Origin of the sequence: Xanthomonas graminis pv. graminis, from assembly GCF_030168915.1 — a bacterium.
Classification (GTDB): domain Bacteria; phylum Pseudomonadota; class Gammaproteobacteria; order Xanthomonadales; family Xanthomonadaceae; genus Xanthomonas_A; species Xanthomonas_A translucens.
In genome coordinates this window covers 1429792-1543542 of the sequence record NZ_CP076255.1, presented here as the reverse complement: position 1 = coordinate 1543542, position 113751 = coordinate 1429792, and the positions used below count along the sequence as shown (strand labels likewise).

The 113751-nt window shown below is 69.2% G+C and carries 107 protein-coding genes and 3 pseudogenes (2 of these 110 cut by a window edge); 68 read left to right on the top strand and 42 right to left on the bottom strand.

Features of this window, described 5'->3' with window-relative positions:
* From KHF85_RS06695 to rpoE, 3 genes are all read right to left on the bottom strand, one after another.
* On the bottom strand, positions 1–171 hold the start of the coding sequence (locus KHF85_RS06695; protein ID WP_284568981.1) for a DegQ family serine endoprotease. It extends 1398 nt beyond the left edge of the window; only the first 171 of its 1569 coding nucleotides appear in the window; the start codon lies at positions 169–171; its stop codon lies beyond the left edge, outside the window.
* A gap of 100 nt (positions 172–271) precedes the next feature.
* Entirely contained in the window at positions 272–1237 is a 966-nt protein-coding gene (locus KHF85_RS06690; RefSeq protein WP_284568980.1) for a sigma-E factor negative regulatory protein, read from the bottom strand.
* Positions 1234–1854: an RNA polymerase sigma factor RpoE gene (gene rpoE / locus KHF85_RS06685; protein ID WP_053835168.1), complete on the bottom strand. Its 621-nt coding sequence runs from the start codon at positions 1852–1854 to the stop codon at positions 1234–1236. Before rpoE ends, KHF85_RS06690 begins: the two co-directional genes overlap by 4 nt.
* A gap of 238 nt (positions 1855–2092) precedes the next feature.
* On the opposite strand from rpoE, the gene KHF85_RS06680 reads away from it, so the two are divergent.
* From KHF85_RS06680 to KHF85_RS06670, 3 genes and pseudogenes are all read left to right on the top strand, one after another.
* Positions 2093–4156: a 3-hydroxyacyl-CoA dehydrogenase NAD-binding domain-containing protein gene (locus tag KHF85_RS06680; protein WP_284568979.1), complete on the top strand. Its 2064-nt coding sequence runs from the start codon at positions 2093–2095 to the stop codon at positions 4154–4156.
* Between the two features lie 541 nt (positions 4157–4697).
* A pseudogene (locus KHF85_RS06675) lies at positions 4698–6284 on the top strand (choice-of-anchor Q domain-containing protein).
* A 225-nt stretch (positions 6285–6509) separates the two neighbouring features.
* Positions 6510–6701 (top strand): annotated as a pseudogene (locus tag KHF85_RS06670) (hypothetical protein); the annotation flags it as partial.
* 109 nt (positions 6702–6810) lie between these two features.
* Here KHF85_RS06670 and KHF85_RS06665 read toward each other — a convergent pair.
* Positions 6811–7812 carry a cation diffusion facilitator family transporter gene (locus KHF85_RS06665; protein WP_284568978.1) on the bottom strand — a complete coding sequence of 334 codons (1002 nt, stop codon included), beginning with the start codon at positions 7810–7812 and terminating at the stop codon, positions 6811–6813.
* Between the two features lie 302 nt (positions 7813–8114).
* Positions 8115–9122, bottom strand: coding sequence for a YeiH family protein (locus tag KHF85_RS06660; protein ID WP_284568977.1), 1008 nt, complete (start codon positions 9120–9122; stop codon positions 8115–8117).
* Positions 9123–9224: 102 nt separating this feature from the next.
* Here KHF85_RS06660 and KHF85_RS06655 point away from each other — a divergent pair, with 102 nt between their 5' ends.
* Positions 9225–10121 (top strand): LysR family transcriptional regulator, encoded by an 897-nt coding sequence (locus KHF85_RS06655; protein WP_284568976.1) that lies wholly within the window; start codon positions 9225–9227, stop codon positions 10119–10121.
* Between the two features lie 330 nt (positions 10122–10451).
* On the opposite strand, the gene KHF85_RS06650 is transcribed toward KHF85_RS06655, so the two are convergent.
* Positions 10452–12380, bottom strand: a complete 1929-nt coding sequence (locus tag KHF85_RS06650) for an alpha-L-fucosidase (RefSeq protein ID WP_284568975.1) — start codon at positions 12378–12380, stop codon at positions 10452–10454.
* A 180-nt stretch (positions 12381–12560) separates the two neighbouring features.
* Between KHF85_RS06650 and mutS the strand changes: the two genes are divergently transcribed.
* Positions 12561–15173, top strand: coding sequence for a DNA mismatch repair protein MutS (gene mutS / locus KHF85_RS06645; RefSeq protein WP_284568974.1), 2613 nt, complete (start codon positions 12561–12563; stop codon positions 15171–15173).
* Positions 15174–15270: 97 nt separating this feature from the next.
* On the opposite strand, the gene KHF85_RS06640 is transcribed toward mutS, so the two are convergent.
* Both KHF85_RS06640 and KHF85_RS06635 read right to left on the bottom strand, forming a co-directional pair.
* Positions 15271–15927: a glutathione S-transferase family protein gene (locus KHF85_RS06640; RefSeq protein WP_284568973.1), complete on the bottom strand. Its 657-nt coding sequence runs from the start codon at positions 15925–15927 to the stop codon at positions 15271–15273.
* A gap of 58 nt (positions 15928–15985) precedes the next feature.
* Positions 15986–16679: pseudogene (locus tag KHF85_RS06635) on the bottom strand (helix-turn-helix transcriptional regulator).
* Between the two features lie 437 nt (positions 16680–17116).
* Here KHF85_RS06635 and katG point away from each other — a divergent pair.
* Both katG and KHF85_RS06625 read left to right on the top strand, forming a co-directional pair.
* Positions 17117–19363: a catalase/peroxidase HPI gene (katG, locus tag KHF85_RS06630; RefSeq protein ID WP_284568972.1), complete on the top strand. Its 2247-nt coding sequence runs from the start codon at positions 17117–17119 to the stop codon at positions 19361–19363.
* Between the two features lie 785 nt (positions 19364–20148).
* The gene (locus tag KHF85_RS06625; protein ID WP_284566813.1) at positions 20149–21075 is read left to right on the top strand and encodes an IS110 family RNA-guided transposase; all 927 of its coding nucleotides are present in this window, start codon (positions 20149–20151) and stop codon (positions 21073–21075) included.
* Positions 21076–21176: 101 nt separating this feature from the next.
* On the opposite strand, the gene murD is transcribed toward KHF85_RS06625, so the two are convergent.
* From murD to KHF85_RS06605, 4 genes are read right to left on the bottom strand one after another with little or no spacing between them, the layout of a single operon-like run.
* Positions 21177–22610 carry a UDP-N-acetylmuramoyl-L-alanine--D-glutamate ligase gene (gene murD, locus KHF85_RS06620; protein WP_284568971.1) on the bottom strand — a complete coding sequence of 478 codons (1434 nt, stop codon included), beginning with the start codon at positions 22608–22610 and terminating at the stop codon, positions 21177–21179.
* The gene (murL, locus tag KHF85_RS06615) at positions 22591–23946 is read right to left on the bottom strand and encodes a UDP-N-acetyl-alpha-D-muramoyl-L-alanyl-L-glutamate epimerase (protein ID WP_284568970.1); all 1356 of its coding nucleotides are present in this window, start codon (positions 23944–23946) and stop codon (positions 22591–22593) included. Before murL ends, murD begins: the two co-directional genes overlap by 20 nt.
* Complete coding sequence (locus tag KHF85_RS06610; protein WP_284568969.1) at positions 23943–24395, bottom strand: hypothetical protein; 453 nt, start codon at positions 24393–24395, stop codon at positions 23943–23945. Before KHF85_RS06610 ends, murL begins: the two co-directional genes overlap by 4 nt.
* On the bottom strand, positions 24379–26988 hold the full coding sequence (locus tag KHF85_RS06605; RefSeq protein ID WP_284568968.1) for a bifunctional aspartate kinase/diaminopimelate decarboxylase: 2610 nt from the start codon (positions 26986–26988) through the stop codon (positions 24379–24381). Before KHF85_RS06605 ends, KHF85_RS06610 begins: the two co-directional genes overlap by 17 nt.
* 175 nt (positions 26989–27163) lie before the next feature.
* Here KHF85_RS06605 and KHF85_RS06600 point away from each other — a divergent pair, with 175 nt between their 5' ends.
* On the top strand, positions 27164–28042 hold the full coding sequence (locus KHF85_RS06600) for a PhzF family phenazine biosynthesis protein (protein WP_284568967.1): 879 nt from the start codon (positions 27164–27166) through the stop codon (positions 28040–28042).
* Positions 28043–28177: 135 nt separating this feature from the next.
* Here KHF85_RS06600 and KHF85_RS06595 read toward each other — a convergent pair whose 3' ends face one another.
* Both KHF85_RS06595 and KHF85_RS06590 read right to left on the bottom strand, forming a co-directional pair.
* The gene (locus tag KHF85_RS06595; protein WP_064538919.1) at positions 28178–28798 is read right to left on the bottom strand and encodes a glycine zipper 2TM domain-containing protein; all 621 of its coding nucleotides are present in this window, start codon (positions 28796–28798) and stop codon (positions 28178–28180) included.
* Between the two features lie 263 nt (positions 28799–29061).
* Positions 29062–29493: an OsmC family protein gene (locus KHF85_RS06590; RefSeq protein ID WP_039005444.1), complete on the bottom strand. Its 432-nt coding sequence runs from the start codon at positions 29491–29493 to the stop codon at positions 29062–29064.
* A gap of 349 nt (positions 29494–29842) precedes the next feature.
* Here KHF85_RS06590 and KHF85_RS06585 point away from each other — a divergent pair, with 349 nt between their 5' ends.
* The 5 genes from KHF85_RS06585 to KHF85_RS06565 all read left to right on the top strand — a co-directional run bounded on the left by KHF85_RS06585 (position 29843) and on the right by KHF85_RS06565 (position 32763).
* Positions 29843–30241 (top strand): HU family DNA-binding protein, encoded by a 399-nt coding sequence (locus tag KHF85_RS06585; RefSeq protein ID WP_003470446.1) that lies wholly within the window; start codon positions 29843–29845, stop codon positions 30239–30241.
* 151 nt (positions 30242–30392) lie between these two features.
* Positions 30393–31091, top strand: coding sequence for a tellurite resistance TerB family protein (locus KHF85_RS06580; protein ID WP_284568966.1), 699 nt, complete (start codon positions 30393–30395; stop codon positions 31089–31091).
* A gap of 5 nt (positions 31092–31096) precedes the next feature.
* A complete protein-coding gene (locus KHF85_RS06575) occupies positions 31097–31660 on the top strand; it encodes a M23 family metallopeptidase (protein WP_064538916.1) in 564 nt (187 codons plus the stop codon).
* A 95-nt stretch (positions 31661–31755) separates the two neighbouring features.
* Positions 31756–32055, top strand: a complete 300-nt coding sequence (locus tag KHF85_RS06570) for a DUF3861 family protein (RefSeq protein WP_284568965.1) — start codon at positions 31756–31758, stop codon at positions 32053–32055.
* Between the two features lie 108 nt (positions 32056–32163).
* Positions 32164–32763 carry a DUF1439 domain-containing protein gene (locus KHF85_RS06565; RefSeq protein ID WP_064538914.1) on the top strand — a complete coding sequence of 200 codons (600 nt, stop codon included), beginning with the start codon at positions 32164–32166 and terminating at the stop codon, positions 32761–32763.
* Positions 32764–33108: 345 nt separating this feature from the next.
* On the opposite strand, the gene KHF85_RS06560 is transcribed toward KHF85_RS06565, so the two are convergent.
* The 3 genes from KHF85_RS06560 to KHF85_RS06550 form a co-directional block, all read right to left on the bottom strand.
* Positions 33109–33654: a type 1 glutamine amidotransferase domain-containing protein gene (locus KHF85_RS06560; protein WP_284568964.1), complete on the bottom strand. Its 546-nt coding sequence runs from the start codon at positions 33652–33654 to the stop codon at positions 33109–33111.
* A gap of 26 nt (positions 33655–33680) precedes the next feature.
* Entirely contained in the window at positions 33681–34637 is a 957-nt protein-coding gene (locus KHF85_RS06555; RefSeq protein WP_284566649.1) for an IS1595 family transposase, read from the bottom strand.
* Positions 34638–34790: 153 nt separating this feature from the next.
* Positions 34791–35258, bottom strand: coding sequence for an SET domain-containing protein (locus KHF85_RS06550; RefSeq protein ID WP_284568963.1), 468 nt, complete (start codon positions 35256–35258; stop codon positions 34791–34793).
* 192 nt (positions 35259–35450) lie between these two features.
* On the opposite strand from KHF85_RS06550, the gene KHF85_RS06545 reads away from it, so the two are divergent.
* The 15 genes from KHF85_RS06545 (at position 35451) to KHF85_RS06475 (ending at position 50478) form a co-directional block, all read left to right on the top strand.
* Entirely contained in the window at positions 35451–35909 is a 459-nt protein-coding gene (locus tag KHF85_RS06545; RefSeq protein WP_003471961.1) for an SUF system Fe-S cluster assembly regulator, read from the top strand.
* A 15-nt stretch (positions 35910–35924) separates the two neighbouring features.
* Positions 35925–37367, top strand: coding sequence for a Fe-S cluster assembly protein SufB (gene sufB, locus KHF85_RS06540; protein ID WP_284568962.1), 1443 nt, complete (start codon positions 35925–35927; stop codon positions 37365–37367).
* Between the two features lie 116 nt (positions 37368–37483).
* Complete coding sequence (sufC, locus tag KHF85_RS06535) at positions 37484–38251, top strand: Fe-S cluster assembly ATPase SufC (protein WP_237651977.1); 768 nt, start codon at positions 37484–37486, stop codon at positions 38249–38251.
* Complete coding sequence (sufD, locus tag KHF85_RS06530) at positions 38248–39510, top strand: Fe-S cluster assembly protein SufD (RefSeq protein WP_284568961.1); 1263 nt, start codon at positions 38248–38250, stop codon at positions 39508–39510. Before sufC ends, sufD begins: the two co-directional genes overlap by 4 nt.
* Positions 39507–40760, top strand: coding sequence for a cysteine desulfurase (locus tag KHF85_RS06525; RefSeq protein ID WP_284568960.1), 1254 nt, complete (start codon positions 39507–39509; stop codon positions 40758–40760). Before sufD ends, KHF85_RS06525 begins: the two co-directional genes overlap by 4 nt.
* A 128-nt stretch (positions 40761–40888) precedes the next feature.
* Positions 40889–41428: a GNAT family N-acetyltransferase gene (locus KHF85_RS06520; protein ID WP_284568959.1), complete on the top strand. Its 540-nt coding sequence runs from the start codon at positions 40889–40891 to the stop codon at positions 41426–41428.
* On the top strand, positions 41425–41757 hold the full coding sequence (locus KHF85_RS06515; protein ID WP_003471947.1) for a non-heme iron oxygenase ferredoxin subunit: 333 nt from the start codon (positions 41425–41427) through the stop codon (positions 41755–41757). The genes KHF85_RS06520 and KHF85_RS06515 overlap by 4 nt, the downstream gene beginning before the upstream one ends.
* A gap of 291 nt (positions 41758–42048) precedes the next feature.
* Positions 42049–44361 carry a catecholate siderophore receptor Fiu gene (locus KHF85_RS06510; RefSeq protein ID WP_284568958.1) on the top strand — a complete coding sequence of 771 codons (2313 nt, stop codon included), beginning with the start codon at positions 42049–42051 and terminating at the stop codon, positions 44359–44361.
* A 67-nt stretch (positions 44362–44428) separates the two neighbouring features.
* Positions 44429–45121, top strand: a complete 693-nt coding sequence (locus KHF85_RS06505) for a Fe2+-dependent dioxygenase (RefSeq protein ID WP_284568957.1) — start codon at positions 44429–44431, stop codon at positions 45119–45121.
* Between the two features lie 148 nt (positions 45122–45269).
* Positions 45270–45911, top strand: a complete 642-nt coding sequence (locus tag KHF85_RS06500) for a PepSY-associated TM helix domain-containing protein (RefSeq protein WP_284568956.1) — start codon at positions 45270–45272, stop codon at positions 45909–45911.
* Positions 45912–45944: 33 nt separating this feature from the next.
* Positions 45945–46457 (top strand): DUF2271 domain-containing protein, encoded by a 513-nt coding sequence (locus tag KHF85_RS06495; RefSeq protein ID WP_284568955.1) that lies wholly within the window; start codon positions 45945–45947, stop codon positions 46455–46457.
* Between the two features lie 29 nt (positions 46458–46486).
* Positions 46487–47293, top strand: a complete 807-nt coding sequence (locus KHF85_RS06490) for a DUF4198 domain-containing protein (protein ID WP_284568954.1) — start codon at positions 46487–46489, stop codon at positions 47291–47293.
* Positions 47294–47336: 43 nt separating this feature from the next.
* Entirely contained in the window at positions 47337–48326 is a 990-nt protein-coding gene (locus tag KHF85_RS06485; RefSeq protein WP_284568953.1) for an FAD:protein FMN transferase, read from the top strand.
* Positions 48323–49954, top strand: a complete 1632-nt coding sequence (locus tag KHF85_RS06480) for a sulfite reductase subunit alpha (RefSeq protein WP_284568952.1) — start codon at positions 48323–48325, stop codon at positions 49952–49954. The genes KHF85_RS06485 and KHF85_RS06480 overlap by 4 nt, the downstream gene beginning before the upstream one ends.
* A 176-nt stretch (positions 49955–50130) precedes the next feature.
* Positions 50131–50478 (top strand): hypothetical protein, encoded by a 348-nt coding sequence (locus KHF85_RS06475; protein ID WP_284568951.1) that lies wholly within the window; start codon positions 50131–50133, stop codon positions 50476–50478.
* 222 nt (positions 50479–50700) lie between these two features.
* Here KHF85_RS06475 and KHF85_RS06470 read toward each other — a convergent pair whose 3' ends face one another.
* Positions 50701–51435 carry a response regulator gene (locus KHF85_RS06470; RefSeq protein WP_284568950.1) on the bottom strand — a complete coding sequence of 245 codons (735 nt, stop codon included), beginning with the start codon at positions 51433–51435 and terminating at the stop codon, positions 50701–50703.
* 96 nt (positions 51436–51531) lie between these two features.
* Complete coding sequence (locus KHF85_RS06465) at positions 51532–52128, bottom strand: HutD/Ves family protein (protein WP_284569490.1); 597 nt, start codon at positions 52126–52128, stop codon at positions 51532–51534.
* A gap of 592 nt (positions 52129–52720) precedes the next feature.
* Between KHF85_RS06465 and KHF85_RS06460 the strand changes: the two genes are divergently transcribed.
* Positions 52721–53677 carry an IS30 family transposase gene (locus KHF85_RS06460; RefSeq protein WP_009597007.1) on the top strand — a complete coding sequence of 319 codons (957 nt, stop codon included), beginning with the start codon at positions 52721–52723 and terminating at the stop codon, positions 53675–53677.
* A 19-nt stretch (positions 53678–53696) separates the two neighbouring features.
* On the opposite strand, the gene KHF85_RS06455 is transcribed toward KHF85_RS06460, so the two are convergent.
* Complete coding sequence (locus KHF85_RS06455; protein WP_170874286.1) at positions 53697–54104, bottom strand: ComEA family DNA-binding protein; 408 nt, start codon at positions 54102–54104, stop codon at positions 53697–53699.
* Between the two features lie 134 nt (positions 54105–54238).
* On the opposite strand from KHF85_RS06455, the gene KHF85_RS06450 reads away from it, so the two are divergent.
* From KHF85_RS06450 to murU, 4 genes are all read left to right on the top strand, one after another.
* Positions 54239–55729, top strand: a complete 1491-nt coding sequence (locus tag KHF85_RS06450; RefSeq protein WP_284568949.1) for a M20 family metallopeptidase — start codon at positions 54239–54241, stop codon at positions 55727–55729.
* Between the two features lie 191 nt (positions 55730–55920).
* Positions 55921–56190: a GlsB/YeaQ/YmgE family stress response membrane protein gene (locus KHF85_RS06445; protein WP_003471926.1), complete on the top strand. Its 270-nt coding sequence runs from the start codon at positions 55921–55923 to the stop codon at positions 56188–56190.
* Positions 56191–56272: 82 nt separating this feature from the next.
* Positions 56273–57301, top strand: a complete 1029-nt coding sequence (locus KHF85_RS06440; RefSeq protein ID WP_284568948.1) for an aminoglycoside phosphotransferase family protein — start codon at positions 56273–56275, stop codon at positions 57299–57301.
* Complete coding sequence (gene murU, locus KHF85_RS06435; protein WP_284568947.1) at positions 57298–58023, top strand: N-acetylmuramate alpha-1-phosphate uridylyltransferase MurU; 726 nt, start codon at positions 57298–57300, stop codon at positions 58021–58023. Before KHF85_RS06440 ends, murU begins: the two co-directional genes overlap by 4 nt.
* Before the next feature lie 93 nt (positions 58024–58116).
* Here murU and hda read toward each other — a convergent pair whose 3' ends face one another.
* From hda to KHF85_RS06420, 3 genes are read right to left on the bottom strand one after another with little or no spacing between them, the layout of a single operon-like run.
* Positions 58117–58848, bottom strand: coding sequence for a DnaA regulatory inactivator Hda (gene hda / locus KHF85_RS06430; RefSeq protein ID WP_284568946.1), 732 nt, complete (start codon positions 58846–58848; stop codon positions 58117–58119).
* On the bottom strand, positions 58845–60014 hold the full coding sequence (locus tag KHF85_RS06425; protein WP_284568945.1) for an AI-2E family transporter: 1170 nt from the start codon (positions 60012–60014) through the stop codon (positions 58845–58847). The genes hda and KHF85_RS06425 overlap by 4 nt, the downstream gene beginning before the upstream one ends.
* Positions 60011–61129: a DUF2066 domain-containing protein gene (locus KHF85_RS06420; protein ID WP_053841594.1), complete on the bottom strand. Its 1119-nt coding sequence runs from the start codon at positions 61127–61129 to the stop codon at positions 60011–60013. The genes KHF85_RS06425 and KHF85_RS06420 overlap by 4 nt, the downstream gene beginning before the upstream one ends.
* A gap of 128 nt (positions 61130–61257) precedes the next feature.
* On the opposite strand from KHF85_RS06420, the gene purM reads away from it, so the two are divergent.
* The 8 genes from purM to KHF85_RS06380 all read left to right on the top strand — a co-directional run bounded on the left by purM (position 61258) and on the right by KHF85_RS06380 (position 66978).
* Positions 61258–62283 (top strand): phosphoribosylformylglycinamidine cyclo-ligase, encoded by a 1026-nt coding sequence (gene purM, locus KHF85_RS06415; protein WP_284569489.1) that lies wholly within the window; start codon positions 61258–61260, stop codon positions 62281–62283.
* 5 nt (positions 62284–62288) lie between these two features.
* On the top strand, positions 62289–62918 hold the full coding sequence (locus KHF85_RS06410) for a DUF2238 domain-containing protein (protein WP_284568944.1): 630 nt from the start codon (positions 62289–62291) through the stop codon (positions 62916–62918).
* 10 nt (positions 62919–62928) lie between these two features.
* A complete protein-coding gene (locus KHF85_RS06405) occupies positions 62929–63375 on the top strand; it encodes a hypothetical protein (RefSeq protein WP_284568943.1) in 447 nt (148 codons plus the stop codon).
* Positions 63372–64025 (top strand): phosphoribosylglycinamide formyltransferase, encoded by a 654-nt coding sequence (gene purN, locus KHF85_RS06400; RefSeq protein WP_284568942.1) that lies wholly within the window; start codon positions 63372–63374, stop codon positions 64023–64025. Before KHF85_RS06405 ends, purN begins: the two co-directional genes overlap by 4 nt.
* A 67-nt stretch (positions 64026–64092) precedes the next feature.
* Positions 64093–64944 (top strand): DUF3108 domain-containing protein, encoded by an 852-nt coding sequence (locus tag KHF85_RS06395; protein ID WP_284568941.1) that lies wholly within the window; start codon positions 64093–64095, stop codon positions 64942–64944.
* Between the two features lie 2 nt (positions 64945–64946).
* Positions 64947–65630 (top strand): DUF3108 domain-containing protein, encoded by a 684-nt coding sequence (locus KHF85_RS06390; RefSeq protein WP_284568940.1) that lies wholly within the window; start codon positions 64947–64949, stop codon positions 65628–65630.
* A 663-nt stretch (positions 65631–66293) separates the two neighbouring features.
* Positions 66294–66560, top strand: a complete 267-nt coding sequence (locus KHF85_RS06385) for a hypothetical protein (protein ID WP_284568939.1) — start codon at positions 66294–66296, stop codon at positions 66558–66560.
* Entirely contained in the window at positions 66538–66978 is a 441-nt protein-coding gene (locus tag KHF85_RS06380; protein WP_284568938.1) for a DUF3108 domain-containing protein, read from the top strand. Before KHF85_RS06385 ends, KHF85_RS06380 begins: the two co-directional genes overlap by 23 nt.
* A 122-nt stretch (positions 66979–67100) precedes the next feature.
* Here KHF85_RS06380 and KHF85_RS06375 read toward each other — a convergent pair whose 3' ends face one another.
* From KHF85_RS06375 to KHF85_RS06365, 3 genes are all read right to left on the bottom strand, one after another.
* On the bottom strand, positions 67101–67430 hold the full coding sequence (locus KHF85_RS06375) for a hypothetical protein (RefSeq protein WP_053836041.1): 330 nt from the start codon (positions 67428–67430) through the stop codon (positions 67101–67103).
* Positions 67427–68701 carry a UDP-N-acetylglucosamine 1-carboxyvinyltransferase gene (gene murA / locus KHF85_RS06370; RefSeq protein ID WP_284568937.1) on the bottom strand — a complete coding sequence of 425 codons (1275 nt, stop codon included), beginning with the start codon at positions 68699–68701 and terminating at the stop codon, positions 67427–67429. Before murA ends, KHF85_RS06375 begins: the two co-directional genes overlap by 4 nt.
* A 65-nt stretch (positions 68702–68766) precedes the next feature.
* Positions 68767–68997 (bottom strand): BolA family protein, encoded by a 231-nt coding sequence (locus KHF85_RS06365; RefSeq protein WP_284568936.1) that lies wholly within the window; start codon positions 68995–68997, stop codon positions 68767–68769.
* Between the two features lie 52 nt (positions 68998–69049).
* Between KHF85_RS06365 and KHF85_RS06360 the strand changes: the two genes are divergently transcribed.
* The 17 genes from KHF85_RS06360 (at position 69050) to KHF85_RS06280 (ending at position 84365) form a co-directional block, all read left to right on the top strand.
* Positions 69050–70051, top strand: coding sequence for a KpsF/GutQ family sugar-phosphate isomerase (locus KHF85_RS06360; RefSeq protein WP_284568935.1), 1002 nt, complete (start codon positions 69050–69052; stop codon positions 70049–70051).
* Between the two features lie 91 nt (positions 70052–70142).
* Positions 70143–70691 (top strand): KdsC family phosphatase, encoded by a 549-nt coding sequence (locus KHF85_RS06355; RefSeq protein WP_284568934.1) that lies wholly within the window; start codon positions 70143–70145, stop codon positions 70689–70691.
* Positions 70688–71254, top strand: a complete 567-nt coding sequence (gene lptC / locus KHF85_RS06350) for an LPS export ABC transporter periplasmic protein LptC (RefSeq protein ID WP_284568933.1) — start codon at positions 70688–70690, stop codon at positions 71252–71254. Before KHF85_RS06355 ends, lptC begins: the two co-directional genes overlap by 4 nt.
* A complete protein-coding gene (gene lptA, locus KHF85_RS06345; protein WP_053839033.1) occupies positions 71232–71831 on the top strand; it encodes a lipopolysaccharide transport periplasmic protein LptA in 600 nt (199 codons plus the stop codon). Before lptC ends, lptA begins: the two co-directional genes overlap by 23 nt.
* Positions 71831–72550 carry an LPS export ABC transporter ATP-binding protein gene (lptB, locus tag KHF85_RS06340; RefSeq protein ID WP_064538881.1) on the top strand — a complete coding sequence of 240 codons (720 nt, stop codon included), beginning with the start codon at positions 71831–71833 and terminating at the stop codon, positions 72548–72550. Before lptA ends, lptB begins: the two co-directional genes overlap by 1 nt.
* A 43-nt stretch (positions 72551–72593) precedes the next feature.
* Positions 72594–74042 (top strand): RNA polymerase factor sigma-54, encoded by a 1449-nt coding sequence (locus KHF85_RS06335; RefSeq protein ID WP_284568932.1) that lies wholly within the window; start codon positions 72594–72596, stop codon positions 74040–74042.
* 57 nt (positions 74043–74099) lie between these two features.
* On the top strand, positions 74100–74417 hold the full coding sequence (gene hpf / locus KHF85_RS06330) for a ribosome hibernation-promoting factor, HPF/YfiA family (RefSeq protein WP_003478125.1): 318 nt from the start codon (positions 74100–74102) through the stop codon (positions 74415–74417).
* Positions 74418–74456: 39 nt separating this feature from the next.
* A complete protein-coding gene (locus tag KHF85_RS06325) occupies positions 74457–74912 on the top strand; it encodes a PTS sugar transporter subunit IIA (RefSeq protein WP_284568931.1) in 456 nt (151 codons plus the stop codon).
* A 2-nt stretch (positions 74913–74914) separates the two neighbouring features.
* Positions 74915–75865, top strand: coding sequence for an HPr(Ser) kinase/phosphatase (hprK, locus tag KHF85_RS06320; RefSeq protein WP_004425835.1), 951 nt, complete (start codon positions 74915–74917; stop codon positions 75863–75865).
* Positions 75862–76740: an RNase adapter RapZ gene (gene rapZ, locus KHF85_RS06315; protein WP_009591664.1), complete on the top strand. Its 879-nt coding sequence runs from the start codon at positions 75862–75864 to the stop codon at positions 76738–76740. Before hprK ends, rapZ begins: the two co-directional genes overlap by 4 nt.
* Positions 76741–76894: 154 nt before the next feature.
* Positions 76895–77287 carry a PTS sugar transporter subunit IIA gene (locus KHF85_RS06310; protein ID WP_009591662.1) on the top strand — a complete coding sequence of 131 codons (393 nt, stop codon included), beginning with the start codon at positions 76895–76897 and terminating at the stop codon, positions 77285–77287.
* Positions 77280–77549, top strand: coding sequence for an HPr family phosphocarrier protein (locus KHF85_RS06305; protein WP_009591660.1), 270 nt, complete (start codon positions 77280–77282; stop codon positions 77547–77549). Before KHF85_RS06310 ends, KHF85_RS06305 begins: the two co-directional genes overlap by 8 nt.
* Positions 77550–77607: 58 nt before the next feature.
* The gene (gene ptsP, locus KHF85_RS06300; RefSeq protein ID WP_284568930.1) at positions 77608–79347 is read left to right on the top strand and encodes a phosphoenolpyruvate--protein phosphotransferase; all 1740 of its coding nucleotides are present in this window, start codon (positions 77608–77610) and stop codon (positions 79345–79347) included.
* Between the two features lie 238 nt (positions 79348–79585).
* Positions 79586–80944, top strand: coding sequence for a magnesium transporter (gene mgtE / locus KHF85_RS06295; RefSeq protein WP_003478109.1), 1359 nt, complete (start codon positions 79586–79588; stop codon positions 80942–80944).
* Positions 80945–81181: 237 nt separating this feature from the next.
* On the top strand, positions 81182–82015 hold the full coding sequence (locus KHF85_RS06290) for a carboxylesterase family protein (RefSeq protein WP_284568929.1): 834 nt from the start codon (positions 81182–81184) through the stop codon (positions 82013–82015).
* A gap of 330 nt (positions 82016–82345) precedes the next feature.
* Complete coding sequence (locus tag KHF85_RS06285; protein WP_284568928.1) at positions 82346–82795, top strand: hypothetical protein; 450 nt, start codon at positions 82346–82348, stop codon at positions 82793–82795.
* Positions 82796–83102: 307 nt separating this feature from the next.
* Complete coding sequence (locus KHF85_RS06280) at positions 83103–84365, top strand: arsenic transporter (protein WP_284568927.1); 1263 nt, start codon at positions 83103–83105, stop codon at positions 84363–84365.
* Positions 84366–84518: 153 nt separating this feature from the next.
* Here KHF85_RS06280 and KHF85_RS06275 read toward each other — a convergent pair whose 3' ends face one another.
* Positions 84519–85910, bottom strand: a complete 1392-nt coding sequence (locus KHF85_RS06275; RefSeq protein WP_284568926.1) for an amino acid permease — start codon at positions 85908–85910, stop codon at positions 84519–84521.
* Positions 85911–86572: 662 nt separating this feature from the next.
* Here KHF85_RS06275 and KHF85_RS06270 point away from each other — a divergent pair.
* Entirely contained in the window at positions 86573–87055 is a 483-nt protein-coding gene (locus KHF85_RS06270; RefSeq protein WP_284568925.1) for a hypothetical protein, read from the top strand.
* Positions 87056–87194: 139 nt separating this feature from the next.
* Here the strand turns inward: KHF85_RS06270 and KHF85_RS06265 are convergent, their stop codons facing one another.
* From KHF85_RS06265 to KHF85_RS06235, 7 genes are all read right to left on the bottom strand, one after another.
* Positions 87195–88100, bottom strand: a complete 906-nt coding sequence (locus KHF85_RS06265; protein ID WP_284569488.1) for an IS1595 family transposase — start codon at positions 88098–88100, stop codon at positions 87195–87197.
* Positions 87991–90159: a methyl-accepting chemotaxis protein gene (locus KHF85_RS06260; RefSeq protein WP_284569487.1), complete on the bottom strand. Its 2169-nt coding sequence runs from the start codon at positions 90157–90159 to the stop codon at positions 87991–87993. Before KHF85_RS06260 ends, KHF85_RS06265 begins: the two co-directional genes overlap by 110 nt.
* Positions 90160–90684: 525 nt before the next feature.
* Complete coding sequence (locus KHF85_RS06255; protein ID WP_284568924.1) at positions 90685–91749, bottom strand: pectate lyase family protein; 1065 nt, start codon at positions 91747–91749, stop codon at positions 90685–90687.
* A gap of 923 nt (positions 91750–92672) precedes the next feature.
* Entirely contained in the window at positions 92673–94664 is a 1992-nt protein-coding gene (locus tag KHF85_RS06250; RefSeq protein ID WP_284568923.1) for a M1 family metallopeptidase, read from the bottom strand.
* Positions 94665–94937: 273 nt separating this feature from the next.
* Positions 94938–95885 carry an aspartate carbamoyltransferase catalytic subunit gene (locus KHF85_RS06245; RefSeq protein ID WP_003478088.1) on the bottom strand — a complete coding sequence of 316 codons (948 nt, stop codon included), beginning with the start codon at positions 95883–95885 and terminating at the stop codon, positions 94938–94940.
* 19 nt (positions 95886–95904) lie between these two features.
* Positions 95905–96402: a Holliday junction resolvase RuvX gene (gene ruvX / locus KHF85_RS06240; protein ID WP_284568922.1), complete on the bottom strand. Its 498-nt coding sequence runs from the start codon at positions 96400–96402 to the stop codon at positions 95905–95907.
* Positions 96395–96961, bottom strand: a complete 567-nt coding sequence (locus tag KHF85_RS06235) for a YqgE/AlgH family protein (protein ID WP_009599956.1) — start codon at positions 96959–96961, stop codon at positions 96395–96397. Before KHF85_RS06235 ends, ruvX begins: the two co-directional genes overlap by 8 nt.
* A gap of 107 nt (positions 96962–97068) precedes the next feature.
* On the opposite strand from KHF85_RS06235, the gene KHF85_RS06230 reads away from it, so the two are divergent.
* Both KHF85_RS06230 and KHF85_RS06225 read left to right on the top strand, forming a co-directional pair.
* Positions 97069–98877: a DUF4153 domain-containing protein gene (locus tag KHF85_RS06230; protein ID WP_284568921.1), complete on the top strand. Its 1809-nt coding sequence runs from the start codon at positions 97069–97071 to the stop codon at positions 98875–98877.
* A 15-nt stretch (positions 98878–98892) separates the two neighbouring features.
* Complete coding sequence (locus KHF85_RS06225) at positions 98893–99432, top strand: DNA-3-methyladenine glycosylase I (RefSeq protein ID WP_284568920.1); 540 nt, start codon at positions 98893–98895, stop codon at positions 99430–99432.
* A gap of 416 nt (positions 99433–99848) precedes the next feature.
* Here the strand turns inward: KHF85_RS06225 and KHF85_RS06220 are convergent, their stop codons facing one another.
* Both KHF85_RS06220 and KHF85_RS06215 read right to left on the bottom strand, forming a co-directional pair.
* A complete protein-coding gene (locus KHF85_RS06220) occupies positions 99849–100979 on the bottom strand; it encodes a PilT/PilU family type 4a pilus ATPase (RefSeq protein WP_284568919.1) in 1131 nt (376 codons plus the stop codon).
* A 148-nt stretch (positions 100980–101127) separates the two neighbouring features.
* Complete coding sequence (locus tag KHF85_RS06215; RefSeq protein WP_003471666.1) at positions 101128–102165, bottom strand: type IV pilus twitching motility protein PilT; 1038 nt, start codon at positions 102163–102165, stop codon at positions 101128–101130.
* 124 nt (positions 102166–102289) lie between these two features.
* Between KHF85_RS06215 and KHF85_RS06210 the strand changes: the two genes are divergently transcribed.
* The 4 genes from KHF85_RS06210 (at position 102290) to KHF85_RS06195 (ending at position 105919) form a co-directional block, all read left to right on the top strand.
* On the top strand, positions 102290–102940 hold the full coding sequence (locus tag KHF85_RS06210; RefSeq protein WP_284569486.1) for a YggS family pyridoxal phosphate-dependent enzyme: 651 nt from the start codon (positions 102290–102292) through the stop codon (positions 102938–102940).
* A gap of 73 nt (positions 102941–103013) precedes the next feature.
* The gene (locus KHF85_RS06205) at positions 103014–104477 is read left to right on the top strand and encodes a hypothetical protein (protein ID WP_284568918.1); all 1464 of its coding nucleotides are present in this window, start codon (positions 103014–103016) and stop codon (positions 104475–104477) included.
* A 129-nt stretch (positions 104478–104606) separates the two neighbouring features.
* Entirely contained in the window at positions 104607–105449 is an 843-nt protein-coding gene (proC, locus tag KHF85_RS06200; protein ID WP_284568917.1) for a pyrroline-5-carboxylate reductase, read from the top strand.
* Positions 105450–105463: 14 nt separating this feature from the next.
* Positions 105464–105919 (top strand): DUF4426 domain-containing protein, encoded by a 456-nt coding sequence (locus tag KHF85_RS06195; protein ID WP_284568916.1) that lies wholly within the window; start codon positions 105464–105466, stop codon positions 105917–105919.
* A 137-nt stretch (positions 105920–106056) separates the two neighbouring features.
* Here the strand turns inward: KHF85_RS06195 and soxR are convergent, their stop codons facing one another.
* On the bottom strand, positions 106057–106494 hold the full coding sequence (soxR, locus tag KHF85_RS06190) for a redox-sensitive transcriptional activator SoxR (protein ID WP_064538844.1): 438 nt from the start codon (positions 106492–106494) through the stop codon (positions 106057–106059).
* Positions 106495–106653: 159 nt separating this feature from the next.
* Between soxR and KHF85_RS06185 the strand changes: the two genes are divergently transcribed.
* Complete coding sequence (locus KHF85_RS06185) at positions 106654–108024, top strand: MFS transporter (RefSeq protein ID WP_284568915.1); 1371 nt, start codon at positions 106654–106656, stop codon at positions 108022–108024.
* A gap of 16 nt (positions 108025–108040) precedes the next feature.
* Here KHF85_RS06185 and KHF85_RS06180 read toward each other — a convergent pair whose 3' ends face one another.
* Genes KHF85_RS06180 through pdxH form a run of 3 tightly spaced genes read right to left on the bottom strand, consistent with a single transcriptional unit; the run spans position 108041 to position 109882 of the window.
* Positions 108041–108832, bottom strand: a complete 792-nt coding sequence (locus KHF85_RS06180) for an ABC transporter substrate-binding protein (protein WP_284568914.1) — start codon at positions 108830–108832, stop codon at positions 108041–108043.
* Position 108833: 1 nt separating this feature from the next.
* Positions 108834–109286, bottom strand: a complete 453-nt coding sequence (gene aac(6'), locus KHF85_RS06175) for an aminoglycoside 6'-N-acetyltransferase (RefSeq protein WP_284568913.1) — start codon at positions 109284–109286, stop codon at positions 108834–108836.
* Positions 109283–109882: a pyridoxamine 5'-phosphate oxidase gene (gene pdxH / locus KHF85_RS06170; RefSeq protein ID WP_284568912.1), complete on the bottom strand. Its 600-nt coding sequence runs from the start codon at positions 109880–109882 to the stop codon at positions 109283–109285. Before pdxH ends, aac(6') begins: the two co-directional genes overlap by 4 nt.
* Positions 109883–110032: 150 nt before the next feature.
* Here pdxH and KHF85_RS06165 point away from each other — a divergent pair, with 150 nt between their 5' ends.
* Positions 110033–110575, top strand: coding sequence for a shikimate kinase (locus KHF85_RS06165; RefSeq protein ID WP_053839057.1), 543 nt, complete (start codon positions 110033–110035; stop codon positions 110573–110575).
* Positions 110572–111681, top strand: coding sequence for a 3-dehydroquinate synthase (gene aroB, locus KHF85_RS06160; RefSeq protein ID WP_284568911.1), 1110 nt, complete (start codon positions 110572–110574; stop codon positions 111679–111681). The genes KHF85_RS06165 and aroB overlap by 4 nt, the downstream gene beginning before the upstream one ends.
* 1 nt (position 111682) lies before the next feature.
* On the opposite strand, the gene KHF85_RS06155 is transcribed toward aroB, so the two are convergent.
* Both KHF85_RS06155 and KHF85_RS06150 read right to left on the bottom strand, forming a co-directional pair.
* The gene (locus KHF85_RS06155; RefSeq protein WP_284568910.1) at positions 111683–113131 is read right to left on the bottom strand and encodes an efflux transporter outer membrane subunit; all 1449 of its coding nucleotides are present in this window, start codon (positions 113129–113131) and stop codon (positions 111683–111685) included.
* On the bottom strand, positions 113131–113751 hold the end of the coding sequence (locus KHF85_RS06150; protein WP_284568909.1) for an efflux RND transporter permease subunit. It continues 2580 nt past the right edge of the window; the window shows 621 of its 3201 coding nt (coding positions 2581–3201); the start codon falls outside the window, past its right edge — the gene reads right to left on this strand; the stop codon is at positions 113131–113133. The genes KHF85_RS06155 and KHF85_RS06150 overlap by 1 nt, the downstream gene beginning before the upstream one ends.

The following is a 113751-nucleotide window of genomic DNA, read 5'->3' as shown; positions in this document are numbered from 1 at the left end:
ATTGGTGAAATCGGGCAGGCCGGCGACCAGCTGCGGCGCGGGCGCGGGCGCGGCGCGCGCGGCCGGCGGCGGCGCGGCCGGCGCGCCCGCCTCGGGCTGCTGCGCGCAGGCCGTCAGCGGCAGGGTCAGGGCCAACACGCCCAGCAGATGGTTACGGATACGGTGAGTCATCGGACGCGAGCCTCCGGTTCGGGAAAGGGAAGGAAAACAATGGCGGTGCGGCGCGCACCGCGCGCCGGAACGAAGCACGCGCTTCGACCGACGCCAGGGTTCAAGGCTGCTGCGGCAACGGCGCGGGCGCCGCGTCGGCCGGCAACCGCGGCTCGAACGGATAGAACGCCGCCGACGCGCGGTGGCGCGGGAAACTGGCGGTGAACTCGCCACCGGACGCAGCCGGCGCCAGCGCCGAGCGCGGCCATGGCCGCGCCTGCAGCGGCGTGGACTGGTGCACGAACGGATCGGCGGCCGCTTGCTGCGCGAGCGCCGGACTCGCCGCGGTGGCGGTGGCGGTGGCCGGCAGCGCGGCCGCAGGCCGCGGCGGGGCCGCGGCGGCGATCGCGCGCGCCGGCTCGGCGGACCGCGCGGTGCTGCTGCGTGCGGCTTGTTGGGTGCGGGTCGCGCCGCGCCGGGCAACGGCGTCCTGGCGCCGGTTCGCGGCGATCGCCACCGCCGGCGCCGCGGCGACCGCCGCGCCGAGGTCGCCCTGCGGATCCGCAGGTGCCGGCGTCGGCACCTGCGGCACGGCGGCGGCCGGGACAGCGGGCGCCGCGGCGGCAGGAGCGCTCGAACTGGCGACCTGCACGGGCGCTGCCGCGGGCGCCGCATCGGGCAGGCGCTCGCGGGTCAAGAACAAGGCGATCGCGGCGACCGATGCCGCCAGCGCAGCACTTCCGCCCCAGCGCCAGGCGCGACGGCTGCCGGCGGCGTGGCTGGCGCGCGCAGCGTCGGCGCGCTGCGCCTCGGCCACCACCGCCTGGCGCACGCGCTCGCCGAAATCGGCCGGCGCCGGCATGCATACGCGGCCGCGCAGGATGTCGCCGTACAGCTGCCAGCGTTCGTGGCAACCGGACAGTTCCTCGTCGTGCTGCAAGCGGCGCAGCACGAAGCGCGCTTCGTCGGCCGGCAGTTCGCCGTCGATCAACGCGGACAGCTGCTGCCGGTAATGCAGTTCGAACTTGTCCGGGGCGGAGCCGCCCGGGGTCGGTGCGGGCTGGGGAATGGAGGTGCTATCGGTCATACGCGGTGTCGCTCACGAGTGGCGCTGTCGGTATCCAGCAGGGGACGGAGTTCGGCGTCGATGGCGTCGCGCGCGCGAAAGATGCGCGAGCGCACCGTGCCGATCGGGCAACCCATCTTCTGCGCGATGTCCTCATAGCTCATCCCGTCCACCTCGCGCAGGGTGATGGCGGTACGCAATTCTTCCGGCAACGCATTGACCGCCTTCATCACCGTCTGTTCCAGCTCCTGGCGCATCAGTTCGCGCTCGGGCGTGTCGGTGTCGCGCAAGCGCGTGCCGCTGTCGAACTGCTCGGCGTCGAGCACGTCGACGTCGTCGGTGGGCGGCCTGCGATTGTGCGCAACCAGATAGTTCTTGGCGGTGTTCACGGCGATCCGGTGCAACCAGGTGGAGAACTGGGCGTCGCCGCGGAAGTTCCCTATCGCGCGGTAGGCGCGGATAAAGGTGTCCTGGGCCACGTCCTGACATTCGCTCCAGTCGGCGATGTAGCGCCCGATCAGGCCGACGATCCGGTGTTGGTACTTGCGCACCAGCACATCGAACGCCGCGCTCTCGCCGCGCTGCACACGCCGGACCAGTTCCAGGTCCAGCTCCTGAGGTGTTTCGACATCGGCCATAACGGGCCGCACTCCTGTCAGCCCAACCTACGTCGGACCATCTGACCGCCAATTCGGAAAAAAGTTCAGCGCCCCTGCGGACCGCCGCCCCACGACGTTAACCCGCATTCCGTTAGGCTGGCGGCATGCCAGCGGTCGCGGGACCCGCGTCACTCCCCTGTGGATTGGGATTTGACGCAACGGAAACAACCTCTGGATGATAACGATCTTCTCCATACATCAGCGGATGGTCCTCCCCATGCTTTCAGGCTTCGACGGGCTCCGATTCAGTCACTGGCAAGCGGATATCCGCGACGACGGCGTCGTCGTGCTCAGCCTCGACCGCCAGGGCGCGCCCGTCAACGCGCTGTCGCAGGACGTGCTGCTGGAGTTGGGCGATCTGCTCGAACGCATCGCCATCGACCCGCCCAAGGGCGTCGTGATCCGCTCGGCCAAGGCCAACGGCTTCATCGCCGGCGCGGATCTGAAGGAATTCCAGGAATTCGACCGCCGCGGCACCGTCAACGACGCGATCCGCCGCGGCCAGGCCACCTTCCAGAAACTCGCCGAACTGCCCTGCCCCACGGTCGCCGCGATCCATGGCTTCTGCATGGGCGGCGGCACCGAGATCGCGCTGGCGTGCCGCTACCGGGTCGCCTCCAGCGACGCCTCCACCCGCATCGGCCTGCCCGAGACCAAGCTCGGCATCTTTCCCGGCTGGGGCGGCAGCGCGCGCCTGCCGCGGCTGATCGGTGCGCCGGCGGCGATGGATCTGATGCTGACCGGGCGCAGCGTGTCGGCGTCGGCGGCCCGCGCGATGGGCCTGGTCGACAAGGTCGCCGCGCCAGCGGTGCTGCTCGATACCGCAGTGGCGCTGGCCTTGACCGGCAGCACGCGCCCGCTCAAGCAGCGCGCCACTGCCTGGGCCAGCAACACCTGGCCGGCGCGCAAGCTGCTGGCGCCGCAGATGCGCAAGCAGGTCGCGCGCAAGGCGCGCAGAGAACACTACCCCGCACCGTACGCGCTGATCGGCGTGTGGGAGCGCAGCGGCGGCGGCGGCATCCAGGCGCGGCTGGACGCCGAGCGCAAGGCGGTGGTCAAGCTGGCGAGCACGCCGACCGCACGCAACCTGATCCGCATCTTCTTCCTCACCGAGCGGCTCAAGGCGCTGGGCGGGAAGGACCACGGCATCCGCCACGTGCACGTGGTCGGCGCCGGGGTGATGGGCGGCGATATCGCCGCCTGGTCGGCCTACAAGGGCTTCGAGGTGACGCTGCAGGATCGCGAGCAGCGCTTCATCGATGGCGCCTTGACCCGCGCCGGCGAACTGTTCGCCAAGCGAGTCAAGGACGACAGCAAGCGCCCGGCGGTGGCGGCGCGACTGAAGGGCGACCTGAGCGGCGACGGCGTGCCGCTGGCCGACCTGGTGATCGAGGCGATCGTCGAGAATCCGCAGGCCAAGCGCGAGCTGTACCAGGCGCTGGAGCCGCGGATGCAACCCGCTGCGCTGCTCAGCACCAACACCTCCTCGATCCCGCTGACCGAACTGCGCGAACACATCCAGCGCCCGGCGCAATTCGCCGGCCTGCACTACTTCAACCCGGTGGCGCAGATGCCGCTGGTGGAGATCGTCTGCCACGACGGCCTGGCCGCCGACAACCAGAAGCGGCTGGCGGCGTTCTGCAAGGCGATCGACAAGCTGCCGGTGCCGGTGGCCGGTACGCCCGGCTTCCTGGTCAACCGGGTGCTGTTCCCCTACCTGCTGGAAGCGGCCACCGCCTACGCCGAGGGCATCCCCGGCCCGGCGATCGACAAGGCCGCGGTGACGTTCGGCATGCCGATGGGGCCGATAGAACTGATCGACACCGTGGGCCTGGACGTGGCGGCGGGCGTCGGTGCGGAACTGGCGCCGTTCCTGGGCCTGCCGATCCCTGCCGCGCTGCAGACGGTGGAACCGGGCAAGCGCGGCAAGAAGGACGGCCAGGGCCTGTACGCCTGGGAGAACGGGCGTGCAAAGAAGCCGGAGGTGGACAAGGATTACCAGGCGCCCGCCGATCTGGAAGACCGCCTGATCCTGCCGCTGCTCAACGAGGCGGTGGCCTGCCTGCACGATGGCGTGGTCGCCGATGCGGACCTGCTCGATGCCGGGGTGATTTTCGGCACCGGCTTCGCCCCGTTCCGCGGCGGCCCGATCCAGCACATCCGCGCCGCCGGCGCCGATGCGCTGCTGGAGCGGCTGCGCGCATTGCAGGCACGCTACGGCGAGCGTTTCGCGCCGCGCCCGGGCTGGGATGCGCCGGCGCTGCGCGAGCCGGTGGCCTGAGCTCGGTTCGACGGGCGTTTCCCCGGTCGTTGCAGGCAACTGGATCATCGCCGGAGCGACATCCGTCGCGACGCGGCCTTATCGGGAATGCCCGTCGCGCCTGGCTGTCACCGCCAAAAACTCGATTGCGAAAAATTGCACGCTCGGCAACATGCCGGCAGTGCCGGTGCAGGCGTTGCGCGCGCGCGCAGCCCCTGCGCCAGCACCTGCAGACGCTTTAGCGCAGGCATGCCCGCTGCCGCGCGCTGCGTCGGCCATCGCCAGGCGCCAGCGTCGCGCGGGGCGCATGCGCCAGGAGTGTGCCATCCGCGGCATCGAAACCGTGTTGCGCACGGCACATCCGCATGCTGCCGCACGACTTGCGCGCAGGATCGTGCGATCTGGTAACGGCGTCCGAATCGAACGGCGCGTGCCGGGGCAGGCTATGCCCCGCCAGCAGGCAGAGGCCGCCAGCCGTACTCAAGGTGTCATTGACGTCCATGACAATGGGATTGCTGCTGCGGGTCTCGTTGTCTCCCCCATTTCCCCATCGAGCATGGTCATGATCACCACTCCCTCCCTCAATGCCCAGGCGAACGCCGTGGGTCTCCTTGCGGTCATGACCGCCAGCATGGCGATCGCCGCGGTCCCGTCGGCGCCGCAATGCACGGTACCGCCATCCTGGGCGCGCCCGGCCGTGGCGACGGTCGTCGGCAATGGCACGCCTGCCAGTTGCAGCGCCAGCGCGCTCTCCACTGCCGCGGCGCAGGGCGGCTACATCACCTTCAATTGCGGTGCGAAGCCGACCAGCATTTCCATCGACCGTTCGATCACGATCGGTGCGAGGAATCCAACGGTGATCGACGGCCAGGGACGCATCACCCTGGATGGCCGCCAGTCCGCCAGAATCTTCCTGGTGAACGCCGGCAGCGCGCTGTAGGTGCGTAACCTGACCATGCAGAACGGCAGTTCCGTGCAGCCGGCGTCGAACCACGCCTACGACCCGGGCACCTGGGGCGGCGGCGCCATCAAGGTCGGCTACCAGGGCAAACTGGAAGTCCTCAACAGCAAATTCCTGTCCAACCGCAGCAGTATCGGCGGTGGCGCCATCTTCGCCGGCAGCGATGCGCAGGTGACCATCGTCAACAGCTCCTTCCAACGCAATTCGTCGTGGCTGGGCGGCGCGCTCTACACCCAGCTCAGCAGCCTGAACATCGTTGGCTCGGAGTTCGTCGGCAATCAAGCGATCAACGCGCCGCAGGGCTTCCCCGACGCGGGCAACTTCGGCGGCGGCGGCGCCATCGATACGGATGGCGCTTCCCTTGCCGGCTACATCAAGGGCGGCAAGGGCAGCGGCGGCACCCTGGCGCTGTGCGGAACGGTGGTCAAGAACAACGTCGCCGCCAACGGCTCCGGTGGTGCCACGCTCTGGGCCTATGCGCCGGATACCATCGATGTGAAGTACTCGACGTTCGCGAACAACGTCGCCACCGGCGGGCCTGGCGGCGGCGCCCGCATCAGCATCGGCTTCACCGACGCCTCGCATTCCGGAACGGCCATCCTCACCCCGGGGACCATCAACGTCTCCGAAACCAGCTTCCTTTCCAACAAGGCCCAGCAGGGCAATGCCGGTGCGTTGTACCTGGACTGCTACGGCGCGTGCGACGTCAGCAACAGCACGTTCTACGGCAACTTCGCCAAGGGCGTGGGAGCGGCCATCCAGCATGTCGGCTGGCGGCCGGCGAACGGCGATCAGGGCAGCACCACCGTCCGCTTCAACAACGTCACCTTCGCGAAGAACACACCGGGGGCCACCTTGTTCGGCGACAGGTTCGACATCCGCAACAGCATTCTGTTCTCGAAGACCGAAAGCGTATTCTGCAGCAACCAGAGCAATAGCGGCGGCAACCTCATCGAGTATTCGGCCAAAGGGGCGGTGTGGCCGACCCATTGCCTGACCTCCGGCAACGTCAAGGCGGCCGATCCACTGCTGTCCGCGCCCGCCAGCAATGGCGGGCCGACGCTCACCCTGCTGCCTGCCGCCAACAGCCCCGCGCGCGATGCTGGCAGCAACTGCCGCAGCATCGATCAGCGCGGACTTGCCCGCAATGCCGCCGTGTGCGATCTGGGTGCGGTGGAGATCAAGTAACACCGCTTGCGGCCGCCTTCCAGAGGCGAATGGCATGCGCGGTCGAACCGAGCGGATCGGTTCGACCGCGCGATCGCGCGTCCCGATGAGTCCCTGCCCTCGTTCTGATCGCCGACGAGGCGGCGCAGCTGGCCGCTGCACTGCCCTGCGCATCTTCAGCAGGCGTGCGTGGACATGTTGCAAGTCCTGGCCACCGCATTGGGAAGATCGGCGATGGCATAAAACGACGAACTCGACGCAGTGGGGATCTTCGCCACCGGCTTCGCCCCGTTCCGCGCCGGCCCGATCCAGCACATCCGTGCCGCCGGCCCCGACGCGCTGCTGGAGCGGCTGCGCGCGCTGCAGGCGCGCTACGGCGAGCGCTTCGCGCCGCGCCTGGGCTGGGATGCGCCGGTGTTGCGCGAGCCGGTGGCCTGAGTTCGCCGTTCGTTCTGTAGGAGCGGCTTCAGCCGCGACAGGCGTTACCGATAGATCCTGTCGCGGCTGAAGCCGCTCCTACAGGAGGCGGGAGACGCCTGGCCCGGTGTCAGGAATGCGAATGCCCATGTGCATGGCCGTGCCGATGCGCATGGCCGTCGTGATCGTCGTGATCGTGATCCGCATGTGCGTCGTGCGTCCCCTGCGCAGCACGCGCCGGCGTACCACACGGCTGCGCGCCGCAGTGCCCGGCTTCCATCTGCAGGGTGATGTGGTCGATGTCGAAGCGCGCATGCAGGCCATCGCACAGGGCCGCACGCAGCGCGTCGGCGTCGGCGCCATCGGCGATCACCACGTGCGCGGTCAATGCAGGGGTGCTCGAGGCCAGCGCCCACACGTGCAGGTCGTGCACGTCCTCCACGCCCGCCGCGCCGCGCAGATAGGCGCGCACTGCGGCCATGTCCATGCCCTTGGGCACGCCTTCCAGCAGCACGTTGACCGCCTCGCGCAGCAGCACCCAGGTGCGCGGCAGCACCCACAGGCCGATCAGCACCGCCAGGATCGGGTCGATCACCTTCCAGCCGGTGAGGCGGATCGCCAGCGCGCCGAGGATCACCGCCACCGAGCCGAGCATGTCGCTCCACACTTCCAGGTAGGCGCCCTTCATGTTCAGGCTCTCGCCGCTGCCGGCCTTGAGCAGGCGCATCGAGATCAGATTGATCAGCAGGCCGAACGCGGCGATGCCGAGCATGCCGACCGTGGCCACCTCCTGCGGCTGGCGGAAGCGCTGCACCGCCTCCCACAGGATGTAGGCGGCGACCACGAACAGCATGCCGCCATTGAACAGCGCGCCCAGCGCCTCCAGCCGCGCGTAGCCGTAGGTGCGCTTGGCATCGGGCGGGCGCCGGCTCAGCCGCACCGCGACCAGCGCGATCATCAGCGCCAGGGTATCGGTGGCCATGTGCGCGGCGTCGGACAGCAGCGCCAGGCTGTTGGTCAGGAACGCACCGGCGATCTCCACCAGCAGGAACGTGGCGGTCAGCCCCAGCGCCCACCACAGCGGTTGCTCGTGGCGGATCTGGGTCGGTGCGTGGCTGTGGTCGTGTCCCATGGGCTGGCCTGGCGGTGCGTGCGAAGAAGATGCACCACCTTAGATCGGCCCTGCGGCGGAGACTATTACACCGCGACTGCATGCCGACCGGTCCATTAAGCCACTGCGTAAAATGCAACGCTGGAACCTCTGTTGGCGAGGCGACGCAGCGTGAAGTATCGATCCAGCGGCAGCCGCGCCGTTGCCAGGATTCGCTGCCACACGCGAACGTCGCGGCGCGATGCGTTACGGGGATCGGCACGTTCTTTCCGGGATGCCGGCAGCATGCAGCCTGTTTAAAGCGGTTGCGGCAATCCCGCGCGTCACGGCAGCCACCACACCAGCACTGCGCTGATGCCGGCCAGCGCCAGCAGCGACAGCGTGCCCGCGGCCAGCACCCGGCCGCCGGAGGCCAGCACCGAGCGCAGGTTCACCGACAGGCCCAGCGCCGCCATCGCCAGCAGGGTCAACAGCGCCGAAACGCGCTGCGCCGCGTCCGCCAGCGCCAACGGCAACAGACCCGAGGAACGCAGCAGCATCAGGCCGACGAAGCCCAGCACGAACCACGGCAACACGCGGTGCAGCGGCAGCCGCGCAGCGCGCGGGCGGCCACCGAGCAGGCCGAGCAGCAGCAGCACCGGTCCCAGCATCACCACCCGCATCAGTTTGACCAGCGCGCCGACCTGCGCGCTGATGGCGCCCACCGGCAGCGTCGCCGCCAGCACCTGCGGCACCGCGTACACGGTCATGCCGGCGAGGATGCCGTAGTGCCGCTGATCCAGTCCGAACAGCGGCAGCGCCAAGGGCAAGGCCAGCACCACCACGATCCCCAATGCCGCGGTGAACGCGATCGAGGCCGCCACCTCGTCCGAATCGGCGTCGATCACCGGCGCGGCGGCGACGATCGCCGAGTTGCCACAGATCGCATTGCCGCAGGCCACCAGCGTGGCCAGCCGTGCCGGCAACCCGAGCAGGCGACCGATGCCGTAACCGATGCCGATCGCCAGCAACACGGTGGCCGCGATCAGCCCCAGCAGCAGGCCGCCAGCCGCGCCGACCGCACTGACGCTGACCGATGCGCCGAGCAGCACGATCGCCACTTCCAGCGGCAGCCTGGCGGCGAAGGCGATCCCGGCGTCGGCACGCGCCGGCAGCGGCGAGGCGGTGCGCAGCAGTGTGCCGAGCGCGATCGCGAACACCAGCGCATCGATCCACGGCCGGCCCAGCCAGCGCAGTTGCATGCGTTCCACCAGCACGGCCAGCGCCGCGACCGCGACCGCCAGCAGCAGCCCCGGCAGCAGCGCCATGAGGTTACCCGATGTCTTGTGCATGGCCGCCACCCTGTCGAAGTGGCCGCAGGATGCGCCCGCCGATCCTGTCATTCCATCGCATAATGCTGGATAGTTCGTTCGGTCCAATCGAACGATCCCGCCATGACCCTGGAACAACTCGCCCTGTTCGTCGCCGTCGCCGAACGCCAGCACCTGACCCTTGGCGCGCAGGCCGCGCATCGCACGCCGTCGGCGGCCAGCGCCGCGATCAAGGCCCTGGAAACCCAGTACGGCGTGCCGCTGTTCCACCGGGTCGGCCGCGGCATCGTGTTGACCGCTGCCGGTGCGGCGTTCTTCGAGGAAGCCAAGGCGATCCTGGCGCGTACCCGCTCCGCGCAGTTGGCCTTGAGCGAGTGGCACGGCGTGCTGCGCGGCACCCTCGACCTGCACGCCAGCCAGACCGTGGCCAGCTACTGGCTGCCGATGCGGCTGGTAGCATTCCATGCGCGCTTCCCGCAGATCGAAATCCGCCTGAGCGTCGGCAACACCGAAAGCGTGGCGCGCGCGGTCGCCGCAGGACGCGCGGAACTGGGGTTCGTCGAGGGCGGCGTGCACGACCCGCAGTTGCAGTTGTCCACGCTCGGCCACGATCGCCTGCTGGTGGTCGCCGCGCCGACCCATCCGCTGGCCGGACGCCTGCGCCTGGGCCTGCCGCGGCTGGCCGAGGCCAGCACCTGGATCATGCGCGAATCCGGCTCGGGCACGCGTTCGGAATTCGAGGCGGCGCTAAGCGCGGCCGGGGTCGCGCCGGAACGCCTGCGCGTGGCGCTGACCCTGCCCTCGAACGAAGCGGTGCTGTCGGCGGTGCACGCCGGCCACAGCCTGGCGGCGATCTCGCAACTGGCCGCGGCGCCCTGGCTGGACAGTGGCCGCCTGCAACGCGTCGGCGCGGCACTGGGCGCGCGGACCTTCCATGCGCTACGCCATCGCGAACGCAGCCTCGGCGCCGCCGCCGCGGCCCTGCTCGACAGCGGCGGCGAGAGCACCGCACGCGGTTGACGGCGATCGCGCACCGGTACGGACGCGGCAAGCGGGCGCGCCGCGCGCACGACTGCGCCGGTTTGCGCAAGCGAACGTGGCGCAACCGCTGCGGCGGCCACGCAATGGCGCCACGCCACCCCGGCGAAATCTCCACAACGGCTGCCGACGCCGCCGGGATGCCTCCCATAGCGTGGCCGGAGCGATGCGGACGCACGCTGGGGTGAACGCGCTGACGCGTCACCCCGAAACCGATCCTCAACGCCTCTCAAGCATCTCCAAGCCCGCGAAACCGCGTCGCCCCAGCGATGCATGCCCTCACCGCGCATGGCGGTGAGGGATCGCAAGCGATCAGCGCAAGCGCGAGAATGCACCGATCCCGGCGATCGCCAGCCGTTCGGCGGGCAGCGCGGTTTCGGCGAACGACAGCCGCAGGTAGCGGATCTGGCGGACCTCGGGGAAATTCAGCCGCTGGGTCGAGAGCGCATAAGCGATATTGGCCAACTCACCGCCGCCGGCCGACTGCCAGTGCTGGCCATCTTCGCTGCTTTCGGCGCGATAGCCTTTCGGCGGCGCCGCGCCCTTCAACACCGTGCGCGAGGGGGTGAGGCTGAAGCCGGCGACTTGACGCAGCGTGCCGAGGTCGATGGTCACCTGCGCCGGATGGCCAGGCGTGGGCGCGGGCGCGATCCAGACCGTGCCGGCATCGTCGTCGAGCAACGTCTCTGCCCCAGGCGCGCTGGCCTCGACGATTCGCCAACCCGCGCTGGACAGCACGTCCGGCGCGTTCACCATCGGCCGCGCGACCGGAACTGGCGCAACCGCACGGAACAGCGCGAATTCGCTGATCGCCGGGCATACCGGCGCCTCGAGCACGAGCAGGCGTACACGCCGCGCGGCGACCGGGCGATCGAGCCGCAGGATCCGCTGCGCACCGATGCATTGCGCTTCGGCCAAGCGCCGCCATTGCCCATCGACCTCGGCTTCGATCGCGAAGCGGGTGACGCGCACGCCCAGCGGCAGGTATTCGCGCAACCGGATCAGGTCGAAGCTGTGCAGCGCGGACAGTTCCAGCGTCAGCGTCGGCGTGGTGACCTCGTCCGGCGTGGACCAATAGCTGTCCGGCTGGCGGTCGAGCACGCGCGCCGGCTCGAAGCCCTTGCCGCGAGACGCGCTGGCGCTGGCCTTGGCGCCCTTGGCCAGATCGATGGCGAAGCTGGCGCGGATCGCGTCGCCGAAGCTGTGCAGCACCGCCACGTCGTGGTCGGCGATGCGGCCGCGCCGGTCCGGCGGAAGATTGAGGTTCATGTTGGTGCCGCGCGCGACAGAGGTGTCGAAATAGCGCACCAGGTTCTCCGGGCTGCGCACCTTGCCGTCTTCGTCGGCATGGTAGAACCAGCCCGGGCGGATCGAGGTATTGGTTTCCGCCGGCCACCACAGTGCCGCCCCGCGCACGCCGGCGTTGCCGTTTTCCTGGGTATAAGGCGCATTGGGCATGGTCGGCCAGCACGGATCGCCGGCAACGCCGTCCTCGTTGCCGACCCAGCGGATATCGGCGCCGAGCGGATCGAAGGTGCAGGCCATCGGCTGGTGCTGGTGGACCAGCTCGATCATCCGCGGCCAGTTGTAGTACGCCGGCGCATCGATCTTGCGGGTTTCGCGCGCGCCGCCATAGTAGCCGTCGCCGCCATTGGCGCCGTCGAACCAGAACTCGAACAAGTCGCCATAGCCCGTGCACAGTTCGACGATCTGCTTACGGAAATAGTCGAGATAGGCAGGACGACCATACTCGGCGTGGTTGCGATCCCAGGGCGACAGGTAGACACCGAAGGCCAGACCGGCGCGTCGGCACGCCGCGGCCATGTCGCCGACGATGTCGCCCTTGCCGTTCTTGTAGGGCGAATTGCGAATGCAATGCTCGGTCAGGCGTGTCGGCCACAGGCAGAACCCGTCGTGGTGCTTGGCGGTAAAGATGATCCCTTTCAGATTGCCGGCCTTGGCCGCGGCGACGATTTGATCGGCAGAGAAATCGCTGGGATCGAACTTGCGCGGATCTTCGTCGCCGTAGCCCCATTCCTTGTCGGTGAAGGTGTTCATCGCAAAGTGCACGAAGGCGTATTGCTCCCACCGATGCCAGCGCAGCTGTCGCGCGCTGGGCACCGCGCCCCACGGCACCGGCCCCTGCGGGCGCGGCGCAGCCGCGATCTGGGTGGCGGATGCGCTGAAACCCGCGGCGACGGCCACAACACCCGTGGCAAGAAAGGTACGACGATCGATCATTGGCGCCTCCGACTCTATACAAGCGCGGATCTTAGCTTTTCCAACGGCGCAAGGGTTCTGCCGCGAAGCCACGGATGGTGGCGCTACGCCGGAGCGGCGCCACCCTGTCATTTGCTGGCTGCACACGTCCATACTTGCCCACAGCCAGTCATCCCGAATTCCTTCAAGCCATTGAATACGATGCAGAATCGAGAGAAACCCCAAGTTCCTGGAAGCGCAGCGGAGCACACCCCGCTCATGAAGCAGTTCTTCGCCGCCAAGTCCGAGTACCCGGACCTGCTGCTGTTCTTCCGCATGGGCGATTTCTACGAGCTGTTCTACGACGACGCGCGCAAGGCGGCGCGGCTGCTGGACATCACCCTGACCCAGCGCGGCAGCTCCGGCGGTGCGCCGATCCCGATGGCCGGGGTGCCGGTGCATGCCTACGAGGGCTATCTGGCGCGTCTGGTGGCGCTGGGCGAGTCGGTGGCGATCTGCGAGCAGATCGGCGATCCGGCGCTGGCCAAGGGCTTGGTCGAACGCAAGGTGGTGCGCGTGGTCACCCCGGGTACGGTCACCGACGAGGCGCTGCTCGACGAGCGCCGCGACACCTTGCTGATGGCGATCGCGCGCAACAAGCACGGCTACGGTCTGGCCTGGGCCGATCTGGCCGGCGGCCGTTTCCTGGTCAACGAAGTCGATAGCGAGGACGCGCTGGAAGCGGAACTGGCCCGATTGGAGCCGGCCGAGCTGCTGGTGCCCGACGAGGACCAATGGCCGGAATTCCTGCGCGAGCGCCGCGGCGTGCGCCGCCGCGCGCCATGGCTGTTCGACGCCGACAGCGGCCGCCGCCAGTTGCTCAACTTCTTCCAGTTGCACGATCTCAGCGGCTTCGGCATCGACGACAAGCCGCGCGCCACCGCCGCCGCCGGCGCCCTGCTCGGCTACGTGGAGGAGACGCAGAAGCAGCGCCTGCCGCACCTGACCGCGATCGCGATGGAAACCGCGGCCGAGGCGATCGCGATGAACGCCGCCACCCGCCGCCATCTGGAGCTGGACACGCGGGTGGACGGCGACACCCGCAACACCTTGCTCGGCGTGCTCGACAGCACGGTCACGCCGATGGGCGGGCGCCTGCTGCGGCGCTGGCTGCACCGCCCGCTGCGCCTGCGCGAGGTGCTGGTGCAGCGCCACCACGCGGTCGGCACACTGATCGATCGCGGCGCGGATTCCGATCTGCGCGATGCGTTCCGCGCGCTCGGCGACATCGAACGCATCCTCACCCGGGTGGCGCTGCGCTCGGCGCGCCCGCGCGACTTCTCCACGCTGCGCGACGGCCTGGGCCTGCTGCCGGCGGTACGCACGATCCTGACGCCGCTGGATTCGCCGCGGCTGGCCGCACTGGCCGCGGAACTGGGCCAGCACGACGAGATCGCGCACCTGCTGGCCTCGGCGATCGCCGAGCAGCCGCCGCTCAAGCTCAGCGACGGTGGCGTCATCGCCGCCGACTACGACGCCGAGCTGGACGAACTGCGCCGGCTCAGCACCCACGCCGACCAGTTCCTGATCGACCTGGAAGCGCGCGAGCGCGCCAGCAGCGGCATCGCCACGCTGAAGGTCGGCTACAACCGCGTGCACGGCTACTACATCGAGATCAGCAAGGGCCAGGCCGACAAGGCACCGGTGCACTACACGCGGCGGCAGACCCTGACCAACGCCGAACGCTACATCACCGAGGAACTGAAGAACTTCGAGGACAAGGTGCTGTCGGCGCGCGAACGCGCGCTGTCGCGCGAGAAGCTGCTGTACGAAGCGCTGCTGGACACCCTGGGCGATCGCCTGGAACCGCTCAAGCGCGCCGCCGCCGCGCTCAGCGAACTGGACGTGCTGGCCGGCTTCGCCGAGCGCGCGCAGGCGCTGGACTGGGCGCAGCCGGAACTGGACACCGCGCCATGCCTGCGCATCGAACGCGGCCGCCATCCGGTGGTGGAAGCGGTGCGCGAGCAACCGTTCGAACCCAACGACCTGGATCTGCATCCGCAGCGGCGCATGCTGGTCATCACCGGCCCGAACATGGGCGGTAAATCCACCTACATGCGCCAGAACGCGTTGATCGTGCTGCTGGCGCACATCGGCAGCTACGTGCCGGCCACGCGCGCGGTGATCGGCCCGATCGACCGCATCCTGACCCGCATCGGCGCCGGCGACGACCTGGCGCGCGGCCAGTCCACCTTCATGGTCGAGATGGCCGAGACCAGCTACATCCTGCACCACGCCAGCGCGCAGTCGCTGGTGCTGATGGACGAGATCGGCCGCGGCACCTCCACCTACGACGGCCTGGCCCTGGCCGACGCGGTGGCGCGCCACCTGGCCCATCACAACCGCTGCTACACCTTGTTCGCCACGCATTATTTCGAACTGACCGCATTGGCCGACGAATCGGTCGAAGGCGGTGCCAGCGGGATCGCCAACGTGCACCTGGACGCGGTCGAGCACGGCGACAAACTGGTGTTCATGCACGCGGTCAAGGACGGCCCGGCCAACCGCAGTTTCGGCCTGCAGGTGGCGGCGCTGGCCGGCCTGCCGAAAAGCACGGTCGCGCAGGCGCGGCGGCGGCTGGCGGAACTGGAGCAGCGCGGCGGCGAGAGCCACGCCTCGCAGATGGCGCCGCAGGCGCTGGACGCGCCGCAGCAGTTCGGCTTGTTCGCCGCCGCCCCGTCGGCGGCGCAGGACGCGCTGGCGGCGCTGGATCCGGACGAGCTGACGCCCAAGCAGGCACTGGAAGCGCTGTACCGGCTCAAGTCGCTGCTGTAGCGCGGCGTGCGGCCTTGGCCCCTCTCCTATCTGGAGAGGGGTTGGGGTGAGGGTCCGGCGGCGCAGCACACGCAAGCGCTGAGCAGACCGCATTCCCCTAGCCGCTAGCCGGCAACACGCTCGCCGGCATGTCCGGCTTCGGGTGCGTCGCGATCAACGCAGCGTCGATGGCGTTGGCACGCAGCGCCGCAGGCCGGGCGGCATGCCGTTGTGCGAAGGCCACGAATGCGGGACGCGGCTCGAGCATGCCGACGCGCATGTAGAAGCTCAGCAGCGCCGCCGTGTACAGGTCGGCCGCGCTGAAGCGGTCGCCCGCCAGGTAGTCGCCCCCCGCGACCGCCTGCTCCAGGGTCTGCAACAGGTCGGCCTCGCGGCCATAGCCGGCGCTGCGTGCCGGTGCCAGCGCGCCACCTTCCTTCGCGGTCAACAGTCCCTCGACCGGCCCGGCCAGGAAGAACAGCCAGCGGTAGTAGTCGGCGCGTGCCGGCGATCCCGGTGGCGGCGCCAGTTGCCGCTCCGGTACCAGGTCGGCCAGATAGGCGCAGATCGCTGCGTTCTCGGTGACCACGGCGGCGCCGTGGCGCAGCGCCGGCACCTTGCCCATCGGGTTGATCGCCAGATAGGCCGGCGCCTTCATCGTGGTGCCGTAGTCGAGGATGACCGCCTGGTACGGCAGGCCGGTTTCCTCCAGCATCCAGCGGGCGACGCGGCCGCGCGACAGGGGGTGGGTGTAGAGCACGATCTCGGTGGACATGGGCAGACTTCCGTTGTGAACAGCCTGCAGTCTGGTCCTGCCCTGCTGACAGGTGCTGTCAACAGTCGGCGCCGTAGCCGGTGGCCGCGCGCCAGCGCTTGATCAGCAGATGCCGGCGCGAGGGATAGCGTTCGCCGTCGTCGGCCAAGGCCAGCACCCGGTCGGCGCGGAAGTGGCGGAAATCGCGGCGCAGTTCGCACCACGCGGCGATCATGCCGTAGCCGCCGAAGAAGGCCATCGCGAACGGCCAGATCAACCGTTGCGAGGCCGCGCCGTTGGCATCGGTGTAGTCCATGCGCAGCACGTGCTCGAGACGGATGCCATGCCGCAGCACCGGCAGCCACGGCGCCGGCGGCGGCAGGTCTGCGGCGGCCGGCACCAGCAGTCCGCTGGTCTCGATCGCCAACCGCAGCGTGCCGGGCAGCGTGGCCGCGATCCGCGCCACCGCGCGCTGCGCCGCCTGCGCCAGTTCCGGATCGGCCTGGCGTGCCACCCAGCGCGCCCAGGGTCAGCGCCTCCAGTTCGTCCTCGCTGAAGTTCAACGCCGGCAGCAGGAAGCCGGGCCGCAGCACGTAGCCGACGCCGGGATCGCCGAGGATGTCGGCACCCTGCGCGCGCAAGGTCGCGATATCGCGGTACAGCGTGCGCAGGCTGACCCCCAGCGTGGTGGCGAGCTGGGCACCGGCCACCGGCCGGCGGCGCCCGCGCAAGGCGTCGAGCAGGTGCAGCAGGCGGGTCGCGCGGATGGCCATCGCGACAGGATAGTGTGCTTTGGCCGTGTTCCGATCGATGCCGGCGCGGCGGCCGCCCTCGCGCTGCGCTTGCCAGGCGCCGGCGGCCGGCCAGCGTGTCGCCACGCTGCGGCAGCGGATCGCCAGGCTTGCCGCGGCCAGCCGATCCAGGCACGCACGGTGCGTGCCGGTGCCAGGATCGATCGGCACGATCCGGTCAAAACGCGGACACGGTCCATGGCGATCCTCATGTCGCTACGCCCCGCCATTTAATAGGCAATATCTATCAATACCGTAGGATCATTCGAATTCCCTACCGAAACGCGCAAGCCTATGGTGTCTTCCAATCGCTGCGCGTCATGCTTGCACTCCCTGCATCCAGGCGCCCGGCCCCGCACTCCCGCGCACCGTCCGACCACGGCGCGCAGCCACCCAGCCTCCATCAAGGTAGCCCAGCCATGACCAGCGAATCGAAGTGCCCGTTCCACAGCGCCGCCAGCAGCGGCACCACCAACAAGGACTGGTGGCCGCAGCAGTTGCGCGTGGATCTGCTGAGCCAGCATTCGTCAAAGTCCAATCCGCTCGGCGAGACGTTCGACTACGCCAAGGCGTTCAACGGCCTCGACCTGCAGGCGCTGAAGCAGGACCTGCAGGCGCTGATGACCGATTCGCAGGACTGGTGGCCGGCCGATTTCGGCCACTACGGCCCGTTGTTCGTGCGCATGGCCTGGCATAGCGCCGGCACCTACCGCACTGGCGACGGCCGTGGCGGCGGCGGCCGCGGCCAGCAGCGCTTCGCTCCGCTCAACAGCTGGCCGGACAACGTGAACCTGGACAAGGCGCGGCGCCTGCTGTGGCCGATCAAGCAGAAGTACGGCCAGGCGATCTCCTGGGCCGACCTGCTGATCCTCGCCGGCAACGTCGCGTTGGAATCGATGGGCTTCAAGACCTTCGGTTTCGCCGGCGGCCGCGAAGATACCCGGGAGCCGGACCAGGACGTGTACTGGGGCCGCGAGAACAAGTGGCTAGGCGGCGACGCGCGCTACGCGCGCGGCTCGCCGGGCGTGGAAGAAGCGCACGCCGTGCTGGTCATGGACGACGACAGCGAAGTGCGGCATAGCCGCAACCTGGAGAACCCGCTGGCCGCGGTGCAGATGGGCCTGATCTACGTCAATCCGGAAGGCCCGGACGGCAATCCCGATCCGCTGCTCGCGGCCAAGGACATCCGCGACACCTTCGCGCGCATGGCGATGAACGACGAAGAGACCGTGGCGCTGATCGCCGGCGGCCACACCTTCGGCAAGACCCACGGCGCCGGCCCGGCCGACCACGTCGGCCCCGAGCCCGAAGCCAGCGACCTGGGCGCGCAGGGCCTGGGCTGGCACAACAGCTTCGGTAGCGGCAAGGGCGGCGACACCATCACCAGCGGCCTGGAGGTCACCTGGACCACCACTCCGGCGCAGTGGAGCAACGACTTCTTCGAACACCTGTTCAAGTTCGAGTGGGAACTGAGCAAGAGCCCGGCCGGCGCGTACCAGTGGGTGGCGAAGAACGCGCAGGCGCTGATCCCGGACGCGCACGATGCGACGAAGAAACATCTGCCGACCATGCTCACCACCGACCTGGCGCTGCGCTTCGACCCGGCCTACGCCGCGATCTCGCGCCGCTTCCTGGAACACCCCGAGCAGTTCGCCGATGCCTTCGCCCGCGCCTGGTTCAAGCTAACCCACCGCGACATGGGGCCGCGTGCGCGCTACCTGGGTCCCGAGGTACCGGCCGAAGAACTGGTCTGGCAGGATCCGATCCCCGCGCTGGATCACGCGCTGGTCGATGCGCGGGACATTGCCGCGCTGAAGCACACGTTGCTCGGTTCCGGCCTGAGCATCGCGCAGCTGGTTTCGACCGCGTGGGCCGCGGCGTCCACCTTCCGCGGCTCGGACAAGCGCGGCGGCGCCAACGGCGCGCGCATTCGCCTGGCGCCGCAAAAGGACTGGGAGGTCAACCAGCCCGAACAGCTGGCGCAGGTGCTGTCCGTGCTGGAGCGCATCCAGGCGCAGTTCAACGGCGCGCAGAGCGGCGGCAAGAAGATCTCGCTGGCCGACCTGATCGTGCTCGGCGGTGCCGCCGCGGTCGAGCAGGCCGCGAAGAACGCGGGGCAGACGCTGACCGTGCCGTTCGTGCCGGGGCGCATGGATGCCACGCAGGCGCAGACCGACGTCGCATCGTTCGCGGTGCTGGAGCCGATCGCCGATGGCTTCCGCAACTACAGCAAGCGCCGCTACGCGGTGCCGGCCGAGGCGCTGCTGATCGACAAGGCGCAGTTGCTGACCCTGACCGCACCGGAGATGACCGTGCTGGTCGGCGGGCTGCGCGTGCTCGGCGCCAATGTCGGGCAATCGGCGCACGGCGTGTTCACCAGGCGCAGCGACACGCTGAGCAACGACTTCTTCGCCAACCTGCTGGACATGGGCATCGAGTGGAAGGTGACCTCTGACACCAGGGAGGTGTACGCAGGCCGCGACCGCGCCAGCGGCGAACAGAAGTGGACCGGCACGCGCGCGGACCTGGTGTTCGGTTCCAACGCGATCCTGCGCGCGCTGGCCGAGGTGTATGCCAGTGCCGATGCGCAGGAGAAGTTCGTGCGCGACTTCGTCGCCGCGTGGAGCAAGGTGATGCAGCTGGATCGTTTCGACTTGGCGGCGTGAGTCCTGCGACAGGCCGGGCATCGCCAAGGCGGCTGGGTGCACTGTAGGGTGACTTCAGTCACGACGCGCTTCGAAGCCATTGGGTCCACCGCTTCGTTCGTCGCGACTGAAGTCGCTCCCACAGGAATTCCCAGCGAGGCGAAGTGCGCCGCCATTTGCGGGAGAGACTTCAGTCCCGACTGCATGCTGCATCGGGAAGAACACCGCTTCGTTCGTCGCGGCTGAAGCCGCTCCTACAGGGATTCCCAGCGAGGCAGAGTGCGATGCCATTTGTGGGAGGGACTTCAGTCCCGACTGCATGCTGCATCGGGAAGTGCACCGCTTCGTTCGTCGCGGCTGAAGCCGCTCCTACAGGGATTGCCAGCGAGGCGACTTGCGACGCCGTTTGGGGGAGGGACTTCAGTCCCGACTGCATGCTGCATCGGGAAGAACACCGCTTCGTTCGTCGCGGCTGAAGCCGCTCCTACAGGGATTACCAGCGAGGCAGAGTGCGATGCCATTTGTGGGAGGGACTTCAGTCCCGACTGCATGCTGCATCGGGAAGTGCACCGCTTCGTTCGTCGCGGCTGAAGCCGCTTGTGTCTGGAGATTGCTCTACAGTTTGAGTGGAGAGCGATGTGCGGCACGCCGACAGGCCGTAGTGTTCAAGCACGTGTAGGAGCCAGGGCGGCCGCACATCGACCTCGTTGCCTAGCCCGAACAGTTGAACGAGCGTTCGCTCGAACTTCACAAGCGTGGGCAGCGACGAGGTGGCTCTCTCCTGTCCCCCAGTCTACCTAACGCTTATGCCTCTTTGGATCGGTATCGATGTGGCCAAGGACACCTTGGCCGTCCACGTGCTTCCCCTGGACCAGTTGCTGTCCTTTCCCAATACCGCCCAGGGCCACCAGCGCCTGTGCGACCACCTTGCCGGGCACTGCGTCGGCAACGCGCTGCTGGAGGCCACCGGCGGCTACGAACGGGCGGTGATGACGGCACTGGCCACGGCAGGGATCCCGGTGACCCGGATCAATCCGCGCCGGGCACGCGCTTTCGCCACGGCCTTGGGCACAACCGCCAAGACCGATCCGCTGGATGCGGCCTTGCTGGCGCGCATGGCTCACCTGGTGCAAGCGCCCGCGCCGGCTCCCGATCCCTTGCGTGAGCAACTGCGCATGCTGGTCCAGCGCCGCGAGCAACTGGTCCAGCAACGTGACGACGAGCGCCGTCGCTTGCATCAGGCGACCCTGGCCATGGTGCGCGCGTGCCTGATCGAGCAGATCGGCGACGTGCGCCGCCGTATCCAGCGGATGAACCAGGCGATCAAGCAGGTGCGGTGCCAGCTCGACGATGCGCTGGCGCACGCCCTGGGCACGGTCCCGGGCATCGGCGAGGTCACCACCGCCAGCCTGATGGCCTATCTGCCCGAACTGGGGACGCTGGATCGTCGCCAGATCGCGGCCCTGGTCGGCCTGGCTCCCTACAACGTGGACAGCGGGCAGCACTGCGGCAAACGCCGCATCCGCGGCGGGCGTGCCACGATCCGACGAGTGCTGTACATGGCCTGTTGGAGCGTTGTGCGCACTCAAGCCTCCTTCAAGGAGCGTTATCAACAGTTACGGGCACGCGGCAAGCCCGCCAAGGTCGCCATCACCGCATGCATGCGCGTGCTGCTTATCCGACTCAACGCCATGGCACGAGATCGCACACCATGGCGTGAGGTTATCGGATGAGAAGACAGTTGCTCCTACAAACACCATCATCTCGATCGAAGCCTTCCAGGCACGGCGCGGATAAGCGGCGTGCGCGCCAAGCCGATGCAGGAGCAGACAGCTCAGGCGATGCCCAACCCCGGGATCGCGCTGATCGCCTCCTGGTCGAACCCGGCCAGCTCGGCGAAATGGCGGCCGCGCGCCACGTAATCGCGGTAGGCGCCGAAGCTGGGCGCGCCCGGCGACAGCAGCACCACGCCGCCGCCTTCGCCCAGCGCCGCGCGCGCCAACGCGACCGCCGCCGGCAGGTCCGCGGCGGCATGCAGGCCGAAGCCGCCGGCCGCGGCCAGCGGCGCCAGCAGCGCGTGGATGCGCGGGCCGTTGCTGCCCATGGTGACGATCTGCAGCGGCGCGCCGTGGCGCATCGCCGTGGCGAAGTCCTGCCAGTCCAGGCCGCGGTCGTGGCCGCCGACCAGCAACGCGATGCGGCGCCCGCGGAAGCATTCCAGCGCCGCGAGCGTGGCGTGCGGGGTGGTGCTGATCGAGTCGTTGACGTAGGCGATGCCGTCGCGCTCGCCCAGGGTCTGCAAGCGGTTCGGCAACGGCCGGAAATCCGCCGCGGCCGGCGCCAGCGCCGCCGCGTCCAGGCCCAGCGCCTCGATCGCCGCCAGCACCGCGCACAGGTTGCCGCGGTTGTGCCGGCCGGGCAGCGGCACCCGCGCGCTGTCGAACACCGCCGCCTCGCCGCGGTGCACGACAGCGCCGCGCATATGCCAGCCGTCTTCGCGATTGAACCAGCGCACCTCGCTATCGGGCAACGCCAGCGCGGCCAGGTGCGGATCGGCGGCGTTGAGCAGCGCGATACGCGGCCGCGCCCGGGTCACCAGCGCCAGCTTGTCTTCGACGTAGCGCGCCTGGCTGCCGTGCCAGTCCAGATGTTCCGGGAACAGGTTCAGCACCAGCGCCAGCTGCGGCCGCGCGCCGCTGCTGGCGACGTCGCCGGTCTGGTAGCTGGACAATTCGATCGCCCAGTATTCCGGCGGCTGCGCTGGCGCCAGCACTTCCAGCAGCGGCAGGCCGATATTGCCGACCAGGCCGGTACGGTGGCCGCCGGCGCGCAGCAGATGCGCCAATAGCGCAGTGCTGGTGCTCTTGCCCTTGGTGCCGGTGATGCAGACGCTGCCCGGCACCACCCCGTCGGCGCCCGCGCGTTCGGCGAACCACAGCGCGGTACCGCCGATGAAGCGCGTACCTTGCGCCGCAGCGGCCTGCGCCTCGGGCCGATACGGACTGATCCCCGGCGACTTGATCACCACGTCGAACGCGGCCAGGCGCTCGGCGCTGGCCTCGGTCTCCACATGCAGCAAGGAATAGTGCAACGCAGCGACCTCGGCGGCTTCGTCAGCCGAACAGAACAGCGTCAGCGGCGCGCTTGCCGAGTCCCGAGTCCCGAGTCCCGAGTCCCGCGCCCCGCGCAACGCGCGGTAAGCAGCCCGCCCCTCGCGCCCCCAGCCCCACAGCGCGACGCGCAAACCCTCAAGCTGCGAAATTCGCACGCACGCGTTCCCAAAGCTCGGCCGGAATGCGGTGCTGCGCGTCCAGCGCCAGCAGCGGTTCCACGCGCAGGTCCTCGCTGTGGAGCTGCGGCTGGATCTCGCGAATGAAGCGCGCCACCAGCGCGTCCTCCTTCCATTCCGCGCGCGCCGCCAGCGTGGCCATCGCCGCGCGCGATTCGCGGCCCTCGCCGACGCATTCGAACGGCTTGTGGTCCTGGAATTCCAGCAGCGCATCGAAGCCCGGCGCCTGCGCCGCGTCGTCGAGCAGGTTGCGGCCGAAGATCCGCACCAGCCGCGTCTTCGGCATGAACGGGGCCAGCGCCAGGAACACGAAATGGCACTTCGGACACACCCCGCACCAGCGGTGCGCCGGGCGCTCGCCGAGGATGTGGAAGTTGCGGTTGCAGCTGGAGAAATGCGCGTCGTAATGGTCGTTCTTGGCGAACTGCCGCGCCACCGCCAGTTCCGACAGCGGGCGCAGCAGCGAGTAGTAGCGCAGGTCGGCGGCGACGTAGCGCTGCACGTGCGCGCCGAACGCCTGCTCGAACGCCCAGCCCTTGGACCACTGGTGGTTGACCTCGCCGGTGCCTGCGATCTGGCTACCGTAGCTGGCCGAATGCTCGTTGGAGAACACCACCTGGCCGGCGCCGTGCAGCAACGCGGCGAACACCAGGATCGCCGAGTTCACCGCGGTCACCGGGATATGCCCGTTCCACGCGCCCTGCCGGTTCAGTTCGAACAGCTCCGGCGCCAGCGCGCGGCCGATGTTCAGGGTCGGCAAGGCGGTACGCTCGGCGCAGGCGCGGATCAGCTGCGAGCCGCCGATCCAGGCCACGGTCTGTTCCACGCCGGCCGCGCGCAAGGCCTCGATGCTGACCAGCGAATCCTTGCCGCCGCCGATCGCCACCAGCGCGTGCGCGCGCAGGCCAAGCGCCGCAGCGTCCTGCTCGTTGCCCGCGGTCGCCGGAAAACGGATCCGCTCGCGCAGATCCAGCCCGTTGCGGTAGGCGAACTCGCCCAGCCCGTGCAGGTATACGCTGTCCAGCAGCGTGGCGGTCTCGGCGTCGATCGCGTAGTCGTCGATGACGATCTGCGGCGGCACCGCGGCCTTGTAGTAGCTGACCCCGGCGATCAGATGCAGCAGGCGCAGCGCGCGCTGCAGCGCCTGCGCGCGCGCCGCGTCCAGCACGAACGGCGCGCCGGGCACGGTGATCGTCTCCACCAGCTCCGGGCCCTGGTCGAACGCATAGACCAGGCGCGCGACGCCGCTGTCGGCGTCGAACGCGCAGCGCACGAAACGGAAGGTGGCGATCTGCTGTTTGTCGAAAGCGGTCATGGACTACCTGCAAGGACACGCGTGCGACGCAAGTAACGTCGGCACAGGAAAAATTCGATCATCGAAAACGGCAACGCGGCCCACAGCAACGGCAGGCAACCGAACAGGAAGGCCAGCGAAAACAGCCCCCAGTTCGAGCTGCCCTGCGTGGCATCGGCGGACGCCGCGAACACCACCCCGAGATACAACATTAGCGCCGGGACATAACTGCATGCGCCCAACAACAGCGTGCGCAACGCCATGCTGCCGGCGCGGCCGCCATGCCGCCGGCGTTGCCAGCGCCAGGCCAGCCATGCCCCCATGCCCGCCGCGCTCAGCGCCGGCAGCACCCACTTGAGGTTGTCGGTCCACGGCAGGGCGGTACCCGCCTGATCGGCCGCGGTGGCCAACATCATCGCCGCGCCGCCGGCGACGGCGCTGAGCGCGATGAACTCAGCCTGCGGGCGCATCGATCGCATCCTCGCGCGGCAGCTCGCGCTGGTTGTAGGTGCTGGCCATCGCGTAACCGTAGGCGCCGGCGTCGGCGACCAGCATCACATCGTCCGCGGCGGTGGCGGCGGGCAGGCGGCGGCGCTTGCCGAACACGTCGCTGGATTCGCAGATCGGGCCGACCACGTCGAACACCGTATCGGCGTCGCAGTCCAGGCGGCTCAGGTTGGCCACGTCGTGCCAGGCGTCGTACAGCGCCGGGCGCAGCAGCGCGTTCATGCCCGCATCCAGGCCGACCCGGCGGATGCCGTCCTTCTCGACCACCTGGGTGGCGCCGGCCAGCAGCACCCCGCATTCGGCGACCAGGTAACGGCCCGGCTCGACCGCCAGGCGAAACGCCGGATGCACCGCCTTGGCCTCGGCCAGGCCCTGCGCCCAGGTATCCAGGTCGAACGGCTCGTCGTCGGCGCTGTACGGAATCGGCAGGCCGCCGCCGATGTCGATGATCTCCACGCTGCCGATGCGGCGCGCGAAGCCGGCCAGTTCGTCGCACATGCGCCGCCAGTGCTGCGCGGTCTCCACGCCGCTACCCAGGTGCGCGTGCACGCCGACGATGCGGATCTCCAGCGTGCGCGCGACCTCGACGAACTCGTCCACCCGCGTCGCCGACAGGCCGAACTTGGACGCCTTGCCGCCGGTGTTGACCTTCTCGTGGTGGCCGTCGCCATGGCCCAGGTCGATGCGCAGCCACAGGCTGCGGCCGCGGAACAGCTCCGGCCAGCGCTGCAGCAGCTCCACGTTGTCCACGGTGACGGTCACGCCCAGCGCGAATGCGGCTTCGTACTCGGCCTTCGGCGCGAAGCTGGGGGTGAACAGCACGCGCCGCGGCGACAGCTCCGGCAAGGTGTCGAACACGCGGCGCAGTTCGCCGTGCGACACGCATTCCAGGCCGAAGCCCTCCGCGACCAGCGTCTCCAGGATCGCCGGGTGCGAATTGGCCTTGATCGCGTAGTAGCGCTGGTCGATCGGCGCGATCGCCTTGAGCGCGCGCGCGCGCGCGCGCAGCGTCGGCAGATGGTAGACATAGCGCGGCGTGCCGGCCTCGGCCAGGCGCAGCAGGTGCTCGCGCTCGGCATGCCACCACGGCGTGGGCCGCGTGCGCACGCTGCCGGTGATCTCGCGCCAGCGCGGGCCGAACACCTCGGTCTCCTCCACCGGCATCGCGCCGCTGTCGATCAGCTCGGCGTGCAGGATCGGCAGCAGGCCCTCGGCATCGGCCTCGTCGATGACGAAGGTCAGGTTCAGATCGTTGGACGACTGCGAGATCATGTGCACGCGCTCCTTGCCGAACGTGGCCCACACGTCCGAGAGCTTGTGCAGCAGCGAGCGCATACCGCGCCCGACCAGGGTGATCGCCGCGCACGGCACGATGATCTTGACCCGGCAGATCTCCGCCAGGTCGGCCGACAGCGCCGCCAGCACGTCGGTGTTGACCAGGTTCTCGCTCGGGTCCAGCGACACGGTGACGTTGGTCTCGGCCGAACCGATCAGGTCCACCGACAGGCCGTGCTTGGCGAAGCGCGCGAACACGTCGGCCAGGAAGCCGACCTGCTGCCACATGCCGATGCCTTCCATCGACACCAGCACGATGCCGTTGCGGCGGCTGATCGCCTTGACCCCGGGCACGGTGCGCGCGTTGCCGTCGATGCTGGTGCCGGGCAGCTCGGGCCGCTCGGTGTCCAGGATCGCCATCGGCACGCCGCCGTCGCGGCACGGCTTGATCGAGCGCGGGTGCAGCACCTTGGCGCCGGTGGTGGCGATTTCCTGCGCTTCGTAATAGTCCAGCCGGGTCAGCAGGCGCGCGTCCGGCACCTCGCGCGGATTGGCGCTGAACATGCCCGGCACGTCGGTCCAGATCTCCACCCGGCTGGCGCCGAGCAGCGCGCCGAAGTACGCCGCCGAGGTATCCGAACCGCCGCGGCCGAGGATCGCGGTGCCGCCATCCTGGTGCCGCGCGATGAAGCCCTGGGTGATCAGCATCCGCGCCGGCTGGGCGACGAAGCGTTCGCGCCAGGCCGTGTCGGACTGCCATTGGCACGACACCGACAGGCGCTTGGACCACTCGCTCTGGTTCGGCTGCGGCGGCAATGCGTCCAGCCACTGGCGCGCGTCCATCCAGCCGACATCCAGGCCGCTGGCGCGCAGGTAGGCCGCGCCCAGCGTGGACGACAGCAACTCGCCCTGGCCCAGCACCTCGGCCTGCCAGTCCAGCGTGCGGGTCGCTGCGCGCGGGTCGTCGAGCAATCCGCGCAGCGCCGCCAGGCGCTCGCCGAGCACGTGCTCCGCATCCAGTTCCAGTTCGCCCAGGAAATCGCGGTGGCGCTGCTCCAGCGCGGCCACGCGCTGCGCGCTGTCGGCGCTGCCGTCGGCGATCGCGGTCAGCTCGTTGGTGACCCCGGACAGCGCCGATACCACCACCAGCACCCGCGCCCCGGTCTCGTCGGCGCGTTTTTTCGCCAGCGTCCCGATCGTATCCCAGCGATGACGACGCGACACCGAGGTGCCGCCGAACTTGAGGACGATCCAGCGATCGACGTGGGGGGAAGAGGACATTTCGTTGTGGGGTCTGATGGAGGGAGAGAGGCCCGGAACGCCGGGCGGAACTTGCGATTCTATGCCAAGCGCCGCGCTGTGGGCGCTTGTCCGCGAGCGTGTGACACAGGCACGTCCGCCGCCCGCTCCCTGCTTGCTAATCTTCGCGCTCCCCCAAACGCGTGATGCAACGACCATGACCAAACGCCGTTTCCTGCAGCTCGATGTGTTCTCACCGCGCCCCGGGGCCGGCAATCCGCTGGCGGTGGTGCTGGACGCGCAAGGCCTGGACGACGCCGCCATGCAGGCGATCGCGCGCTGGACGCGGCTGCCGGAGACCACCTTCGTGTTCCCGGCCACGCAACCGGGCGCCAGCTACGGCATCCGCATGTTCAGTCCGCAGAAGGAAGTGCCGTTCGCCGGCCATCCCAGCATCGGGACCGCGCACGCGGTGCTGGAGTCTGGCATCGCCGTGCCCAAGGACGGCGTCTTCGTGCAGGAAGGCATCGCCGGACTGCTGCCGTTGCGGCTGGTTGCCGACGGTGGCGTGCCCAGCATCGCCATCCGCACCCCGCGCGCGCAGGTCGGCGAGATCGCCAATGCCGACGATCCGCGCCTGAGCGCCGCGCTGGCCGGCTGGCCGCTCGGCGCACAACCGCCGGTGCGCATGGACGGCGGCCGCTGCTGGTGGCTGGTCGAAGTCGCCGACGAGGCGGCGCTGCGCAGCCTGAGACCGGAGTGGGACGCGATCGCGGCCCTGGCCGAACGTACCGCCAGCATGGGCGTGTTCGCCTATGCGCGGGCCAATGCCCAGGCCTACCAGTTGGCCGTGCGCGCGTTCGTCGGCAATGGTCGCCGCTTCGAGGATGCCGCGTCGGGCGCCGCCAATGCCGTGCTCGCGGCGTGGCTGGATCATCGCGCCGCGCTCCCCGGCCACGATGGCCGCTATGCGGTCAGCCAGGGCCGCGAAGTCGGCCACGACGCCTTGCTGACCCTGAGCGTGGACAGCGCCGGCGAGGTGTGGTCCGGCGGCCAGGTGCAAACGGTGATCGAGGGACACATCGACTGGCGTTGACGCGCGGATCGGTACCGCCCGCCGGCATCGCCGGCGGGCATGAAGGCATGTCGCTTGCGTCGCGTCGGCGGCAACCGTGGAGATGGTCGCGGCCGACGACGGCCATGCACGCCTCGCATGAGGCGTCCGCGCCGGTCAGTCGGGCAGCACATCCACGCGCACCCGGATGCGGTCGCCGGGACGCTGCGCGCTGCGGGTGTGGTAGTAGCGGCCGCCGTATTCGTAGGTCACGTCGTAGCCATCCACCCGGTCATAGGTTTCGCTGCGGTAGGCGACCGGTTCGCAGACGCTGACCGAGCCGGTCTGCACGCTGCTGCGGCTGTTGCTGTCGTAGATCGAGCGCCCGGCCAGGCCGCCGACCATGGTGCCGACCGCGGTCCCGACGAAACGGCCGTTACCGCCGCCGACGCGGCTGCCCAGCAGCGCACCGGCGATGCCGCCGACCACCGTGGCTGCGCTGCGCCCGCCGTCGCTGCCGCGATAGCCACCGTTGTAATAGCCATCGCCGCGATAGCCGTTGTCGACATATCCGCCGTAGGCCGGGCGTTCGTAGCAGCGCTCGGTGGTCTCGCGCGGGCCGCGCACCGGCACCAGGATCGGATCGGCACGCACCACACGGGCGTAATCGTAGGTGCCGCTGCCCGGATAGCCACGATCGCGATACGTGTCGTAGCGGCCATAGTCCTGCGCAGCGGCGGAACCGACCACGCCCACGGCGAGCGCGGCGGTCAGAAGACGGGTCGAGAGCTTGTTCATGGCGAAGATTCCAAGCGCGTGGATCGCGCAACTGCATGCTCGGCCCGCGCCGGTGAAACGAAACTGAATTGGGGCCAGGCGGCGGCGCCTGTTTAGCGTCGCGACAGCTGTTGTCGCATGCGGGCGCAGCCGCGGCCTGCCACGCAGCGCGGCTGCAACCGTTCCCATTGCCGTGCGCGAAGCGCCGTGCCTGCCAATCGCACGCAGGCACGGCCTGAGCCATGTCGAAGCGACGGCCTGGCGGCGCGCGCCAGGCCCGGCGCTCAGCCCAGTTCCGCTTCCAGGCTGATCGGCACCGCGCTCAGTGCCTTGGAGATCGGGCAGTTCTGCTTGGCGTCGTCGGCCAGCGCGCGGAACTGCGCGGCCTCGATGTTCGGGACCACGGCCTTGAGCTTGAGCCGGATCTGCGACAACTGCGGACCGCCTTCCATCGACAGATCGACCTCGGCGCGCGTGTCCAGCGCGGTCGGCGGGAAGCCCGCTTCGCTGAGCTTGGCCGACAGCGCCATGGTGAAACAGCCGGCATGCGCGGCAGCGATCAGTTCTTCCGGGTTGGTGCCCTTCTCGTCGCCGAAGCGGCTGCTGAAGGCATAGCGGGTGTCCTGCAACAGCCCGCTCTGCGGCGTGCTCAGCTGGCCCTTGCCGGTCTTGAGATCGCCTTCCCAGTGTGCGGTGGCGTGACGCGAAATACCCATGCGATGCTCCTGCTGGTGGATGAGGCCGGCACCATAGAGCAGGCTGCGTTACGGCCTTGTGCGGCGCAGCGCGCGCGGCGGCCGGCGCGCGTTGTGCGGGCGCAGCCAGCGACGGCGCGACAGCGCCAGGGCGCAGCGTGCCTGCCCGTTGCAGGCACGACCGGCGGCGGCGCGCTGGCGTTTTCCCTGCCAAAATCCGCCCGTGCGGCGCGAAAAAACGCGGCATGGGGCTTTTTCCGCGTCTTTTTGCGCTTTGCCTATTGGCGCGGCGTAGCACATGCCCTACATTTCGCCATGCCGACGGGGTCGGCGCGACCCAACCACCTATCGTTTACGGAATCAGGACATCATGGCAAAGACCGCGAAAAAGGCTGCCCCGAAAAAGGCAGCGAAGAAAGTAGCCACCAAGACCGCCGCCAAGCCGGCCGCGCCCAAGCCGATCAAGGAAGCGCTGAGCAAGTCGGCACTGGTCGCTCACATCGCCGAAGCCAGCGGCGTCGTCGCCAAGGACGTGCGCGCGGTGATGGCCTCGCTCGAGCACGCCGTGGCCGGCTCGGTCAGCAAGAAGGGCGCCGGTTCGTTCACCCTGCCGGGCCTGCTCAAGATCACCTCGGTCAGCGTGCCGGCCAAGCCGAAGCGCAAGGGCATCAACCCGTTCACCAAGGAAGAGCAGTGGTTCGCCGCCAAGCCGGCCACCACCAAGCTGAAGGTGCGCCCGCTGAAGAAGCTCAAGGACGCCGCGCTCTGAGCAGCGTCGCCTGACTCAGGCAAGCACAGCTGACGAGACGGCCCCCGCCGTCTCGTTTTTTTTGCGCGCTCGCCGCCGCACGCAGCGGGATTGACAGGCCACTAAGGCGATGCCCGCTATACCTGTGGCTCCACACGACAGGAATGCGTGCATGAAGCTACAGGGCTTTCTCGACCAACTGCTGCAGTCGGCGCAGGGTGCCGCCGGCCAGGCCATGGCCAGGACCGGCACGTCCGCCTCGGCGGGATCGCCCGCCAGGAGCGGCGGCCTCGGCGGCATGCTCAACGCCGACTTCGGCAAGGGCGCCCTGAGCGGCGGCGCGCTCGGCCTGCTGCTGGGCAAGAACCGCACCACACGTAAGCTGGCGACCTACGGCGGCCTGGCCGCAATCGGGGTGATGGCCTATCGCGCCTACGGCGACTACAAGCGCCAGCAACTCGGCGCCGTCGCGCCGGAAGAACCGCAGACCCTGGACCGGCTGCCGCCGCTGGAGGTGGAACAGCACAGCCAGGCGGTGCTGCGCGCGCTGGTCGCCGCGGCCAAGGCCGACGGCCACATCGACACCCGCGAACGCGAGTTGATCGAAGGCGAGTTCACCCGCCTCAACGGCGATGAGGACGTGCAGCGCTGGCTGCATGCGGAACTGGAGAAACCGCTGGATCCGGCCGAAGTGGCGCAGGCCGCGACCACGCCGGAGATCGCCTCGGAGATGTACCTGGCCAGCCTGCTCGCCGCCGACGCGCAGAGCTTCATGGAACGCAGCTACCTGGACGAACTGGCGCGCCAGCTCGGCATCGACGACAGCCTGAAGCAGCACCTGCAACGGCAAGCCGCAGCGCACGCGGGCTGAGCGCGATGTCGGCCGCGCCGCCCTCGCCTGCGCGGCGGCTGCGCCGCTGGCTGCTGCGCGCCGCAGCGCTGGCCTGCACGGCGCTGGCGCTGGCATGGGCCTGGCAGCAGCCCTGGGCGCTGCGCGCGCGGGCCGGCTGGGAACTGGCACGGCAGCCGCCGCCGACCGCGTTGCGGATGCCGGTGCAGGGCGTGGATCCGCGCCGCGTCGCCGGCACGTTCGGCGCGCCGCGCGGCCGCGATCGCCAGCACGCTGGCGTGGACATCTTTGCCAGGCGCGGCACGCCGGTACTGTCCGCCACCCGCGGCATCGTCGTCGCGGTCGCCGAGCGCGGCCTCGGCGGCCGCCAGGTCTGGGTGATGGGCCCGGCCCGGCAGCGCCATTACTACGCGCATCTGCAGGACTGGGCGCAGGGCCTGCAGGTCGGCGACTTGGTCGAGGCCGGCGACCCGCTCGGCAGCGTCGGCGACAGCGGCAATGCGCGCGGCACGCCGCCGCATCTGCACTATGGCGTCTATGCCGAGGGCGGCGCCTACGATCCATTGCCGCTGCTGCGCGCGGCGCGCTGAACGAAGACGCTGGAACAGAGCGTCGCGGCCATCCCTATCGTGATCGCGGCAGACGCGGCCTATCGTGGGTTCATCCACCCGCCGTGTACACGCCCATGACCGCCTCGCAACGCTACCGCATCACCGTCACGCCGATCGAGGCCGACGGGCTGCAATGCCAAGGGCGCTGCACCATCGAATTCGAGGCGCGCTGCCGGCAGGACTGGATGCGCGTGCTGGAAGCGGCGCAGCGTCATCCCGGCCTGCAGGGCGACGAGCGCGCCGCGCTGACCATCGGGACGCAGTTGCTGCGCGGACTCAGCGAGCGCGGCCACAGCGAGGCGCAGGCGCTGCTCGCACCGCTGCGCCCGAGCCTGGATGCGCTCCTGGCGCGGCTGGCGCCGAGCAGCAGCTGACGCGTTCGGGTCGGTGCGCATCGCGCGTCGGTCCGTCCCCTTCCGCTAATGGCGCATTCACCCGCTGCGGTTATGTTGGCCCCTGACTCTGCCAAGGCACCACATCCCATGAAGCTTCGCTTGCCGACCTTGCGCGCCGTCGCGCTGCTCGCTCTCCTCGCCGCCGCTGCGCAGCTGCAGGCCGAACCGATGATCCAGGGCAAGCAGGTCAGCGTCGGCGCCGCCGATGTGCAGCAGTACCTGGATGGCAGCTTCCCGCAGACGCACAAGGCGCTCGGCGGCCTGGTGAAGATGACCATCCGCGATCCCAAGCTGTCGCTGCCGCCGGGCAACCGGCTGAAGATGCAGTTCGACCTGAGCATGGCCACCGGCGGTGGCGCGCCGACGCCGTTGGGCACGGTGCTGCTGACCAGCGGGCTGCGCTACGAGCAGCAGACCCAGAGCTTCCACCTGCAGGCGCCGACCATCGACGACTTCCGCCCGGCCGCCAACGGCGGCAAGCTCGACGCCAACACCCGCGAGCTGCTCAACGTGTGGCTGGACGATTACGCGCGCAAGGAACCGATCTACAAGCTGGATCCGGCGCTGGCCGCGGTGATGGGCAACGTGCAGATCGAATCGGCGGCGGTGGAGAACGGCAAGCTGGTGGTGCACCTCAACCAGGACATCGGCAAGCTGGTGCCGGCCGGTGCGTTGTCGGGGCAGTGATGCTGCGCTGCTGCAGCTGATGCGATGACGCTGCGCGCCCCGGATCAGCGCGAGCAAAGAACGGCGCACTGCTGTCGATGCCAGTCGCGCACGGCGTCTTGGCCGCGACGATCGACAGGGAGCTCTGCCAGCAGCGAAGATGCTGTCGCGGCTGAAGCCGCGCCTACAGTGCACCCAGTGCGCTGGCCGCATTCCTGTAGGAGCGGCTTCAGCCGCGACACTTTTCTCGGCTCGATCGCTCCGACTGTTTCATTCCCCGGCCGGATGGAGGGGCATAAGCCTCTCCTACAGAAAAACGGCGGCCCACAGGCCGCCGTTTTTCGTTGCAGAAACTGGCCGCCGAACTCAGCCCAGCGCCTTGGCCACCGCTGCGGCGAACGCGGGAATATCGTCCGGCTTGCGGCTGGTGATCAGATTGCCGTCCACCACCACTTCCGCGTCCTGCCAGCGCGCGCCGGCATTGCTCAGGTCGGTCTTCACCGATGGCCACGAGGTCACCTGCTTGTCGCGCACCAGGCCGCTTTCGGCCAGCAGCCAGGGGCCGTGGCAGATCGCCGCGACCGGCTTGCCGGCGCTGGCGAACGACTGGATGAGGCCGATCGCGGAGGCTTCGGTGCGCAGCTTGTCCGGATTGATCACCCCGCCTGGCAGCAGCAGCGCGTCGTAGTCGCCGGCAGCGGCCTGGGCCAGGCGCTTGTCGACCGGCACGCTGTCGCCCCAGTCCTGCTTGCTCCAGCCGCGGATGCTGGACGCCTCGCCGGGCGCGATCACATCGACCTGCGCGCCCCACGATTCCAGCAGGCGCTTGGGCTCCTGCAACTCGGACTGTTCGAAACCGTCGGTGGCCAGGACCGCGACGCGCTTGCCGGACAGGGAAGATGCTGTGCTCATGGGAAACTCCTCTACAGGGGGCCTGATTAGCGCTGTGTCTCAGCTGTCGTACGCAGTTGCTGCTCTGTGAGCCTTCCCGCGCCGGCCAGGGCACTGGCCAGGCGCGGCACCATGGCGGCCAGGTTGAAGCGGCGATTGAAGCGGTAGGCATGCGCATGCAGGTAGCGCGCGCCGTATTTGGGGAAGTCCACCGCATGGTGGGTGCCGCTAAGCGCCGTTTTGAGATTGCCCAGGATCGTATTGACCCAACGCAGACGAGGCTGCTGGACGCCTTTGCGGCCGCTTCCGGTCACGATGGCATCGTGGGTCAGGCCTGCCCAGCCCACACCGGTGAACGCTGTCAGCCCATCACTGACGACATGGGTGCCCGGTGCCAGTGCCTGCTGAGCCCACGTGTGCACGACGCTTCTTCGGAAGCTGGAGACCACATCCAGGCGGAGATAGCGCGGGCGCCCTTGATGCAGGGAAACCGCTGCAATAAACGGCACTTTATTGCGCCACTGCGGTTGGCCTGGACCACCGGCGCGTTCGCCGCCCAGATAGGCATCATCGATCTGGACCTCTCCGTCGAGCCGGCGTGACTGCTCACGATCGGCCATCGCCGACATCACTTTGTGCTTGATCCGCCATGCAGTGCGATAGCACACGCCCAGTTGCCGAGCCAGTTCCAGCGCAGCAATTCCGTTCTTGGCTTGGCTCACCAGATAGATGGCCAGCCACCACACCCGCAAGGGAAGCTTGGTGTCTGCCATGGGCGTGCCGGCGGTCAAGCTGGTCTGTACCCGGCAGCGCGCGCACTGCCACAGGTGCTGGCGTCCCCGCTCAAAGCCACTGGCATGCGTGTGTCCGCACTGCGGACACACGAAGCCATTGGGCCACCTGGCCTGAACCAAGGCCTCGACACATTGCGCCTCGGAGCCGTAGCGGCTCAGAAAAGCCGGAATCGAAAGCCCCTTTTGGAACTGGATCCGATTGAGCGTCATCGCCGTATCTCACTGAAGAACCTGCATTTCTAAACCAAGGCAGCATCACCAGCTGAGACACAGCGCTAATCAGGTACAGGGGGAGGGTCACCGTAGGAGCGCTGCGGTTGCAGCGTCGTGAGCCGCGCGTCTAAGCCACGTGCAGGCGCGCGCTCAGCGCTTGGGCTGCAGCATGGTGCCGGTACAGTTCTTCGACCCGCAGCGGCATTCCCAGATCTTCTTCAACCGCGGCGTGTGCCGTTCGCCCAGGGTGATGCCGTAGTTGTAGGTCAGTTCCTCGCCCGGCTTGATCGCACGCAAGGTCTCGATCACCACCTTGTCCCGGCGCCGGTCGTCGCCTTCGGCCTCGATGATCACCGCCTCGCAGTTCGGCGCGCAGCTGTGGTTGATCCAGCGCGCATCGTTGCCCTCGTAGTTGGCGTCGATCACGTAGTCGTCGCTGAGCGTGAACAGGAAGGTGTGTCCGGTCTCGACATCGCCAGCCTCGTCGCGATCCACTTCGGCATGGGTGCGGCGCCGGCCCTTGTACTCGATGACCCGCTCGCCTTTCTTGAGCGGCAGCGCGGCGAACACGCCATTGCCATGGATGCGGGACTTGCGGGCGACGATCTTGCGGGGCATGCGGCGGTCCGGAACGGGAAAGCGCTGATTCTGGCGCACATCGGCGGCGATCCCAAGCCCCGCGGCTCACCGTTGACGGCCGCGCCGGCGGCGCCGATCGCTGCGATAGGCAAAAACATGAACGCGCGGCTTGGACGCCAGCGCCGCGAAAGCGTACAATTTCGGTCCGCATTGAATTCCGGCCCTTGCCCCATGCTCCGCGTCACCAAGCTGACCGATTACGCCACCGTCGTGCTGACCGTGCTCGCCGCACGTCCCGGCGAGGTGTTGAGCGCGACCGAACTGGCCGAACAGTCCGGGCTGGAGCCGCCCACCGTCAGCAAGCTGCTCAAGCCGCTGGCCCAGGCCGGGCTGGTCGAAGGCCTGCGCGGCGTGCATGGCGGCTACCGGCTGGCGCAGCCGGCCGATGCCATCACCCTGATCCAGATCGTCGAGGCGATGGAAGGCCCGCTGGCGATCACCGAATGCAGCCAGGACCACAGCCAGTGCGGCATCGCGCAGAAATGCGGCGTGCGCTCCAACTGGCGGCTGATCAACGACGTGGTCGCCGACGCGCTGCGCGGCGTGACCCTGGCGCAGATGCTGCACCCGCTTCCCTCTTCCGGCGAAACCAGACGGCGTCCGATCGCCGTGCGGTTCGCGACCACCTGACCTGTAGGCAGCCCCATGGCCACCGAAAACGCTGAAATCCTGGAACGGCTGGGACGTCGCTACGACGCCGGCTTCATCACCGATATCGAATCCGATGCGTTCCTGCCCGGCTTGAACGAAGACGTCGTGCGCGCCCTGTCCGTCAAAAAGGAAGAGCCGCAGTGGATGACCGAATGGCGCCTGGCCGCCTACCGGCACTGGCTGAAGATGCCGATGCCGCACTGGGCCAAGCTCAACATCGCGCCGATCGATTTCCAGGCGCTGAGCTACTACTCCGCGCCGAAGGGTCCCAAGTACGCCTCGCTGGACGACGTGCCCAAGGAACTGCTGGACACCTACGACAAGCTCGGCGTGCCGCTGCATGAGCGCGCCCGGCTGGCCGGCGTGGCGGTGGACGCGGTGTTCGACTCTGTCTCGGTCGGCACCACCTTCCGCAAGGAACTGGCCGAGAAGGGCGTGATCTTCTGCTCGATGTCCGAGGCGATCAAGGAGCATCCGGAGATCGTCAAGCAGTACCTGGGCAGCGTGGTGCCGGTCGGCGACAACTATTTCGCCGCGCTCAATTCGGCGGTGTTCTCCGACGGCAGCTTCGTGTTCATCCCCAAGGGCGTGCGCTGCCCGATGGAACTGAGCACCTATTTCCGCATCAACGCCGGCCACACCGGCCAGTTCGAGCGCACCTTGATCGTGTGCGAGGACAAGGCCTACGTGTCCTATCTGGAAGGCTGCACCGCGCCGATGCGCGACGAGAACCAGCTGCATGCGGCAGTGGTCGAGCTGGTCGTGCTGGAAGACGCGGAGATCAAGTATTCGACGGTGCAGAACTGGTACCCGGGCGACGAGAACGGCGTCGGCGGCATCTACAACTTCGTGACCAAGCGCGGCGAGTGCCGCGGCGCGCGCAGCAAGATCACCTGGACCCAGGTCGAGACCGGCTCGGCGATCACCTGGAAGTATCCTTCGTGCGTGCTGATCGGCGACGACTCGGTCGGCGAGTTCCACTCGGTGGCGCTGACCCACCACCGCCAGCAGGCCGATACCGGCACCAAGATGATCCACATCGGCAAGCGCACCAAGAGCAAGATCGTCAGCAAGGGCATCAGCGCCGGGCGCGGCCAGAACACCTACCGCGGCCTGGTCAAGGTGGAGCGCAGCGCCGAGGGCGCGCGCAACTACACCCAGTGCGATTCGCTGCTGATCGGCAAGCAGTGCGGCGCGCACACCTTCCCGTACATCGAGGTCAAGCACCCCACCGCCACGGTCGAACACGAAGCCACCACCTCCAAGATCAGCGACGACCAGCTGTTCTACTGCCGCGCCCGCGGCATCGACCAGGAAAACGCGGTGTCGATGATCGTCGACGGCTTCTGCAAGCAGGTGTTCCGCGAACTGCCGATGGAGTTCGCGGTGGAAGCCAAGAAGCTGCTGGAAGTGTCGCTGGAAGGCTCGGTCGGCTGACGCCCACCGAGCAGGGAATCGGGAATGGAGAATCGGGAATCGGTTCTCTTCCCGATTCTTCCGAGCTGCGGCAACACCTGCTTTTCCCTATTCCCCATTCTCGATTCCCAATTCCCATGCTCAACATCGAAAACCTCCACGCTTCCGTCGCCGGCAAGGACATCCTCAAGGGCCTGTCGCTGGACGTTCAGCCCGGCCAGGTGCACGCCATCATGGGGCCCAACGGCGCCGGCAAGTCCACGCTGGGCAACATCCTCGCCGGCCGCGACGGCTATGAGGTGACCCAGGGCAGCGTGCGCTTCGAAGACCGCGACCTGCTCGAGCTGGAGCCGGAAGAACGCGCCGCCGCCGGCCTGTTCCTGGCCTTCCAGTACCCGGTGGAAATCCCCGGAGTCAACAACACCTACTTCCTGCGCGCCGCGCTCAACGCGCAGCGCAAGGCGCGCGGCGAAGCCGAACTGGATTCGATGCAGTTTCTCAAGTTGGTGCGGCAAAAGCTCGCCGTGCTGCACCTGAAGGACGAGCTGCTGCACCGCGGCGTCAACGAGGGTTTCTCCGGCGGCGAGAAGAAGCGCAACGAGATCTTCCAGCTGGCGGTGCTGGAGCCGAAGCTGGCGATCCTCGACGAGACCGACAGCGGCCTGGACATCGATGCGCTGAAGACCGTCGCCGAAGGCGTCAACGCACTGCGTTCGCCCGAGCGCGCGTTCCTGGTCATCACCCACTACCAGCGCCTGCTCGACTACATCAAGCCGGACGTGGTGCATGTGTTGGCCGACGGCCGCATCGTGCAGAGCGGCGGCCCGGAACTGGCGCTGGAACTGGAAGCGCATGGCTACGCATGGTTGAAGGACCGTGTGGCGCCGGAGGCGACGGTCCGATGAGCGCCCTGCTCGACTCCCTGGCAGCCGCCTTCCACGGCGACGGCGCGCGCCGCGCGCCGCTGGTACAGGCGCTGCGCGACGGCCTGCCCGGCCCACGCAGCGAGGCGTGGAAGTACACCTCGCTGCGTGCGCTGGAGCGGCGCAGCTTCAGCCCGGCGCCGAGCGCGGCGCCAGCCGTGGATGCGGCCATCGTCGACGGCATTCCCGCGCCGCGGCTGGTGTTCGTCAACGGTCGCGGCAGCGATGCGCTGTCGGATCTGGCCGGCCTGCCGGACGGCGTCGAGTTGCAGCGCCTGTCCACGATCCTGCGCAGCGGCGACGACGCGATGCGCTTCCTCGGCCGCCGCTTCGAGCGCAGCGACGAAGTGTTCGCCCAGCTCAACGCCGCGCTGGCCGACGAAGGCAGCGTGCTGCGCGTGGACGCCGGGGTGCAGGTCGCGGTGCCGCTGCACCTGGTGTTCGTGTCCGCCACCGGTGCCGGCGACCATGCCTGGCACCATCGCCACCTGATCGAACTGCGCCAGGACGCGGCGCTGTCGCTGGTCGAGCATCACCTGCACCTGGGCGAGGCCGCGCACCTGAGCAATACCCTGGCGCACGTGCACCTGGCCGCCGGCGCGCAGCTGACCCACGCGCGGGTGCAGGCGGACGCGTCCGGCGTCACAGCGCTGCTGCGCACCGATGCGGTGCTGGCACGCGACGCGCAGTACCGGCGCATCGACCTGGAGCTGGGCGGCGCGCTGTCGCGGCACGAGCTCAACGTGCGCCTGGAAGGCGACAACGCGCGGCTGCTCGCCAATGGCGTGCTGCTCGGCAACGGCCGCCGCCAGATCGACACCCGCCTGGGCATCGAGCACATCGCCCGCGACACCGCCTGCGAACTGCTGTGGCGCGGCGTGGCCGCGGCGCGCAGCCGGGTGGTGTTCCATGGCGGCATCCACATCCGCCAGGGCGCCGACGGCAGCGACGCCAACCTGTCGAACAAGAACCTGCTGCTGTCTGCCGACGCCGAGATCGACACCCAGCCGGTGCTGGTGATCGACGCCGACGAGGTCAAGGCCGCGCACGGCGCCACCGTCGGCCAGCTCGACGCCAACGCGCTGTTCTACCTGCGCTCGCGCGGGTTGCCGCGCGAGCGCGCGCAGCAGCTGCTGACCGCCGCGTTCTGCCGCGAACCGCTGCGCGTGCTGGATCCGGCGCTGAGCGAGTTCCTGGTCGCACGCCTGGACCAGGCGCTGGCCGCCGCGGGCGTGGCATGAGCAGCGTGGCCCCGCACAAGGCGGCGCCGGACCAGGCCCCGGACTGGGACAAGGTGCGCAGCGATTTCCCGCTGCTGATGCGGCAGGTGCACGGCAAGCCGCTGATCTATTTCGACAACGCCAACACCGGGCAGAAACCGCTGCAGGTGATCGCGGCGCTGGACGAGTTCTACCGCCGCTACAACGCCAACGTCAGCCGCGCGGTACACGCGCTGGGCACCGAGGCCACCGAGGCCTACGAGGGCGCGCGCAACAAGCTGGCGCGCTTCCTCAACGTGCGCGCCGACGAACTGGTGCTGTGCAGCGGCACCACCTTCGCGATCAACCTGGTGGCCTATTCGTGGGCGCTGCCGCGGCTCAAGGCCGGCGACAGCATCCTGGTGTCGCGGATGGAACACCACGCCAACATCGTGCCGTGGCAGCTGGTCGCGCAGCGCACCGGCGCCACCATCAAGGTCGCCGAAATCACCGAAGACGGCGCGCTGGACCTGGACGCGCTGCGCAAGGCGATGACCGCGGACGTGAAACTGCTGGCGCTGACCCACGTCTCCAACGTGTTGGGCACGGTCAATCCGGTGCGCGAGATCTGCCGCGAGGCGCGCAAGCGCGGCATCGTCAGCGTCATCGACGGCTCGCAGGCCGCGCCCCACCGCGCCCTGGACGTGGCCGCGATCGGCTGCGACTTCTACGCCATCACCGGGCACAAGATGTGCGGCCCGACCGGCACCGGCGCGCTGTGGGCGCGGCGCGAGCACCTGCAGGCGATGCCGCCGTTCATCGGCGGCGGCGAGATGATCAAGGAAGTCAGCTTCGACGGCACCGTGTTCAACGATCCGCCGCACAAGTTCGAGGCCGGCACCCCCAACATCGCCGGCTTCGTCGGCCTGGGCGCGGCGGTGGATTACCTCAGCGCGCTGGGCCTGCAGCACGTGGAAGCGCGCGAGGCCGAACTGCTGGCGCATTTCACCGAAGAACTGCAGAAGATCGATGGCCTGCGCATCTTCGGCACCGCGCCGGGCAAGGCCGCGGTGGTGTCGTTCCTGGTCGAAGGCGCGCACGCCCACGACCTGGCCACGCTGCTGGACCTGGAAGGCGTCGCGGTCCGCTCCGGCCAGCACTGCGCGCACCCGCTGCTGCAGTTCTACGGCGTCGCCGCCACCTGCCGCGCCTCGCTGGCGTTCTACAACACGCATGCCGAGATCGAGCGCTTTGTGGCGGCGTTGGTGAAGGTGAGGAAGTTGTTGGGGTGAGTTGTTTCGGGACTCGGGACCGGGGACCGGGGACCCGGAAAAGCGAAAGCGTTCATGACCTGCATTTGACTTTCCGGGTCCCTGGTCCCCGGTCCCCGGTCCCGATCCACTCCGGCTAAAATCGACCCATGCCCCCCCCCCTCACCTTCCGCCCCGCCACCGTCGCCGACATCGACGCCATCGCCGCCCTGGTCACCTCGACCTATCGCGGCGACAGCAGCCGCGTCGGCTGGACCACCGAGGCCGATCTGCTCGACGGCAACCGCATCGATCGCGAGGTGCTGCGCGCCGATATCCTGCGCCCGCGCAGCCTGGTGCTGCTGGCCGAGCGCGACGGCGAGCTGATCGCCTGCGCGCACGTCGCCGACGACGACGGCGCCGGCTATTTCGGCATGTTCTCGGTGCAGCCGCAGGCGCAGGGCGGCGGCCTGGGCACGACCGTGCTGACCGAGGCCGAGCGCATTGCCTGGCAGGAATGGCAGCTGCCGGTGATGCAGATGACGGTGATCGACGCGCGCGAGGAACTGATCGCGTTCTACGAGCGCCGCGGCTACCGCCGCACCGGGATCAAGAAACCCTTCCCCTACGGCGACGCGCGCTTCGGCGCGCCCAAGCGCGACGACCTGCGCTTCGAGCTGCTGGAGAAGCCGCTGGGCGGCGCCGCATGAGCGAGACCTGGACCTTCGTCTGTGCCGACGGCGCGCTGCTGCCGGGCGAGACCGCCACGGTGTGGGACGAGGTCACCGCCACCCCGATCGTGGTGTTCAACCTCGATGGCGTCTTCTACGCGCTGGAGGACCGCTGCAGCCACGAGGACTACGAGCTGTCCCCCGGCAGCTTCGATGCCGCCGCAGGCAGCATCGAATGCGTGCTGCACGGCGCCCGCTTCGACGTGCGCGACGGCCGCCCGCTGTGCGCACCGGCCTATAGCCCGGTGCCGAAATTCCCGGTGAAGTCCGAACACGGCGGACTCTGGACCCGCGACGACCGCGACTGATCGGGCGGCGGGTCACACCACGAAATTCCCTTTCTTTTCAAAAATTTAGAGACAGTAAAGAGCTTGGTGCGGGCGGCTGTCGGACGCGCCGGCTTGCCCCGCGATGCGGCGCCATACACGAAAGATATTGCAAACAATTCGTATTTGCGAGGAAATAGAGCGGATGTCCGCGCCAAGCGGCCAGCGTCAGCCAGCCCTCTGGCCCTCCTCCGACCTTGCGTACGGCCTGCCCTCCGGGCACGGCGGCGTGCGCTGCGGACCGCCCGTTCTTCCTGCATAGCCGAACCGTCCATGACCTCCCCGATCAAGAGCCGCAAGCACGCCGTTTCACGCCAGGTGTCCGCGCAGACCCTCACCGCCGCCGCGCTGCTGGGCAGCCTGAGCCTGCTCTCGCCTCGCGCGCTCGCCACCGATGCCGATGCCGCGCCCATCGCCCCACCCACCACCCTCGGCAAGGTCGACGTGGAAGCGCAGCGCGCCAAGCGTTACCTGGTGGAGGCGCCGGACTCGCCCAAGTTCACCCAGCCGCTGATCGACACCCCGCAGACGATCAACGTGATCAGCAAGGACCTGTTCAACGAACAGGGCGCCACCACGCTCACCGAGGCGCTGCGCAACAGCCCCGGCGTGGGCACCTTCTACGTCGGCGAGAACGGCAGCACCGCCACCGGCGATGCGATCTACATGCGCGGCTTCGACAGCTCCAGCAGCATCTTCGTCGACGGCGTGCGCGACCTGGGCTCGATCGCGCGCGATGTGTTCAACATCGAGCAGATCGAGGTCGAGAAGGGCCCGGCCGGCACCGACAACGGCCGCAGCGCGCCGACCGGCGCGATCAACCTGGTGACCAAGCAGGCGAACCTGAGCGATGCGGTCAGCGGCACCCTGTCCGCCGGCAGCGGCGACCAGCGCCGCGCGACCGCGGACTGGAACCAGGCGCTGGGCGCCAGCAGCGCGCTGCGGGTGAATGTCATGGGACAGGACAGCGATGCGCTCGGCCGCGACCACGTCAACAACAAGCGCTGGGGCCTGGCCTCGTCGCTGGTGTTCGGCCTCGGCAGCGACACCCGCTACTACCTCGACCTGCTGTACGTGAAGCAGGACAACATACCCGACGGCGGCGTGGCCAGCATCGGCCTGCCCGGCTACACCTCGCCCGATCCGGCGCGTCCGTGGCTGAGCAACGCCCCGCGCGTGGACAGCGAGAACTTCTACGGCACCCGCTACGACCACGACGACGTGACCGCGAAGATGGCCACGTTCCGCTTGGAGCACGACGTCTCCGACACGGTCAAGCTGACCAACACCGCGCGCTGGGGCCGCAACCAACAGGACTACCTGCTGTTCGCGTTCATGCCCAACACCGCCAACCTGCGCACGCCGAACCCCGCCGACACCGCGACCTGGACGGTGGCGCGCAGCCTGCCCACCTTCAAGGACCAGCAGTACACGATCGTCACCGACCAGCTGAACCTGCGCGCGGACTTCGCCACCGGCGCGGTGCAGCACACCCTCAGCACCGGCGTGGAAGCCGCGCGCGAGGAGCTGCAGAGCTGGGGCCACAACATCGTCAACCGGGCCGCCTGGCTGGCCGCCAACCCGGCCAACGTCTACGCCCCGGACTGGACCACCACGCCGCTGTTCACCGCGCGCAACGGCGCGCACAGCAAGGGCAGCACCACCACGTTCTCGGCCTACGCCTTCGACACGCTGAAGTTCGGCGACAGTTTCCTGGTCACCGCCGGCGTGCGCGCCGACCGCTACAAGACCGACTTCAACAGCCTGACCTGCACCACCGCCACCTCCACCGCGGTGCCCTGCACCACCGCGGTCGGCGTGGACGCGGACATCTCCGATACGCTGTTCAACTGGAAGCTCGGCGCGGTCTACAAGGCGGCCAAGAACGTCAGCCTGTACGCCAACTACGCGATCTCGCAGCAGCCTCCCGGCGGCAGCGCGCTGGAGCTGAGCGCGTCGGCCAACAACGCCAACAACCCCAGCTTCGACCCGCAGAAGGCCAGGACCGCCGAAATCGGCAGCAAGTGGAACTTCCTGGACGACAACCTGTTCGTGACCATGGCGCTGTTCCGCACCGACGTCAGCAACGAGATCGCGCAGGGCAGCGACGGGCTGTACTACCAGAGCGGCGAGAAGCAGGTGCAGGGCGTGGAGCTGTCGGCGGTCGGCAAGCTCAGCGACACCTGGTCGATCTCCACCGGCTACACCAAGCTCGACGCGCAGGTGCAGCAAGGCGCCAAGGTGTCGCAGGACGGCAGCATGGACCTGGCTTATACCCCCGACAGCGCGTTCACCGCGTGGACCACCTACACCCTGCCGTTCGGCCTGAGCGTCGGCGGCGGCGCGCGCTACTCCGGCGCGATGAAGCGCGGCAGCGACAGCGCGGTGGGCACGCCGGCGTTGGTAAAGTCGTATACGGTATGGGACGCGGTGCTGATCTACCCGATCAACGACCACTTCGATCTGCGTCTGAACGTGTACAACGTGTTCGACAAGGAGTATGTCGCGGCCATCAACAAGAGCGGCTTCCGCTACACGCCGGGCGCGCCGCGCTCGGCGATGCTGAGCGCCGAACTCAAGTTCTGACCGCGGCGGCGTCCATCCACGCGCCGCGGCCGCCTTCAGCCGAGGGCGGCCGCGGCCGGAGCACCCCATGTTGCTGCACATCCCCGATATCCTGAGCGCCGACGAAGTCGCGCGCTTGCGCCAGGCGCTAGCCGGCGCCGACTGGACCGACGGCCGCGAAACGGTCGGCGCCCAGGGCGCGCAGGTCAAGCGCAACCTGCAACTGCCCGACGCCGCGCCGCTGAAGCACGAACTCGGCCAGGCGGTGCTCAACGCGCTGGCGCGCAGCCCGCTGTATTTCGCCGCCGCGCTGCCGCTGCGCACGATCCCGCCGCGCTTCAATCGCTACGAGGGCGGCGGCGAGTACGGCTTCCACGTCGATGGCGCGGTGATGACCCAGGCCGCCAGCGCCACACAGCCGGCGCTGACCCTGCGCACCGATCTGTCATGCACCCTGTTCCTGAGCGAACCGGAGGAGTACGACGGCGGCGAACTGGTGATCAGCGACACCTACGGCGAGCATGAGGTGAAGTTGCCGGCCGGCGACCTGATCCTGTATCCGTCCAGCAGCCTGCACCGCGTGCTGCCGGTCACCCGCGGCGCGCGCCTGGCTTCGTTCTTCTGGGTGCAGAGCCTGGTGCGCGACGCCGGCCGGCGGCAATTGCTGTTCGAACTGGACACGGCGATCCAGGCGCTGACAGCAAGCAAGGCCGACGCCGGAGCGCTGCTGCGGCTGAGCAACGTCTACCACAACCTGTTGCGCGACTGGTCGGAGACCTGAGCCTAGCGGTGAACACGGGCGGCGCCGCCACGTCGCTGTTGCGACCGCGGTGTTTCCCGGGTCGCGCACCTGGCAGCAGACCTGCCGCAATTGCGACTAATTCTCATTTATGTAGAATGCAGTTCGCCCCGCCTCTTCGACTGCCGCGTTGTCCGACTCCGCTTCTCCCGATCTGGCCACGGCGCAGCAGCGCCGCGGCTTCTGGCTGCGCACGCTGCACCAGTGGCACTGGATCAGCGCGGCGCTGTGCCTGATCGGCATGCTGGTGTTCGCCGCGACCGGACTCACCCTCAACCACGCCGCGCGCATCGAGGCCAGGCCGCAGGTGCTCAACCGTACCGCGCAGTTGCCGGCTGCGTTGCTGCAGCGCCTCGCCGGCCAGGCCGAGGGCGACGCGCCGCTGCCGCGGCCGGTGTCGGCCTGGCTGGAACGCGAACTGGCGCTGCGCCTGGGCCGGCAAGCGGCCGAGTGGTCGGCCGACGAGGTCTACCTGGCGCTGCCCGGTCCCGGCCGCGATGCCTGGCTGAGCATCGACCGCGGCAGCGGCGTGGTCGAATACGAACGCACCGAGCGCGGCTGGATCTCCTATTTCAACGACCTGCACAAGGGCCGCAATGCCGGCCCGGCGTGGGGCTGGTTCATCGACCTGTTCGCGCTGGCCTGCCTGGTGTTCTGCATCACCGGCCTGTTCCTGCTGCAGTTGCATGCGCGGCAGCGGCGCATGACCTGGCCGCTGGTCGGGCTGGGCCTGCTGATTCCGCTGCTGATCGCACTGCTGCTGATCCACTGACCCGACCCGCCTCGTTCACCCATGGAGCCTCGCATGCGCGTCACCCTGACCATCGCCCTGAGCGGCCTGCTGTCGATGCCCGCGTATGCGGCCACGCTGGAACTGGACGTGGAGATTCCCAAGCTCAACGTCGCCGAATACCACCGCCCCTATGTCGCGATCTGGGTGGAAGGCGCCGACCAGCAGCTCGCGCGCAACCTGGCGGTCTGGTACCAGTCCAGGGACAGCGCCGAAGGCCACGGCAGCAAGTGGCTGCCGGACCTGTGCCAATGGTGGCGCCGCAGCGGGCGTACCCTGCAGATGCCGGTGGATGGCGTCAGCGGCCCGACCCGCCCGGCCGGCAAGCACGCGCTGGCGTTCACCGACGCGCAGCAACTCAAGGGCCTGGCGCCGGGCCAGTACACGCTGGTGGTCGAAGCCGTGCGCGAAGTCGGCGGCCGCGAGCTGCTGAAGATCCCGTTCGCGTGGCCGGCCAAGGCCGGCGCAATCGGCAGCGCACAAGGCAGCAGCGAACTGGGCGCGGTGGGCCTGAGCGCAACACCGTGATTCCCCTTTTCGTCGCAAGGAACAAGTCCATGAAGCGTTGTTTCGTGCTGGCATTGGCCATCGCCGCGGTCCTGCCATTCTCCGCCCTCGCCCACAAGGCCTGGCTACAACCTTCACAGACCGTGCTGGCCGGCGAGAAGCCGTGGATCACCGTCGATGCGGCGGTGTCCAACGACCTGTTCTACTTCAACCACGTGCCGCTGCGCCTGGACACGCTGGCCATCACCGCGCCCGACGGCAGCGCGGTGCAGCCGCAGAACCCGGCCACCGGCAAGTACCGCAGCGTGTTCGACCTGGAGCTGGCGCAGACCGGCACCTACCGCCTGGCCCTGGTCAACGACGGCCTGTTCGCCAGCTGGAACGAGAACGGCCAGCGCAAGCGCTGGCGCGGCAACGCCGCCAGCTTCGCCAGCGAAGTGCCGAAGGACGCGAAGGATCTGCAGGTGTCGCAGGCACTGGGCCGAGTGGAAACCTTCGTCAGCAACGGCGCGCCCAACCAGACCGCGCTCACCCCCAGCGGCCGCGGCCTGGAACTGGTGCCGGTGACCCATCCCAACGACCTGTTCGCCGGCGAGAGGGCCACCTTCACGCTGCACATCGACGGCAAACCGGCGCCGAGGCTGGACGTGGCGATCGTGCGCGGCGGCACCCGCTACCGCAACGCGCAGGACGCACTGAAGCTCACCACCGACGCGCAGGGCCGCTTCAGCGTGACCTGGCCGGAAGCGGGCATGTACTGGCTGCAGAGCAGCAGCGAGGACGCCAAGACCTCGCTGCCGCAGGCCAGGCAGCGCCGGCTCAGCTACGTGGCGACGCTGGAAGTGCTGCCGCAGTGACGGCGACAGCGCGCACCCCCTGCGCATGGCGGCACGTAGCGGCATGAACGCGCCGCTCGCGCCCCAGGCCGATGCCGAGACCGAGATCGCCACCCTCGGCGGTCGCAGCATGGGCACGACCTGGAGCGCGAAGCTGGTGCTGCGCCGCCGCCGTGACCTGCATCCGCTGCACGCGGCGATCCAGGCGCAGCTGGACCAGGTGGTCGCGCAGATGAGCACCTGGCAAGCGGACTCGGCCGTCAGCCGCTACAACCGCGCCGCCGCCGGCAGCGTGCACGCACTGCCCGCGGCGTTCGCCGAAGTGCTGCGCTGCGCGCTGGACATCGCGCGGCGCAGCGACGGCGCATTCGACCCGACGATCGGCGCGGTGCTGGGCTTGTGGGGGTTCGGCGCCGACGCCGGCAGCCAGCGCGTGCCCGATGCCGATGCGTTGCGCCAGGCGCGCGCCGCTGGCGACTGGCGGCAGCTCGCGCTGGACGAGAGCGGCGCCAGCCTGCGCCAGCCCGGCGGCTTGCGCCTGGATCTTTCGGCGATCGCCAAGGGCTACGGCGTGGATCTGGCAGTGCGCGCACTGCAGGCGCAGGGCGTGGCCAGCGCGCTGGTCGAGGTCGGCGGGGAACTCTACGGCTATGGCCGCAAGCCCGATGGGCAGCCGTGGCGGGTGCTGGTGGAATCGGCGCCGGACGAGGACGCGCAGGCGGCGACGCCGCCGCGGGTGCTGGCGCTGGACGGCCGCGCGGTCGCCACCTCCGGCGATCGCTGGCACCGCTTCGAACAGGACGGCCAGCGCTACAGCCATACCCTGGATCCGCGCAGCGGCACGCCGATCGCCGCGTCGCTGGCGGCGGTCAGCGTGGTCGCCGCCGATGCGATGCGCGCCGATGCCTGGGCCACCGCGCTGAGCGTGCTCGGCGCCGACGCCGGCCTGGCCTGCGCCGAGCGCGAACGGCTGGCGGCACGCTTCCTGCTGCGCGATGGCGAACGCGTGCAGGAGCGGCTCAGCAGCGCCTTCGCCGCGCTGCTCGACGCATGACCCGGCCGCGGTCGCCACGCAACTGGAATGGCGTCGGGCATGTGGCGATGTTCGCGCTGCTGGGCGCGATCGGCTATGCGCTGCTGCGGCTGCATCCGCAGCCCTGGTGGACCGGTGCGCCATCGCAGCAGCGCATCGTCTACGCGGCGCTGGTCAGCGCGGCGTACGCGCTGGCGTGCGCGTGGCTGTGGTGGCGCGGCCGCCGCGGCGCGCGGCGCGCCAGCAAGCAGGGCGATGCGCCGCTGCTGCTGGCCTGGGCCAGCCAGACCGGCTTCGCCCAGCAACTGGCGCTGCGCAGCGCGGCGGCATTGCACGCGGCGGGCCAGGCGGTACGCGTGCTGCCACTGCAGAAAATCTCCGCGGCCGAACTGGCCGGCGCGACGCAAGCGCTGTTCGTGGTCAGCACCAGCGGCGAAGGCGATCCGCCCGACCACGCGCTGCCGTTCCTGCGCACGGCGATGGCGCAACAACCGCCCTTGCCGCAGCTGCGCTATGCGGTGCTGGCGCTGGGCGATCGCCGCTACGATCACTTCTGCGCGTTCGGCCGCCAGCTCGATGCCTGGCTGCGCCAGCGCGGCGCGCACCCGCTGTTCGACCGCATCGACGTGGACAACGCCGACGCCGCCGCGCTGCGCCACTGGCAGCAACTGCTCGGACAGCTCGCCGGCGGCAGCGAGCACGCCGACTGGAGCGCGCCGGCCTACCAGCGCTGGCAGCTGCAGCAGCGGCGCCTGTGCAATCCCGGCAGCGTCGGCGGCGCGGTGTTCGAGCTGGCGCTGCTGCCCGCCGACGGCGCGCTGCCGCTCTGGCAGGCAGGGGACCTGGCCGAGATCGGTCCTTGTCATGGCGACGCCGCGGTGCAGGGCTGGCTGCAGGGGAGCGGCCTGGACGGTTCGGCACTATTGCCGCGTCCCGGCCAGGCGCCGACCACGCTGTCCGCGCTGCTGGCACGCAGCCACCTGCCCGATCCGCAACAGGCGGCCGGCAGCGCGCCCGCAGCGCTGGCCGCGCGCCTGCAGCCATTGCCGCATCGCGAATACTCGATCGCCTCGATGCCCAGCGACGGCGCGCTGCGCCTGTTGCTGCGCCGCGCGCTGCATGCGGACGGCACGCCCGGCCTGGGCAGCGGCTGGCTCTGCGACACCGCGCCGCTCGGCGCCGAGATCGCGCTGCGGCTGCGCCCGAATCCCAACTTCCACCCGCCGGTCGATCCGGCGCGGCCGCTGATCCTGATCGGCAACGGCACCGGCATCGCCGGGCTGCGCGCACACCTGCGCGCGCGCATCGACGCCGGCGCGACCCGCACCTGGCTGCTGTACGGCGAACGCCATGCCGCGCACGACGACCACTACGGCAAGGAACTGCACACCTGGCTGGCGCACGGCGCATTGCAACGGCTGGATGCGGTGTTCTCGCGCGACGCCGGCGCGTACCGCTACGTGCAGGACGCCCTGCGTGCGGCCGCGCCGGACCTGCGCGACTGGGTCGCGCAAGGCGCGGCGATCTACGTGTGCGGTAGCCTGCGCGGCATGGCCCCCGGCGTGGAGGCGGTGCTGGAGGACGTGCTCGGGCGGCTGGGCAAGGAAACCCTGCTGCTGCAGGGACGCTACCGGCGCGACGTGTACTGAGCGCTCCAGCGCGGCGACGGCTGCAGCGCTTTGCTGTGCCTGCGCCCGCCATTGGCCGATGAAGCGCGCACTCGGCCATTGCACTGAACTGACGACGTCCATCCATACGACGGCTTCGTTGCTGCGCTGCACATCCCAGCGGCGGCGATTTTTCGCCGCCTGCGCAGCAGTGCTGCATGCACATGGACATCCCTCGCTGGAACTTGATGGCGCGCAACGACCACGGCCAATGGACCCTGAGCGGCCCGCTAGATTTCGGCGATGCGATCGTCGGCCATTGCGATCTATTCGAATTGCCGACGCCGCTGATCTTCAGGGCGCAAGGCAATCCGCTGCTGGCGACGGCACTGCTGGACGCCTACGGTGTGCGCGACGGCGGCGACGCGGCGATCCTGGGGCGCCGGCTCATGGCGGCCGCATTGATCAGGCCCGATTGCGATCGCGGCGTGTGCATGCAGCAGGTTCCGGTCAGCGGATCGCGCGGCACAGGGGAACGGATCGCCTTGCAGATGTTCCCGGTGTGAGTCGCCGGCGCAGGTGAAATCGCATGCAGGGCGATCGCTCGGCCGATCGCCGGCGCTGCGAGTTGCGAGTTGCGAGTTGCTCCCGCGAGCGGCTCCGACAGACGACGCAACCGAAACACTGTCGAGCGTGCAGGCTCGGCTACTCAGCCATCCGCGCCGCCTACCGCCTGCCGCCTGCCGCGCGGCGCAATGCGATGCGATGCGATGCGATGCGATGCGGGATCAGCGTGCGGCAGGCATCCCCAGCCGATGCGGCTCGAACAGGTAGCCCTTGCCGCGCACGGTGCGGATCCATTGCGGCACCAGCGGATCGTCGCCCAGCTTTTGCCGCAGCCGCGAGACCTGCAGGTCGATGCCGCGACCGCCCTGGGGAACGCTGCCGTCGCTGTCGCCGATCGCCGCCCGCAGATCGTCGCGGCTGAGCACGTTGCCGGGCTGATCGAGGAACACCGCCATCAGCCGCAGTTCGCTGGGCGACAACGGGATCGCGCGACCGTCCGGGGCCACCGCCTGGTGCCGATAGGCATCGACCTGCCATTCGCCGTCCTGCGCCGGGGCCGGCGACGGCGCCACACGGGTACGCCGCAGCACCGCGTTGAGCCGCGCCACCAGTTCGCGCAAGTCCAGCGGCCGGTTCAGGTAGTCGTCCGCGCCCAGGTCCAGGCCGATCACGCGGTCCACCGGCTCGGCCTGGTCGGCCATCATCACGATCGCGATGCCGCCGCCGTCGCGCAGTTGCCGGCACAGGTTCAGCCCTTCGCCGCCGCTGAGGCCGGCATTGAGGAGCACCGCGTCATAGCGATCGGCCGCCAGCTGCGCGTACAGCTGCGCGGCGTTTTCGGCATCGTGCACCTGCAAATTGAAACGGGCCAGATAATCGCGAATCCGGTCGCGCAAGGCCGCGTCTTCGTCCACCACCACTACTTTCGCCAACCACCTGCTGTTGTCCGAGGCCACCTTTCGTTCCGCTCCACGGCTCCGGGATAGCCGCGTTCGCGCATTGGACGCGGTTGGTGCCGACGCCGCAAGCGCCGCGCGCGCGCTGCCGACAGCTCAGTCGGTGGGTGTCGGCAGCGGTTCGATGCGAATCGCCAGCAGCTCGCCACCACCGCGCAAAGCGAAGCGCTGCCTGGCGTTGGCACTCAACCAGGCGCTGTCGCCGGCGGCCAGCGGCGGCAATCCGCAGTCCGTATCGAACCGCGCCTGCCCTGCCAGAAGATGAACGACCCAACCGATTCCCGGTTCGGCGAAGAACAGCATCGGCCCGACCAGCGGCCGGTGCAGCAGTTGCGTGCGCAGGCGGTCGCGCCGCCACATCAGGTTGAAGTCGTGCGTGGGGCCGTCGAGCAGTTCGCCACGCAGCGCTCGCTCGCCGGCGAAGCGCAACCGCGCGTACGGCGACTGCAACAGGTGCTCGGCGCCGTCGTCGAAGCGCAGGCGCAGGCCGGCGCCGCGCAGCAGCACCAGTTCCCGCTCGATGCCGGGGAAGCTGGAAAAGGCCGCGTCCTGCTCGATCTCGGCGATGGACAGGCGCAGCAGCCAGTCGTCGTTGCCGGGCTGCGGCAGGCGCAGGATCTCCCGGGTCCAGCCCAGTCCGTTGCGCCAGCGCTCGCGGCGGTAGTCGTTGGCGGGGATCACCCGCGAAGGCATGTGGCACCAGTCCATCGGCGCATTCTGCACGATCGGGTGCGGAAGGATGCATCGTTGCCCATCCGCTCGGCGGCGCGTGGGCGCGATCTGCACGCAGGCAGCGCCCCTGCGACGCCTTGCGCGCATTTGGCGCCGCGTGGGCGCGATACGCACGCAAGCAGCGCCCCGACGATGCCTTGCGCGCATCGCGACTCGCCATCGGTGTGCGCCGCCACGGCGACGGGGCATGCCGGCAAACGGGGTGCCGGCAAGTTGCGCCGGCAACCACGACGGGCGCGATGTCGGCGGGAGCACCCGGCAGGGCGCTCAACAAAAACCATCGCCCATAAAAAACGTCGCCCGGCTGCACGTCACTGTGCAACACCGGGCGACGATGTACGTCCATGTCGGCTTCCTGCCTCCCCCCTGGGCATCCTGCTCAACGAGGTCGCGACCGCGCGTCCCGCGCCAGCCGTATCTTTTCCTTTTCAATCCCTGTAATGCTTTAAATCCCTTTAACGCTGGCGGCTTCAACTCCGATTCGCAACACCAACGGTTGTGAAGTGGCCCGGCGACCTGACTTGAGCGACTTCACCGCCAAGTGGAGTTGCCCATGTCATCCAGCCGCCTGGACCAGGCCGAACGATACCGTTTGCATGCGTTATATGAAACCGGGATGTCGATGCGGGCCATCGCCGATGCGTTGGAGCGCGCGCCCAGCACGATCAGCCGCGAACTGCGCCGCAATCAGCACGCTCGGCACTATCTGCCAGATCACGCACAGCGCATCAGCGAGCATCGGCGCACGCAGGCCAGCCGGCGTCCACGCATCGACGCTGAGCGCATCGCACAGATCGAGGTCCTGCTGAGCGAGGACTTCAGCCCGGAACAGATTGCCGGTCGCACCGGCCTGGCCAGTCACGAATGGATCTATCGGCACATCTACGCTGACCACAAGCGCGGTGGCCAGTTGTTCACGCATCTACGCAAGCGCCGCCGCAAGCGCCGTCGGCGGGGCGTGCGCGATGGCCGCGGACAGCTGACACATCGGCGCAGCTGGACACAGCGCCCCAGCGTGGTGGAGCAGCGAAGCCGCATCGGCGACTGGGAGCTGGATACCCTCCGGGCCTCACACGGAAAGGCCGTGGTGGTCAGCATGACCGAACGCCGCAGTCGCCTGCATCTGCTGGCTTACTCGCCTGACGGCACCGCCGAGAACGTGCGCAACGCCATCGTCCAGCGCCTGGGCGGCCTAGGCCACACGGTGCACACCCTCACCGCCGACAACGGCAAGGAATTCGCCGATCATCGGCTCATTGCCGCCTGCTTGCAGAGCGACTTCTATTTTGCAGATCCGTACTGCGCATGGCAGCGAGGCAGCAACGAAAATGCCAACGGATTGACGCGCCAGTACTTGCCACGACACATCGATTTCAGCACCATCACCGATGCGCACCTGCGATGGATCGAACAGCGACTCTACAATCGTCCGCGCAAGATACTCGGATTCAAAACGCCCCTCGAAGTCTTCTCCGAGGAGGTCCTCAACAGCGTTGCGAATCGGAGTTGAATCCGCCGCTCAAATCCGTTTAACGCCTTTCCACCGGCTTGGCGGCTGCCGTCCTGGCTACCGTCGGCGTGGTCGCCTTCGTGGCTCCCACTTCGATCCGGTCGTGGTTCCGTTCGACCGTCTTGAGTCCGATTCCCTTCACCAGCGCCAGGTCCTCGACGCTTTTGAATGGCCCGTGTGCCTGCCGGTAGTCGACGATCGCCTGTGCCTTGGAGGCACCCACGTTCAACAACACCCGGTCGATTTCCGCTGCGCTGGCGGAATTGATGTTGACCTTGTCCGCGGCGAGCGCGGAACCGGTCAGCAGCAAGGCCAGCACCAGAGACTTCAGGACCACGATAAAAGACTGCATGGCAACACTCCTTGTGACTTGGATGGGGACTTCACCGGCCTCTCCTGCCGGTGTCGAAAGCATCCCTCGCCACACGCATACAGCCTATCGCCAACGTCCTCTGCAAACAGCAGGTAAACGGCGCGTCAACGTGTAGGAAAAACCCTACACGGGGGCCGCGGCGTAGAATGAGCGCCATTCCCATTAGTGCCACAATTCCGGAGCGTTCCATGGACAGTGCCAAGATCGACCGTTTCCTCAGCGCCAAGTGGGACGAGGACATCGTCCCGCAGCTGGTCGATTACATCCGCATTCCCAACAAGTCGCCGATGTTCGATGCCGATTGGGTCGCCCACGGCTACATGGACGATGCGGTGAAGCTGATGGAGCGCTGGGCGCGCGCGCAGGCCATTCCAGGTCTGGTGGTGGAGGTGGTGCAGTTGCAAGGGCGCACGCCGCTGATCTATCTGGAAGTGCCGGCCACCGGCGCGGAGACCGGCGCGGACACGGTGCTGCTGTACGGACACCTGGACAAGCAGCCGGAAATGACCGGCTGGGACGCCGATCTGGGTCCGTGGACGCCGGTGCTCAAGGGCGACCGCCTGTACGGCCGCGGCGGCGCCGACGACGGCTATGCGCTGTTCGGCTCGCTGGCCGCGATCCTGGCGCTGCAGGACCAGGGCATCGCACATGCGCGCTGCGTGATCCTGATCGAGGCCTGCGAGGAATCGGGCAGTTACGATCTGCCCGCCTACGTCGATCACCTGGCCGAGCGCATCGGCAAGCCGTCGCTGGTGGTGTGCCTGGATTCGGGCTGCGGCAACTACGAGCAGCTGTGGTGCACGACTTCGCTGCGCGGCCTGGCCGGCGGCAACTTCAGCGTCAAGGTGCTCAGCGAAGGCGTGCATTCGGGCGACGCGTCCGGCGTGGTGCCGTCCAGCTTCCGCGTGCTGCGCGAGCTGCTGTCGCGGCTGGAGGACGAAGCCACCGGCAAGATCAGGGTCGAGGGCCTGTATTCGGAGATTCCGGAACAACGCCTGGCGCAGGCGCGCAAGGTCGCCGAGGTGCTCGGCGACGAGGTCTACAGCAAGTTCCCGTTCCTGCCGGGGATGACCCCGATGGATGAGGACCTGACCGAGCTGGTGCTCAACCGCACCTGGCGCCCGGCGCTGTCGGTGACCGGCGCCGACGGCCTGCCGCCGCTGGCCTCGGCCGGCAACGTGCTGCGCCCGCAGACCGCGGTGAAGCTGTCGCTGCGCCTGCCGCCGACCCTGGACGGCAAGCACGCCGGCGAGTTGCTCAAAGACGTGCTGCTGCGCGATCCGCCGTACGGCGCGCAGGTGTCGCTGGCGCTGGAGAAGTCGTCCTCGGGCTGGAACGCGCCGGCGCAATCGCCGTGGCTGAGCAATGCGATCGAGGCCGCCTCGCAGGCCGCCTTCGGCAAGCCGGCGATGTACATGGGCGAAGGCGGCTCGATCCCGTTCATGGGCATGCTCGGCGAGAAGTTCCCCGGCGCGCAGTTCATGATCACCGGCGTGCTCGGCCCGCATTCCAACGCGCACGGGCCGAACGAGTTCCTGCACATTCCGATGGGCAAGCGGGTCACCGCCTGCGTGTCGAAGGTGATCGCCGAGCACCATGCCGCCAGCGTGCGCGGCGAGACCACCGGCAGCACCGCGGTGGCCGGCGGCGAGCAGCACGGCGCGCACGGCTGCTGCTGAGCGAGCGGCGGCCGTCGCGATGACGGCCGCCATGCGCTGGGCGCTGCCAGATCCGGCGCATGGTCATGGCGCATGCGCAAGCCGCGCCTGCACGGCCGCTTAAAGGGCGTCGCCGGCCACGCTTGCGTGTACGCCGCAGCGCGGCCGAATCTGGCACGATCCGCTTCCCTTCCACGTTCCGGTACGCCCCCATGCACACCCTGTTCGGCAGCGACAGCTGGCTGTACGTCATCCTGGTCGGCTTCGTGGTCGGCCTGCTGGCGCGTTTCCTGGGTCCGAGCAGCGGCCGCTCCGGCTGCCTGTTCACCGTGCTGCTCGGCATCGCCGGCGCGCTGGTGGCCGGCTGGTTCGGCCACTACATGGGCTGGTACAGCCGCGGCGAACCGGCCGGTTTCCTCGGCGCGCTGCTCGGCGCCATCGCCCTGCTCGCGCTGCTGCGGCTGTTCCTCGGCAAACGCTGAGCGGCACCGCGGCGTCGGCACGGCTCGCCATGCCGACGCCGCACGTTTACGCTGTGCGGCCCATGTCCGCCGCAGCGTCCCGATGAGTTCCAGCACCGATCTTCCCGATGCCCCAGACCTGCGCGCCGCGCAGCGTCTGCAGTGGGCCCGCGCCGCGCTGGACGACGCGCAGGCGACGCTGCAGCGCGCCTCGATCGACGCCGGCTGGCGCAGCTACTGGCGCAGCCACGGCAAGGGCGCCAGCCGCGTGCTGATGGATTCGCCGCCCGGCCTGGAGGACGTGCGCCCGTGGCTGCGCATGCACGCGCTGCTGCAGCAAGGCGGCGTGCGCGTGCCGGCGATCCTGGCGCAGGACGCGGAGGCCGGCTTGCTGTTGCTGGAAGACCTGGGCGGACCGACCCTGGCGCAGACCCTGGACGCCGCGTCGGCCGATGCGCAGTTCGACGCTGCGCTGGGGCAGCTGCTGCGGCTGCAGGCGATCGCGCCGCCGCCGGCGCTGGGCGTGTTCGGCGAGGCGCTGCTGCAGCGCGATGCCGGCCTGTTCGAGGAATGGTTCCTGCAGCGCCATCTTGGGCTGACCCTGCACGCCGCCGAACGCGATGCGCTGCACGCGGTGCAACGCCAGCTGATGGACAACGCGCTGGCGCAACCGCGGGTGCTGGTGCACCGCGACTTCATGCCGCGCAACCTGATGCCGGTGGCCGATGGCCCGGCGGTGCTGGACTTCCAGGACTGCGTGCTCGGCCCGGTGGCCTACGATCCGATCAGCCTGTTCAAGGACACCACGGTGAGCTGGCCGCTGGCGCGGGTCGATGCGTGGCTGGCGCGCTACCACGCGCGCGCGCTGCAGGCCGGGATCGCGCTGCCATCGCTGGCGCAGTTCCTGCGCGATGCGGACTGGATGGGCGTGCAGCGGCACCTGAAGAACCTGGGCATCTTCGCGCGGCTGAATTATCGCGACGGCAAGGCCTGGTACCTGGACAACGTGCCGCGCTTCATCGGCTACCTCGATGAAGTGTTGCCGCGGCATCCGCAGCTGCAACCGCTGGCGCAGCTGTTGCAGATGCAGATCAAGCCGGCGCTGGCGCAACGCGCGGCGGCCGGCGCATGAAGGCGCTGATCTTCGCCGCCGGCTTCGGCGAGCGCATGCGGCCGCTGACCGAACGCACGCCCAAACCGCTGCTGGCGGTAGGCGGCGTGCCGCTGATCGTGTGGCACCTGCGCAAGCTGGCGGCGCTGGGCGTGCGCGAGGTGGTGATCAACACCTCATGGCTGGCCGAGCAGTTCCCGCAGGCGCTCGGCGACGGCAGCGCGTTCGGCCTGCGCATCGCCTATTCCTACGAAGGCGCCACGCCGCTGGAGACCGGCGGCGGCATGCTGCACGCGTTGCCGCTGCTGGGGCCGGCGCCGTTCCTGCTGGTCAACGGCGACATCTGGACCGATTTCGATTTCGCGCGGCTGGCGCCGGAACCGGCCGGACTGGCGCAGCTGGTACTGGTCGATCCGCCGGCCTACGCCGCGCACGGCGATTTCGCATTGCAGGCCGATGCCACGCTGCGCAGCGACGGCGCGCCGCTGCTGACCTACGCTGGCGTGGGCGTCTATCGGCCGGAACTGCTGCGCGACTGGCAGGCGGCGTTCGATACGCCAATTGCAGAACACGGCACGCCGCCTCGGTTCGCCTTGGTGCCGATCCTGCGGGCGCACATGCGCCAGGGCCGCATCCACGGCCTGCACCATCGCGGGTGCTGGACCGATGTGGGGACGCCGCAGCGGTTGGTGGAGTTGGATGCGGGACTCGGGACTCGGGACTCGGGACTCGGCAAAAGCTGAGCTCCGGCGATCTCACGCTCAACGCGCGAGGCGGACAATCGAATCCGGTTTGGGAAGCCTGCCGCCAGCCGCTGCATGCGGATGCCGGCGAGATCAGCTTTTGCCGAGTCCCGAGTCCCGAGTCCCGAGTCCCGCCCCCCCCCAAACCCGCCGCAAAAACGGCACCGTCACCCGCCGCTGCGCCGCCAGCGATTCGCGGTCCAGCCGTTCCAGCAGCGCGACCAGGCCGGCCAGGTCGCGGCCGGCATGGGTCAGCAGCCAGTCGATCGCCGCATCGTCCAGCACCAGGCCGCGGCGTTGCGCGCGCTCGCGCAGCACCGCGGCGCGGCCGGCGTCGTCCAGCGGCGACAGCGCGATGCGCGTGCATTGCGCCAGCCGCGAGCGCAGGTCCGGCAGGGTCAGCGCCAGGCCGTCGGGCATGGCCTGCGCGGTGTACAGCAGGGTCACCCCGGCGCTGCGCGCGCGGTTGTGGAAATCGAACAGTGCCATTTCGTCCTCGCGCTGCCCGGCGCTCGCTTCCAGCCCGTCCAGTGCGACCAGGTCGCGGCCTTCCAGCGCTTCCAGCGCGTCGCGCAGGCGCCCGGACGCGGCCTGCAGCGGCAGGTAGGCGGCGCTGCGCCCGGCCTGCTCGGCCGCCGCGCACAGCGCCAGCGCCAGATGGGTCTTGCCGGTGCCGGCGGGACCGGACAGGTAGATCCAGTCCACGTCGCGGCCGTCGGCGACAGCCTGCAATTGCGCCAGCAGGCCGGCCGGGGCGCCGACATAGCGGTCCAGGCGCTGCTCCGGCGGATAGCGCAACGCCAACGGCAGCTGCGGCACGCTCACGGCTGGTCGGGGCTACGCGGCGGCGGTTCGATCAGCGGCGCGCGTTCGGCGCTGCCGTCGAGCAGGATCGCCGACTTGTCGCCGGCATACAGCTCGCTCTGCCGGTATTGCTCATGCAGGTAGTGCAGCAGAACGTTGGCCACCGCCGCCACCGGCAGCGCCAGCAGCATGCCGAGGAAGCCGAACAGCTGGCCGCCGGCCATCACCGCGAAGATCACCGCCACCGGGTGCAGGCCGATCTTGTCGCCGACGATGCGCGGGGTCAGCACGTAGCTTTCCAGCAACTGGCCGACGGTGAACACCACGCCGACCAGGATCATCAGTTGCAGGTCGAAGCCCTTGGATTGCACCAGCGCCGCCAGGATCGCCAGCAAGATGCCGGTGGTCGCGCCCAGGTACGGGATGAAGCTGATCAGGCCGGCGACGATGCCGATCAACAGGCCCAGATTGAGCCCGATCAGGCTCAGCCCGCCGGCGTAGATCACCCCCAGCGCCAGCATCACCAGGAACTGGCCGCGGATGAACGCGCCCAGCACGTCGTTGGACTCGCGCGCCAGGCGGCCGACGGTGGCGACGTGGTTGCGCGGGATGGTCGCGGCCACGCGTTCGACCAGGATGTCCCAGTCGCGCAAGAAGTAGAAGGTCAGGATCGGCAGCAGCACCAGGTTCACCACCCAGGTGACCATCGCGAAGCCCGAGCGCGACAGATAGCCGAAGAAGGTCGCGGCAACGCCGCCGGCCTGCTGCCAGTGGCCGCGGATCCATTCGATCAGCCGCTCCGGATCCAGCCAGGCCATCAGCTGCAGCCCGGTCTTCTGCTCGGCCCACGGGATCGCGGTGCCGGTGAACCAGTCGCGCGCCTGCGGCAGCACGTCGATGAAGGTGACGATCTGCCGCTCCAGCATCGGCACCAGGATCAGCAACGCCAGCACCAGCAGCAACAGCATAAGCACGAATACCAGGGTCACCGCCATGTTGCGCGAACGGCCGGCGCGCTCCAGGCGATCGACCAGCGGGTCGCCGAGCCAGCCCAGCAGCAGCGCCAACGCGAACGGGGTCAGGATCGGCGCCAGCAGCGCCACCACCCACAGCACGCCCAGGATCACCGCCGCCCATTTCAGGCGGCGCAGGAACTGGGCGATTTCCGCTTCGGGGGACAGCGTCACTTGAGCCGGTACTCGGTGCGCTCGGTGTTGAGGATGATCGGGCCGCCCTCGACCGGCACCGTCACCGGCTGCAGCGGACTGTCGGGGCCGAGCATGCGGTTCAGGCCGGACACGCCGCTGAGCAGGTCCAGGTCCAGTTCCAGGCGGTCGCCGCTGGCCTGGATCGGCACGATGCGCCGCACCACCGATGTGTTCTGCAGCGCCGCGGACACGCGCAGGTAGTCGTCGGCGCTGCCGATGCCGCTGATCAGCACCCGGTACACGCCGGCCGGGCCGGTGCTGGCCGCCTTGGCGTAGCGCTTGACCAGCGCGTCGGCGGCACCGTCGGCGCCGGCGGCGATCGCGCGGCGCGCGTCGGCGTCGCTGGCCGACCAGCTGGACAGCGCCTTGCCGCTGTCGACGAACACCCAGTCCGCGGTCCAGCCGCCGGACTTGTTGCGGTACAGCTTGCCGATCAGCTGCATCGGCGGGCTGTAGCGCGAGGAGGCGCTGGCCACCGCGGCGGTGTCCTGGCGCCAGATCGCGCCGACCAGAGCCTGCTCGGCGGCGCTGCCGGTGGGCAGGCCGAGCCGGTAGCCGCGCTCGATCGCCCGGTCCAGCACGCTGCGCGCGGCATTGGCCTGCTGCACGCCGACCAGGCGCGGGCCGCTGCCGTCGTCGATCGCCAGCCACAGCACCGGCTTGGGCCGCGGCTGCGGCCACAGCGGCAGGCCCAGCGCCGCGGCCAGGCCGTCCACGTCACTCTGCCGGAAGCGCGCGATCAAGGTGGTGCGGAAGGTCGGCGCGCCGCTGGGCGAGGTGCCCTGGTCCTGCCGGTAGTCGTAGCTGTCGACGAAGTTCTTGGCGTTGCGCAGCGCCTGGGCCACCCCCGGGCGCGACATCACCGCGCGGTCGCCGGAGATCTTGCCCAGCACCACGCCCAGCGCGCGCGCCACCGCACCGTTGCGGTCGGCCTCGCTCTGGCTGTTGACCGGGACCTCGGCGTCGTAGGGGCTCTGCGCGCCGGCGACGTCGCCTTCGGTGCGCAGACCGGACTGGGCCAGGGCGGCCGCGGCGGGCAGGCACAGCGCGAAAGACAGGAGTAAGGCAAGGCTGCGGCGCATCGAAGGTTCCATTGCTCGGCGTATCCGGGGCGAATTGTTGCCCGAATGCGGGCCTGGCGCCAATGCGGCCTGTTAAAATCGCCGTCTTTCCGCCGACGCCACCGCCCGTGACCACTCCCAAGACCCCCGCTGCCGCCCCGTTGACCTACCGCGACGCCGGCGTCGACATCGATGCCGGCAATGCCGTCGTCGAACGCATCAAACCCTTGGTCAAGCGCAGTTTCCGCCCCGAAGTGATGGGCGGGCTGGGCGGTTTCGGCGCGCTGTTCGACCTGTCCGGCAAGTACCGCGAGCCGGTGCTGGTGTCCGGCACCGACGGCGTCGGCACCAAGCTGAAGCTGGCGCAACAGCTGGGCCGGCACGACAGCATCGGCATCGACCTGGTCGGCATGTGCGTCAACGACGTGCTGGTGCAGGGCGCCGAGCCGCTGTTCTTCCTGGACTACTTCGCCACCGGCAAGCTCGACGTGGAGACCACCGTGGCGGTGGTCGGCGGCATCGCCCGCGGCTGCGAACTGGCCGGCTGCGCGCTGATCGGCGGCGAGACCGCGGAAATGCCCGACATGTACGCGCCGGGCGAGTACGACCTGGCAGGCTTCACCGTCGGCGCGGTGGAGAAGTCGCAGTTGCTCGACGGCGCCAAGGTGCGCCAGGGCGACGTGCTGATCGGCATCGCCTCCTCCGGCCCGCACTCCAACGGCTATTCGCTGGTCCGCCGCATCTACGACCGCGCCGGGCGCCCGGCCGAGCTGCAGCTCGGCGGCACCACCCTGGCCGACGCGCTGATGGCGCCGACCGCGCTGTACGTCAAGCCGATCCTGTCGCTGCTGCGCGGCGAGCACGCCGACGGCATCCATGCGATGGCGCACATCACCGGCGGCGGCCTGACCGAGAACATCATCCGCGTGATCCCCGACGGCCTGGGCCTGGACATCCGCGCCAGCGCCTGGCCCCTGCCGCCAGTGTTCGCATGGCTGCAGCGCGAAGGCGCGGTCGCCGACAGCGAGATGTGGCGCACCTTCAACTGCGGCATCGGCTTCGTGCTGGTGGCCGCGCCCGACCAGGTCGCCGCGCTGGAGCGCAGCCTGGACGCTCTGGACATGGCGCATTGGCAGATCGGCGCGGTGGTGGCGGCCGGCGCCGGCGAACGCGTGCACATCGGCTGAGCCGCATGGCGGCGGCCAAGCGCGCCTGGCTGGCGCTGGCCCTGGCGGTGTTCGCCGCCAGCTGGGTGCACCCGCTGTGGCCGGCGGAACAGGCGATGCACAGTTCGCTGGCGATGCTGGGCATCGTCTGGCCGATCTGGCACGACCACCGCTGGCCGCTGCGCAGCGCGCACTTCGCCGCGATCTGCGCCTTCATCAGCGTGCACAACATCGCCGCGCACTGGCTGTATTCCAATGTGCCCTACTACGATCAGTGGCTGCGCGCGCTGAGCGGTGGCTGGTCGCCGAACGCCGCGTTCGGCTGGCAGCGCAACCACACCGACCGCCTGATCCACCTGCTGTTCGGCGTGTGCTTGGCGCCGGCGCTGCGCGACCACGCGCAGCAGCGCTGGACGGCGCTGACGGCGCGGCAGGCGTTCGTGCTGGCGACGATGGCGATCATGTGCGCCAGCCTGCTCTACGAATGGCTGGAGTGGCTGATCGCGCTGCTGCTGTCGCCCGCGCAGGCCGAGTCCTACACCGGCCAGCAGGACGACCCGTGGGACGCGCACATGGACATGCTGCTGGCCACCCTGGGCTGCGCGAGCGCCTGGCCGTGGCGGCGCGCCCGCCACCCCCTCCCACTGCTGCGCTAGAGACCGCACGATGTCGCTCCCCCCGCCCCTGCCCACCCCGGATCTGGATCGGCTGGCGTCCCTGCGCGCCGAATCGGATGTCCGCACCCTGGCCACCCTGTATGCGGTGATGGCGTGGCTGCAAGGCCTGTCGCTGCTGTTGCTGGGCGGCTTGCTGGCCTTCGGCATTCACTACGAAGCGGCCAAGACCGCGGCCGGGCAGAGCGCCCACGACGCGAACAACGGCCAGGCGGTGATCGTCATGTTCTCGGTGCTGCTGGCGCTGGGGCTGGCGTTGCTGCTGGCGAACGTGGCCGCCGCGCTGGCGCTGCGCAGGCGCCGCCGGCTGACACTGTGCAAGGCCGCCGCGACGCTGGGCTGTTTCGGTTTCCCGCTGGGCACGGCACTGGGCGTGTGGACCCTGCTGGCGCTGCAGCGCCCTGCCTGCGCCGCGTTGTTCGAGGACCTGCGCCGATGACGATCCGCCTGGCAGTGCTGGTCTCCGGCCGCGGTTCCAACCTGCAGGCCCTGCTCGATGCGATCGCCGCCGGCACGCTGGACGCGCAGGTGGTCGGGGTGTTCAGCGACCGCGCGCAGGCGCCGGCGCTGGCCAAGGTGGCGCCGGCGCAGCGCTGGTCGGCGGCGCCGAGCGGCTTCCCCGACCGCGCCGCGTTCGACAAGGCGCTGGGCGACGCAGTCGCCGCCGTGCAGCCGGACTGGATCGTCTGCGCCGGCTACATGCGCATCCTCGGTGCCGGCTTCGTGCAGCGCTTCGCCGGCCGCCTGCTCAACATCCATCCCTCGCTGCTGCCCAAGTACCGCGGCCTGCACACGCATGCGCAGGCGCTGGCCGCCGGCGACGCCGAACACGGCGCCAGCGTGCATTTCGTGGTGCCGGAACTGGATGCCGGCGCGGTGATCGCGCAGGTGCGGGTGCCGGTGCAGGCCGGCGACCGCGCGGACGACCTGGCGCAGCGCCTGCTGCCGCGCGAGCACCGGCTGCTGTGCGCGGTACTGCAACTGGCCGCGGCCGGGCGCCTGGCTGAACGGGATGGCAGCGTCTGGCTCGACGGTCAGTGCCGGTTTAGTCCGCTGCGCCTAGATTGCCAAGGCATGCTGATTCCCTGAATACGCCGCAGCCCGATTCCGCTGCGGTGCTTCCGCGGCCCACTCCCCTTCCCTCGCAGCCGATCCCATGAAGCCCCTTCCGCGTCAGTTCGCTGTTCTCGCCGTGGCCTGCCTCGGCCTGCTGGCGCCGGCCGTCGGCGTGCTGGCGCAAGCGCCGCCGCCGGCCGCCGCGCCGACGACACCCGCGCAAGCGCCGGCCGTGCCGGCCACACCTGCCGCTCCCGCAGCGGCCGCCACGCCCGGGCTGCAGGCCGCGCCATGGACGCCGCCGCCGCTGCAGCCGTTCGTGGCCACCTACCAGGCGCTGTACAAGGGCAAGCAGGCCGGCGATGCGCGCATGGAAGTCAGCCACGGCAGCGGCGACGAATGGCGCGTGGACCTGGCCGTGCAGGGCCGCAGCGGCTTCGCCAGCATCCTCGGCCTCAACATCGAACAGAGCACGGTGTTCCGCACCCAGGACGGGCGCTACGTGCCGCAGAGCCAGAGCACGGTGAAGAAGGCGATGTTCTTCGGCAAGAAGGTCACCGGCGTCTACGACTGGGGCAAGGGCGTGGCGCGCTGGGACGGCGACCTGAAGAAGGACCGGCAGCAGCCGATCCCGCTGCAACCCGGCGACCAGAGCGCGCTGCTGATCAACCTGTCGATCATGCGCGACGCGCAGCCCGGCAAGACCATGAGCTACCGCTTCGTCGATGTCGGCCGGGTCCGCGAACACATCTACCACGCCGCCGAGCAGACCGAGACGGTGCAGGTCGGCGATATCAGCTACGACGCGCTGCGCGTGTCGCGCACCAACGGCGGCAAGAATGAGACCATTCTGTGGATCGCCAACGGCGTGCCGACGCCGGTGCGCATCCTGCAGCGCGAAGACGGCGAAGACCGCATCGACCTGCGCCTGACCGAATACCAAGGAGTCTGACCATGATACGCATCGCCCGCCCGCTGTCCGCCCTCGCCGCCGCCCTGCTGACCATGGCCAGCCTGCCTGCCCTGGCGCTGGAGCCGTTCAAGGCCGACTACCAGGCCAGCTACATGGGCATGCAGGCCAACGGCCTGATGACCCTGGCCAGCGAAGGCAACAACCGCTGGCGCTACAGCCTGTCGATCAAGAACCAGGTCGCCGATCTGAGCCAGAGCACCGTGTTCGAGGAGAAAGGCGGGCAACTGCGCCCGCTCAGCAGCGACGACCGCTCGCTGTTCCTGATCAAGAAGAAGGCGGTGACCGCCACCTACGACTGGAGCACCGCGCAGGCGACCTGGGCCGGCGACGTCAAGCCCGACCGCCGCGGCCCGGTGAAGCTGCAGCCCGGCGACATGGACGCACTGCTGATCAACCTGGCGATCGCGCGCGACGTCAACGCCGGCAAGACGCCCAGTTACCGCATGGTCGACGAGGGCCGCGCCAAGCCGATGACCTACAAGGTAGCCGGCAAGGAAGCCATCACCGTCAACGGCAAGAGCGAGCAGGCGACCAAGGTCAGCCGCAGCGACGGCTCCAAGGAGATCATCGCCTGGATCGTGCCGGACATGCCGGTGCCGGTACGCATCCTGCAGCGCGAGAACGGCCAGGACGCGCTGGACCTGACCATCAAGACGCTGCACTGAGCGACGGCGTCACGCAATACAGCGGGCCGCAGTGCCCGCCTTGCGTCAACAGCACCGACGCGCATAGGTCGGTGATTGGCGGCGGCGGCGTACTACGCCGCCCGCCACGCGCCCGGGCATGATCGCGGCATGCCGACCCGTATGGCCCCCCCCCCGGCGCAGCGCTTCATCGCCGTCTACGAAACCTGATCGAAGCGGGTTCATCACGCTGACGCCCTAGGCCACGCCATCGAGCGCCACGCACTGTGGCTGCCTCAGGCTGGAATGGAGCCCGCATATTGGAACAGTGAAGCCGCCGCCATGCGCTCACCGAACCTCTATCGCAACTCCATCAGCAAACAATAATGCGCGCCATCACTTTTCGCAAAAATGGACAGCGCACGAACCAGACCTGCGTTGACATCAAACCCGGTTGGGTAGCATGGTGCCCGTGCCGCCGAAAATGGCATGTAATTAATTAAATACATTGATTAAATACCAGGCATGGAGCATCTCCAGCACGACTCAAGCACAACGTGCCTTGCGTCTCACGGATCGTTGGCGGCAGAAACACCTTGCGACAAAACACCAATGGCGTCGCAACACCGGCACGCCATCTGCACGTATGAAGACGATCAAGCACCGCATCGATCCGCATAAACCAACATTAAGAGGAGTATAAAGATGTCACGCATCTCAGGTCCTTTGTCCGCACTCACTGCCGCAGCACTGAGCCTGGCAAGCGTATCAGCCATGGCAATCGAGCCATTCCAGGCCAAATACCAAGCCAATTACCAAGGCGCGCAAGCCACTGGCACGATGACCCTGACCCAAACTGGCGACAATCAGTGGACCTATAACCTCGATATCAAAAATATTTTTGGCCGAACTCAACCAAACCACCATATTCGATACAGCGACTGGCCGTTTGCGCCCGCTCGCCAGCGATGATGTATTGAAGACCTTTGGCAACAAGAGCGAAGCGCTTGGCCAATACGACTGGAATAGCCTGCAAGCAACGTGGTCGGGCAACGTCACAGCCGAGCAAAGCGGTCCGGTGCCACTGACCATTGGCGACCTGAACCCGCTGCTGTTGAATCTGGCGATCGTCAGCGACGTCATCGCAGGCAATCCTCTGAGCTACAACATCGTGAACCTGGGCAAGGCGCAACAGACGACCTATCAGGTGGTCGGCACTGAAGCGGTCAGCTTCAATGGCAAAACCGAGAATGCGACCAAAATCAGCTACACCAATGGCAGCAAGCAGACCCTGGCCTGGATCGTGCCCGACGCACCGGCTCCGGTACGCATCCAGCAAACCGACAACGGCAAACAAACGCTGCTTCTGGTCATGAACTCACTGAACTAGACAAGCAGCCATCAGGAAAAAGTCGGGCCGCACGGCGCGCCTTTTTCTTTTCCTCTGCTCGCGCAAGAGCGCACAGTACGCATCCGCGCGCAATGCGCGGACAGCATCAGCGCACGGAGGGCTTATGGCGTCTTTGTCGCCGGCGCCTGCTTGCCCGCCGGCACGAAGCTGGTGCGGCAATCCACGCGGATCTGCGCGCCGCTGTTGCGCCAGTAGAAGGTGCTGCACTGGCGCGGGCCGTCCTGAGTGCGGGTCACGCCGACCGCGTAGAACGCCTGCGCGATCTCGCTGCGGCTGACCTGGCCGTCGCCGTTCCAGTCCATGTCGCGCTGTTCGATGCCCTGGGTGATGGCGATGCCGGCATACCAGGCGTAGCCGACCCAGGCCAGCACCAGGATCACCACCGCCAGCAGCACCTTGCGCCGCCGGGTGAAGCGGCCGCTGAGGATCATGCGATGCGCCGGATCGACGCGCCCAGCGCCCCCAGCTTCTCCTCGATGTTCTCGTAGCCACGGTCCAGGTGGTAGATGCGGTCGATGGTGGTGTCGCCGTCGGCGACCAGCCCGGCCAGGATCAGCGAGGCCGAGGCGCGCAGGTCGGTGGCCATCACCGGCGCGCCGCTGAGCCGCTCGCTGCCGCGCACGATCGCGGCATGGCCTTCGACCTGGATGTCCGCGCCCAGGCGCAGCAGCTCGTTGACGTGCATGAAGCGGTTTTCGAAGATCGTCTCGTTGATCACGCCGACGCCGTCGGCCACGCAGTTGAGCGCCATGAATTGCGCCTGCATGTCGGTGGGGAACGCCGGGTACGGCGCGGTGGTCAGGCTGACCGCGCGCGGGCGCTTGCCGTGCATGTCCAGGCGGATCCAGTCCGGGCCGGTCTCGATGCTGGCGCCGGCCTCGCTCAGCTTGTCGAGCACCGCGTCGAGCGTGTCGGCGCGCGCGCGGCGCACGGTGACGCTGCCGCCGGTCATTGCCGCGGCGACCAGGAAGGTGCCGGTCTCGATGCGGTCGGGCAGCACCGCGTGGCGGCCGCCGGACAGGCGCTCCACACCGTGCACCACGATGCGCGAGGTGCCAGCGCCTTCGATCCTGGCGCCGAGCGCGATCAGGCAGTCGGCCAGGTCGGTGACCTCAGGCTCCATCGCCGCGTTCTCCAGCACCGTGGTGCCATCGGCCAGGGTCGCGGCCATCAGCACGTTCTCGGTGCCGGTGACGCTGACCATGTCGAACACGTAGCGGCCGCCCTTCAGCCGGCCGTTGCTGGTCGCCTTGATGTAGCCGTTCTCGACGCTGATTTCCGCGCCAAGCGCCTGCAGGCCCTTGATGTGCTGATCCACCGGCCGCGAGCCGATCGCGCAGCCGCCGGGCAGCGACACTTCCGCGGCGCCGAACTTGGCCAGCAGCGGCCCCAGCACCAGGATCGAGGCGCGCATGGTGCGCACCAGCTCGTACGGCGCGACGTGCTGGTCGACCTTGCGCGGATCCACGGTGATCGCGCTGCCGCGCGCCAGGGTGCCTTCGTCGATGGTGACTTCGGCGCCCAGTTCGCCGAGCAGCTTCACCGTGGTGATCACGTCGTGCAGCTGCGGCACGTTGGTGATCTCCACCGGTGCATCGGCCAGCAGGGTCGCGCACAGGATCGGCAGCACCGCGTTCTTGGCGCCGGAAATGTTCACTTCACCGTGCAGCGCATTGCCGCCGGTCACTACGATTTTGGCCATGGGTCTCGGGAGATTGGAAAAGAAGAAACGGAACGGAACGCGGGGACGCGGCGCAGCCGGCCTGCTCAGCCGGCCTGCTCGGGGGTCAGCGTGGTCAGCGCCAGCGCATGGATCGCCCCGCCCATCAGCTCGCCCAGCGTCGCGTAGACCATACGGTGGCGGGCCAGCGGCAGCTTGCCGGCGAACGCGGCGCTGACCACGGTGGCCTCGAAGTGCACGCCGTCGTCGCCCTGCACCTGCGCGCGCGCGCCGGGCAGGCCGGCCTCGATCAGTTTACGGATGGTTTCGGCGTCCAACGGGCTTTCCTAATAAAATGATCGACCATTCTACCCTCCGACCGGCATCCGCATGGCTGTATCGCCCCTGTCCCCCGCCGCGATCGACGACGCCAGCTTGGTCGCCAGCGGCCGCCGCGTGGTCGAGATCGAGCAGGCCGCGCTGGGCGCGGTCGGCGCGCGCATCGGCGCCGAATTCGCCGCCGCGTGCCGGCTGATCCTGGCCTCGCGCGGGCGCGTGGTCGCCACCGGCATGGGCAAGTCCGGGCACGTGGCGCGCAAGATCGCCGCCACCCTCGCCTCCACCGGCACACCGGCGTTCTACGTGCATCCGGGCGAAGCCGGGCACGGCGACCTGGGCATGATCACCGATGCCGACGTGGTCCTGGCGCTGTCCTATTCCGGCGAATCCGACGAGATCCTGATGCTGCTGCCGGTGCTCAAGCGCCAGGGCAACGCGGTGATCGCGATGACCGGCCGCGCGCAGTCCACGCTGGCGCGCGAGGCCGACCTGCACCTGGACGTCAGCGTGCCGGCCGAGGCCTGCCCGCTGGACCTGGCGCCGACCTCCAGCACCACCGCCTCGCTGGCGCTGGGCGATGCGCTGGCGGTGGCGCTGCTGGACGCGCGCGGCTTCACCGCCGACGATTTCGCCCGCTCGCACCCGGCCGGCAGCCTCGGCCGGCGCCTGTTGCTGCACATCACCGACGTGATGCACGGCGGCGACGAACTGCCGCGGGTGCGCGAGGACGCCAGCCTCAGCGAAGCGCTGGTGGAGATGAGCCGCAAGCGCCTGGGCATGACCGCGGTGGTCGATGGCGACGGGCGCCTGCTCGGCCTGTTCACCGACGGCGACCTGCGCCGTACCCTGGACAGCGCACTGGACGTGCGCCAGACCCGCATCGCCGAGGTGATGACCCGGCAGCCGCGCACGATCGGCGCCGACCAGCTCGCCGCCGAGGCCGCACGGCTGATGGAAACCCATCAGATCAATGGCTTGATCGTGGTCGATGGCGACGGCCGCGCGGTCGGCGCGCTCAACATTCACGACCTGTTGCGCGCCAGAGTGGTTTAACAGCCTGAACTCGTTCACCGCCTGCCGGCGCCCTGCGCCGCTGGCCCTGGCCTACTGGAAAGCCGGCCTTCCCGCCCCGATATAGCGAACCATGCCCTATTCCCCGCTGGCCGACCTTCCCGCCGACCTGATCGACCGCGCCGCCCGCATCCGCCTGGCGTGCTTCGACGTGGACGGCACGCTGACCGATGGCCGCCTGTACTACGACCGCGACGGCAACGAGAGCAAGGCGTTCAACGTGCTCGACGGCCAGGGCCTGGTGCAGCTGCGCCGGCACGGCATCGAGGTGGCGCTGATCACCGCGCGGCCGAGCCTGGCCGCGGAGAAGCGCGGCCAGGAACTGGGGCTGCTGGTGCAGATCGGGGTCAAGGACAAGCGTGCCGGGGTGCAGGCGCTGTGCGACGAGCGCGGGCTGAGCCTGGACCAGGTGTGCTTCATGGGCGACGACCTGCCGGATCTGGCGCCGCTGCGCGTGGTCGGCCTGGCGGTGGCCCCGGCCAATGCGCATCCGTGGACCGCCGAGCACGCGCACTGGCTGACCCGCGCCCGCGGCGGCGAAGGCGCCGCGCGCGAGCTGTGCGACGTGCTGCTGGCCGCGCAAGGCCACGTCCCCTCCCTGCTGCAGGAGCATGGCGCATGAACTGGCGCACCGTTCTCGGCGGCCTGTTGCTGGTCGCAGCGCTGGTCAGCGGCTGGTCGGCCTGGCACCAGCGCAGCAAGCGGGCGCCGACGACCGACGCCGAGGCGCGCTCGGACTACATCGCGCATGATTTCCAGATCGTGGCGCTGGACAAGCAGGGCAAGGAGTCGATGACCCTGCGCGCACCGCAGATGGAGCGCAGCCGCGCCGACCAGACCATGGCGATCGAAACCCCGCTGTTCCTGCTGCCGGACGCCAATGGCCAGCACTGGGAAATGCGCAGCAAGACCGGCTGGGTCAGCGCCGACGGCAACGAACTGCGCCTGCGCGGCGATGTCGCCGGCGACAGCCCCAAGGTCCCCAGCATCCCGCCCACCACTTTCCGTACCCAGAGCCTGGACGTCTTTCCGCAGACCAGCACCGCGCGCACCGCCGAACCGGTCACCATGACCCGGCCCGGTATGATGCAGTCCGGCGTCGGCTTCGAGGTCGACTTGAAGTCCCGGCAGTACAAGCTCCTTTCACAGGTCAAGACCCGCTATGAACCGAACGCTGCCCGCTAAGCTCGCGCTGCTCGCCCTGCTGCTGCCCGCCCTGGCGATGGCCAAATCGACTGATCGGAATCAGCCGATGGATATCACCTCCGCCAACCAGAGCGGCAACATGCTCGATGACAACGGCAAGATCCGTTACACGGGCAATGTCGTCATCATCCAGGGCACGCTCGAAATCCATGCCGATACCGCCGACCTGTTCCGCAAGGACGGCGACATCGACCGCGTCGTGCTGACCGGCAAGCAGGCCACGCTGAAGCAGGAGCTGGACGACGGCTCCCCCATGGATGCCGTAGCCGACAACATCGACTACAAGGTCGGCACCGACACCGTGGTGTTGACCGGCAACTACCGCATGACCTCGCCCAAGGGCACCAATGCCGGCCAGCGCATGGTCTACAACACCAAGACCGGCGACATGCAGGGCGGCGGCGACGGCACCCGCGTGCACACGGTGATCCAGCCGAAGAACGCGGCGCCGGCCGGCGCCCCGGCCGCTGGCGCCAAGCCGGCCGCCAAACCGGCCGCCAAGCCCGCCGCGACGCCGGCCAAGCCCACCACCCCGGCCAAGCAAGGGGGTCAGTGATGCTGCTCGCCGAAGGCCTGCGCAAGCGCTACAAGCAGCGCGAGGTCGTGCGCGAGTTCGCCCTGACCCTGGACGCGGGCGAAGTGGTCGGCCTGCTCGGCCCCAACGGCGCCGGCAAGACCACCTGCTTCTACATGATCGTCGGCCTGGTCGAGGCCGATGCCGGGCGCATCGTGCTCGACGGCAACGACATCACCGCGCTGCCGATGTACAAGCGTGCCAAGCTCGGCGTCGGCTACCTGCCGCAGGAGCCGTCGGTGTTCCGCAAGCTCAGCGTGGCCGACAACATCCGCCTGGTGCTGGAACTGCGCGAAGACCTGGACGACGCCGGACGCGAGCGCGAACTGTCCTCGCTGCTGGACGAACTGCAGATCGGCCACGTCGCCGAGCAGCTCGGCGCCAGCCTGTCCGGCGGCGAGCGCCGCCGCTGCGAGATCGCCCGCGCGCTGGCCGCCAAGCCGCGGCTGATGCTGCTCGACGAACCCTTCGCCGGCGTCGATCCGATCTCGGTCGGCGAAATCCAGCGCATCGTCACCCACCTCAAGCAACGCGGCATCGGCGTGCTCATCACCGACCACAACGTGCGCGAAACCTTGGGAATCTGCGACCGGGCGTATATCCTCAACGAGGGCAGCGTGCTGGCGCAGGGGGCGCCGGAAGCATTGCTGGCCGATAGCGACGTGCGCCGCGTCTACCTCGGGGAAACCTTCAGGCTGTGACCGCGCGGGCGTTGCCCCACGCCCTTTCCCGTTCGGCACAGGCATGAAAGCACGGCTGCAGACATCGCTGGGACAGCATCTGGTCATGACGCCGCAGTTGCGGCAGGCGATCAAGCTGTTGCAGATGTCCAGCGCCGAACTGGAAGTGGAGATCGCCGAGGCGGTGGAGAGCAATCCGCTGCTGGAATGGGCCGAAGACGCCGCGCCCACGCTCGAGGTGGCCGGCGCCGGCCGCGCCGAAGGCGAGGCCGAGGTCGCGCCGCCGGCCGGCGATACGCTGGACAACGTGCCGCAGCACGACGGCGACGCCTGGTCCGATGCCGAGCCGGCCTGGAGCGGCGGCGGCGGCGGCTCGTTCGACGACGACGACGACATGGGCAGCGCCACCGAGCGCGTGGCCGAACCCGATACGCTGATCGATCACCTGCTGTGGCAGTTGCACCTGTCGCATCTGTCGCCACGCGACCGCAGCATCGGCGCGGCGCTGATCGACGCGCTCGACGACGACGGCTATCTGCGCGAACCGCTGGCCGCGATCGCCGAGACCTTGCAGCCGGACATCGTCGCGGAGGAGGAAGAAATCGGCACCGTGCTGCACCAGATCCAGCGCTTCGACCCGGTCGGCATCGCCGCGCGCACGCTGGGCGAATGCCTGAACCTGCAGCTGGACGTGCTGCCCGCGGACACGCCAGGGCTGGAGCTGGCGCGCACCATCGCCAACGGCCCGCTGGAGAAGCTGCCGCGCAGCGGCATCGCCGGCATCGCCCACGACCTCAAGCGCCCGGCCTCGGCGGTGGAGACCGCGGTGAATCTGCTGCGCTCGCTGGACCCGCGCCCAGGCAAGCAGATCGGCGAACTCAGCGCCGACACCTACGTGGTGCCCGACTGCGTGGTGTGGCGCCAGCGCGGCGTCTGGCATGCGGCGCTGGCCGGGCACGCGCGGCCCAAGGTCACCATCCACCGCGGCTACGAACAGCTGATCCGCCAGTGCGGCGAAAGCGACGCCGGCTACCTGCGCGGCCAGCTGCAGGAAGCGCGCTGGCTGCTGAAGAGCCTGGAGGCGCGCGGCGAGACCCTGCTCAAGGTGACCCGCTGCCTGCTGCGCCAGCAGGCCGGCTTCCTCGAATTCGGCGAACAGGCGCTGCGCCCGCTGACCCTGCGCGAGATCGCCGGCGAACTGGGCCTGCACGAGAGCACCATCTCCCGCGCCATCGCCCGCAAGTACGTGCGCACCCCGCGCGGCACCATCCCGCTGCGCGCCTTCTTCGCCTCGGGCATCGACACCGACAGCGGCGGCGAAGCCTCCAGCACCGCCATTCAGGCGATGCTGCGGCGCCTGATCGACGCCGAGAACCCGCGCAAGCCTCTTTCTGACGCCAAGCTGGCCGAGCTGCTGAAAGGCGCCGGCGTGCCTGTAGCGCGGCGCACGGTTGCGAAGTATCGTGAGGCCATGAACATTTCCGCTTCCCACGAACGCGTCCGCATCGGTTGAGCGTCGGCGGCAGGCGGCAATGGTTCATAAGGTGAATCCCGAACCAAGGAGTATCCGATGCGTATCGAGACCTACGGCCAGCAGATCGAAGTCACCCCCGCCTTGCGCGAGTACGTGGAGACCAAGCTGCAGCGGCTGAAGCGGCATTACGAGGAAACCATCGAGGTCCGCGCCCAGCTGGCGCTGCGCAAGCCCGACCATCACGTCGAGGCCACCGTCAACGTTCCCGGCCGCACCCTGCATGCCGATGCCAGCGCGCAGACCATGTACGCGGCGATCGACCTGCTCGCCGACAAGCTCGACCGGCTGATCATCAAGCACAAGGAAAAGAAACAGGACCACCACGCGGCCGAGGTGCGCGACAATATCGTGTGATCCTGCACACCTCGCTCCTGCCATGCCCTTGACCGATCCATGCCTCTGACCGAGCTGTTAGCGGCCGTCCGCACCCAGGTGCTGCCGGCCGCCGATCGCGACACCTTGATGCGTACCGCTGCCGGCCTGCTGGCCTGTCCGCAGGCCGGTTGCGACGAACTCTTCGCCAGCCTGCGCGAGCGCGAACGGCTCGGCAGCACCGCCATCGGCCATGGCATCGCCATCCCTCACGGCCGCGCCCCGCATCTCGATGCCCCGCGCGGCGCCCTGCTGCGGCTGGACCAGCCGATCGACTTCGACGGCCACGGCAGCCAGGTCGACCTGATCTTCGCCATGGCCGTGCCGGCGCATTACACCCACCAACACCTGATGCTGCTGTCGGAACTGGCCGAACAGTTTTCCGACGAGGGCTTCCGCGCCGCGCTACGCCGCGCCCCCGACGCTGCCGCACTGCACGACCTGCTCGGCGCCGCCCCCCAGGCCAGCGCCGCATGAGCATGAATACCAGCATCACCGCCCGCGAACTGTTCGACCAGCAACGCGACCGGCTCGGCCTGCGCTGGCTGGGCGGGCACAAGGGCGAGCACCGCGAGCTGGAAGCCGGCAACGCGGTGTCGCGGCGCCCGTCGCTGGCCGGCTACCTCAATACGATCTACCCGAACAAGGTGCAGATCCTCGGCACCGAGGAACTGGCCTGGCTGGATTCGCTGGATGCGCGCCAGCGCTGGGAGACCATCGAGAAGATCGTGCAGGTGCGGCCGCTGGCGCTGGTGATCACCAAGAACCAGTCGTGCCCGGAAGACCTGCGCGCGGCCGCCGACGAATCCGACACGCCGCTGTGGGGCTCGCCCAAGCGCGGCCACGAACTGCTCAACCACCTCTCCTACCACCTGGCGCGCACGCTGGCGCCGCGGGTGATCCTGCACGGGGTGTTCATGGAGATCTACTCGATCGGCGTGCTGGTCACCGGCGAAGCCGGCTCCGGCAAGAGCGAGCTGGCGCTGGAACTGCTGAGCCGCGGCCACCGGCTGGTCGCCGACGACGCGCCGGAATTCACCCAGATCGCCCCCGACGTGCTCGACGGCACCTGCCCGGAACTGCTGCAGGACCTGCTGGAAGTGCGCGGCCTGGGCGTGCTCAACGTGCGCGACATGTTCGGCGACACCGCTGTAAAGAAGAACAAGTATCTTCGCCTGATCGTGCACCTGACCCGGCCCATGACCGAACCGACCCCGTATGGCTACGAGCGCCTGACCGGCGATTCCGGCACCCGCCACGTGCTCGACCTGGACGTGCCGCTGATCACCCTGCCGGTGATGCCCGGGCGCAACCTGGCGGTGCTGACCGAGGCCGCCACGCGCCTGCACATCCTGCGCACCAAGGGCATCGACCCGGCGGCGATGTTCATCGCCCGCCACAGCAACCTGCTCGAACGGCGCACGCCATGAACGCGGTGGCGAACACCTCCACCCTGGTGATCGTCAGCGGCCTGTCCGGCTCGGGCAAATCGGTGGCGCTGAAGACCTTCGAGGACCTGGACTACTACTGCGTCGACAACCTGCCGCTGGAACTGCTGCCGGCCTTCGTCAAGAGCCTGGTGCGCGACGACGTCGGCCCCGGCAAGCTGGCGGTGGGCATCGACGTGCGCAGCCGCCACAGCGACCTGGCGCAGCTGGCGCGCTGGCGCGAGGCGGTGGCGCAGTTCGGCCTGGACGCGCGGCTGCTGTTCTTCGACGCCACCGACGAGGCGCTGATCAAGCGCTACGCCGACACCCGCCGCCGGCACCCGCTGTCGCACCTGGGCCTGTCGCTGCCCGAGGCGATCGAGCGCGAGCGCGCGCTGACCGAACCGCTGCGCCGCGAGGCCGACGCGGTGATCGACACCAGCGCGCTCAACGTGCACCAGCTGCGCCGGCGGGTGACCACCGAATTCGCGCTGACCCACGAGAACAGCCTGTCGCTGCTGTTCGAGTCCTTCGCCTACCGGCGCGGGGTGCCGGCCGAAGCCGACTTCGTGTTCGACGCGCGGGTGCTGCCCAATCCGCACTGGGACCCGCAACTGCGGTCCTTGACCGGCCGCGACAGCGGCGTGCGCGACTACCTGGACGCGCAGCCGGAGGTGCAGCAATACACCGCGCAGATCATCGGCTTCCTCGACACCTGGCTGCCGCGGCTGCGCAACGACACCCGCAGCTACGTCACCATCGCCTTCGGCTGCACCGGCGGCAAGCACCGCTCGGTGTACCTGGCCGAACGCCTGGCCCGCCACGCGCGCGAACAGGGCTGGCCGGAAGTGGCGACGTTTCATCGGGAGCAGGACTGAGTGGAGCTCGGGACCCGGGACTCGGGACTCGGACTCGGAAAAGCGAAGAGCGCCTGAGCGCAGACAACGCCCGCACTCGCGATCAAGTCCCGGGTCCCGGGTCCCGAGTCCCGAACCATTCCCTGCGCCCCGCCCAACCTGCTAACGTTCCCCAATGGCCTGTGGCATTCTCCTGATTACTCATCCCGGTGTGGGCGCGTCGCTGTTGAGCGTGGCCACCGGACTGTTGCGGCAGTTGCCGCTGAAGACCGAAGCGTTCGAAGTGCCGCTGGATGCCGATCTGGACGCGCTGCTGCCGCAGGCGTCGGCGGCGTTGCGGCGGGTTGATGACGGCGCCGGCGTGCTGGTCGTCACCGATCTGTACGGCGCCAGCCCGAGCAACCTGGCGGCGAAACTCGCGCGTCTGGGTACCCCCGTGCGGCGCGTCTCGGCGCTGAGCCTGCCGATGCTGCTGCGGATCATGAACTACCCCGAACAGGGGCTGGACCAGTTGCCTGCGACCGCGGCCGCCGGCTCGCGCAACGGCGTGGTGATCGACGATGCTTGAACGCGAACTCATCGTCTCCAACCGCCTGGGCCTGCACGCGCGCGCGACCGCCAAGCTGGTGCAGACGCTGTCCTCGTTCCGTTGCAACGCCACGCTGGCGGCCAAGGGCCGCGAGGTCAACGCCAAGAGCATCATGGGGGTAATGCTGCTGGCCGCCGCGCAAGGCACGCCGGTGACGGTGCGGGTGGACGGCGCCGACGAAGCCGACGCGCTGGAGGCCGTGGTCGGCCTGTTCGAGCGGCGCTTCGACGAGGACAGCTGAGCATGCGGCGCCGGCCGCCGCAGGCGACGACGCGGCCGCGCCGATGCGAGGGCGCGCGGTGAGCCTGCGCATCGCCGGCCATGGCGCCTCGCGCGGCAACGCGCTGGGCCGCGCGCGCGTGCGCCTGCCGCACGCGCTGGACGTGGCCGAGCAACGCATCGGCGCCGCGCAGATTCCCGAGGAACTGGAACGCCTGCACCTGGCGGTGAACGCCGCGCGCGAGGAAATGCACGGCCTGCGCCAACGCCTGCACGGCGCCCTGGCCAAGGAGGTCGGCGAGTTCCTCGACCTGCACGCGCTGCTGCTCGACGACCCGGAACTGCTGCACGGCCTGGACGAACTGATCCGCACCGGCCGCTACAGCGCCGACTATGCCTTGCGCCTGCAGCGCGACCGCCTGGCGACCGTGTTCGATGCCATGGAAGACGCCTACCTGAAAAGCCGCATGGACGATCTGGACCATGTGATCGGGCGCATCCACGCGTTCCTGCAGAAGCGCCAGCCCGACAGCGCCGGCCTGGCCGGCGAGATCCTGGTGTGCGAGAACGTGGCGCCGTCGGAACTGGCGCAACTGCAGGCGCAGGGCGTGGTCGGCATCGTCACCAGCGCCGGCAGCGCGCTGTCGCACAGCGCGATCCTGGCGCGCAGCCTGCACCTGCCGCTGGTGGTCGGCGTCGCCGACGCGCTGCAGAAGATCAACGACGGCGACGTGCTGATCGTGGACGGCGTGCGCGGCGCGGTGATCGTCGAGCCCACCCCGGACGATCTGCGCGACTACCGCACCCGCGTGCGCGACCAGGCCAAGCTGCAACGCGGCCTCGGCAAGTTGCGCTCCAAGCCCAGCCGCACCCTGGACGGGGTCGATATCGTGCTGCTGGCCAATGCCGAGTCGCGCGACGACGTGGCCCGCGCGCATGCGCTCGGCGCCGACGGCCTGGGCCTGTACCGCACCGAATTCCTGTTCCTGCAGCGCGACGCGCTGCCCGACGAGGAAGAACAGTTCCGCACCTACCGCGACGCGGTGCTGGGCATGAGCGGGCGGCCGGTGACCATCCGCACCCTGGACCTGGGCGCGGACAAGGCCGACCGCACCGGCCTGACCATGAGCAACGAGCAGAACCCGGCGCTGGGCCTGCGCGGCGTGCGCCTGTCGCTGGCCCGGCCGAAGGTCTCGGACACGCAACTGCGCGCGATCCTGCGCGCTTCCGGCTACGGCCCGGTGCGGGTGCTGCTGCCGATGATCAGCGCGCGCGAGGAGATCATGGCGATGCGCCGGCACCTCAAGCGCATCGCCGCGCAACTGCGCCGCGAGGGCCACGCCATCGCCGAACAGGTGCAGCTCGGCGCGATGATCGAGGTGCCGGCCGCGGCGATCGCGCTGGACACCTTCATCGACGCCATCGACTTCCTGTCGATCGGCACCAACGACCTGGTGCAGTACCTGCTCGCCGCCGATCGCAACAACGAAGCGCTGGGCGAGCTGTATTCGCCGCTGCACCCGGCGGTGCTGCGTCTGATCGCGCAGATCATCGCCACCGGCCAGGCCCACGCCAAACCGGTGGCGGTGTGCGGCGAAATCGCCGGCGACCCGGCGCTGACCCCGATCCTGCTGGCGCTGGGCCTGCGCGAGTTCAGCCTGCACCCGGCGACGATGCTGGAAGTGCGCCGGGTGATCCGCGACACCGACCTGCAGGCGCTGCGCCTGCGCGGCGCCAAGTTGTTGCAGGCGCGGGATCGGAAGGGGATCGAGCGGTGGAGCCGGGACTCGGGACTCGGGACTCGGGACCCGGGAACTTGATCGCGAGTGCAAGCGTTCTCTGCGCTACGACAAAAAAGCACCACGCACCGACCTGCAGCATCGGCGCAGCGAATCCCCCATCGCCATCGGCAGCCCGCTGTTGCTGTCGCCTTTCCGCGTCCCGCGTCCCGGCTCCACACCGCTGTGCTTCCCGCAACATGCAGGCGATAATGTCGCGATGAACATCTGATCCACCGCACGCCGTCGGCGCGCGGCCTTCCACTTTCAGGAGCAGCGCATGGCCGATGCCGTCCGCCACGACAAGACCGCGCGGCAGTTGCGTTTGCTGTCCGATGCGCTGGACAGCGGGCGCCTGGGCCCGGTGCGGAGGCTGGTCAATACGCTGGCCCCGGCCGAGATCGGCAACCTGCTGGAGTCGCTGCCGCCCGGCAAGCGCGTGGTGGTGTGGGGCCTGGTCGATCCGGAAGACGACGGCGAGGTGCTGCTGCACGTCGGCGAGGAAGTGCGCGAAAGCCTGCTCGCGGACATGGACCCGGACGAGATCGTCGCCGCGGTCGAAGACCTGGACATCGACGACCTGGCCAACCTGGTCGAGGATCTGCCCGACACGGTCATCGACGAAGTGCTCAAGTCGATGGACCGCGAGAACCGCGAGCGCCTGGAACAGGTGCTGTCCTATCCCGAGGACAGCGCCGGGCGCCTGATGAACCCGGACGTGGTCACCGTACGCGCCGACGTCAACGTCGACGTGGTGCTGCGCTACCTGCGCCTGCGCGGCGAACTGCCGGACCACACCGATCACCTGTTCGTGGTCAGCCGCCGCCACCAGTACCTGGGCCGGGTGTCGCTGGCCGCGCTGGTCACCCATGAGGATTCCACCCCGATCAACCGGCTGATCGACGACGAGCAGCCGGCCATCGACGTGGGCGAAGGCGCCGACGAGGTCGCGCGGCAGTTCTCCGACCACGACTGGATCTCCGCGCCGGTGGTGGACGACAACAACATCCTGCTCGGCCGCATCACCATCGACGACGTGGTCGACATCATCCGCGACCAGGCCGAGCACCAGGCGATGAGCGCCGCCGGCCTGGACGAGGACGAGGACATGTTCAGCCCGGTGCGGCGCGCGTTCCGGCGCCGCCTGCTGTGGCTGACCATCAACCTGGGCACCGCGTTCATCGCCTCCAGCGTGGTCAGCCAGTTCGAGGGCACCATCTCCAAGCTGGTGGCGCTGGCCGCGCTGATGCCGATCGTCGCCGGCATGGGCGGCAACGCCGGCACCCAGGTGCTGGCGCTGATGGTGCGCGGCCTGGCGCTGGGCCAGATCGGCGCCTCCAACTTCGCCGTGTTGCTGCGCAAGGAACTGGCGGTGGCGCTGATCAACGGCCTGGCGCTGGGCATCGGCCTGGGCCTGATCGTGCTGGCGTGGTTCAAGCAGCCGCTGCTGTCGCTGGTGATCGGCTCGGCGCTGACCATCAACCTGCTCACCGCCGCGCTCGGCGGCGTGCTGGTGCCGCTGACGCTCAAGCGCCTGGGCTTCGATCCGGCGCTGGCCGGCGGCGTGATCCTGACCACCCTGACCGACGTGATGGGCTTCCTCAGCTTCCTCGGCCTGGCCACGCTGGTGCTGCTGTAGCCCAATCCAGGTGGCCTGCGCATTGCCGCGAATGCCAGCGGATCGCCGCGCAGCGCATCGGTGTCGACTGTGTCGCCGGCGCTTGCCGGGCCGCGCCGCCCCGCCCGCGCAAGGAGGAACGCCGCGCGGCCAGCGCCTGACTGGCGCATGTCCGGCCCCCGGCCCTGGCGGCACGGCGCTCTGTCGCCGAAGGGCCGGGACACCGATACTGGGGCTCTCCACCGCCGAGGGCCGCCCATGTCGATGCGTTCGTTGCTGATGCTGCTGTGCCTGTCGATGGTCGGTTGCAGCAGCCTGCCCAGCGACCCGGCCAGCGGCCATTTCGTGTCGCGCCAGCTGACCGTGGACGGCCGCCTGTACCGCTACCAGGTGTTCGTGCCGGCGCCGCCGTTGCGCCAGGGTCCGCTGCCGGTGGTGCTGTTCCTGCACGGTTCCGGCGAGCGCGGCAGCGACGGCAGGCAGCAGGCCGATTCGGGTGTGGGCCCGTACCTGCGCCGCCACCTGGCCGACTTCCCGGCGCTGGTGGTGATGCCGCAGGTGCCGGACGATGAGGAATGGAACGGGATCAACGCGACCATGGCGCTGCAGGCGCTGGACGCGGCCAGCGCCGAATTCAACGGCGACCCGCAGCGCACCTATTTGACCGGCATGTCGATGGGCGGCTACGGCACCTGGGAAATCGCGCTGCAGCAGCCGCAGCGCTTCGCCGCGCTGGTGCCGGTCTGCGGCGCGATCCTGTCCCCGCACGAGGACCGCGAATACCTGGTGGTGACCCCGGTGGCGGAGCTGCCCGATCCCTACAGCGCGCTGGCCGAGCGCCTGCAGCGGATCCCGGTATGGATCTTCCACGGCGCCGAGGACGACGTGGTGTTGCCGCACGACGACCGCAAGATCTACCGCGCGTTCAAGAATCTGGATGCCGACGTGCGCTACACCGAATACCCCGAAGGCAACCACAACGCCTGGGACGCCACCTACCGCAACCCGAAGATGTGGCAATGGCTGTTCGCGCAGAAGCGCGGCGCCGACACCGCCGACGCGGCGCCGGAAACCGCGACCGGCGGCAGCTGAGCCGGCAGCGCGAACGGGCAGCTATTGCAGCGCGTCGCCCCCATGTAGGAGCGGCTTCAGCCGCGACCGAACCCGTCCCACCAACGACAGCATCCAGACCGGGTTGCGCCCGACGCTGCCGGCGCCGAACCAGGCGAAGGCAGAACAGCAGCGGCCGCCAGCCGAAGGCGCCTGAACGCCGCCGCGGCGGCGCGCGCGCCCGCCGCGTGTGCGTGCAGATTCTGCACGCCCGGCCTGCATGCGCACTGCACGCGCCCCCTCCGGCCGCGCCGCATCCACGCGCCTGGCAAAACCGCGTACAGTCCGCGCTCGCTCCTTCCCGCGCCGCCCATGGCAACCGTCCCCGCCTTCGCCCACGCCGACTTCCTCGCCCGGTTGCAACGCCTGGACCCGAGCGCCGCCGGCCTCGCCGATGCCGCGATCCTGCCGCTGCTGAGCGCCACTTCCGATCCCGCCGCCCCCTGGCGGCTCAGCGACACCGGGCAATGGCTGCTGCAGTTGCTGCAGGCCAGGCAGGCGCTGCTGCAGGCCGCGCACGCCACCACGCTGTCCGCCGATGCCCTGCGCCGCGACCAGAAGTTCGCGCCGCCGGGACGGCCATCGCTGCACCTGGTGCAGTTGCGCCAGCAGCAGGCGGCCGCGCAGCAGGCGACGCGGCGTGCAAAGCAGGACTTCGCGCAGGCCGCGGCCGGCTTCGTCCGCAGCGCCGGCCTGTCGCCGCCGGCCAGGCTGGGCCTGAGCGACTTTTTGCAGGGCTGGATCGATCGGTACGTGCCGTAGCGGGACTCGGGACCGGGGACCGGGGACCGGGGACCGGGGACCGGCAGGAGCATGACGGCCCAAGCACCGTGTGCAAGGCGCAATCGCGGCCTATCCCCCCCCCTCGCCGCTTCTCCGGGTCCCCGGTCCCCGGTCCCCGGTCCCGCCCCCCAGCTTGCTATCCTTGCCAACCATTTTCTCCCACACCACCGCACGCGCCGATTGCCCCCATGTCCAGCCTTCCCCACGCGTCCGCCGCGGACCGCGCCACCACCCTCGCCAACCGCCGCGCGCCGGCGCCCTGCCCGACCGCACCGGCGGCATGCGCATGCTGAGCGGACACGCGGCCAATGTCGCCACCTGGAGCATCTGCGCCGCGGCCACCGCCGCGGTGATCACGCGGCCGTTCAAGCTGCCCGAGGCACTGTGGGCGGTGGGCGGCGCGCTGCTGCTGCTGGTGCTCGGGCTGATGCCCGGCGCCGAGGCCTGGCACGCGGTGCTGAAGGGCTACGACGTCTACCTGTTCCTGATCGGGATGATGCTGCTGTCGGAAACCGCACGCGCCGAAGGCCTGTTCGACTGGGTGGCGATGCACGCGGTGAACCTCGCCAAGGGCTCGCCGCGGCGCTTGTTCGCGGTGGTGTTCGGGGTCGGCATCGTGGTCACCGCGTTCCTGTCCAACGACGCCACCGCGGTGGTGCTGACCCCGGCGGTATACGCGGCCGCGCGCAAGGCCGGGGCCAAGCCGCTGCCGATGCTGTTCGCCTGCGCGCTGATCGCCAACGCCGCCAGCTTCGTGCTGCCGATCTCCAATCCCGCCAACCTGGTGCTGTACGGCGGCACCATGCCGACGCTGGGCGCGTGGATGGCCGCGTTCGCGCTGCCCTCGCTGCTGGCGATCGGCGTCACCTTCGGCATGCTGTACTGGGCCGAGCGCAAGGACCTGCGCGGGCGCTGCGCCGAACGCGTGGACACGGTGCCGCTGAGCCGCGGCGGCGCGTTCGCGCTGGCCGGCATCCTCGCCACCGCGGCGCTGCTGGTCGGCGTCTCCGCGCTGGGCCGCGACCTGGGCCTGCCCACCTGCCTGGCCGGCCTGGCCACGCTGGCCGCGGTGTGCCTGGGCGGCCGGCAATCGCCGCTGCCGCTGGTCAAGGCGGTGTCGTGGGCGGTGCTGCCGCTGGTGGCCGGGCTGTTCGTGCTGGTCGAGGCCCTGTCGCGCACCGGCGTCATCGCCTGGCTCGCGCAGACGCTGTCCGCCGCCGCGGCGCAGTCGCCGGTGGCCACCGCCGGTGCGGCCGGCACGCTGCTGGCGTTCGCCTCCAACCTGATGAACAACCTGCCGGCCGGCCTGATCGCCAGCACCACCATCGCCCAGGCGCATCCGCCGCAACTGGTGGTCGATGCGTTGCTGATCGGCGTGGACCTGGGGCCGAACCTGTCGATCACCGGCTCGCTGGCCACCATCCTGTGGCTGACCGCGATCCGCCGCGAAGGCGAGGACGTGGGCTTCTGGCGCTTCCTGAAAGTCGGCGCGCTGGTGATGCCGCCGGCGCTGCTGTGCGCGCTGGGCGCGCGGCTGTTGCTGGGCTGAGCCGTGCCCGCTTTTGTGTAGGGGCTTCAGCCGCGACGAACGTGAGCAAGAGGGCTTTGCGTTCTCGCAAAAACTCCGTGCTGTGCGGGCCTGATCGCATGACCCACCTTCCGGTCGCGGCTGAAGCCACTCCTACAGGGGAAGCGCGGTGCCCTACCCTGCCCGCTGCGCGCGCAGCCGCCGCGCCACGCCGCTGATCAGCGCGATCGCCGCGGTCAGCGCGGCCATCGACAGGAATTGCGCGCGGGTGTCGGGCGAGGCCACCAGCAGGCCGAAGATCAGCGCCAGGATCGCCAGCGCCAGCACGGTCAGCAGCGGATAGCCGCGCATGCGGAACGGCAGGCGCGTGCCGGCGCGATCGGCGCGCGCACGCAGGATCAACTGCGACAGCAGCGAGATCGTCCACACCAGCAGGCAGGTGGCGCCGACGATGTTCAGCAGCGTCGGCAGCACCCGATTGGGATACAGCAATTCCAGCACCGCGGCGACGAAGCCGAACAGCACGCTGGCCAGCACCGCCAGCAACGGCACCTGCTGGCCGTTGGTGAAGGCCAGCACGCGCGGCGCCTCGCCGCGCTGCGCCAGCGAAAAGATCATGCGCGAGGCGCCGTAGAGATTGGCGTTGAGCGCCGACAGCAGCGCGATCACCGCGATCAGGGTGATGCCGGTGGCCGCGCCGGGAATCTTGGCCGCCTGCAGCACCGCGGCGAACGGCGAACTCAGCGCCTCGCTCTGCCACGGCACCACCGCGATGATCACGCTCAGCGAGCCGATGTAGAACACCAGGATGCGCCAGGCCACGGTGCGGATCGCGCGCGCGATGCTGCGCTCCGGGTCCGCGGTCTCGGCCGCCGCCACTGCCACGATCTCGGTGCCGCCGAAGGCGAACACCACCACCAGCAGCGCCGCGCCGATCCCGGCCAGCCCCTTGGGCGCGAACCCGCCATTGCCGGTGACGTTGGACCAGCCCGGCGCCACCACGTTCGGCAACCAGCCGGCCAGCAGCGCCACGCCAACCAGGATGAAGCCGACGATCGCCACCACCTTGAGGATCGCGAACCAGAATTCGAACTCGCCGAAATTGCGCACGCCGAGCAGGTTGATCGCGGTGAAGGCGGCCATGAACACCACCGCGACCAGCGGCACCGGCAACGCCGGCCACACGGTGGCCAGCAGGCCGCCCGCGCCCACCGCCTCGGCGGCGATCACGATCACCAGCTGCAGCCACCACAACCACCCCACCGTCGCGCCGGCGGTGGCGCCCATCGCATCGGCCGCATACACCGAGAACGCACCGCTGGCCGGCTTGGCCGCGGCCATCTCACCCAGCGCGTTCATCACGATGATCACCAGCGCGCCGGCGACCAGATAGGAGATCAGCACCGCCGGCCCCGCCGCGTGCACGCCGACGCCGGACCCCAGGAACAGGCCGGCGCCGATCGCGCTGCCCAGCCCCATCATGATCAGTTGCCGCGGCTTCAGCGCATGGCGCAAGGCAGGCGCGGCGAACGCGGCGGGACCGGGAGGCAGGGACGGATGCGGCATCGGGTTCGTCGATTGGCAGGAATCGCGACACGATACCGCGTCGCGATGGCGCCGTGCTCGCCGCCGCGCAGCAGCCGATCCTGAGCGGGTCGCGCCAGGTCTTCGAACCCCGCACCGCCTGGACGGACATGGCTTGTGCTCAGCGGCACCGAGTGTGCGGCGCAGCGGCTGCGCTGGTCAGCGGCGACTGCTCCGCCCCACCACGACACGCTGTCGCGCCCGGCGGACGGCCGCGGCGGCGCTGCCACCGGCGCATGCCCATCGCCCTGCCCTTCGCTTCCCTCCCCTGCGCTCCCTGCCCTTCGCAACCCGCCAGCGCACGCGCAAACGGGACACGACCTGCAGCGCCAATGGGCGGCACCCGAAGTTCGGATATACAAAACAACAGGATTTCGCCACCTACGACGCAAGTGGTTGATTTTAGATATTGACAGAGATACTAACGTCAGAAATACTGAACAAAGCGTCGAGGTGGAAGCGTTGCTCGATGACCGGCGTAGCGCCGCCCACAGGCACTACGCCGGTCGCCAGGTACGGCTCCGCCCGCACGCGTGATGGCAGGCCAGGAGATGGCCTGCACCGAGCGGTTCGGCCGGAAAGGACCACGGCTGCCGCCCGGCCCATGCGCAACGGTCCGCTGCATCCAGACAAGGAGAGACACCATGAACAAACCCCTGTTGACCCTGGCCGTTCTGGCCATCGCATTCACCGCGGCGCAGACCCATGCCACGGGGCAGAAGCTGGAAGCCAACGACACGATCCAAGGCCTGGGCGAACGCGTCCCGGCCGGCAAGAAGAACGTCAGCCTGTCGCCGCTGTTCAAGGTCTACACGTTCGAGAAGTCCGGGCTGACCTTCGCCCAGATCAACTCGTCGAAGGACGAGGTGATCACGGTCATGGCGGTCACCCCGGGCGCTCAATCGCGCCTGCCGATCGGCTTGGCCGCACAAGAGCCACTGATCGTCGTCAACGACGAGAAGGACCGCCCGCTCGGGATGGTCACCGCCGCCGCGAGCTGCCCGTGCAGCGCCACCGTGGTTTACCAGGACGCCAACCAGATGATCGTCGTGGTCTACGGCTCCAACGGCGAGTACATCACCTCGTACGTGCTCCCGCGCACCAAGTCGCCGGGCTCGCCGGAGTAACCGGCTTCACCTGCACCACAGCGCCGCGGCCGGCGACGGCCGCGGCGTTTTCGTTGCAGGAGCAAGCCTACGAATGCGCAGAGGCCGTGCGCCGGCAAGGCGTGCCCCCCCCCCCCCCCCCCCCCCCCCCCGGTCCTGATTAGCGCTGTGTCTCAGCTGTCGTACGCAGTTGCTGCTCTGTGAGCCTTCCCGCGCCGGCCAGGGCACTGGCCAGGCGCGGCACCATGGCGGCCAGGTTGAAGCGGCGATTGAAGCGGTAGGCATGCGCATGCAGGTAGCGCGCGCCGTATTTGGGGAAGTCCACCGCATGGTGGGTGCCGCTAAGCGCCGTTTTGAGATTGCCCAGGATCGTATTGACCCAACGCAGACGAGGCTGCTGGACGCCTTTGCGGCCGCTTCCGGTCACGATGGCATCGTGGGTCAGGCCTGCCCAGCCCACACCGGTGAACGCTGTCAGCCCATCACTGACGACATGGGTGCCCGGTGCCAGTGCCTGCTGAGCCCACGTGTGCACGACGCTTCTTCGGAAGCTGGAGACCACATCCAGGCGGAGATAGCGCGGGCGCCCTTGATGCAGGGAAACCGCTGCAATAAACGGCACTTTATTGCGCCACTGCGGTTGGCCTGGACCACCGGCGCGTTCGCCGCCCAGATAGGCATCATCGATCTGGACCTCTCCGTCGAGCCGGCGTGACTGCTCACGATCGGCCATCGCCGACATCACTTTGTGCTTGATCCGCCATGCAGTGCGATAGCACACGCCCAGTTGCCGAGCCAGTTCCAGCGCAGCAATTCCGTTCTTGGCTTGGCTCACCAGATAGATGGCCAGCCACCACACCCGCAAGGGAAGCTTGGTGTCTGCCATGGGCGTGCCGGCGGTCAAGCTGGTCTGTACCCGGCAGCGCGCGCACTGCCACAGGTGCTGGCGTCCCCGCTCAAAGCCACTGGCATGCGTGTGTCCGCACTGCGGACACACGAAGCCATTGGGCCACCTGGCCTGAACCAAGGCCTCGACACATTGCGCCTCGGAGCCGTAGCGGCTCAGAAAAGCCGGAATCGAAAGCCCCTTTTGGAACTGGATCCGATTGAGCGTCATCGCCGTATCTCACTGAAGAACCTGCATTTCTAAACCAAGGCAGCATCACCAGCTGAGACACAGCGCTAATCAGGCCCCCCGGTAAGGCAATGCGGCGGCTACACCCAGCGCATCGTCCCGGCAAGCCGCTGCGGCAACTGGCCCGCACTTCCTGCGCGACACGCAATGCGTGCGTCGCGACAGCACGCCGCCCTCCAGTTGAAGGGTGGCGAATACCGCATGCGCCGCTCAGAACTCCTGCCAGTCCTTGTCGGTGGTCATCGCGGCGACGGACGACGAACGACGCGCAGCGATCGGCGCCGGCACGCGCCGCTTCCACCGCCGCATTCAAGGCCAGGATGTTGGTCTGGAAGGCGATGCCGTCGATGACGCTGATGATGTCGGCGATCTTCTTCGACGAGGCTTCGATACCGCTCATCGTGCTCACCACCTGGCCGACCACCTCGCCGCCTTCCGAGGCCACCGATGCGGCACCGGCCGCGAGCTGGTTGGCCTGGCGCGCATGCTCGGCGTTCTGCTTCACGGTGGAGGTCAACTCCTCCATCGAGGCAGCGGTTTCCTCCAGGCTCGCAGCCTGCTGTTCGGTGCGCCGCGACAGGTCGTCGTTGCCGGTCGCGATCTCGCTGGCCGCGGCGTTGATCGACACCGCCGAGTGCTTGATCCGGCCGACGATCTCGGCCAGCTGCTCGGCGGTGGCGTTGGCGTCGTCGCGCATCTGCGCGAATACGCCATGGAACTGGCCGTGCATGCGCGCGGTCAGGTCGCCGGCGGCGATGGACTGCAGCAAGGCCGACAGCGACTGCAGATTGCCGTCGGCGGTGGTCATCAGCTGGTTGAGGCTCTCGACCATGACCCGGAAGTCGAACTGGAAACGCTCGGCGTCGCCGCGGGCGCTGAAGTCGCCATTGGCGGCGGACTGCGCCAGCTGCTTGATCTGGCCGTTCATCGCCGACAGGTTGGCCTTCACCTCGTCCATGGTCTGGGTGAACGCCGCTTTCTCGCCGGGCAGGCGGTCCATGTCCTGGCTGAGGTCGCCGATCGCGTAACGGCCCATGATCTGCGCCAGCTTCAGCTGTACCGCGACATGCGCATCGACCACGCTGTTGGTTTCAGCCGCCATGCGCCCGTAGTCGCCGGGGAACACCGCCGCATCCATGCGGTAGCTGATCTGGCCTGCGTCATGGCGCTTGGCCATGTCCAACTGTGCGGCGATCAGGTTGCGCAATTGTTCCTGCATGCCATGCATCGCGCTCAGCAAACGGCCGGTTTCGTCGTTGGCAGCAGTGTTCACGTCGTTGTCCAGTTCGCCGCGTGCGATCGCTTCGGCGGCGCGCGTGGCGCGGCCCAGCGGCACGGTCAGGCTGCGGGTGATCAGCCAGGCCAGCAGCGCGCTGACCACGACCACCGCCACGCCGCCGCTGATCAGCATGATGCGGCCGCGGTCCATCGCCAGATTGGCGTCGGCATAGGCCTTGGCGCCACGCTTGTGCTGCCGCTCCGAATATACGTCGATCGCCTCCTGCCACTTCTCGGTGGCCGGTCCTGCCTCCTTCATCAACACAATGAGCGCCAGATCGTCCTTGTCCTCCATGCCGAGGTCCAGCACCTTTTGATTGGCCGCGCGGGTCAGCGCGTAGCGGTCATCGATCTCCTTGCGCATGTGCGCGGCAGTGGAGTCCGAAACCGGAATCGCATAGAGCCTGTCATGGTTGTCGCTGTAGCGGGCACGCTCGCCCTCGATGGCCTTGGCGAACTGGAGATTTTGCCCGCGCGTGGTCGGCAGGACGATGTTGCGCAGGTTGATGGCCACGTCAGAACTGGCCTTCTGCATCTCGCCGACGTAGCCGAGGATGGTCAGGTTGCGCTTGACGATGGTTTCCATGCGTTCGCGCGCCTGCGCCAGGGTCATCAACCCGGCGACGACGAGCGCGCAGGAAAGCAGGATAAGCACGCCGAACGCCGCAGAGAGCCGCGTGCCGACCTTGTAGCGCTGAAGAAATCCGATCATGGGACACCTATTTGGGGGGAAAGGAAATGGAACTGCGCCACGGCTTACAAACATGCGGAACCTGGCACAAAATAAAAAGATGCGTAACGGTGCTGGCACGGCTGGGCAGCAGTTAAAATGGGTTAAGCTTCTGCCTGCCGAGCACGAGACCACTGTCGATGCTTGGGCGATGTAACGGCGGCGGCCACAGATTCTTGATGCGCAATTGCGCATGTTTTTTTGAACGCCGTTACAGAAGTGAGCGGCATGTGCAGACCGGCCGGCGAGGCCGTCGCGAGACGCCCGGATCGATGAAATCGATGTGAAAAATGCCATCTGGCAAGCGCGACTGCGACGCGATCGCGTTATGCACCGGCGACGCATTACGACTCGCATGCACTGCGGGCCTGGCATGCACCGATCGGCCGATGCGGCGCGGATCCGTGCACGCGCCGCGCGCATCGCATGCGCGGCGCGCATGCGGAAGGACGGGCCAGCGGCAACGCCCCGGACCGAGCCGGGGCGGCCGCACGGCGGTTACACGGCCTATTCAGCCAGGTTGGTGCCTGCGCCGGCCGTGGCGATGACCTTGGCCTTGACCTGCGCGGCCGGGATCGCGGTGTACATGTAGCCCAGCGGCTGCGGGAAGGTCTTCGACGAGATCCAGGTGCTGGCGTTGGCGTAGGGCTTGCTGGTGCTGTCCGGCACGCTCCAGGTGATGCCGCTGCCGACGTAGTTGTTGATCAGGTCCCAGTCACCGATTTCGCTGCTGTCGCGCGAGGTCACCGGGTTCTTCGCATTCTCGAAGTAGTTGGCCTCGATCAGCGCCACCGCGCCCATGCGCACGTTGATGCCGGAGGTGAGCACGTTGTTGAAGTAGTTGTTGTAGATGTGGCTCAGCCCGCGGCGTTGCAGCGGCAGCCGCGATTCCACGTTCTCGAAGCGGTTGTGGTGATAGGTGGTGCGCGCGGCGGCGTTCTTGGTGTCGTTGTCGCTGTAGCCGTTGAGCGCGACCTTCTGGTAGTCGTGCACGTGGTTGTACGACACGGTGACGTGGTGAGCGCCCTTCTTCATGTCGATGCCGCCGTCGAAGGAGGCGTCGCCGGCGCCGGCGCACTTGGTCAGCGAGGCGAACAAGGTGTTGTGGTCGACCCAGATGTTGGACGGTTCGCCGGTGGAATTGCCTTCCAGCGAGATCGAGTCGGCGTCCTCGCCGCCCGGCAGCAGGCCGATGGTCATGTTGCGGATGATGATGTTGTGCGCATTGCCGCCCACCCACAGGCCGAAGTTCGCCGACGAGCCGTTGGCGCCCTTGATGGTGATGTTGCTCTTGTTCTTGATCTGCACCGTCCTGGCCGGCAACTGCCACTGCGCGCAGACGTTGCCGATGCTGGCGAAGTTGAATTGGCCGGTGTAGTTCAGCACCAGGCCGCCGCTGCCGGAATAATGATTGATCGCGGCCTGCATCGCCTCCATCGTGGCGACGTTGATCGGAATCGCATTGCCGCCGCCGGTGGTGGCGGCGCCGTAGCCGACCGGACCGGCGACGGCCGGCGATATGCAGAAAACCAAGGCAAGCGCGAGCGTGCCCTTGAGCGGCTGGATGTTCATCAGACTCTCCCATCTTGCAGCGATAAGCGCCTGGCGCCCTGCGCGGAACGCGATGGGCGATGGCACGGGGCGTGGGGGCCGGGCGCAGTCTTCGCCTCGCCCAGGGCCAGCACAATCGGCCGAATCGGGAAGCTAGATCGGCACCTACGATCGCGCCGCAAGACATGAAAAACAGACACGAACGGACAGCGGGAGACAGACAACGACAGGCGAAGACAGGCGTTTGCAACGCGCTCGCGCGCGACATTGCAGGCGTGCCGAATACGCCGAAGAACCGCGACCCAGCGTCATCGGCACGACGCGCGGCGCCATCCGCCGAACGCGCTGGCTTCGCAGCGGAGACATTCGCGCGTCATTGGCCCATCTGCGCACATGCAGCCGATGTTGCGCATGCAGCATGGAACGGCGCAGGCGAGGTCGGCCGCGCGTCGTCGCCAACGAGCACGCGAACGCGCGAGACCGCTACGGGCCGGCCGCTGCCGGCGCGATCCTGCCGTGCTCGCGCGCCGCCCACGACGCGCGCTTCCGGCGCGGACCCGAGCGGCATGCTGGCACGGCTGTTGTGCGGCCGCGCACTGTAGAGGATTCACTTGGGCAAGCCCGGGCAGATCTGCATCGGCGTAGGCGCCACGCACGTGCTCGAAACGCAGCAGGCGATAGACCCAGAACAGGTGCGGTGTGCGGTGTGCGGTGGGCGGTCGCGGGTCAGCGACGCCGCGGCCAGCGCGACGCGCAACGCGCGCCGCCTTGCTCGGCGCCGCAGCACCACATGCGGCGATCGCGATGGCGGCGCCGTCACGGCTTGGCAAGATCCTTCTCGCTGCATGCGCACGCACACGAGCGCGTGCGGCGCGGCACTGTCGCCGCGCCGGCGGCACGGCGCAAGCGGCGCGCCGCCGCCAGGCGTCGCGGAGCAGGCGGGCTCAACTCACCGCGTCGATCGCGTTGTCGCCGCGGTCGGAGTCGGGCAGTTTGTGCTCGGGGTCCAAGGTCACGTGCACCACCTTCTGCGTGCTCGGCACCCTGATCTGCGGCTGGGTCTGCTGGATCCAGGTCTCCACCGGCACGCGCTGGTCGAGGTGGCTGCCGTCGGCGAAGTCGATGCGCAAGGTCGCCGGCATCACCAGTTTCTGACGGCTCTGCAAGGTCACCAGCAGGCCCTTGGCCGGGTCGTGTTCGACATAGCGGGCCACGCGCACGCCCATGTCCAGCTGCCAGTTGTTGAGATACCAGCCGCGCCACCACCACGACAGGTCTTCGCCGGACTCGCTTTCCATCAGCCGGAAGAAATCCGACGGGGTCGGATGCTTGTACGCCCAGGTGGCGATGTACTTGCGGAACGCCGGGTCGAAGCGCGCCGGGCCGAGGATCTGCTCGCGCAGCAGCACCAGGCCCAGCGCGCCCTTGAAGTAGGTCAGCGAATGACGGTAGGTCTCGCTGGTGGCATCGGCGCGGTCGAGCAGGTTCGGCGCCTGCGCGTCGGCCAGCAGCGGCAGGATCTCGTCCACCGGGTTGCCGCCCTTCGGCGCGTACTCGCTGTCGCGCTTGGGCGCGAATTCGCCGTGGTTGACCGCGTCGGAGGCGTAGACGTCGATGAAGGTGTTGAAACCCTCGTCCATAAACGCGTAGCGGCGCTCGTTGGAGCCCACGATCATCGGGAACCAGCCGTGGCCCAGTTCGTGCGCGGTGATCCAGAACAGGTCCTTGCCGCCGTCGTGCATGTCGTCGAAGACGATGCCCGGATACTCCATGCCGGCGCCGTGGCCGCCGAGGTTCACCGCCGCCGGCCACGGATACGGGTACCACTGCGAGAAATGCTCGATCGACGCCTTGACGAACTCGGTGGAGCGGCCCCACTTGTCGGCGCCGACGCCTTCGCGCGGATACACCGACATCGCCAGCGCGTGCTTGCCGTCGGGCAGGTTGATGCGCGCGGCGTCCCAGACGAAGGCCGGCGAGGCGGCGAAGGCCACGTCGCGGGTATGCGCCATGTGGAAGCGCCAGGTCTGGGTGCCGCTGGCGGTGGGCCGGCTGGCCGCATCGCCTATTTCGGCAACGCTGCGGATCGCCACGGTGCGGTCGCTGGCCGCGGCCTGGGCCAGGCGCTGGCGCTGCGTGGCGGTCAGCACCTGCGCCGGGTTCACCAACTCGCCGGAGCCGGCGACCAGGTAGTTCCACGGCACCGTCACCGCATAATCGAAGTCGCCGTATTCCAGGTAGAACTCCGCGCCCAGGTAGGGCTGCGTGTCCCAGCCGCGCTGGTCGTCGTACACCGCCATGCGCGGATACCACTGCGCGATCTCGTAGATGTCGCCGTCGCCGGTCGGGGTGACCGCGGTGCGCCCGCCCCAGGTGCCGGGCACCGTGTAGGCGTAATCGATATGCAGCTTCAGCGCCTTGCCGGCGCCGGCCAGCGGCTGCGGCAGGTCCACGCGCATGCGCGTGTCGTCGACCAGGAAGTGGGCCGGCACGCGCTTGCCGCCCTGCTCCACTTCCACCTTGGCGATGCGGTAGCCGTCGCTGGCCGGCGCCGGCGGACCTTCCGCCCGCGCCGGGCGCACGCCGCTGGCACGCGCGTCGGCGCGGTAGATGTTCTGGTCCAGCTGCAGCCACAGCACGTCCAGCGTGTCCGGGCTGCGGTTGCTGTAGGTGATGGTTTCCTGGCCGCTGAGCGTGCGCGTGGCCGGATCGATGCTGGCGTGCAGGTCGTAGTCGGCGCGGTTCTGCCAGTACAGCGGTCCGGGTACGCCGCCGCCGCTGCGATAGGCGCTGGCCGGCTGCGGCAATTGCAGCGGCGCGAACAGGGCCAGCGGGTCGTAGCCGCCGGCAGGTGCGGCGGCGGCCGGCGCGGCGGCGGCGGCCTGGGCGAAGCCCACGAGGGAAACGTAACCGGCGCGGCGCAGGGCATGGATCATGTGGGGCGTCCGTGGGAAGGATCGCCACCGATGGTATGCCAAAACGGTGTGGCGTGGATGTGCCGGTTGGCGTGGTCGTCGGCGCGGACATTCACCGCAGGCGGGTGTGCGTCGCTTGCGATCGTCGCGGCTGAAGCCGCTCCTACAGAAGCCTGCAGCGAACGTGCTGGGTGCACTGTAGGAGCGGCTTCAGCCGCGACGAACGAAGCAGGGCATCCCATCGCGACAGGCAACACATCCAGGCAAGAGCGCCCACTACGCGCGCACCACGCCTCACCCCAACAACGTCTCCAGCACGGCCATGCGCACCGCCACGCCGTTGGCGACCTGGCGCAGCACGCACGACTGCGGGCCGTCGGCGACGTCGTCGGTGATCTCCACGCCGCGGTTGATCGGTCCCGGATGCAGCACCACCGCGCCCGGCGCGGCGCGGCGCAGACGCTCGGCGGTGAGGCCGTAGTGCGCATGGTAGCCCTCCAGCGAGGACACCAGGCCTTCCTCCATACGCTCGCGCTGCAGGCGCAGCATCATCACCGCGTCCACGCCATCGAGCATGGCGTCGAAGTCGTCGCCGACCACGCAGCCGTCCAGGGTGCCGTCGTCGGGCAGCAGCGCCTGCGGGCCGCACACGCGCACTTCGCCGGCGCCGAGCGTGCGCAGCGCGTGCAGGTCCGAACGCGCCACGCGCGAGTGCTTGACGTCGCCGACGATGACCAGCTTGAGCTTGGAGAAATCGCCGCCCTTGGCGTGGCGCAGGGTCAGCATGTCGAGCAGGCCCTGGGTGGGATGCGCGCTGCGGCCGTCGCCGGCGTTGATCAGCGCGGTGCCCTCGCCGGCCGCTTCGGCCAGGCGCTCGACCGCGCCGTCCTCGGGATGGCGCACGACGAAGCCGCGCACGCCCATCGCTTCCAGGTTCTTCAGCGTGTCGCGCGCGGTCTCGCCCTTGCGCGTGGACGAGGTCGAGGCGTCGAAGTTCAGCACGTCGGCGCCGAGCCGCTGCGCGGCCAGCTGGAACGAGCTGCGGGTGCGCGTGGACGGTTCGAAGAACAGCGTGCACACCGCGGTGCCGGCCAGCACGTTGCGCTTGCCGACCCGGCCCACCGCCGCGTCGCGGATCTGCCCGGCGCGGTCCAGCAGTTGCAGCAAGGTCGCGCGCGGCAGGCCTTCCAGGGTCAGCAGGTGGCGCAGGCGCCCGTTCGAATCGAGTTGCGGGTCAGTCATGGCGGGTCCGGGAAAGGAATCAGGAAATGGGAGTGGCGTCGTCGGGCGCGGCCAGCCAACGCTCGACGATCACCGCGGCGGCGACCGCGTCCAGCGCGGCGGCGTCGCGGCGGCGCTTGCGCCCGGCGGCGCGGTCCCCGGCGAAGCGCTGGGCCGCTTCGACCGAACTGGAGCGCTCGTCGACCAGCACCACCGGTAGCCGGTAACGGGCACCGAGTTCGCGGGCGAAGGCATGCGCGCGCTTGCGGTTGGGTTGGTCGGCGCCCTCCAGGGTCAGCGGATCGCCGACCACCAGGCCGTGCGGGCGCCATTCGGTATGCAGGCGGTCCAGCGCCGGCCAGTCCGGCCCCTGCGCATGCACATCGACCACGGCCAGGGCGCGTGCGCCGCTGCCGAAGCTGCTGCCCACGGCCACGCCGATGCGACGGTGGCCGACGTCGAAGCCGAGCACGGTGCCGTCGCGGCGAATCGTGCCGGCAGCGGCGCTGTCCGCAGCGGGCGCGCCGGGCTCAGGCATGCCCGCTGTAGTCGGTGAGGCGGAACAGGTCCACGCCGATGCGGCCGGCGGCGGTCTGCCAGCGCCGCTCCAGCGGCAGCTCGAACAGCAGTTCGGCATCGGCCGGCGCGGTCAGCCAGCTGTTCTCGCCCAGCTCGTATTCGAGCTGGCCGGCACCCCAGCCGGCGCAGCCCAGCGCGACCACCGCGTTGCGCGGGCCGTCGCCGCGGGCCATCGCTTCGAGCACGTCGCGCGAGGTGGTCAGGAACAGGCCGTCGCCGAACGCCAGGCTCGAATCCCAGGCGCGTTCGCCGTCGTGGATGACGAAGCCGCGTTCCGGATGCACCGGCCCGCCGCTGAGCACCACCTGCTCGCGCAGGGTCGCGTCGACGGTGTCGATGCCCATCTGCTCCAGCACCTCGCCCAGCGTGTATTCGGAGGCGCGGTTGACCAGCACGCCCATCGCGCCGCTGGCGTCGTGCTGGCAGATCAGGGCCACGCCGCGCGCGAAATGGGGATCGGACAGCGCCGGCAGCGCGATCAGCAGTTGGTTGGCCAGAGGGGTAGGCAAAGCGGACATGGCCCCATTCTATCGTCCCTCCCGGACCGGCGCTGCGCCTGGCCGGAGCGGACTGCCATAATCATCCCCGATCGCGCACCGCCGCGCTGCCAAGGATGCTGTCCCGCATGGAAACCGCCCCCGACCTGCCGCGCCAGAGCCGCGCCTTCATCGTCCTGGTCGCGCTGCTGCAGGGCGCGCTGCTGTACCTGGCCCAGCGTGGCGCCGATGCCGGGTGGTGGCCGTTCGCGGCGCTGGGCGGCCGGGTGTGCTGGTACACCCTGGTGCTGACCGTGCCGACGCTGACCCTGCTGTCGGTGCGGCGCCTGAGCGAATTGCGCCTGTGGCAGCACCTGATCGCGCTGGCGCTGCTGGTGGCGGCGCTGTCGGCCTGGGCCGCGTGGAGCGTCACCGGCGCGCCCGGGCTGCGCAGCGCGAACGTGCTGGTCCCGTTCGGCATGGCCATCACGCTGGGCATGTTCGTGCTGCTGCCGTGGCTGCAATGCCGGCTGCAGCATGGCCACTGGCTGGCGCCGTACCGCGAATTGTTCGAACACGCCTGGCAGAACGCGCTGACCCTGGCCCTGGCCTGGCTGTTCGTCGGCATCTGCTGGCTGGTGCTGTGGCTGTGGGGCGCGCTGTTCGCGCTGGTCAAGCTGGAGTTCTTCCGCGAGCTGTTCCGCCAGGGCGCCTTCGTCTACCTCGCCACCGGGATCATGTTCGGCCTGGGCCTGCTGATCGGCCGCACCCAGCAGCGCGCGGTGCAGGTGATGCGGCAGATCCTGTTCGCGATCTGCACCGGGCTGCTGCCGTTGCTGGCGTTCGTGGCGGTGCTGTTCGCGCTGAGCCTGCCGTTCACCGGCCTGCAGCCGCTGTGGGAAACCCGCGCCGCGGCGAAGATCCTGATCGCGCTGGTGGCGGCCCTGGTGCTGTTCGTCAATGCGGTCTACCAGGATGGCAGCGCGACCGCGCCCTATCCGCAATGGCTGCGGCGGCTGATCGACGCCGGCCTGCTGAGCCTGTCGCTGTACGCGCTGCTGGCGCTGTACGCGCTGTGGCTGCGTATCGACCAGTACGGCTGGAGCGCGGAGCGCTTCAACGGCGTGCTGGTGGCGGTGGTCGCCTGCGGCTACGCGTTCGGCTACGCGTGGGCGGTGCTGCGCCCGGACGGACGCTGGTTGCGGCCGCTGGCGCCGGTCAACCGGGTCATGTCCTGGGTGGTGATCGCGCTGGCGCTGACCAGCAGTTCGCCGCTGCTGGACCCCTACCGCATCGTGGTCGGCAACCAGTTGCAACGCTTCGCCGACGGCCGCACCGCGGCCGCGGACGTGGATCTGTCCTACCTGCGCTTCGACAGCGGCCGCCGCGGTTACCAGGCGGCGCAGTCGCTGCGCGACGCGCCGGGCTTCGCCGAGGACCCGGCGCAACGCGAACGGCTGCAACGCATCCTGCAACGCACGCAGCGCTGGGGCGGCGACGGCGACACCAGCGGCGAGCAGCGCGCGCAGGACCGCATCGCCGCTGCGGCCGAACTGCGCCAGCACATCCCGCTCGCCGCCGGCAGCGCCGATCCCGGCGATGGCTGGTGGCAGGCGCTGCTCGCCGGCACGCTGCACGACGCCGGCTGCCTGCAGCGTGGCGACCACTGCGCGCTGCTGCTGCGCGATCTGGACGGCGACGGCAGCGACGAGGCGCTGCTGTGCAACGACAGCGACACCTTCGGCATGGCATGCCGGATCCACGCGCGCCGCCAGGACCGCTGGCAGGACGTGGCGCGCGTGCATTTCTCGCCCAGCTCGCGCGATCGCGCGGATGCGCCGTTCGACGCGCTGCGCGCCGGCAAGCTGGGATTGGTGCCACGGCGTTGGCCGGACCTGAGCTTGCCGGATGCGCGGCGCGCCGAAATCTCCCCCGAAGACCATGACCAGGACGACTGACGGAGTCTGCCCGACATGCCCAGCTATTGCGACATCGCCCCCGGCCACGCCTTGCATGGCCCGTACCACGACGCCGAATACGGCGTTCCGCAGCGTGCCGAACCCGAGCTGTTCGAGCGGCTGGTGCTGGAGATCAACCAGGCCGGGCTGAGCTGGGAGTTGATGCTGAAGAAGCGCGCAGGCTTCCGTGCCGCCTACGCCGGGTTCGATGTGGACACGGTCGCCGGCTACGGCGAGGCCGACGTGCTGCGCCTGCTCGCCGACCCCGGCATCGTCCGCAACCGGCTCAAGGTGCACGCGGCGATCCACAACGCGCAGGTGATTCAGGGCCTGCGCGCCTCGCACGGCGGTTTCGCCGCCTGGCTGGACGCGCACCATCCGCGCGACAAGGCCGAGTGGATCAAGCTGTTCAAGCGTACTTTCCGTTTCACCGGCGGCGAGATCACCGGCGAGTTCCTGATGAGCCTTGGCTACCTGCGCGGCGCGCACCGCGAAGACTGCCCGGCCTTCGCGCGTATCGCGCGGCTGGATCCGGCGTGGATGCGCGGCGCGTGAACCTTTCGCTCCAGGCACATCGAGAGCGCGGCTCCATCCGCTGGCGCATTTTCGGCACCGACGATGGCGTTCCACAGCCCTTGAACAGCAACCCATCCCCTGTTGCGGATCGGTCACCCCGCCATCCGCGCCTGCCAGAACGGCGCCTGCGGCCAGCGCCGCTCGCCTGCATACAGCGCGTGGCGCAAACGTCGCTGCGCCCTGCTGCAACCAGCGCGCGACATGCTGCCCCTCTCCCGCCGGGAAAGGGGTTGGGCTGAGGGTACGGCGCGAAGCGACTCACGCTGTTTGGGTGCGCGAGGCTGCGCCCGTACCCTCATCCGGCGCTACGCTCCAGCTTCTCCCGGTGGGATGCCTCTACCGGCGGGAGAGGGATTGGCGTCAGGGTGCGGCGTGCCATGGCGCTTTTGGAGCGCTCAGCGCACCTCGGCGATTTCCACCCCGTCCATGCCCTGCGCCAGGGTCCTGGCGTCGCCGCCCTGGGCGAGCTTGATGCGCAGGCGCACTTCGTTCTGCGAGTCGGCGTGGCGCAGCGCGTCCTCGTAGCTGATCTCGCCGGCCTGGTACAACTCGAACAGGCTCTGGTCGAAGGTCTTCATGCCCAGGTTGGTGGATTCCTTCATCACGTCCTTGAGCTTGTGGATCTCGCCCTCGCGGATGTAGTCCTGCACCAGCGGCGTGCCGAGCATGATCTCGATCGCCACGCGGCGGCTCTTGCCGTCGGGGGTCGGGATCAGCTGCTGGGCGACCACGCCGCGCATGTTCAGCGACAGGTCCATCAGCAGCTGGCTGCGGCGGTCTTCGGGAAAGAAGTTGATGATCCGGTCCATCGCCTGATTGGCATTGTTGGCATGCAGGGTGCACAGCACCAGGTGGCCGGTTTCGGCGAAGGAGATCGCGTGGTCCATGCCTTCGCGGGTGCGCACCTCGCCGATCATGATCACGTCAGGCGCCTGGCGCAGGGTGTTCTTCAGCGCGTTCTCCCAGCTGTCGGTGTCGATGCCGACTTCGCGCTGGGTGATGATGCAGCCCTCGTGCTTGTGCACGAACTCGATCGGGTCTTCGATGGTGATGATGTGGCCGGTGGAATTCTGGTTGCGGTAGCCGATCATCGCCGCCAGCGAGGTCGACTTGCCGGTGCCGGTGGCGCCGACGAAGATGATGATGCCGCGCTTGGTCATCGCCAGGGTCTTGATCACCGGCGGCAGGTTCAGCTCATCGACGGTGGGGATGCGCGTCTCGATCCGGCGCAGCACCATGCCGACCTGGTTGCGCTGGTAGAAGCAGCTGACGCGGAAGCGCCCGACCCCGGCCACGCCGATGGCGAAGTTGCACTCGTGGGTCTTCTCGAATTCCTCGCGCTGCGCCGGGGTCATCACGTTCAGCACCAGGTCGCGGCTCTGCTGCGCGGTCAGCGGCGTCTGCGTGATCGGGGTGATCTTGCCGTGCACCTTGATCGCCGGCGGCATGCCCGCGGTGATGAACAGATCCGACGCCTTCTGGTGCGCCATCAGTTTCAGGAACGAGGTGAAGTCGATGGTGCTCATTTGCAGGCTCCGGGACTCGGGACGCGGGACCCGGGACTCGAACGGCACAAGCCGCCGACTCCCGATCCTGCCCTGTCCACCCAATGAAAAATCAAACCGCGATGGATCGCTTTTCCGAGTCCCGAGTCCCGAGTCCCCGGTCCCGGCCTCACTCGAAGACCCGCTTGTCCTTGGCGTAGTCGCGCGCCTGGTTGCGGGTGATCAGGCTGCGCTTGACCAGATCCTGCAGGTGCTGGTCCAGGGTCTGCATGCCGTACTGCTGGCCGGTCTGGATCGCCGAGTACATCTGCGCCACCTTGTCCTCGCGGATCAGGTTGCGGATCGCCGGGGTGCCGACCATGATCTCCCACGCCGCGGTGCGGCCGCCGCCGACCTTCTTCAGCAGCGCCTGCGAGATCACCGCGCGCAAAGATTCGGACAGCATCGAGCGCACCATCGGCTTTTCGCCGGCCGGGAACACGTCGATGATGCGGTCGATGGTCTTGGCCGCCGAACTGGTGTGCAGGGTGCCGAACACCAGGTGGCCGGTTTCCGCGGCGGTCAGCGCCAGGCGGATGGTTTCCAGGTCGCGCAACTCGCCGACCAGGATGATGTCCGGGTCTTCGCGCAGCGCCGAGCGCAACGCTTCGTTGAAGCCGTGCGTGTCGCGGTGCACTTCGCGCTGGTTGATCAGGCACTTCTGCGAGGTGTGCACGAATTCGATCGGATCCTCGACGGTGAGGATGTGGCCGTATTCGTTCTTGTTGATGTAATCGATCATGCCGGCGAGCGTGGTCGACTTGCCCGAGCCGGTCGGACCGGTGACCAGGATCAGGCCCTGCGGCTGGTCGATCAGCTGGCGGAAGATCGGCGGGCAGCCGAGGTCTTCCAGGGTCAGCACTTCGGACGGGATGGTACGGAACACCGCGCCGGCGCCGCGGTTCTGGTTGAACGCGTTGACGCGGAAGCGCGCCAGGCTGGGAATCTCGAACGAGAAGTCGACTTCGAGGAACTCTTCGTAGTCGCGTCGCTGCTTGTCCGACATGATGTCGTACACCAGCGCATGCACCTGCTTGTGATCCAGTGCCGGGATGTTGATGCGGCGTACGTCGCCATCGACCCGGATCATCGGCGGCAGGCCGGCGGACAGGTGCAGGTCGGATGCCTTGTTCTTGACCGAGAACGCCAATAGTTCAGCGATATCCATACGCTGCTTTTCCCCTTGGGCTGCGACTGGAAGGATGATTCCCCGGGCGGCAGTATAGCGCCCTTCCCCATTGCCAGAAGCGCCGCCCGTGCCCCTCTCCCCCTTGCAGCAGATCCACCTGGACATGGACCGCGCCGCGGCCTCCGCGCAGCGTCCCCCGGCCCGCTTGCTGGCCGTGTCCAAGACCCAGCCGGCCGCGGCGGTGGCCGCCCTCGCCGCGCAGGGACAGCGCGCGTTCGGCGAGAACTACGTGCAGGAAGCGGCGGGCAAGATCGCCGAACTGGCGCCGCTGCAGTTGCAATGGCATCTGATCGGCCACCTGCAGTCGAACAAGGCCGAGCAGGCGGCGCAGTTGTTCGACTGGGTGCAGACGCTGGACCGGGCCAAGCTGGTCGGCGCCCTGGCCAGATACCGCCCCGCGTCGCGGCCGCCGCTGAACGTGCTGATCCAGGTCAACATCGACGACGAGGCCAGCAAGCACGGCTGCACCCCCGCCGAGGTGGAGGCGCTGGCCGCGGCCATCGCCGCGCAGCCGGCACTGGCGCTGCGCGGGCTGATGGCCATTCCCGCGCCATGGCCGGACGCCGAGCGCCGCGGCGCCGCCTTCGCGCGCATGGCCGCGCTGTTCGAACGGCTGCGCGCCGCGTATCCGCAGGCCGATACGCTGTCGATGGGCATGAGCGGCGACTTCGCTGCGGCGATCGCGGCCGGGGCCAATCTGGTGCGCATCGGCACCGCGCTGTTCGGCAGCCGCGCGCCGCGCGCGGCGTCCTGAAAACACGCGCCGCGGCCGCGATGCTGCCAAGGCAAGCGCAGGCGCGAGCTTGGCTACGAACTATTCAAATGCGATGACTGTGGCGTCGGTCATTCGCCAACGGCAGAGAGTCGTCGCGGTATCCGGCAACAGCCAGGCCTGCGTGTTTCCGCTCGCCAACTTTCCGCTCGCCAACGCCGTGAAGCGACATGCCGATTCACGCAGCGATCCGGTGATATCGCCTGTCGTCGCCGAATTGTCTACGAAGTCCCCCCTGTTGATTTACGCACGCCAAACCGCCGCGGAATTTCAAACGATTGAAAAAACTGGACTTTCCAATCCCAATCGAGGGCCGTCCCGAGGAACGGCGACACGGCATGGCATGCAGCGTCACGATCCTTCGAAGAGATCACACTGCGGATGGAGGCATTCGGTTCCGATAGGCACCGGCGGTGGCTGTTCCACCGCCCATATCGCCGAATGCGCTCGGCTCCGACAAGGTCATAAGAAGATGGAAGCATCAACGAAATTGCTGTTTGGCGCGTGCTTTATCGCGCTGCTGCATGTCCCCACGGCGATCGCTGCGGCGGCGGCGACGTCGGCATGGCAGACCGACGAAGCGCTGATGACACCCGGCGAAGCGCAGGCACATGCGGCATGGCGCGAGACCATGGCGCATCAGAAGACACCGGCCGTTGGCTGCTTCCACGCCAGCTACCCCGGCACCGCCTGGCAAACGGATGCCTGCACGCGCCTGCCCCGGCATCGGCACGTGCACGCCATCACGCGCAACACCATCATGGACACCACGGCGCCCGTCGGCAACCGCAACGACTACGTGCTGAGGTCCCAAACCCTCATCAGCAAGACCATCGGCAGCTTCCCCAAGGTCAGCGGCGTAACCTCCGAACGCAGCATCGGCGTGCCTCCTTTCGGCAGCGGCGGCGTCATCGGACCCAACGAGTACAGTCTTCAGCTGAACACCAACGTTGACAGCAGCAGTGTCTGCGAAGGGCGTTCGGGCTGTACCGTCTGGCAGCAGTTCATCTATGCCACCGGCTACAAGGCGCCAAAGCAATCAGCGGTCTTCATCGAGTACTATCTAAATGGCTACGGCACCGACTGCCCCAAGGACTGGATAAGCGAAGAAGACTTGTGCTACCGCGACAGCGAGGCGCTGCCTGTACCGGACGTGCCGATCACGCGCTTGGCCGACCTCAAACTGATCGGCTCGGCCACCGCCAACGGCGAGGACGTCGTGACCTTCATCGACGGCAGCACTGCCTACAGCGTCAGCGCCAGTGACGATATCCTCAAGATCGCGACGGTGTGGAAGGAGTCGGAATTCAATGTGGTCGGCAATGATGCAGGCGCGAGAGCGGAGTTCAACCGGGGGGTGTCGATCACGGTGAATGTGGCCGCGACCAATGGCGACACCGCCGCCCCGACCTGCGCCGCCAACGCCGGCACCACAGGCGAAACCAACAACCTGTACCTGGGCAGCTGTTCGGTAACCGGCGGCTCCACGCCGTCGATCACCTTCACCGAAGCGAACTGAGCCCGCCGCGCCGGCACGCCACCCGCGGCCGACGCGCTTGCATCGCCCGAACCTGTCGCGCCGCCGCGCAGCACTGCGGCGCGGCGCAGCCGTTACCATGGCACTCCCTCTCCGCGACGGTGTTGCGCCATGTCTTCCGCTCCTCCCGATCTGCGCACCGCCGACATCGCCTTCGTCGGCGGCGGCAACATGGCGCGCAGCCTGATCGCCGGCCTGGTCCGGCAGGGCGCCGATCCGCGTCGCATCCGCGTGGCCGAGCCGCTGGCGGCGTTGCGCGAGGCACTGGCCGCCGAGTACGCCGTGCAGGCGGTCGCCACCGCGGCCGACGCAGTGGAGGGCGCGGCGCTGTGGATGTTCGCGGTCAAACCGCAGGTATTGCGCAGCGTCTGCACCGAGCTGGCGGCGCTGGCGCTGGCGCAGCGGCCGCTGTTGGTGTCCATCGCCGCCGGCATCACCACGCAGCAACTGGACCGCTGGCTCGGCGGCGGCCACGCCCTGGTGCGGGCGATGCCGAACACGCCGGCGCTGCTCGGCGCCGGCGTCACCGGCCTGTACGCCAATGCCGGCGTCGACGCCGCGCAGCGCAGCCACGCCGAGCGCGTGCTGGCGGCCGCCGGGGTCAGCGTGTGGGTCGAGGACGAGGCGCTGATCGATGCGGTCACCGCGGTGTCCGGCAGCGGCCCGGCCTATGTGTTCCTGCTCGCCGAAGCGATGGAAGCAGCCGGCATCGCGCAAGGCCTGCCGGCCGCGGCGGCGCGCACGCTGGTGCTGCAGACCGTGCTCGGCGCGGCGCGCATGCTCACCGAATCCGGCGAGGCGCCGAGCGAGCTGCGACGGCGGGTGACCTCGCCCAACGGCACCACCCAGGCCGCGATCGAGACCTTCCAGGCCGGCGGCTTCGAAGCGCTGACCGCCACCGCCATCGCTGCGGCCGTCGCACGCGGCCGCGCACTGTCCGCCGCCAACGACTGACCGGAGCCCCGCCGATGCCCAACCTGCCTGCCGCTGCGCTGTTGTGCCTGGCCCTGGCCGCCTGCTCGGCGCAGGACGCGCCGCGCCCTGCCACGCTGGTCGCGGCCACGCCCGCGCAGGCCGACCTGGGCGCGCTGCGCGTGCACTACAACGCACTGCCGACGCTGGCGCTGAGCGATGGCGCCGCGCGCCGCTACAGCATCGCCCGCGACGCCGAGACCGCGTTGGTGGTGATCGCCCTGCGCCGCGTGCAGGACGGCGAAGAACTGCCGGCCAGCGGCCAGGTCAGCGCCGTCGCCGCCGACCTCAGCGGCCGCCGGCAACCCATCGCCTTGCGCGAAGCGGTCACCGACGCCTATACCGACTACGTCGGCACGGTGCGCATCAGCGAGCACGACCAGCTGAATTTTCAGGTGGACGTACGCAGCGCCGATGGCGCGGGCACCGTGCGCTTCGCCCGCACGTTCTAGCGCGGCAGCGTTGCCTGTTTGCCGCTGCGAGCCCCGGTAGGAGCGGCTTCAGCCGCGACAGGATCTCGGTAAGGCCCGTCGCGGCTGAAGCCGCTCCTACAACGTCCCTGCGCTTTTTCCCGCCGCGCGCAAGCCGCTCAAGGCGCTGTCCAGCGCTGCGGCCCGTCGCCCTGCGCGCCCAGCGCATCGGCCGGATTGCTCAGGCGGCAGCGGCGCAGCGACAGGCAGCCGCAGCCGATGCAGTCGGTGAGCTGATCGCGCAACTGGGTCAGCTGCGCGATGCGCGCGTCCAGTTCCTGGCGCCAGGCCGCCGACATCCGCGCCCATTCCGCGCGCGTGGGCGTGCGCGCATCGGGCAGTTGCGCGAAGGCGGCCTTGATGCTGTCCAGCGGCACGCCGACGCGCTGCGCGACGCGAATCACCGCCAGCCGGCGCAGCACGTCGCGCGCATAGCGGCGCTGGTTGCCGGCGCTGCGCAGGCTGTGGATCAGGCCCTTCTTCTCGTAGAAGTGCAGCGCCGAAACCGCCACGCCGCTGCGTTCGGCCACCTGCCCCACGCTCAGTTCCTCATGCATCGCCTGACCTCAAGTTCGGTTGAGGTTGCATGCTGCGCGCCCATCGCCTACCGCGCAACATCGCGCCGGCAGGCGATCGTGCCATTCCGCCATGAGGCCGCACCGATGCATCAGTACGCTTCACCCGCAGGCGACCGCCGCACCGGCACGCTTGCGGCGATGACCTCCGCCCGCACCGCTGCCGCCACTGCCGATTCGGTCCTGTCGCCGCACTATCGCGCAACCACGCTGGGCATGGTCGCGCTGGTCTCGCTGATCGCGTTCGAGGCGCTGGCGGTGGCCGCGGCGATGCCGACTGTGGCGCGCGAACTGGATGGACTGCGCCTGTACGCGCTGGCGTTCGGCGGCACCCTGGCGACCAGCGTGATCGGCATGACCGTGGCCGGCCGTTGCAGCGATGCGCGCGGCCCGGCGCTGCCGCTGTGGGCCGGGCTGGCCTGCTTCGTCTGCGGGCTGTTGCTGGCCGGGTTCGCCGGCGGCATGCCGATGCTGCTGGCCGGGCGCCTGGTGCAGGGGCTGGGCGCGGGCGCGATCTCGGTGGCGCTGTACGTGCTGGTCGCACGGCTGTACCCCGAGGCGCTGCGCCCGCGCATCTTCGCCGCGTTCTCGGCCGGCTGGGTGGTGCCGTCGCTGCTCGGCCCCAGCATCAGCGGCCTGATCGTGGAGCATGTCGGCTGGCGCTGGGTGTTCCTGGCGGTGCCGCTGCTGGCGCTGCCGGCCGGATTGCTGCTGCGGCCGGCGTTGCGGCGCCTGCCCGCGCTGGCCGCGGCGCCGTCGCCCAGCGCCGCGCCGATCCTGTGGTCGGCAGGGGCGGCGGCCAGCGTGTGTCTGTTGTACCTGGCCGGGCAGCAGCGCGGACTGTGGCTGCTACCCGCAGTGCTGCCGGCGCTGGGCGGGTTGCTGCTGTGCGCGTGGCGGCTGTTGCCGGACGGCAGCTTGCGCGGCGCGCGCGGCCTGCCCAGCGTGATCGCCTTGCGCGGCGTGGCGGCGTCGGCGTTCTTCGGCTGCGAAGCGTTCCTGCCGCTGCTGCTGTCGCGCGAACGCGGCCTGTCGCCGACCTGGGCCGGGATCGCGCTGAGCATCGGGGCGCTGGGCTGGTTCGCCGGCTCCTGGTACCAGGGCCACGACGGCCAGCGCGGCTCGCGCGTGCGCCGGCTGCGCGGCGGCAGCGTGCTGATGCTGCTGGGCATCGGCGGCACCGCGCTGGCCGTGCTGCCCGGCGTGCCGGCCGCGCTGGCGATGCTCGGCTGGGCCGCCACCGGCCTGGGTATGGGCCTGATCTACCCGACCCTGTCGGTGCTGACCCTGACCCTGTCGCCGCCGGCGCAGCAGGGCGCGAACAGTTCGGCGCTGCAGTTGAGCGAGGCGATCGCGGTGGCGACCACGCTGGCGGTGGGCGGCTCGCTGTTCGCGGCGTTGCTGGCGCAGTCGGTGATCGCTGCGTACCTGTCTACCTTCGCGGTGGCCGCCGTGCTGGCGCTGCTCGGGCTGGGCATCGCCGGCCGCACCCAGCCGGTGGCACCGCGCTGAACCCGCAGCGGCGCAGCTAGCGGCGCTGCGCCCAGGCCTGCACGATGGCGGCGATCGCGCGCACGCCGTCGGTCAGCGCGGCCGGGCCGGGCTGCAGGATCAGCGGCGACTTGATCTCGAACAGCTGGCCGTCGCGCACCGCCGGGATCGCCGCCCAGCCCGGCCGCGCCGCCACCCGCTCGGGGCGGAAGCGCTTGCCGCACCACGAGCCGAGGATGATGTCCGGCGCGCGCCGCACCACGTCCTCGCCATTGGCCAGGATCCGCGCCTTGGCCAGTGGTTCGGCCGACAGCTCCGGGAACACGTCGTCGCCACCGGCGATGCGCACCAACTCGGCGACCCAGCGGATGCCGGTGATGATCGGCTCGTCCCATTCCTCGAAATACACCTTCGGCCGCCGCGGCAGCGCTGCGGCCTGCGTGGCGATCGCGTCCAGGCCACGCTGCAGTTCATCGGCATAGGCCGCGGCGCACGCGCCGGCGCCGACCAGCGCCCCGAGCCGGCGCACGTAGTCGAGGATGCCGTCGACGCTGCGGTGGTTGGCGATCCACACCTCCACTCCGTTGCGCACCAATTCGGCGGCGATGTCGGCCTGAATATCGGAAAAACCGATCGCCAGGTCCGGCTGCAGCGCCAGGATCGCGTCGATCCTGGCGCTGGTGAAGGCACTGACCTTGGGCTTGTCGCGGCGCGCCTGCGGCGGCCGCACGGTGAAGCCGCTGATGCCGACGATGCGCGCCTGCTCGCCGAGCGCGTACAGCGTCTCGGTGGGTTCCTCGGTCAGGCAGACGATACGCTGCGGACCCATGTCAGTCCGCTAGCGGCATGCGGAAATACACCACGCGCTCGGTTTCCTCGAAGCCGCAGGCGCGGTGGGCGGCCTGCGCCGCGGCGTCGTCGAGCAGCGCATCGGAGGCCAGCTCGCTGCAGCCCTGCGCGCGGGTCCAGTCCCGCACCTGGCGCAGCAGCGCGCGGCCGACACCGCGGCCGCGCCATTCCGGCGCCACGTACCAGCCTTCCAGAAACCCCACCGGCGAACTATCGGTGCCGTTGACGTAGTCCTGGCGCAGGGTCACGTCGGCGAAGCCGATCGCGTGGCCGTCGCCGGCGAAGGCCAGGAAATTGGCCGCGTCCTCGCGCTGCAGCGCTTCGGCGACGCCGCCGAAGGCATCGCTCTCGTCCGGCCACAGCGCCACCCGCAGCGCCGCCCAGGCGCGCAGGTCGGCGGCGGCGGCGGCGCGGATCGAGTAGCCATCGCTCACGGGAACAGCATCCGCTTGGACCAGTGCCCGGCGGCGTCGGCGATGTACTGCCAGCGCTCGTGCAGGCGGTACTTGCCGCCGTACCAGAACTCGAAGCTGCGCGGCACCACGCGGAAACCGCCCCAGCCGTCCGGACGCGGCACCTCGCGGCCTGCGAAGCTGGCCTCGGCCTTGGCCACGCGCTGCTCGAACTCCTCGCGCGACTGCAGCGGGCGCGACTGCGCCGACGCCCATGCGCCGATCTGGCTCATGCGCGGGCGCGAGGCGAAATAGGCATCGGCCTCGACCGCAGCGACCAGTTGCACCTCGCCGTCGATGCGCACCTGCACCCCGTCCTCGCGCATGCGCCGCCACAGGAACAGCAGCGAGGCCTGCGGATTGGCCTGCAGCTCGCGGCCCTTCTGGCTGTCCAGGTGAGTGTAGAAGACGAAGCCGCGCGCGTCGTAGGACTTCAGCAGCACCACTCGCGAGGACGGGCGCGCCTCCAGCGTGGCCGAGGCGACCACCATCGCGTTGTATTCGGCCTCGTCGCTGGTCCGCGCCTCGGCGAACAGGTCGGTGAACGTGGACAGGGCTTCGGCGTAGAGATCGGGCATGGCGGCAAGGCACTCGGCGGACGATGGCCCATTGTCGCGCCATGCACGGCGCGACGCACGCGGCGTCGCGGCGCAGGGCCGGGCACGGCCTGCGCGGCGCACGACCCGCAACCAGGCCTGCATGCAGGGCGCGTCTGCTAGCATCAGCGGATGAATCCCGCCCCCAATCTCGTGCTGGTCGGCCCGATGGGAGCCGGCAAGAGCGTGATCGGCCGCCGCCTGGCCGAGCGCTTCAGCCTCGTCTTCGTCGACAGCGACCAAGCCATCGTCGAACGCACCGGCGCCAGCATCCCCTCGCTGTTCGAGCACGCCGGCGAAGCCGGCTTCCGCGAGCACGAACGCAGCGTGCTGGAAAGCGTGCTCAGCACCCCCGGCCACCTCATTTCCACCGGCGGCGGCGCGGTACTCGACGCCGACAGCCGCCGCGAGATGCGCGAGCATGGCTTCGTGGTGTACCTGCGGGTCAGCGTGGCCTCGCAGCTGCAGCGCCTGCAGCGCGACCGCAGCCGCCCGCTGCTGCAGCGCGGCGACCGCGAGCGGGTGCTGCACGCGCTGCACGCGGTGCGCGAGCCGCTGTACCGCGACGTCGCCGACCTGATCCTGGACACCGACCACCTCAATCCCGCCGAAGCCACCGCGCAGCTGGTCGTGCGCCTGGCCGCGTCGTGGAAACTTCCGGACCCCATTGCATGACTGTTTCCCAGCGCAGCGTCGCGGTCGAAGGCGACCCGTCCTACACCATCCGCATCGGCCCCGGCCTGCTCGACGACGGCGCGCGCCTGGCCGAGCACGTGCGCGGCCGCCACGTGCTGCTGCTCAGCGACAGCAACGTCGCCCCGCTGTACGCGGCGCAGGTGCGCCAGGCCTTGCTGGCGACCCGCCCGGAGCTGAAGATCGGCGTGTTCACGATCCCCGCCGGCGAGGCCTCCAAGACCCTGGACAACTTCGGCGCGGCGATCGCCGCGCTGGCCGAACTCGGCGCCACCCGCGACGCCTGCGTGCTGGCCCTGGGCGGCGGCGTGGTCGGCGACCTGGCCGGCTTCGCCGCCGCGTGCTGGATGCGCGGGGTGGACTGCGTGCAACTGCCGACCACGCTGCTGGCGATGGTCGATTCCTCGGTCGGCGGCAAGACCGCGGTGGACATCGCCCAGGGCAAGAACCTGGTCGGCGCGTTCCATCCGCCGCGCGCGGTGCTGGCCGACACCGCCACGCTGCGCAGCCTGCCGCCGCGCGAACTGCGCGCCGGCCTGGCCGAGGTGATCAAGTACGGCGCGATCGGCGACCCGCTGTTCTTCGAATGGCTGCACGCCGAACGCCGCGCGCTGCTGGACGCCGAACCGGCGGCGATCGCGCAGGCGATCGCGCGCAGCTGCGAGCACAAGGCCGAGATCGTGGCCCGCGACCCGCTGGAGAAGGGCGAGCGCGCCCTGCTCAACCTCGGCCACACCTTCGGCCACGCGATCGAGACCGAACAGGGCTACGGCGCGCCCGGCAACGGCAACCTCAACCACGGCGAAGCGGTGGCGGTGGGCATGGTGCTGGCGGCCAGGCTGTCGGCGCAGCTGGGCATGGCCACGGCGCAGGACACCGAACGGCTGCGCGCGCTGCTGGCCGCTTACGAACTGCCCACCGCGCTGCCGGCCGGCCTGGCGCCGCAGGCGCTGCTGGCGCGGATGCGGCTGGACAAGAAGAACATCGCCGGACGCCTGCGACTGGTGCTGTGGCGCGGCATCGGCCGCGCCGAGGTGGTGCCGGACGTGGACGAGGCGGCGGTGCTGGCGCTGCTGGAGGCCGGCTGACTCAGCGCTGCACGGTCTCCAGCGTCGCATCGCCGCCCAGCGTGCGATACAGCGTCACCCGGTTGACCGCGGCCACCAGCTCGACCGCGACCAGGCTGCGTTGCGCCGCGTAGTAGCTGCGCTGCGCATCGAGATTGGACAGGGACGTCTCGACCCCAACGCGATAGCGCTGCTCGCTGAACTGATAGGTGCTGGCGGAATCGGCGACCAGGCTTTGTTGCGCGCGCAACTGCGCATCGATGGTGCCGCGCCGCGCCAGCGCATCGGCCACTTCGCTGAAGGCGGTCTGCACGGTCTTTTCGTAGCTGGCCAGGGCCGCGTCGCGCTGCGCCTCGGTGTAGGTCACATTGGCGCGCGCCGCACCGGCATCGAAGATGGCAGCGCTGGCGCCGGCGCCCACCGAGCGGTTGAACGCGGCGTGCGCGAACAGCTCGGACAGCCCGGTGCTGGTCAGCCCCAGCAGGCCGCTCAGGCTGATGCGCGGGAACAACGCCGCCCGCGCCGCGCCGATCTGGGCGTTGACCGCGCGCAGTTCGTATTCGGCCTGCACCACGTCGGGGCGGCGCAGCAGGATGCCCGAATCCAGTCCGGCGGGAAGCTCGCCGATGCGCGCCGCCGCGTCCTGGATCGACTCCGGCAACAGCGCGGGATCGACCGGGCCGCCCACCAGCAGCTGCAGCGCATTGATGTCCTGGGCCATCGCCGTGGTCTGCTCGGCCAGATCCGATTGCGCGGTGTGCAGCACCTGGTTGGCCTGATCCAGATCGGAGTGCGGGGTGATGCCGCCGTCGACCCGCTGCCGGATCAGCGCAACGCTGGCCTCCGCGCTGTGCGCGGTGTCCTGGGCGATCTTCAGCAGACTCCTGTCGCCGGCGTAGGTCAGCCACGCCGTGGCGATATCGCCGACCAGGGTCAGGCGCGTGGCGCGCGCGGCCGACGCCTGTTCCAGATAACGCTGTTGCGCGGCGGCGGTCAGCGCGCGCACCCGCCCGAACAGATCGAGCTCGAATGCGCTGACGCCGATGCCCACCGTGTAGTTGCTCGCATCGCCCTGCGAGCGCGCGTCCGCGCTTGCGTCCTGGGCGCTGGCGGCGAGCGGCGCCGCCCCCGCCCCCTTGCCCCGATAGGAACGCGTGTAGTTCGCGCTAGCGTCGATTTCGGGCAGCAAGGCGGCGCGCTGGATCCGGTATTGCGCCCGCGCCTGGGCGATATCGGCCACGGCGATCCGCAGGTCGCGGTTGTTGTCCAGCGCCTGCGCGATGACCGCCTGCAAGCGCGGGTCGCCGAACAGCTGCCGATAGGTGAGCGACGGCAGCGCGGCTTCGCGTTGCATGAGGTAGGCATCGCCTACCGGCCACGACGGCGGGATCGGCGACGCGGGGCGCACATAGGCCGGCGCCAGGCTGCACGCCGACAGCAGGCCGGCGGCGATGAGCGCGACCGCGCGCATCAGGCCGGCTCCGGCAGCGATGGCGCAGGCGGCGGCGCGGTGCCGCCGCGCCGCGCGCGGCGGCGCGCGCTCCATTCGGCCATCGCGATATGGAACGCCGGGGTCAGATACAGCGTCAGCGCCTGCGAGAACAGCAGCCCACCCACCACCGCGATGCCGAGCGGGCGCCTGGCTTCCGCGCCGGCACCGAAGCCCAGCGCGATCGGCAACGAGCCCAGTACCGCCGCCAGGGTGGTCATCATGATCGGGCGGAAGCGCACCGTCGCCGCTTCGAGCATGGCCGCACGCGGGCTTTTCCAGCGCGCATCGCCGGAGCGTTCCAGGTCCAGCGCGTAATCCACCATCATGATGCCGTTCTTCTTGACCAGCCCGACCAGCAGGATGAGTCCGACGAAGCTGAACAAATTGAGCTCCTGGCGGAACAGCACCAGCATCAGGATGGCGCCGAACCCGGCGAGCGGCAGCGAGGTCAGGATGGTGATCGGGTGCAGCGCATTCTCGTACAGGATCGCAAGCACGCCGTAAATCAGCAGCACCGTGATCAGCAACAGCATCGGCAGCGTCTTCAGCGAGTTTTCGAACGCCTGCGCCGAGCCGGCGAACTGGCCGCTGATGGCCTG

Coding starts and splice junctions, on each gene's coding strand:
- KHF85_RS06590 (WP_039005444.1), bottom strand. CDS start 29,493: ATGGGTATTTCGCGTCACGCCACCGCACACTGGGAAGGCGATCTCAAG.
- KHF85_RS06580 (WP_284568966.1), top strand. CDS start 30,393: ATGAAGCTACAGGGCTTTCTCGACCAACTGCTGCAGTCGGCGCAGGGT.
- KHF85_RS06465 (WP_284569490.1), bottom strand. CDS start 52,128: ATGCCTTCGCGGGTGATCCCCGCCAACGACTACCGCCGCGAGCGCTGG.
- KHF85_RS06510 (WP_284568958.1), top strand. CDS start 42,049: ATGACCTCCCCGATCAAGAGCCGCAAGCACGCCGTTTCACGCCAGGTG.
- katG (WP_284568972.1), top strand. CDS start 17,117: ATGACCAGCGAATCGAAGTGCCCGTTCCACAGCGCCGCCAGCAGCGGC.
- KHF85_RS06450 (WP_284568949.1), top strand. CDS start 54,239: ATGGACAGTGCCAAGATCGACCGTTTCCTCAGCGCCAAGTGGGACGAG.
- KHF85_RS06375 (WP_053836041.1), bottom strand. CDS start 67,430: ATGATCCTCAGCGGCCGCTTCACCCGGCGGCGCAAGGTGCTGCTGGCG.
- KHF85_RS06595 (WP_064538919.1), bottom strand. CDS start 28,798: ATGAACAAGCTCTCGACCCGTCTTCTGACCGCCGCGCTCGCCGTGGGC.
- KHF85_RS06525 (WP_284568960.1), top strand. CDS start 39,507: ATGAGCAGCGTGGCCCCGCACAAGGCGGCGCCGGACCAGGCCCCGGAC.
- KHF85_RS06480 (WP_284568952.1), top strand. CDS start 48,323: ATGACCCGGCCGCGGTCGCCACGCAACTGGAATGGCGTCGGGCATGTG.
- KHF85_RS06690 (WP_284568980.1), bottom strand. CDS start 1,237: ATGACCGATAGCACCTCCATTCCCCAGCCCGCACCGACCCCGGGCGGC.
- hprK (WP_004425835.1), top strand. CDS start 74,915: ATGAATACCAGCATCACCGCCCGCGAACTGTTCGACCAGCAACGCGAC.
- KHF85_RS06490 (WP_284568954.1), top strand. CDS start 46,487: ATGAAGCGTTGTTTCGTGCTGGCATTGGCCATCGCCGCGGTCCTGCCA.
- KHF85_RS06195 (WP_284568916.1), top strand. CDS start 105,464: ATGCCCAACCTGCCTGCCGCTGCGCTGTTGTGCCTGGCCCTGGCCGCC.
- KHF85_RS06305 (WP_009591660.1), top strand. CDS start 77,280: ATGCTTGAACGCGAACTCATCGTCTCCAACCGCCTGGGCCTGCACGCG.
- sufD (WP_284568961.1), top strand. CDS start 38,248: ATGAGCGCCCTGCTCGACTCCCTGGCAGCCGCCTTCCACGGCGACGGC.
- KHF85_RS06640 (WP_284568973.1), bottom strand. CDS start 15,927: ATGTCCACCGAGATCGTGCTCTACACCCACCCCCTGTCGCGCGGCCGC.
- aroB (WP_284568911.1), top strand. CDS start 110,572: ATGACTGTTTCCCAGCGCAGCGTCGCGGTCGAAGGCGACCCGTCCTAC.
- KHF85_RS06270 (WP_284568925.1), top strand. CDS start 86,573: ATGAACAAACCCCTGTTGACCCTGGCCGTTCTGGCCATCGCATTCACC.
- KHF85_RS06680 (WP_284568979.1), top strand. CDS start 2,093: ATGCTTTCAGGCTTCGACGGGCTCCGATTCAGTCACTGGCAAGCGGAT.
- proC (WP_284568917.1), top strand. CDS start 104,607: ATGTCTTCCGCTCCTCCCGATCTGCGCACCGCCGACATCGCCTTCGTC.
- KHF85_RS06570 (WP_284568965.1), top strand. CDS start 31,756: ATGACCGCCTCGCAACGCTACCGCATCACCGTCACGCCGATCGAGGCC.
- KHF85_RS06555 (WP_284566649.1), bottom strand. CDS start 34,637: ATGACGCTCAATCGGATCCAGTTCCAAAAGGGGCTTTCGATTCCGGCT.
- KHF85_RS06405 (WP_284568943.1), top strand. CDS start 62,929: ATGTCGCTCCCCCCGCCCCTGCCCACCCCGGATCTGGATCGGCTGGCG.
- KHF85_RS06550 (WP_284568963.1), bottom strand. CDS start 35,258: ATGCCCCGCAAGATCGTCGCCCGCAAGTCCCGCATCCATGGCAATGGC.
- KHF85_RS06610 (WP_284568969.1), bottom strand. CDS start 24,395: ATGCGCCCGCAGGCTGAGTTCATCGCGCTCAGCGCCGTCGCCGGCGGC.
- KHF85_RS06600 (WP_284568967.1), top strand. CDS start 27,164: ATGACCAAACGCCGTTTCCTGCAGCTCGATGTGTTCTCACCGCGCCCC.
- lptB (WP_064538881.1), top strand. CDS start 71,831: ATGCTGCTCGCCGAAGGCCTGCGCAAGCGCTACAAGCAGCGCGAGGTC.
- KHF85_RS06360 (WP_284568935.1), top strand. CDS start 69,050: ATGGCTGTATCGCCCCTGTCCCCCGCCGCGATCGACGACGCCAGCTTG.
- KHF85_RS06325 (WP_284568931.1), top strand. CDS start 74,457: ATGCCTCTGACCGAGCTGTTAGCGGCCGTCCGCACCCAGGTGCTGCCG.
- KHF85_RS06230 (WP_284568921.1), top strand. CDS start 97,069: ATGGAAACCGCCCCCGACCTGCCGCGCCAGAGCCGCGCCTTCATCGTC.
- KHF85_RS06545 (WP_003471961.1), top strand. CDS start 35,451: ATGCTCCGCGTCACCAAGCTGACCGATTACGCCACCGTCGTGCTGACC.
- rapZ (WP_009591664.1), top strand. CDS start 75,862: ATGAACGCGGTGGCGAACACCTCCACCCTGGTGATCGTCAGCGGCCTG.
- KHF85_RS06420 (WP_053841594.1), bottom strand. CDS start 61,129: ATGGAACCTTCGATGCGCCGCAGCCTTGCCTTACTCCTGTCTTTCGCG.
- mutS (WP_284568974.1), top strand. CDS start 12,561: ATGCAGAATCGAGAGAAACCCCAAGTTCCTGGAAGCGCAGCGGAGCAC.
- KHF85_RS06520 (WP_284568959.1), top strand. CDS start 40,889: ATGCCCCCCCCCCTCACCTTCCGCCCCGCCACCGTCGCCGACATCGAC.
- murA (WP_284568937.1), bottom strand. CDS start 68,701: ATGGCCAAAATCGTAGTGACCGGCGGCAATGCGCTGCACGGTGAAGTG.
- KHF85_RS06390 (WP_284568940.1), top strand. CDS start 64,947: ATGATACGCATCGCCCGCCCGCTGTCCGCCCTCGCCGCCGCCCTGCTG.
- KHF85_RS06460 (WP_009597007.1), top strand. CDS start 52,721: ATGTCATCCAGCCGCCTGGACCAGGCCGAACGATACCGTTTGCATGCG.
- KHF85_RS06180 (WP_284568914.1), bottom strand. CDS start 108,832: ATGGGTCCGCAGCGTATCGTCTGCCTGACCGAGGAACCCACCGAGACG.
- KHF85_RS06650 (WP_284568975.1), bottom strand. CDS start 12,380: ATGATCGATCGTCGTACCTTTCTTGCCACGGGTGTTGTGGCCGTCGCC.
- KHF85_RS06260 (WP_284569487.1), bottom strand. CDS start 90,159: ATGATCGGATTTCTTCAGCGCTACAAGGTCGGCACGCGGCTCTCTGCG.
- purN (WP_284568942.1), top strand. CDS start 63,372: ATGACGATCCGCCTGGCAGTGCTGGTCTCCGGCCGCGGTTCCAACCTG.
- KHF85_RS06445 (WP_003471926.1), top strand. CDS start 55,921: ATGCACACCCTGTTCGGCAGCGACAGCTGGCTGTACGTCATCCTGGTC.
- KHF85_RS06215 (WP_003471666.1), bottom strand. CDS start 102,165: ATGGATATCGCTGAACTATTGGCGTTCTCGGTCAAGAACAAGGCATCC.
- mgtE (WP_003478109.1), top strand. CDS start 79,586: ATGGCCGATGCCGTCCGCCACGACAAGACCGCGCGGCAGTTGCGTTTG.
- KHF85_RS06290 (WP_284568929.1), top strand. CDS start 81,182: ATGTCGATGCGTTCGTTGCTGATGCTGCTGTGCCTGTCGATGGTCGGT.
- sufB (WP_284568962.1), top strand. CDS start 35,925: ATGGCCACCGAAAACGCTGAAATCCTGGAACGGCTGGGACGTCGCTAC.
- KHF85_RS06220 (WP_284568919.1), bottom strand. CDS start 100,979: ATGAGCACCATCGACTTCACCTCGTTCCTGAAACTGATGGCGCACCAG.
- KHF85_RS06165 (WP_053839057.1), top strand. CDS start 110,033: ATGAATCCCGCCCCCAATCTCGTGCTGGTCGGCCCGATGGGAGCCGGC.
- KHF85_RS06280 (WP_284568927.1), top strand. CDS start 83,103: ATGCTGAGCGGACACGCGGCCAATGTCGCCACCTGGAGCATCTGCGCC.
- KHF85_RS06625 (WP_284566813.1), top strand. CDS start 20,149: ATGCCTCTTTGGATCGGTATCGATGTGGCCAAGGACACCTTGGCCGTC.
- KHF85_RS06235 (WP_009599956.1), bottom strand. CDS start 96,961: ATGTCCGCTTTGCCTACCCCTCTGGCCAACCAACTGCTGATCGCGCTG.
- KHF85_RS06185 (WP_284568915.1), top strand. CDS start 106,654: ATGACCTCCGCCCGCACCGCTGCCGCCACTGCCGATTCGGTCCTGTCG.
- KHF85_RS06665 (WP_284568978.1), bottom strand. CDS start 7,812: ATGGGACACGACCACAGCCACGCACCGACCCAGATCCGCCACGAGCAA.
- KHF85_RS06495 (WP_284568955.1), top strand. CDS start 45,945: ATGCGCGTCACCCTGACCATCGCCCTGAGCGGCCTGCTGTCGATGCCC.
- KHF85_RS06355 (WP_284568934.1), top strand. CDS start 70,143: ATGCCCTATTCCCCGCTGGCCGACCTTCCCGCCGACCTGATCGACCGC.
- KHF85_RS06440 (WP_284568948.1), top strand. CDS start 56,273: ATGAGTTCCAGCACCGATCTTCCCGATGCCCCAGACCTGCGCGCCGCG.
- KHF85_RS06255 (WP_284568924.1), bottom strand. CDS start 91,749: ATGAACATCCAGCCGCTCAAGGGCACGCTCGCGCTTGCCTTGGTTTTC.
- KHF85_RS06475 (WP_284568951.1), top strand. CDS start 50,131: ATGCACATGGACATCCCTCGCTGGAACTTGATGGCGCGCAACGACCAC.
- pdxH (WP_284568912.1), bottom strand. CDS start 109,882: ATGCCCGATCTCTACGCCGAAGCCCTGTCCACGTTCACCGACCTGTTC.
- KHF85_RS06485 (WP_284568953.1), top strand. CDS start 47,337: ATGAACGCGCCGCTCGCGCCCCAGGCCGATGCCGAGACCGAGATCGCC.
- hpf (WP_003478125.1), top strand. CDS start 74,100: ATGCGTATCGAGACCTACGGCCAGCAGATCGAAGTCACCCCCGCCTTG.
- KHF85_RS06210 (WP_284569486.1), top strand. CDS start 102,290: ATGGACCGCGCCGCGGCCTCCGCGCAGCGTCCCCCGGCCCGCTTGCTG.
- KHF85_RS06250 (WP_284568923.1), bottom strand. CDS start 94,664: ATGATCCATGCCCTGCGCCGCGCCGGTTACGTTTCCCTCGTGGGCTTC.
- sufC (WP_237651977.1), top strand. CDS start 37,484: ATGCTCAACATCGAAAACCTCCACGCTTCCGTCGCCGGCAAGGACATC.
- KHF85_RS06655 (WP_284568976.1), top strand. CDS start 9,225: ATGACCCTGGAACAACTCGCCCTGTTCGTCGCCGTCGCCGAACGCCAG.
- KHF85_RS06515 (WP_003471947.1), top strand. CDS start 41,425: ATGAGCGAGACCTGGACCTTCGTCTGTGCCGACGGCGCGCTGCTGCCG.
- murU (WP_284568947.1), top strand. CDS start 57,298: ATGAAGGCGCTGATCTTCGCCGCCGGCTTCGGCGAGCGCATGCGGCCG.
- soxR (WP_064538844.1), bottom strand. CDS start 106,494: ATGCATGAGGAACTGAGCGTGGGGCAGGTGGCCGAACGCAGCGGCGTG.
- rpoE (WP_053835168.1), bottom strand. CDS start 1,854: ATGGCCGATGTCGAAACACCTCAGGAGCTGGACCTGGAACTGGTCCGG.
- KHF85_RS06575 (WP_064538916.1), top strand. CDS start 31,097: ATGTCGGCCGCGCCGCCCTCGCCTGCGCGGCGGCTGCGCCGCTGGCTG.
- lptC (WP_284568933.1), top strand. CDS start 70,688: ATGAACTGGCGCACCGTTCTCGGCGGCCTGTTGCTGGTCGCAGCGCTG.
- lptA (WP_053839033.1), top strand. CDS start 71,232: ATGAACCGAACGCTGCCCGCTAAGCTCGCGCTGCTCGCCCTGCTGCTG.
- KHF85_RS06335 (WP_284568932.1), top strand. CDS start 72,594: ATGAAAGCACGGCTGCAGACATCGCTGGGACAGCATCTGGTCATGACG.
- KHF85_RS06275 (WP_284568926.1), bottom strand. CDS start 85,910: ATGCCGCATCCGTCCCTGCCTCCCGGTCCCGCCGCGTTCGCCGCGCCT.
- KHF85_RS06245 (WP_003478088.1), bottom strand. CDS start 95,885: ATGACTGACCCGCAACTCGATTCGAACGGGCGCCTGCGCCACCTGCTG.
- KHF85_RS06225 (WP_284568920.1), top strand. CDS start 98,893: ATGCCCAGCTATTGCGACATCGCCCCCGGCCACGCCTTGCATGGCCCG.
- KHF85_RS06155 (WP_284568910.1), bottom strand. CDS start 113,131: ATGCGCGCGGTCGCGCTCATCGCCGCCGGCCTGCTGTCGGCGTGCAGC.
- KHF85_RS06560 (WP_284568964.1), bottom strand. CDS start 33,654: ATGAGCACAGCATCTTCCCTGTCCGGCAAGCGCGTCGCGGTCCTGGCC.
- KHF85_RS06205 (WP_284568918.1), top strand. CDS start 103,014: ATGACTGTGGCGTCGGTCATTCGCCAACGGCAGAGAGTCGTCGCGGTA.
- KHF85_RS06395 (WP_284568941.1), top strand. CDS start 64,093: ATGAAGCCCCTTCCGCGTCAGTTCGCTGTTCTCGCCGTGGCCTGCCTC.
- KHF85_RS06605 (WP_284568968.1), bottom strand. CDS start 26,988: ATGTCCTCTTCCCCCCACGTCGATCGCTGGATCGTCCTCAAGTTCGGC.
- KHF85_RS06285 (WP_284568928.1), top strand. CDS start 82,346: ATGGCAACCGTCCCCGCCTTCGCCCACGCCGACTTCCTCGCCCGGTTG.
- KHF85_RS06565 (WP_064538914.1), top strand. CDS start 32,164: ATGAAGCTTCGCTTGCCGACCTTGCGCGCCGTCGCGCTGCTCGCTCTC.
- KHF85_RS06410 (WP_284568944.1), top strand. CDS start 62,289: ATGGCGGCGGCCAAGCGCGCCTGGCTGGCGCTGGCCCTGGCGGTGTTC.
- KHF85_RS06505 (WP_284568957.1), top strand. CDS start 44,429: ATGTTGCTGCACATCCCCGATATCCTGAGCGCCGACGAAGTCGCGCGC.
- KHF85_RS06660 (WP_284568977.1), bottom strand. CDS start 9,122: ATGCACAAGACATCGGGTAACCTCATGGCGCTGCTGCCGGGGCTGCTG.
- KHF85_RS06385 (WP_284568939.1), top strand. CDS start 66,294: ATGTCACGCATCTCAGGTCCTTTGTCCGCACTCACTGCCGCAGCACTG.
- ruvX (WP_284568922.1), bottom strand. CDS start 96,402: ATGCCTGAGCCCGGCGCGCCCGCTGCGGACAGCGCCGCTGCCGGCACG.
- KHF85_RS06585 (WP_003470446.1), top strand. CDS start 29,843: ATGGCAAAGACCGCGAAAAAGGCTGCCCCGAAAAAGGCAGCGAAGAAA.
- KHF85_RS06310 (WP_009591662.1), top strand. CDS start 76,895: ATGGCCTGTGGCATTCTCCTGATTACTCATCCCGGTGTGGGCGCGTCG.
- murL (WP_284568970.1), bottom strand. CDS start 23,946: ATGACCGCTTTCGACAAACAGCAGATCGCCACCTTCCGTTTCGTGCGC.